This window comes from Mesorhizobium sp. M8A.F.Ca.ET.207.01.1.1 (genome assembly GCF_004794715.1).
In the GTDB taxonomy this organism is placed as follows: Bacteria; Pseudomonadota; Alphaproteobacteria; order Rhizobiales; family Rhizobiaceae; genus Mesorhizobium.
The window spans coordinates 1-85,047 of record NZ_SRUS01000016.1 but is presented as its reverse complement, the minus strand read 5'-3'; the positions used below and the strand labels follow the sequence as shown (position 1 = coordinate 85,047).

The 85,047-nt window shown below is 59.4% G+C and carries 70 protein-coding genes and 8 pseudogenes; 33 read left to right on the top strand and 45 right to left on the bottom strand.

The features are described from left to right. Positions 1 to 23 precede the first annotated feature (23 nt). Positions 24 to 152, bottom strand: a complete 129-nt coding sequence (locus EN850_RS37795) for a hypothetical protein (protein WP_135907184.1) — start codon at positions 150 to 152, stop codon at positions 24 to 26. Between the two features lie 771 nt (positions 153 to 923). On the opposite strand from EN850_RS37795, the gene EN850_RS36590 reads away from it, so the two are divergent. Continuing rightward, positions 924 to 1,064 carry a hypothetical protein gene (locus EN850_RS36590; RefSeq protein WP_164546995.1) on the top strand — a complete coding sequence of 47 codons (141 nt, stop codon included), beginning with the start codon at positions 924 to 926 and terminating at the stop codon, positions 1,062 to 1,064. On the opposite strand, the pseudogene EN850_RS31410 reads toward EN850_RS36590, so the two are convergent. Further along, positions 1,033 to 1,345, bottom strand: a pseudogene (locus EN850_RS31410) (IS256 family transposase); the annotation flags it as partial. The gene EN850_RS36590 and the pseudogene EN850_RS31410 overlap by 32 nt on opposite strands. Between EN850_RS31410 and EN850_RS37440 the strand changes: the two are divergent. Both EN850_RS37440 and EN850_RS31405 read left to right on the top strand, forming a co-directional pair. Beyond that, positions 1,316 to 1,498, top strand: coding sequence for a hypothetical protein (locus EN850_RS37440; RefSeq protein WP_246689306.1), 183 nt, complete (start codon positions 1,316 to 1,318; stop codon positions 1,496 to 1,498). The pseudogene EN850_RS31410 and the gene EN850_RS37440 overlap by 30 nt on opposite strands. Positions 1,499 to 2,282: 784 nt before the next feature. Then, positions 2,283 to 2,798: a DUF2285 domain-containing protein gene (locus EN850_RS31405; protein ID WP_224570032.1), complete on the top strand. Its 516-nt coding sequence runs from the start codon at positions 2,283 to 2,285 to the stop codon at positions 2,796 to 2,798. Positions 2,799 to 3,582: 784 nt separating this feature from the next. On the opposite strand, the gene EN850_RS31400 is transcribed toward EN850_RS31405, so the two are convergent. The 7 genes and pseudogenes from EN850_RS31400 to EN850_RS31370 form a co-directional block, all read right to left on the bottom strand. Further along, positions 3,583 to 5,058, bottom strand: a complete 1,476-nt coding sequence (locus EN850_RS31400) for an NAD-dependent succinate-semialdehyde dehydrogenase (protein WP_095486045.1) — start codon at positions 5,056 to 5,058, stop codon at positions 3,583 to 3,585. A 415-nt stretch (positions 5,059 to 5,473) separates the two neighbouring features. Continuing rightward, positions 5,474 to 6,199, bottom strand: a pseudogene (locus EN850_RS37930) (pitrilysin family protein); the annotation flags it as partial. Positions 6,200 to 6,748: 549 nt separating this feature from the next. Next, positions 6,749 to 8,053, bottom strand: a pseudogene (locus tag EN850_RS31390) (pitrilysin family protein); the annotation flags it as partial. Positions 8,054 to 9,996: 1,943 nt separating this feature from the next. Then, positions 9,997 to 11,325, bottom strand: coding sequence for a HAMP domain-containing sensor histidine kinase (locus EN850_RS31385; protein ID WP_126063917.1), 1,329 nt, complete (start codon positions 11,323 to 11,325; stop codon positions 9,997 to 9,999). Then, a complete protein-coding gene (locus EN850_RS31380; protein ID WP_024505389.1) occupies positions 11,322 to 11,981 on the bottom strand; it encodes a response regulator transcription factor in 660 nt (219 codons plus the stop codon). Before EN850_RS31380 ends, EN850_RS31385 begins: the two co-directional genes overlap by 4 nt. A gap of 619 nt (positions 11,982 to 12,600) precedes the next feature. Then, a pseudogene (locus EN850_RS31375) lies at positions 12,601 to 13,033 on the bottom strand (helix-turn-helix domain-containing protein); the annotation flags it as partial. Positions 13,034 to 13,277: 244 nt separating this feature from the next. Then, positions 13,278 to 13,736, bottom strand: a complete 459-nt coding sequence (locus tag EN850_RS31370; protein ID WP_224570033.1) for a response regulator transcription factor — start codon at positions 13,734 to 13,736, stop codon at positions 13,278 to 13,280. A 754-nt stretch (positions 13,737 to 14,490) separates the two neighbouring features. Here EN850_RS31370 and EN850_RS31365 point away from each other — a divergent pair. Then, positions 14,491 to 15,612, top strand: a complete 1,122-nt coding sequence (locus tag EN850_RS31365; RefSeq protein WP_127310090.1) for a DUF418 domain-containing protein — start codon at positions 14,491 to 14,493, stop codon at positions 15,610 to 15,612. 794 nt (positions 15,613 to 16,406) lie between these two features. On the opposite strand, the pseudogene EN850_RS37435 reads toward EN850_RS31365, so the two are convergent. After that, positions 16,407 to 16,623 (bottom strand): annotated as a pseudogene (locus tag EN850_RS37435) (transposase); the annotation flags it as partial. Positions 16,624 to 17,147: 524 nt separating this feature from the next. Between EN850_RS37435 and EN850_RS31360 the strand changes: the two are divergent. Then, a complete protein-coding gene (locus tag EN850_RS31360) occupies positions 17,148 to 17,360 on the top strand; it encodes a cold-shock protein (protein ID WP_008874821.1) in 213 nt (70 codons plus the stop codon). A 228-nt stretch (positions 17,361 to 17,588) separates the two neighbouring features. Here the strand turns inward: EN850_RS31360 and EN850_RS31355 are convergent, their stop codons facing one another. The 6 genes from EN850_RS31355 to EN850_RS31330 form a co-directional block, all read right to left on the bottom strand. Further along, a complete protein-coding gene (locus EN850_RS31355) occupies positions 17,589 to 18,059 on the bottom strand; it encodes a MucR family transcriptional regulator (RefSeq protein ID WP_024505385.1) in 471 nt (156 codons plus the stop codon). Between the two features lie 894 nt (positions 18,060 to 18,953). Continuing rightward, positions 18,954 to 19,496 (bottom strand): tetratricopeptide repeat protein, encoded by a 543-nt coding sequence (locus tag EN850_RS31350; protein ID WP_081714429.1) that lies wholly within the window; start codon positions 19,494 to 19,496, stop codon positions 18,954 to 18,956. Between the two features lie 53 nt (positions 19,497 to 19,549). Continuing rightward, positions 19,550 to 21,613 (bottom strand): type III secretion system export apparatus subunit SctV, encoded by a 2,064-nt coding sequence (sctV, locus tag EN850_RS31345; RefSeq protein WP_024505383.1) that lies wholly within the window; start codon positions 21,611 to 21,613, stop codon positions 19,550 to 19,552. 232 nt (positions 21,614 to 21,845) lie between these two features. Beyond that, entirely contained in the window at positions 21,846 to 22,736 is an 891-nt protein-coding gene (locus tag EN850_RS31340) for a hypothetical protein (protein ID WP_127310091.1), read from the bottom strand. 117 nt (positions 22,737 to 22,853) lie between these two features. Next, positions 22,854 to 23,096, bottom strand: a complete 243-nt coding sequence (locus EN850_RS37430; RefSeq protein WP_224570034.1) for a nodulation protein NopA — start codon at positions 23,094 to 23,096, stop codon at positions 22,854 to 22,856. A 72-nt stretch (positions 23,097 to 23,168) separates the two neighbouring features. Beyond that, positions 23,169 to 23,498, bottom strand: coding sequence for a hypothetical protein (locus EN850_RS31330; protein WP_081714433.1), 330 nt, complete (start codon positions 23,496 to 23,498; stop codon positions 23,169 to 23,171). Between the two features lie 1,350 nt (positions 23,499 to 24,848). Between EN850_RS31330 and EN850_RS31325 the strand changes: the two genes are divergently transcribed. Then, positions 24,849 to 26,963: a hypothetical protein gene (locus EN850_RS31325; RefSeq protein WP_245478250.1), complete on the top strand. Its 2,115-nt coding sequence runs from the start codon at positions 24,849 to 24,851 to the stop codon at positions 26,961 to 26,963. Between the two features lie 525 nt (positions 26,964 to 27,488). On the opposite strand, the gene EN850_RS31320 is transcribed toward EN850_RS31325, so the two are convergent. From EN850_RS31320 to EN850_RS31265, 12 genes are all read right to left on the bottom strand, one after another. Beyond that, a complete protein-coding gene (locus tag EN850_RS31320; protein ID WP_024505378.1) occupies positions 27,489 to 28,292 on the bottom strand; it encodes a hypothetical protein in 804 nt (267 codons plus the stop codon). Positions 28,293 to 28,648: 356 nt separating this feature from the next. Continuing rightward, a complete protein-coding gene (locus tag EN850_RS31315; RefSeq protein WP_024505377.1) occupies positions 28,649 to 29,686 on the bottom strand; it encodes an EscU/YscU/HrcU family type III secretion system export apparatus switch protein in 1,038 nt (345 codons plus the stop codon). After that, entirely contained in the window at positions 29,683 to 30,501 is an 819-nt protein-coding gene (gene sctT, locus EN850_RS31310; protein WP_063169270.1) for a type III secretion system export apparatus subunit SctT, read from the bottom strand. Before sctT ends, EN850_RS31315 begins: the two co-directional genes overlap by 4 nt. A gap of 8 nt (positions 30,502 to 30,509) precedes the next feature. After that, positions 30,510 to 30,785 (bottom strand): EscS/YscS/HrcS family type III secretion system export apparatus protein, encoded by a 276-nt coding sequence (locus EN850_RS31305; RefSeq protein ID WP_024505375.1) that lies wholly within the window; start codon positions 30,783 to 30,785, stop codon positions 30,510 to 30,512. Between the two features lie 2 nt (positions 30,786 to 30,787). Continuing rightward, positions 30,788 to 31,453, bottom strand: a complete 666-nt coding sequence (gene sctR / locus EN850_RS31300) for a type III secretion system export apparatus subunit SctR (protein ID WP_029354851.1) — start codon at positions 31,451 to 31,453, stop codon at positions 30,788 to 30,790. Further along, entirely contained in the window at positions 31,446 to 32,474 is a 1,029-nt protein-coding gene (gene sctQ / locus EN850_RS31295) for a type III secretion system cytoplasmic ring protein SctQ (protein ID WP_095769044.1), read from the bottom strand. Before sctQ ends, sctR begins: the two co-directional genes overlap by 8 nt. An 89-nt stretch (positions 32,475 to 32,563) precedes the next feature. Further along, positions 32,564 to 33,076, bottom strand: coding sequence for a hypothetical protein (locus EN850_RS31290; RefSeq protein WP_063169269.1), 513 nt, complete (start codon positions 33,074 to 33,076; stop codon positions 32,564 to 32,566). Then, entirely contained in the window at positions 33,052 to 34,410 is a 1,359-nt protein-coding gene (sctN, locus tag EN850_RS31285) for a type III secretion system ATPase SctN (protein ID WP_024505372.1), read from the bottom strand. The genes EN850_RS31290 and sctN overlap by 25 nt, the downstream gene beginning before the upstream one ends. Next, the gene (sctL, locus tag EN850_RS31280) at positions 34,407 to 35,030 is read right to left on the bottom strand and encodes a type III secretion system stator protein SctL (RefSeq protein WP_024505371.1); all 624 of its coding nucleotides are present in this window, start codon (positions 35,028 to 35,030) and stop codon (positions 34,407 to 34,409) included. The genes sctN and sctL overlap by 4 nt, the downstream gene beginning before the upstream one ends. Beyond that, positions 35,027 to 35,713, bottom strand: coding sequence for a nodulation protein NolU (locus tag EN850_RS31275; RefSeq protein ID WP_281033888.1), 687 nt, complete (start codon positions 35,711 to 35,713; stop codon positions 35,027 to 35,029). Before EN850_RS31275 ends, sctL begins: the two co-directional genes overlap by 4 nt. Then, positions 35,658 to 36,494 (bottom strand): type III secretion inner membrane ring lipoprotein SctJ, encoded by an 837-nt coding sequence (sctJ, locus tag EN850_RS31270; protein ID WP_272483026.1) that lies wholly within the window; start codon positions 36,492 to 36,494, stop codon positions 35,658 to 35,660. The genes EN850_RS31275 and sctJ overlap by 56 nt, the downstream gene beginning before the upstream one ends. 36 nt (positions 36,495 to 36,530) lie before the next feature. Next, positions 36,531 to 37,040: a nodulation protein NolB gene (locus EN850_RS31265; protein ID WP_024505368.1), complete on the bottom strand. Its 510-nt coding sequence runs from the start codon at positions 37,038 to 37,040 to the stop codon at positions 36,531 to 36,533. Positions 37,041 to 37,227: 187 nt separating this feature from the next. Between EN850_RS31265 and EN850_RS31260 the strand changes: the two genes are divergently transcribed. From EN850_RS31260 to EN850_RS31205, 12 genes and pseudogenes are all read left to right on the top strand, one after another. Continuing rightward, positions 37,228 to 37,926, top strand: coding sequence for a secretin N-terminal domain-containing protein (locus tag EN850_RS31260; RefSeq protein ID WP_024505367.1), 699 nt, complete (start codon positions 37,228 to 37,230; stop codon positions 37,924 to 37,926). 301 nt (positions 37,927 to 38,227) lie between these two features. Next, positions 38,228 to 40,162 (top strand): HrpF/NolX family T3SS translocon protein, encoded by a 1,935-nt coding sequence (locus EN850_RS31255; RefSeq protein WP_024505366.1) that lies wholly within the window; start codon positions 38,228 to 38,230, stop codon positions 40,160 to 40,162. A gap of 1,056 nt (positions 40,163 to 41,218) precedes the next feature. Further along, entirely contained in the window at positions 41,219 to 41,563 is a 345-nt protein-coding gene (locus EN850_RS31250) for a helix-turn-helix domain-containing protein (protein WP_082826567.1), read from the top strand. 37 nt (positions 41,564 to 41,600) lie between these two features. After that, positions 41,601 to 42,938: a serine hydroxymethyltransferase gene (glyA, locus tag EN850_RS31245; protein ID WP_136092850.1), complete on the top strand. Its 1,338-nt coding sequence runs from the start codon at positions 41,601 to 41,603 to the stop codon at positions 42,936 to 42,938. A 57-nt stretch (positions 42,939 to 42,995) separates the two neighbouring features. Then, positions 42,996 to 44,171 carry a methionine adenosyltransferase gene (gene metK / locus EN850_RS31240; RefSeq protein ID WP_063169265.1) on the top strand — a complete coding sequence of 392 codons (1,176 nt, stop codon included), beginning with the start codon at positions 42,996 to 42,998 and terminating at the stop codon, positions 44,169 to 44,171. A 100-nt stretch (positions 44,172 to 44,271) separates the two neighbouring features. Continuing rightward, the gene (locus EN850_RS31235; protein WP_063170366.1) at positions 44,272 to 45,285 is read left to right on the top strand and encodes an adenosine kinase; all 1,014 of its coding nucleotides are present in this window, start codon (positions 44,272 to 44,274) and stop codon (positions 45,283 to 45,285) included. Between the two features lie 65 nt (positions 45,286 to 45,350). Further along, positions 45,351 to 46,385 carry an L-threonine 3-dehydrogenase gene (gene tdh, locus EN850_RS31230; RefSeq protein ID WP_127309475.1) on the top strand — a complete coding sequence of 345 codons (1,035 nt, stop codon included), beginning with the start codon at positions 45,351 to 45,353 and terminating at the stop codon, positions 46,383 to 46,385. Positions 46,386 to 47,099: 714 nt separating this feature from the next. Next, positions 47,100 to 47,268, top strand: a pseudogene (locus EN850_RS37425) (transposase); the annotation flags it as partial. Positions 47,269 to 48,080: 812 nt separating this feature from the next. After that, complete coding sequence (locus EN850_RS31220; RefSeq protein ID WP_024505585.1) at positions 48,081 to 48,767, top strand: response regulator transcription factor; 687 nt, start codon at positions 48,081 to 48,083, stop codon at positions 48,765 to 48,767. A gap of 71 nt (positions 48,768 to 48,838) precedes the next feature. Next, positions 48,839 to 50,260, top strand: a complete 1,422-nt coding sequence (locus tag EN850_RS31215) for a type II and III secretion system protein family protein (protein ID WP_063170365.1) — start codon at positions 48,839 to 48,841, stop codon at positions 50,258 to 50,260. A 12-nt stretch (positions 50,261 to 50,272) separates the two neighbouring features. Continuing rightward, on the top strand, positions 50,273 to 50,833 hold the full coding sequence (locus EN850_RS31210; RefSeq protein ID WP_063169261.1) for a CpaD family pilus assembly lipoprotein: 561 nt from the start codon (positions 50,273 to 50,275) through the stop codon (positions 50,831 to 50,833). 83 nt (positions 50,834 to 50,916) lie between these two features. Beyond that, positions 50,917 to 52,788: an acyltransferase family protein gene (locus EN850_RS31205; protein ID WP_127309476.1), complete on the top strand. Its 1,872-nt coding sequence runs from the start codon at positions 50,917 to 50,919 to the stop codon at positions 52,786 to 52,788. A 482-nt stretch (positions 52,789 to 53,270) separates the two neighbouring features. On the opposite strand, the gene EN850_RS31200 is transcribed toward EN850_RS31205, so the two are convergent. Beyond that, positions 53,271 to 54,410: a porin gene (locus tag EN850_RS31200; protein ID WP_127309477.1), complete on the bottom strand. Its 1,140-nt coding sequence runs from the start codon at positions 54,408 to 54,410 to the stop codon at positions 53,271 to 53,273. A 680-nt stretch (positions 54,411 to 55,090) separates the two neighbouring features. On the opposite strand from EN850_RS31200, the gene EN850_RS31195 reads away from it, so the two are divergent. Together EN850_RS31195 and hemN are read left to right on the top strand one after the other, a co-directional pair. Next, entirely contained in the window at positions 55,091 to 55,447 is a 357-nt protein-coding gene (locus tag EN850_RS31195) for a hypothetical protein (protein ID WP_024505577.1), read from the top strand. Positions 55,448 to 55,914: 467 nt separating this feature from the next. Next, positions 55,915 to 57,213, top strand: a pseudogene (gene hemN / locus EN850_RS31190) (oxygen-independent coproporphyrinogen III oxidase). A gap of 234 nt (positions 57,214 to 57,447) precedes the next feature. On the opposite strand, the gene EN850_RS31185 reads toward hemN, so the two are convergent. The 10 genes from EN850_RS31185 to EN850_RS31140 form a co-directional block, all read right to left on the bottom strand. Further along, positions 57,448 to 59,091 (bottom strand): MFS transporter, encoded by a 1,644-nt coding sequence (locus EN850_RS31185; protein WP_024505576.1) that lies wholly within the window; start codon positions 59,089 to 59,091, stop codon positions 57,448 to 57,450. A 173-nt stretch (positions 59,092 to 59,264) separates the two neighbouring features. Beyond that, positions 59,265 to 60,248 (bottom strand): beta-ketoacyl-ACP synthase III, encoded by a 984-nt coding sequence (locus tag EN850_RS31180; protein WP_126063924.1) that lies wholly within the window; start codon positions 60,246 to 60,248, stop codon positions 59,265 to 59,267. Continuing rightward, entirely contained in the window at positions 60,245 to 61,510 is a 1,266-nt protein-coding gene (locus EN850_RS31175) for an adenosylmethionine--8-amino-7-oxononanoate transaminase (RefSeq protein ID WP_127309478.1), read from the bottom strand. Before EN850_RS31175 ends, EN850_RS31180 begins: the two co-directional genes overlap by 4 nt. Continuing rightward, on the bottom strand, positions 61,510 to 62,145 hold the full coding sequence (bioD, locus tag EN850_RS31170; RefSeq protein WP_063169254.1) for a dethiobiotin synthase: 636 nt from the start codon (positions 62,143 to 62,145) through the stop codon (positions 61,510 to 61,512). Before bioD ends, EN850_RS31175 begins: the two co-directional genes overlap by 1 nt. After that, positions 62,142 to 63,281, bottom strand: a complete 1,140-nt coding sequence (locus tag EN850_RS31165; protein ID WP_024505572.1) for an 8-amino-7-oxononanoate synthase — start codon at positions 63,279 to 63,281, stop codon at positions 62,142 to 62,144. The genes bioD and EN850_RS31165 overlap by 4 nt, the downstream gene beginning before the upstream one ends. Continuing rightward, entirely contained in the window at positions 63,278 to 64,246 is a 969-nt protein-coding gene (gene bioB / locus EN850_RS31160) for a biotin synthase BioB (RefSeq protein ID WP_245454882.1), read from the bottom strand. The genes EN850_RS31165 and bioB overlap by 4 nt, the downstream gene beginning before the upstream one ends. 174 nt (positions 64,247 to 64,420) lie before the next feature. After that, positions 64,421 to 65,302 carry a carboxylating nicotinate-nucleotide diphosphorylase gene (gene nadC / locus EN850_RS31155; protein WP_024505570.1) on the bottom strand — a complete coding sequence of 294 codons (882 nt, stop codon included), beginning with the start codon at positions 65,300 to 65,302 and terminating at the stop codon, positions 64,421 to 64,423. Position 65,303: 1 nt separating this feature from the next. After that, positions 65,304 to 66,845 carry an L-aspartate oxidase gene (locus EN850_RS31150; protein WP_024505569.1) on the bottom strand — a complete coding sequence of 514 codons (1,542 nt, stop codon included), beginning with the start codon at positions 66,843 to 66,845 and terminating at the stop codon, positions 65,304 to 65,306. After that, the gene (gene nadA / locus EN850_RS31145) at positions 66,842 to 67,816 is read right to left on the bottom strand and encodes a quinolinate synthase NadA (protein ID WP_126063925.1); all 975 of its coding nucleotides are present in this window, start codon (positions 67,814 to 67,816) and stop codon (positions 66,842 to 66,844) included. Before nadA ends, EN850_RS31150 begins: the two co-directional genes overlap by 4 nt. A 62-nt stretch (positions 67,817 to 67,878) precedes the next feature. Further along, positions 67,879 to 68,841 (bottom strand): hypothetical protein, encoded by a 963-nt coding sequence (locus tag EN850_RS31140; RefSeq protein WP_126063926.1) that lies wholly within the window; start codon positions 68,839 to 68,841, stop codon positions 67,879 to 67,881. Between the two features lie 171 nt (positions 68,842 to 69,012). On the opposite strand from EN850_RS31140, the gene panB reads away from it, so the two are divergent. The 4 genes from panB (at position 69,013) to EN850_RS31120 (ending at position 72,297) form a co-directional block, all read left to right on the top strand. Continuing rightward, positions 69,013 to 69,849: a 3-methyl-2-oxobutanoate hydroxymethyltransferase gene (panB, locus tag EN850_RS31135; protein ID WP_126063927.1), complete on the top strand. Its 837-nt coding sequence runs from the start codon at positions 69,013 to 69,015 to the stop codon at positions 69,847 to 69,849. After that, the gene (gene panC / locus EN850_RS31130; RefSeq protein ID WP_024505565.1) at positions 69,846 to 70,754 is read left to right on the top strand and encodes a pantoate--beta-alanine ligase; all 909 of its coding nucleotides are present in this window, start codon (positions 69,846 to 69,848) and stop codon (positions 70,752 to 70,754) included. Before panB ends, panC begins: the two co-directional genes overlap by 4 nt. Positions 70,755 to 70,852: 98 nt before the next feature. Next, positions 70,853 to 71,572 (top strand): LuxR family transcriptional regulator, encoded by a 720-nt coding sequence (locus tag EN850_RS31125; protein ID WP_126057768.1) that lies wholly within the window; start codon positions 70,853 to 70,855, stop codon positions 71,570 to 71,572. A 92-nt stretch (positions 71,573 to 71,664) separates the two neighbouring features. Continuing rightward, positions 71,665 to 72,297 carry an acyl-homoserine-lactone synthase gene (locus tag EN850_RS31120; protein ID WP_126057769.1) on the top strand — a complete coding sequence of 211 codons (633 nt, stop codon included), beginning with the start codon at positions 71,665 to 71,667 and terminating at the stop codon, positions 72,295 to 72,297. A gap of 366 nt (positions 72,298 to 72,663) precedes the next feature. On the opposite strand, the gene EN850_RS37420 is transcribed toward EN850_RS31120, so the two are convergent. Further along, positions 72,664 to 72,912 carry a DUF6074 family protein gene (locus tag EN850_RS37420; protein ID WP_063169245.1) on the bottom strand — a complete coding sequence of 83 codons (249 nt, stop codon included), beginning with the start codon at positions 72,910 to 72,912 and terminating at the stop codon, positions 72,664 to 72,666. Positions 72,913 to 73,511: 599 nt separating this feature from the next. Between EN850_RS37420 and EN850_RS31110 the strand changes: the two genes are divergently transcribed. The 3 genes from EN850_RS31110 (at position 73,512) to EN850_RS31105 (ending at position 74,529) form a co-directional block, all read left to right on the top strand. Next, entirely contained in the window at positions 73,512 to 73,982 is a 471-nt protein-coding gene (locus EN850_RS31110; protein ID WP_245454734.1) for a hypothetical protein, read from the top strand. Further along, positions 73,975 to 74,109 (top strand): hypothetical protein, encoded by a 135-nt coding sequence (locus EN850_RS37790; RefSeq protein WP_256754986.1) that lies wholly within the window; start codon positions 73,975 to 73,977, stop codon positions 74,107 to 74,109. Before EN850_RS31110 ends, EN850_RS37790 begins: the two co-directional genes overlap by 8 nt. Before the next feature lie 174 nt (positions 74,110 to 74,283). Then, a complete protein-coding gene (locus tag EN850_RS31105) occupies positions 74,284 to 74,529 on the top strand; it encodes a hypothetical protein (protein WP_063169243.1) in 246 nt (81 codons plus the stop codon). A 189-nt stretch (positions 74,530 to 74,718) separates the two neighbouring features. Here the strand turns inward: EN850_RS31105 and EN850_RS31100 are convergent, their stop codons facing one another. After that, complete coding sequence (locus tag EN850_RS31100; protein ID WP_024505560.1) at positions 74,719 to 75,108, bottom strand: hypothetical protein; 390 nt, start codon at positions 75,106 to 75,108, stop codon at positions 74,719 to 74,721. A gap of 707 nt (positions 75,109 to 75,815) precedes the next feature. On the opposite strand from EN850_RS31100, the gene EN850_RS31095 reads away from it, so the two are divergent. Then, complete coding sequence (locus EN850_RS31095) at positions 75,816 to 77,015, top strand: cation:dicarboxylase symporter family transporter (protein WP_306462679.1); 1,200 nt, start codon at positions 75,816 to 75,818, stop codon at positions 77,013 to 77,015. 6 nt (positions 77,016 to 77,021) lie between these two features. Here the strand turns inward: EN850_RS31095 and EN850_RS37415 are convergent, their stop codons facing one another. Continuing rightward, entirely contained in the window at positions 77,022 to 77,591 is a 570-nt protein-coding gene (locus tag EN850_RS37415; RefSeq protein ID WP_245454735.1) for a hypothetical protein, read from the bottom strand. A gap of 611 nt (positions 77,592 to 78,202) precedes the next feature. Here EN850_RS37415 and EN850_RS31085 point away from each other — a divergent pair. Beyond that, on the top strand, positions 78,203 to 79,204 hold the full coding sequence (locus EN850_RS31085) for a zincin-like metallopeptidase domain-containing protein (protein WP_127309909.1): 1,002 nt from the start codon (positions 78,203 to 78,205) through the stop codon (positions 79,202 to 79,204). Positions 79,205 to 79,361: 157 nt separating this feature from the next. Here EN850_RS31085 and groL read toward each other — a convergent pair whose 3' ends face one another. From groL to EN850_RS31070, 3 genes and pseudogenes are all read right to left on the bottom strand, one after another. Next, positions 79,362 to 81,017, bottom strand: a complete 1,656-nt coding sequence (groL, locus tag EN850_RS31080; protein WP_126057772.1) for a chaperonin GroEL — start codon at positions 81,015 to 81,017, stop codon at positions 79,362 to 79,364. A gap of 65 nt (positions 81,018 to 81,082) precedes the next feature. Beyond that, positions 81,083 to 81,376, bottom strand: a pseudogene (gene groES, locus EN850_RS31075) (co-chaperone GroES); the annotation flags it as partial. Positions 81,377 to 81,438: 62 nt separating this feature from the next. Next, positions 81,439 to 81,786 (bottom strand): hypothetical protein, encoded by a 348-nt coding sequence (locus EN850_RS31070; RefSeq protein ID WP_063169239.1) that lies wholly within the window; start codon positions 81,784 to 81,786, stop codon positions 81,439 to 81,441. Between the two features lie 1,010 nt (positions 81,787 to 82,796). Here EN850_RS31070 and EN850_RS31065 point away from each other — a divergent pair. The 4 genes from EN850_RS31065 (at position 82,797) to EN850_RS31050 (ending at position 84,787) form a co-directional block, all read left to right on the top strand. Next, positions 82,797 to 83,120: a DUF736 domain-containing protein gene (locus tag EN850_RS31065; RefSeq protein ID WP_024505644.1), complete on the top strand. Its 324-nt coding sequence runs from the start codon at positions 82,797 to 82,799 to the stop codon at positions 83,118 to 83,120. A 181-nt stretch (positions 83,121 to 83,301) separates the two neighbouring features. Then, a complete protein-coding gene (locus EN850_RS31060; RefSeq protein ID WP_024505645.1) occupies positions 83,302 to 83,571 on the top strand; it encodes a helix-turn-helix domain-containing protein in 270 nt (89 codons plus the stop codon). Continuing rightward, positions 83,568 to 84,116, top strand: a complete 549-nt coding sequence (locus EN850_RS31055; protein ID WP_024505646.1) for a S26 family signal peptidase — start codon at positions 83,568 to 83,570, stop codon at positions 84,114 to 84,116. The genes EN850_RS31060 and EN850_RS31055 overlap by 4 nt, the downstream gene beginning before the upstream one ends. Then, on the top strand, positions 84,104 to 84,787 hold the full coding sequence (locus tag EN850_RS31050; protein WP_024505647.1) for a lytic transglycosylase domain-containing protein: 684 nt from the start codon (positions 84,104 to 84,106) through the stop codon (positions 84,785 to 84,787). The genes EN850_RS31055 and EN850_RS31050 overlap by 13 nt, the downstream gene beginning before the upstream one ends. Positions 84,788 to 85,047 lie beyond the last annotated feature (260 nt).

Sequence of the window (85,047 nt, the reverse complement as noted above, 5' to 3'; positions counted from 1 at the left end):
GCATCTTCCGCCCATGCCAGCAGCTACGCCGCCAGAGCGTCATCCGCAGCCTGCTTGATCAGCCATTCGATGTGATTTGACCACATCTGCAACACCTCGCGCTTCTCCTTGACGTTGCTATAGAGATTGTAGATTTCGCCAATGTCTGTCAAGGACGCCGCCTTGTGATTCAGTATGTGCTCGATGACGTGTGGCAATACCTGCCGCCTGCCGAGATTTGTCGCGAGCGTCCTGCGCAGATCGTGAAGGGTCCAGTTCTCCAAAGCCACCCCGTCAGTATTGACCTTGCCGTCTAGAGCCTTCTTGCCCTTCGCGTAGCCTGAGAAGTGGCTTCTTTCGTTGCCCCTCGCAGGGAAAAAAACGTGTCATTGGTCTTCGGTACCGTCTGGGGGACCGACACCGCCAGTGTGGACAGCGGAATAAGCGTAGGCTCTTCGTTCTTCGTGCGGTCACCCGATAGTTCCATGTTCCGGCTTCAAGGTTGAGGACCAACGCATCGCGGCAACTTCCGTACGCCTCTGTCCGGTCAGAATGAGCAGCTTGACGATGGAGCCGAACGAATAGCCGATATCGCCCGGTTCGGGCTCACAGCCCGTTCATATAGCCGCCAGTTCGGCATCGTTCACCACTCGCTTGCGCTTGACGATCGGGGCCGGATCCGGATTTTCCAATCCCTCGCGGGGAAACCGCGGATGAGCCGTTGCGGCGGTTTGCGACACCAGTTGAAAAATGCCCGCATACACCAGAAGGCCGTGTTAGCCGCTTGCGGGTGACCCCCGGCGACGATCTTCTTGGTGATGTTAGCAATGTCGGTGTCGATCACATGGTGGATAGAGCGACTCCCGAGGGCAGGCACAAGATACCGGTTCAGGCTGGCCTCGACCAGTGCGGTGTTTTGAGGGTCGTTACTCGGCGGCCTGGAGGTGACCGCCATCGCCGTCCTCGGTATCGTCAGCGCTGATATGCGCCTGATCGGCAAGGAAGGCTGGCAGTTCCGATGGAGCTATGCTGGAATTTGGGTGACGAGGCTGATCAAGCGGCGCTCTGCGGCTTCGTTTCGATGACCTGGATTCCGTCCAGGAACCTGGCACCTGCGATGAGTTTCGGCAACTGATTTTGTCCTTTCAATCGTCGCCACTTCCTGGCCGCGGCCAACAGCTTGAAGACCATCAGCTGGGCGGTTTTCGAGGATAGCGAGCCCTTGGTACGCACCGTGCGATAGCGAACGGTTGCAAAGACGCTTTCGATGGGATTGGACGTTCGCAGATGATCCCAGTGTTGGGCGGGGAAATCGTAGAGCGCCAGCGACGCAAATTTGATCTTTCGTCAGGCAGTCGACCGCCTTGGCATACGCCTCGGCCTCCATCTCGATCGCATGCGCAAGCAATTTGCGCGCGCCGCTGCGAAGTACATCCGTCAGGGTATCATCGATTTCGTCGGGCTGACGAAGGCGAACAATGTGTTGATAGTCTCGTTCATGGCGTATCACTCTCCTTGAGAGGTACTGGCAGGCTTCATCACCCGCCTCGATACGCCGCTCTCCTCAAGCCGCCATCATCCAGTTTCCGCCATGGCTCCCCCTGATTGATCCGCTTCACCTGTGCAACTGCACAGGCTGCCCTAGCGGGGAGATTGGCCTCCAATGGCGAAAACTTGCCGCAGGAGACCCTCCGATGACCGTGCCTATGGCGCCGCCGCTACGACAACTTGCCGACAAGCAGCGTGCGATCCACTGCCGCGCTACTGCGCCTTCAAGGGACGTCTGGATCGCGACGCAGGAGCCGATGACCGTTACGGGATCAATTCCAGGTCGCGCTGGCCGTCGCTGTGCCAGTTCGACGGTCTGGTGGCAATTTGGGCACATCTTCTGTCGCCGACAGTGGCGATGGCTGACGCTTCAACGAAACGGGGTCTTCGACGTCTGCTGCCTTCGCCGATGCTTTGCGAAGTGGCATAATGTTTCGACGCACGCAGGCGCGGGCAGGGGATGTCAGTCATGAATCTCCTGACTGGCGCGGATCAGGCCGATTGGCGGGATGAAAGATCATACGACTACACCGCTGGCCTGACGCTGCGGGAGTGGGCTTGGGAGTTCTTACGCCGCAATCCAGCGTTCCAGCGCGATCTGACCGCTGCGCGCCAGCATTGCAATACTTGGTCTCTCCAATCCTTTCTCGATATGGTCGCGTCGGCCGGCGACCTGTCACGCTGGGGTGTTCTGTTTCGCGGAGTCTTGTGGCCGCGCTTCGGTCGTATTCTGGTGTCCGCTCTGGTGCGTCCATGTGCTGCCGGTCATTGCGGAACGGTTGCCTGCCTCGTCGCCGACACCGCCGTTCGAACTCTCGGCATTGCCCTGTCGTGCAATCGTCCTGCTGGCGCCCGACAAGAGCCAGCATGTTCTTCTTCGCAATGCGGACCACGCGCTGCAGCTCGCCGTCTCGGGCGCGAATATCCTCCACCCTGTTTGCCTGCATACGCAAGCCATCTGGCCCGCGGTGCTTTTAAAGCATCGACTGAGGGGACTGGAGTGCCTCAATGCTCTCAGTCTAGGGCAACAGTTGCCCCCCCGCTTGTTTGCGCCGGAAAAGCGCGGCGTTCGTTTGTCCTTCGTTCTTCGTGCGCTCGACGGTTCGCTCGCCGGAGCACCTCATCGCGAGCTCGCCGAAGTTCTCATCGGTCAACGGCGCGTCCATGCCGACTGGGCGGATCCTCGCGATCATCTGCGCGACCGCATCCGTCGGGCCGTCTCGCGTGGCCGCGCGCTCATGAATGGTGGCTACAGAGATTTCCTAATTTGAAAAGCGACAGTCCGCGCTGTGCGTCGGTGGATGAACGTTCGCTCGCAGCTGTACCCGTCACCAACAGTTCGCCCGCCGACAGGACTGCATGGCGCCTTGCAAGTGCGCTCTGGTCTAGCTTGTCGATGCCGAAATGAGATGGGCGAGGGTGCCAAGGCGGTGGTTCATTAGGGCCGGCCTCGACCTGGACGCACATCATTGGTCGGAAAGCGGCGTGCACCGCAATGTCGCCATAGCAGCCAAGATCCTTTGAGGCCGGACCTGCAGTCCTGTTGGACCGGCGGGTGCAACAATATGGAGGGATCTGAGGCCTCACACCGTTCCCTGGTCGACAGCTCGGTCAACATAGCACCCACCGCTTGATTATGGAAATGGTGTGCCTGGAGTGCAGCGAGTAGCGGCTTGCTGCGCACTGTCCTAAGAATAGCAGTCATGACCCGTCTGGGGTTCTGCAACACGACGATTCAACCGCTTGGGCATTGTCGCATATCCCACAATGTAGAATGCGCAACAGGGCAAAAGCTGATCCATCGGCGGTTTATCAATGCTTTTTGGCTTGGCACGGCACATGCAACGCAATCGGCAAAAGGCGCACGAACTGAGTGGCCCATCGGCCCTAGGAGCGCTGACTTATGCCCTCCCAAGGCATGTCCGGCCCGGCAGCGAGCTCAGTCTCCTGCCGGGCATCCGTGTTTCAGGTCAACGGCGTTTGGAACTTCCAATTAGGTGGCGGCATTGACCGCAGGCCGCCCCCCGGTGGGGCGGAGAGACAGTGCAGCAGGTTTCAAATCCCGCCCATGCAAAGATATTTCATTTCCAGATAGTCCTCGAGGCCATGACGGGAACCCTCCCGCCCGATGCCGGATTGTTTGATCCCGCCAAACGGTGCCGCCTCCGAGGACATGCGTCCCGTGTTGATGCCAACCATGCCATATTCCAGAGCCTCTGCCACACGCCAGACCCGCTTCAGGTTTGAGGCATAGAAGTATGCGGCGAGGCCGTAGATCGTGTCATTGGCCTCGCGCACGACCTGATCCGCATCGTTGAAGCGAATGATCGGCGCGAGCGGCCCGAATGTCTCCTCTTGCGCGACTGCCATGACGCTGGAAATCTCGGTGAGGACCGTGGGTTCGAAAAACGTGCCATTCTTGCCGATACGCTGGCCCCCGCATCGTATTGTGCCGCCTTTCGCAATGGCATCTGCGATGTGAGACTCGATCTTGGCCAGAGCATGCTTGTCGATGAGCGGTCCGATGTCCACTCCGGCATCGAATCCGTCGCCAACCGACAAGTGCCGGATTCTTTCCACGAATTTCTTGACGAACTCATCGTGAACGCTCGATTGGACGTAAATGCGGTTCGCGGAAACGCAGGTCTGGCCGGCATTGCGGAACTTCGCCTGGACCGCACCGTCAACAGCACCGTCAATGTCGGCATCATCGAAGATGATGAAAGGTGCATTGCCGCCGAGTTCAAGGCTGACCTTCTTGATCTGGTCAGAGCACTGACGCATCAGCAGCCGTCCGACCTCGGTCGAACCGGTGAAGCTGATCTTTCGAATCTTGGAATTGGTGCAGAGTTCACGGCCCACGCGATCACCTTCGGACGCATAGATCAGGTTGACCACGCCATCGGGAAAGCCGGCCTGATGGGCGAGGGCGAACATTGCGCCAGCCACGAGCGGCGTCTGTTCAGCGGGCTTGAGCACGATTGTGCAGCCCGCAGCCAAGGCCGGCGAGATTTTGCGCGCCACCATGGAGGCCGGGAAATTCCATGGCGTGATCGTGCCAACAACGCCGATGGGCTGCTTGATCACTAGCATTCGGCGGTCTGTCGAGGGTGCCGAGATCGTCTCCCCATAGACGCGATTGGCCTCCTCGGCATACCATTGCAGATACGCCGCCGCATGCGATACCTCTGAAATGGCTTCGGCAAGCGGCTTGCCCATTTCCGCAGTCAGAATCGCGGCGAGATCGCCTGCATGGTCGATGATCAGCTGATGCCATCGCCAAAGAACGTCGCTACGTTCTCGGGCCGTCAACGCGGCCCATCCCGACTGCGCAACATAGGCCTTGTCTACCGCAGCACGTGTCTCCTCCACGCCCATATCGGGAAGCTCTGCCAAAACTTCGCCGGTCGACGGATTGACGACCTCGAACGTCTTATTGCCAACTGGTCTGCCGAGTGCCGGCAGGCGGTCGATGGCTCCAAACAGGTGCGGGGATTTCAGACGGCGGATCATCGGCAGGCACAGGGGCAATACCGGATTCCTCCTCAACGCAGCGAACATCCAGGTCGACAGGCCGTCAGTGTGTATTCTGCACCAGTGGGTTCGTCGTAGGGCCTCGGCAAAGCAGCTGGTAGACCACGCTAGCCCGATGAAAAGACAGCAGTTTCGTTAGTTTGAGTGCCCGCGGTTCATCAATTGATGGATTAAGCAGTCGGATGTTTGCTTCATCCACCATGCCTGCTGGTGGCATGCGACTGAATTCTGCAAAAAGGCGGCATACATGCTGAGGAGCGCCATTTCGGCGAGAGGCCGCCGGACGGCCAATGCCGCGCAAGGTCGGCGAAAACGACTCCGCGCGTCTGCATGATCTGCTTGGCCCACGGGCCTCCACATTCGCGCTTCCCACGAGAAGCCCCGATGAAGAAGGAAGGTGAGATGAGTTTCTTTACTCATCCTTGCCGCCCAGCGGCGGGCCGACCACCAAAATGGCGGGCTCGGCCGAAAGCAGCTTTTTGGCCGCCGCCTTGACCTGTTTGAGCGTCACCCGACCGATGCTGCGGGCGCGACGCTGGTTGTAGTCGACGTCGGCCTTGTGAATCTGCAAATCCAGGAGCCGGTCTGCAATCGAGCGGGTCGAGCCCAGTTGGTCGATGGCATAGGCGCCGATCAGGTGCTTCTTCGCCGCCTTGAGCTCGGCCCCGGTCGGTCCTTGCTGCGCCATCTGCTTTACCACATCTCGCACGATGCTCAGTGTTTGGGCAGCGCAGTCCGAGCGTGTCTCTGTCGTAACCAGAAGCGAGTCAAGGGTTAGTTCAGAGCTGACGTGATAGGCAAGGCCGCGTTTTTGACGTACCTCCTCGTAAAGGCGGGAAGTCAAGTATGAGCCGCCAAGGATGTCGTTCAGCAGCACGGCCGCGTAGAAATCCGGCGCGCTAGGCTTCACGCCAGGCCAGGCCAACGTCAGCGAAGTCTGCGGCAGGTCGTAGTTCTCCTCCACCAGTTGACCGAGTTTCGGCGCGACATCGTAGACGGGGACGAGGGTTTGTTGCTCAGGCAAATCACCAAACAGCTGGTCAAGCCTTTCCCTCAACGTGTTCGCGTCAATGTCACCCACCACGGCAATATGGAGCCCGTCGCGAGCGAAAATGGCCTGGTGGAAGGCGCGGAGGTCGGACGGCGTGATGCCGGGCAGGCTCTCTTTTGTGCCTTCTCCCAGCCTTGAACAAGGATGCGCGCCATAGATCGCGCGCAGCCATTTGCGCTGAGCGATGGCGTTAGGGTCTCGCTCGCTGCCGACGATGCGGGAGACAATCTCGGCGCGGACGCGATCGATCGGCCCCTGGTCGAAGCGCGGCGCGTTCAGCGCGAGCCGAAGCAGGCCGAACGCCGCGTCCTGCTTTTTGGAAAGCATGCACACCGATCCGTAGATGTCGTCGCTTTGCGCGTCCAAACTCATTTCGGCGCCGGCATGGTCGAGCTTCACCTGGAAGGCATCGCTGTCGTAATGGCCAGCGCCTTCGATGAACAGGCCGGCCATCAGTTTGGCCATCCCCTCCTTCCCGACCGGGTCCTGCTTGGTGCCGCCCTTGAAGGCAAAGCCGATGTTGACGATTTCCACTGTGTGGTCCTCCACCAGCCAGGCGATGATGCCCTTTTCGGACTTCACCTCCTGGATGTTCATCGCAGCATGGGGCCGAGCGCCGAGCGTCATCTCTTGATTCTCCGTCTTGGGCAAGAGATAGCCCGTGGTCGAACGGTCGAACGCGAGATAGCGGGCGGCAACTGCTTTGATTTGCTCGGGGGTAACCTTGCGGATGCGATTCGGCCGTTCCTCGACATCCTTCACGGTACCGCCGGTGGCCAGCGTCGAGCCGTAGATGCTGGCGAGCCAGTCCAGGTTGTCTTCCGCAAAGATCATATTGCGCAAATAGTGGTCCTTGGCCTTGCCTAGTTCCTCGTTGCTGACACCATCCTCGGCAATGCGGGCAACTTCGGCAGCGGCCGCCGCTTCGAGATCAGCCAGCTTGGCATCGCCGCGCGGTGCGCCATAGATGGCGAACTTGGTGTCGTCGAGCATAGTGCCCTGGAAATAGACGCGGGCGCTGGAAGCGATACCTTGCTGGACAGCGAGCGCCTGGTGGAGCCGGCCGCGGTTACCGCCGCCGAGAATTTCGGCCAGCAGGTCGAGCGCTTCGGCCTCGCCCGGCTTGGCGGTATGGTAGGACGGCACCACCCACTGCGTCGAAAAACTCGGCACGCTGACGCGGGCGTCTGAGAGCGTGACGGTGCGCCTGGTGTTCTGCTCGGGCTCAACCGGCCGGATGCGCGGCGGCAGGTCAGGTCCGCGCGCCACCTTGCCATAGGTCTTCTCGGTCAGCACCTTCACCGTCTCCGGCTCGACATCGCCGGCCACGATCAGCACGGAGTTGTTGGGCCAATAGTACTTTTCATAGAAGGCGGTGGCGTCGACGCGGTTCAGCTGCTCGATCTCCTGCATCCAGCCGATGATCGGGATGCGATAGGGCTGGTTCTGCCACAGCGTCGCGTCGATCTCCTCATGGAGCACGTCCTGCGGGTTAGTGTCGGTGCTTGAGCGGCGCTCCTCGATGACCACGTCGCGCTCGGTCTTGACGACATCGTCGGTCAGGATGAGGTTTCGCATTCGGTCGGCCTCGAAGCTCATCATCAGCTCGAGCGCCGACGGCGCCACTGTCTGATAGAAGGCGGTGTAGTCGGAGGAGGTGAAGGCATTTTGCGAGCCGCCGATCTCGAACACTGCGCGGTCGAATTCGCCGGCCGCATGGTTGGTCGTCGCCTTGAACATCAGATGCTCGAAAAAATGGGCAATGCCGGATTTGCCCGGCGGCTCGTCGGCGCTGCCGATCTTGTACCACACCATGTGGGTGACGATCGGCGCCCGGTGGTTGGGAATGACGACCACCTCCATGCCGTTGTCGAGCACGAAATCCCTCGCCTTGCCGTCCTCCCATGCGACGGGGATCGGAGCCGGCCCCGCGCCGACCAACTCGGACGCAACGGACGTCCTGCGAAGCCCATGAGTGCGGGGCTTGCTTGGTAGTTCTGGTAGGGAGAGTGGGGTTATGGGCTGCGTTCCTGGCAAAGTGATCTGTTCCTCATTTTGAAGGATCTATGTCTCCCGAACGCCTATTGGGAGAAAGTGGATCGGCACGCGACGCCGAGCCACATGAGCGGTCAGCGTGTTGCTGGGCCTGACGCGAGCCTCATCTTTGGATGCGTCCGGGAAACTTTCGGCATGGTGAGGCCATGGGAAGTCTGCTCGTTATCCATTGGGTGTTTGCGGATACCTGAGCATGCCCCGTGCCAAGTAAGAAAGCCCCGATTCGCAAGGTTTGATCCAACCTTGATACTTGCGATATCCGACATTGTCGGGCATCCGACAGAAAGCGCCTTTCGCCGGCGCGCCGGCTATGACGCTCGCCTCCTCCGGCGTGACGACGATCCTTTGGCGGGCGCCGCGCACACCGATCTGCCCCCCTATCAGCACCGCGACATCGAAGGACAGCGCGATCGTGACTGGATGGGTCTTACGCAAACATGCAGCAGTGCCACCGCGATCAGGACTTCATCCGCCCCACAAAGACCCGAGCGCGAGGGACGACGTGTAAGGCAACATGTCATCCTCGATAATGATGCCGCGCATAAAGAGGTAAGGTCCCTCGTCGTACCGGCGAGCCCCTTCGCTTGGTCTCGCGAGGTTCTGGTTTGCGAACGTCGACCGACAGCATCACGGCATGGGCGGCCCCATCGGTAGGCAAGCATTGACCGTGCCATCAGCGTTGAGGCAGCGCAGAGCCCAATTTCCCGGTGCCAGCCGGTACGTTGGAGCTTCAACTGTGGCCAGCCAAGCGGGCCGAGGCCGTGAAGTACCCTGGACCGTCCGGATTGCAACGCACGACGCCTTGGTCTCGCGCCAACGTCCATTGACGCTCAGCGAAGCATCATGCGGACGAGCTGGGAAAGCTTGGCCGGGCCGGCGCCTTCCCAGGCGCACGGGACGCGCGACGACCCATGTGGACCTTGGATTTCACTACGCACTTACGCTGCTTTGGCCTTGTCAGCAGCCTGAGCATAAAGCGTGCTCAGCTTTCAGGGCGAGCCTCTTTCATGTTGATAGCATCTGTCGTCATTCAGGATCGCCCCATTTTCGCATGCCGCTTGCAGCTTTCAGACTGTTGTCAGCCAGGGCCGCCATAAAGGGTCTCGTTTAACGCATTCGGGAGGCTTCATGACTCGACCACATTAATTTCGGGCGGTTCGCCGGCGCTCCGAAATGGCACTTAACACCAGATCCTCTCCAAACCCGTGATGATCCAAGAGGAAAACGAAAATCCCTAAATCAGAAAAAAGCACCGATACGGTCGGCTCCAGGCTGATGAAATTGCGGTCTCACTGGCCACGCACGATACTTGCGATGGCGATGGCCATTGCAAAGGCCGGTCAAGCACCCAAGACGCTGACAAGCACGCCTCCGACCAAAGCTCGATCGTTGGCAGCCTTTCTAGCCGTATACTTGGGGCATTTTGGGACGGCGATCCGGACGCCGATTAAAACCTGCCGGTCGTCTAAATGGAATGGTTGGTCCGGGTCCTTACTGGACCTGCGCCAACCCGATCGGGCCGGCGCACAGGGGCACCCAGACAATTGGACACGTCGCCTTTGCGCGGCGGCTTGCACTTTCTCGGATGGCCTTTTTTCTCCCCGGGCGAAATCGAGCGAGCGGTGAGGCGGAGCCTTCGATTTTGCCGATCATGTCGTGTCGCTTCGATCGAACTGCTCAGACGATGATAGCGGCATTGATTGCCGCGGCCGAAATGCGTTGTGTGAAGTACGATTTCTACGCCGTATACATACTGCCGTACAGTTCGCCCTGTCAGCAGCCTTGCCAGCAATCCGCCCTGTGTCCAACTGTCGTCGAATTCACCGGTGTCATTGAGGAATTCGTATGATCGCCTCGAAACCATCATTGCGACCGCGGGCGGGCGACGCAAGCTCTAGACTGCCACCGATCCGCTGGATAACCATGTTAGCGATATGTAGACCAAGGCCTGAGCCCGCAGCAGGAGTAGCACCACGACTAAATCGCTTTGTAAGCCCTTCGAGGTCGGGGAGGGGCACCACCGGTCCGGCGTTTGCAATAGCGATGGTTCCATCAGTTTGGACGGAAACTGTTGTCGGAACAGTGGGCAGTCCATGTATCAGCGCATTCTCGATCAGGTTACGAAGGAGGATCCCAAACGCATCGACATCCACTTTGCGCATCAAAGTGGTGCAGCCGTCGACGTTAAGATGCAGGCGTCCGGCATATTGCGGCTTTTTCCTCAGGTCGTCGATTTCCAGCCGAACCGATCGGACAAGATCGATCGCGTGATCCGCCATGCCAACCCCCGATTCGGCTTGAGCGAGCTGAAGCACTTTTTCGACAAGGCGGCCAAGGCTCGACAGCGCTTGCTCGATGCCGCGCGCACGCATTTTGGCCGACCCATTGGGAAGCTCGGCCACTAATCTCTGCATCTGAGCGATTGAACCTGCGATCGGCGTGCGCAGTTCATGCGCACTGTTTGCGGCGAACTCGCGTTCGGCCTCGAGAGCCGCCCGCAGACGATCGAGAAGCCGATTGACGGATGCCGCGATTGGAGCCAACTCTGCCGGGAAATCGCCCAAGTCCATTGGTGACAGATTGCCGCCGTCGCGCGATCCGATCTGCTGTCGCAGTACCTCGATTGGCCGCAGCGAGCGCCGGATCACGATCCACCAAACAGCTAAGCTAAAGGGCAGGAGCACGAGTGTCGGAAGGAAGACAAAAAGTGCGCCCTTCGCGATTGTGGTACGGCGGCCATCAAGCGGTTCGGCCAACTGATGATACACGCCGTCTTGGATCTCCTCTGTGTAGACGCGGTAATCAGCGTTTCCCCAAAAGCCGTTACTCAGGGGAGCATCAGGGAAGGGCTGCTGACCCTCTTCCGGTTCGGAAATAAGCACTACCCCGTACTTATTAATAACCTGCTCACGATAGGTCCAGTACTTTTTATAAGTTGGCAAGTGGTTATTGTATTGATCAACGTGTTTTCCATTCAAGACCTTGATCAGCTCTGGTTCTCTGTACTCTGCGCTCGCCTGGAGCAAGTCATCCGAACTTTCGTTTACATTATTGCAAAAAATGAACGCAGCAATGGTTGGGGCGGCGATCCAAACCAGGAGCGTTGCCCCGCCTAACCACGATATCAGCTTTCTCGTCATGCTGTTCGAGTTCGTCATGTGACCACGAGCCTGTATCCGGAGCCACGCACGGTTGCTATTCTATCCCCGCCGATCTTCTTGCGGAGCCGGCTGACATAAACCTCCACTGTGTTGCTCTCGAACTCCGAATTGAATGAATAAAGCGCGTGCTCGATCCTCCCCTTTGAAACGACCGAACCGGGCCGGCGTAGAAGGCAGTCGAGCACCGCCCATTCGCGTCCAGACAGGTGGACCTCCTGCCCGTCGCGGAAGAGGCGTCGCTCGGCTGCCTGTATGGAAAGCGTCCCAACCGAAAATTGCGGCTCCGGAAAATGCCCTTGGCGACGTGCCACTGCACGGATGCGTGCCGAGAGTTCCCCCAGATCGAACGGCTTGACCAAATAGTCGTCGGCGCCAGCGTTGAGCCCCTCGATGCGGTGCGAAATCCGATCGCGGGCTGTCAGAATGATGACCGGCGTTGTATCAAGCCCCTTGATCAGCTCCCGCAGATAGTCGATGCCATTGCCGTCCGGCAGGTGAACGTCGAGCAAAATAACGTCGTAGCCGGCCACAGCTGCATGACCGCGCGCTCCGGACAGGCCCTCGGCCCAGTCGACCGCGTGGCCACCAGCCACCAAATGATCGTGCACAGCACTTCTAAGGTCGTCGTCGTCTTCAATGAGCAGTATTCGCATCAGGCTGCCGAGCTCCGGTATGAGGGCAAGGCTCCTGCCTTATTGATCGAAGCTGACAGTAGGCTGAACCGGCGCCAGCGAATATCTGGGGGCTTTCAGGCTGCTGTCAGCTACAATTGCAAGAAAGGGGTCGTTAACAAAGCCAAACGAAGAGGCCTTATGAAACCCCTCCTGATCTCGGCACTTTTGCTCAATGTGACCACCGGCGGCTGTACACTGGTTGGCGGGCAATTCGACGTGGCGGTCAACGAATGGCAGCCGCGCCACGCGTCAATGTCCAGGCTTGAAACTGACAGGTGTCTTAAATACGAGGGCACCGTAGCGGGTGCCTCCAGTTATCGAACAGTGCCTAGCAGGTCAGAAGTGCACTTTGACCATAGGGGTCGTCCGTATTTTCGGCGCTCGCGAACAGAGTCGACGGTCAATCGATGCGCCACTGCCAGAGTCTGGAACGGTCAAGTGTTTGTTATCCCCCGTCCGGGCCATATTCTCTGCCGAGGACCAAGAAGGCCCTATTTTCGGTGCCCACGAACAGAGCCAACGGTCAATCGATGCGCCACTGCCAGGGTCTGGAACGGTCAAGTGTTTGTGATCCCCTGTCCCGGCCGTGTTCTCTGCCGAACTCGCCCTTGTAGTCGGCACACCAAAGATCGTTAGGGCGACAGCCGTTTGAAAGTGGTGTCCCCGTCGCCCTGTTGCGCCTGCGCTTGCGGCGCTCGACCATGCCGGCGGTCGAGCACGGCATGCACGGTCGAGATCGCGGGCCGGTGCACATCCGGATACAGCCGGGCCAGCCGCTCGCGTATCTTCGGCGCACCCCATGTCGGCTTGTCTTGCTTGAGGCGCACAATCAGCTTCTCGATTTGAAACGGAAGCTGATTGGCGTGGCGATAGGGCCGCCGCGATCGGTCCGTCAGCCCCTCCAGGCCGCTGTCGTTGTAGCGCGTGAGGATCTTGTAGCCGGTCTTGCGCGAGATATCGAACTCCCGGCAAAGCACCGCCATCTTCTCGCCGTCCAGCAGCCGGGCGACGAACTTCAGCCGCTCTTCCATGACGTTACACTCCTTCCAAGGCACCTTGCTCTCCTTGCAAAGGGCCGAAAGTGTAACCCATCTATCCGGAATGAACTGTCACCCATCTCTCGGGAAGGGCAGTCATGGCCAAGGCAACTGGAAGCCGAATTTTCTTTTAGAGTATGAATCAGCGCCGTCTGCCGAAAAGCGCGTCCACGATCTTCCCTTTTGAAACGACCGTGCAGGGCTGGGGCAGACGGTAGTCGAGCACCGCCCATCCGCGTCAAGTCAGGTAGACCTCCTGCCCGTCGCGGAAGAGGCGTCGCTCGGCTGCCTGTATGGAAAGCGTCCCAACCGAAAATTGCGGCTCCGGAAAATGCCCATGGCGACGTGCCACTGCATGGATACGCGCTGAGAGTTCCCCCAGATCGAACGGCTTGACCAAATAGTCGTCGGCTCCAGCGTTGAAGCCCTCGATGCGATGCGAAATCCGATCGCAGGCTGTCAGAATGATGACCGGTGCCGATTCAAGTTCCTTGATCAGCTCCCGCAGATAGTCGATCCCATTGCCGTCCGGCAGGTGAACGTCGAGCAAAATAAGGTCGTAGCCGACCACAGCTGCATAATCGCGCGCTTCGGACAGGTTCTTGGCCCAGTCGACCGCGTGGCCACCAGCCACCAAATGATCGTGCATAGCACTTCCAAGGTCCTTATCGTCTTCAGTGAGCAGTATTCGCATCATGCTGCCGAGCTCCGGTATGAGGGCAAGGCTCCCATCTTATTGGTCGAAGCTGACAATAGGCTGAACCGGCGGCAGCGAATTATTTGGGGAGCTTTCAGGCTGCTGTCAGCTACAACTTGCAAGAAAGGGGTCGTTAACAAAGCCAAACGAAGAGCCCCTATGAAACCCGTCCTGACCTCGGCACTTTTGCTCAATGTGACCCCCGGCGGCTGCATCAGCAAATTGATTTGGGAAACAGGCGCGCCGGTTCTAATGACCGACGCAGGCCGAGGTCTGGAACAGCTGGACCAGCGAACGGCGTCTTCGGTTTTTCAGGCAACAGCCACATGGAAGAATATGATTGGCTCGACCATGCGCCGAGCTTTGTCGAACGGATTGGTCGCGGGCGCACTACCACAGATTATGGCAGGTTTACGCCCTGGCCTTGACACCCGGGGTGATCGTCACCGGCGGAGCCGCGGCGTACTGATCGGATATCTAACGTCGCTGAGTCTCTCGTCGGTGCAGTGGATCTCTCGGCTTAGCCATCATGCAAAAAACGACGGTTCCGCGACACCACTTTTCAGGTCCGTGACACAGGCTTTGTGAGCCGATCTGTTGTTCTTACCCCAGGCTAATGGCTGAACAGCTCTGTCGCCGGCTCGATGCGCCAGATGGCGCGATGTTTTGAACCCTTTCACGAGGCGACGGCAGCAGCCGACCGGCTCTCCTATCGCGGCTCCCGCGATCCACACACCCAGCAAGGGAATCTACCATGGTAATGAAGGCACCGGTTGCCGACGCTAGGAATGGGTCGGTAGTAGATCGGCTGGTCGGCATCGACCTCGCTCGGGGCCTGGCTGTCTTCGGGATGTATGCCGCCCATCTCGGTCCCGACCCCGGCGAAGGAGGACTAGTCGGGTTTCTGATGGAACTAACCCATGGGCGGCCGTCGGCCCTGTTTGCCGTATTGGCCGGTTTTTCAATCCTCCTGATTACAGGTCGCAAGGCGCCGAAGTCGGGGATAGCCGGTAGACAGGCCATCGCCAGAGTCGCAATTCGTGCCCTTGTTTTGCTCGCGCTTGGCTCAATCCTGGGCTGCCTCGGTACCCAGGTCGAAGTCATCCTAGAATACTACGGAATTTGCTTCTTGTTGGTATTGCCGCTCCATCGGCTCAGCGCATATCAGCTGGGCTTGATCGCTGCCGCTACGGCATTAGTTCTCCCGCAAGTCCGTTCCTCCCTTCTGTCGGTTGCCCCCAACCTCCTCGACCCGGTCTTCCACCTCATGGTCAACGGCTACTATCCCGCGGTGACCTGGGTTCCTTTCCTCATCGCTGGCATGGCCATCGCGCGCCTTAATCTTAATACGCTAGCAGCGCATTGGCGCCTTGGTCTGGCGGGGGTCGCGCTGGCCGTGTTGGGCCATGGGGGATCCTTGCTCGCGCTGAGTTCCCGCGCTTTGACTGAAACCTCCTTGTGGTGGTCTGACGTTGACGGCGCTTTTGAGCCTTCCAAGTCGTCATTTATAGTCAAGTCGTCATGGATAGCCGCACCTCATAGCGAAACGACGCTTTCGATCGTGGGCAGCACCGGTTGCGCAATGATCATCTTGGCGGCTTGCATGCTCGCTGTGGATGCGCTCCCGCGTCTGCGAAAGCTGGTCTGGCCAATAATCGCAGTCGGCTCGATGTCTTTGACGGCCTATGTGCTGCACATTGCGGGAATAGCCTATCTTATGAAGATAAACATTTTCAAAGACGAGAGCCTGTCCACGCTCTTTGGCTTCGTTGTGGTTATCAGCACTTTTGCGGTGCTTTGGCTGCGCGTCTTCCAGCGAGGACCGATGGAAGTGCTGATGGGTAGGGTCGCAGATCTCGCGCGTCACATCCGCTGAGCACCGCCGCGCCCCGGCCTCCCGATCACATTACGGACAAGGTGGGGCTTTGTCCAAAGCTTGTTCGCGGCAGGGGAGGGTACTTCCTCCCACCCTGCCGCCTTGTTGATGGAAGCTAAAACGGTCGCGCAGGCGCTAGAGTTGCATCGGCATAATCAGCTTAAACTCGCGAAGTTAAACCCGCGGTTGGTCTATCTCGGCCCGCCTCACCTGAAAGGCTAAGGTATCCGTTTCGGTCAAGGGTTTTAGGGGCCATTTTCGCTGCGCCTTGAGGAGAGCGTTTGCTAGGATGAGGAGCTTTCGCAACAAGATGATGACCTTTGCGGGTTTGCCTGCCGCCTTTAGCGCCTGGTATTTTGCCTTGAGGTCGGGGTTGAAGCGCAGGGCGAAGGGCCGGGCATGTAGAGGGCCTGGCGAACATTGGCCCGGCCGCCCAGGCGCGGCCGCTCCATTTTGCCGAGGCCGGCGAGGCTTGCGGCCTTTGGTTCCGAGTTCCGGCATGTCGATGGTGAGTGTGCAGGCGGTGGCATCCGATGCGCCATATGCTGGTCAGGATTTCGCGGCGCTGGACAGCGTCGGGATCGGCTTTCATGAGGGTAAGCATCGTCTGATCGATATCGCTGAGTTCACGTGGATCTGCTTCCAGCCACTCGTTGTTGTGGCGCCTGAGCAAGGCAAGCGGTCAAGGTCTGGCTCTGGTGCTGGCTGCGGTGCGATCCCCGCACGGGCCAGGTGCCGATCGTGTCGACGATCCACCTCGCCGCGACCAGAGAGCTGCTACTCTCTTCCGCTGTTCATTCTGGCCTCTTCGCAATGAATGTCATAAAATCACCTGTCGCAATTAATGGTTTTTGATTTGGCTCCAGCAGCTGGCAGATATCGCCGAGAGTTCCGCAGAGAGCGTCGAAAGTTTTGGCCGCCTTCTTCCGCAGCCGCGCCTTGAGTTTTGAGCAGACCTGTCTTGATCGGGTTGAGATCGGGCGAGCATGGCGGCAGGATCAGGAGCCAGTGCCCTTTGGCCAACCAGTGGGCGGCGCGTACCTTGCCGACAATCTGGGGTTCCGAACCCGACAGTTGGTTTTCAACCCGACAGTGGCCCGCCTCAGAGCAGGCTACCGCCCTTCGGAGCAGGCAGAAGCTAATCGAGGTTCGCGGGTTCCGGTTTGAATGTGCAGGTCGCTGCGCGCCTGATCTTTCGGTCTGGCGGCACATGACAAAAACCCTCATTTTGGCCGACGATACCCGGTCAGGAGCGGGTATCGCAGTCGAGAAGCGACCCGAGCACGTCCACAAGATGTGCCGAGTTTGCAAGGTGTGTCATTGTTTCTGTCAACGTTCGAGCGACAGCGCACGACGAAACGTCTGGCATACGCCTCGTCTGGCACGCGCCTCGCATATGTTGCAGTTGCTGCTGGAGATCAGGCGATCGAGTGGGCCTTGCAATTTTCCGATTTTGATGCGCCTAAAGTCTCGTGTACAAATCAGGCTGGCGTGAATGGCCTGCCTAAGTTGCGACTTATTACAAAGGAATGGATATGGCGACTGGAACGGTGAAGTGGTTCAACAGCACGAAGGGTTTTGGTTTTATTCAGCCTGACAACGGCGGTCAGGATGTCTTTGTCCACATTTCCGCTGTTGAACGAGCGGGCCTGTCGACCCTTAATGAGGGCCAGAAGATCAACTACGAGGTGGAACAGGATCGCCGCACGGGAAAGTCCTCTGCAGGCAGCCTCAGCAAGGCTGGCTAACGGTCCGGGAAAGCCTTGGCAAGGTTCGTCATCGCCGGAACGCATTGACGGCTCGAAACCCGGGCCGGAGCATGCAAGTTAATGCCGCGGCAGGGATTGCTGGAGCCATCATGAATTACTCTGGAAATGAGGCTCTTGGACGGGAAAGGCGGGGCTCATCCCCGCCCTTTGATTCCGCGCAGATTGGGCCAACGGCTGCTGCGCGTCCGAACGACTGTTGATACGGATTTAGGCTGCGACCTTCTTGCGGGTCCGTTTCGCCGGCGCCGTGGCTGGGGCTTCCGGCTCTTTCGGTTTGCGGCCGAGTCCCATGGTCTTGGCCAAGGCGGAGCGCGCAGCGGCGTAATTCGGCGCCACCATGGGATAATCCGACGGCAGACCCCATTTGGCGCGATATTCGTCTGGGGTCAGACCATAGTGCGTCGCCAGATGGCGCTTTAGCGATTTGAATTTCTTGCCGTCTTCAAGGCTAATGATGTAGTCCGGTTCGATCGACTTTTTGATCGGGACAGCAGGTTTTTTTACAGGCACAGGCTCTTCTGCCGGTATGAGTCCAGCCGTGCCGTTTAGAGCCCCGTGCACTTGGGCGATCAGGGCAGGAAGCTCCCCCGCCGGGACGGGGTTGTTGGAGACGTAGGCTGATACAACATCGGCAGTGAGCTCGATGAGGATGTCGGTCTTGTGGGGTTCTTCTGTCATAAACTTCTCCGGGCAGCTTGAAACACAGTTGGGCGAAGTGTCGCTTCATAGTGGCGGTTGCCGCTGAAAGCAAATGGATCGACGGGTGCGCTGCTCCTCCACCATTGAAGTCTCGGCGACGCATCCCGTCATCGTCCATCGCTAAAGGCAGCGTATTGAATTATGGGAGCGGTCGCGCCCGCCCCACCATAGCGATACAGCAAGACAATCAAAAAAGCCGGTCTTTGCTTGGCCCCAAATCTTTTCTCCTTTCGTGAACGCTGAGCTGCCAAGCTGCTACAGTTCACCTCGCGGGGCAACCGTGCACAACACAGGAGTCGCCCGAGCGATACATTCTTCACTTGCCGCTTATCAGCGCTGGTGATTGCACTTTGCAGCCTGCCTCCGGACCCGCAGCGCTCACGCTGTTGGTTTTGCGCCTGCAGGCGTCGGAAGTCGGATCGCCGCAGCTAATTTCCTCAGGCGGACGAATTCAACAAATCGATTGTTTGGATCGAAGGCATCCACACCATCGATGCCTCTAGAATAGGATCCAGCTACAATCACCGTGCTGTAATGGCAGGGACGGCCAGCACAAGCGCGACACGATCCGGCGGGTCCATCGCTGCGTTACGTATTCATGGCTACTGCATCGGGCGCTCGGTCGACCGCCTTAAGCCAGGTCGCCGCATTGCGAGACGGTGACCGGCGAGGGAGAGGGCGCTCTGGCAACGAAGCGAGGCGGGTGGCCTTGCGGGTGGCCGCGTGATGTCATCCGGCTCTCCTGCCGATCTCTGCCGGCCAGATCTGGAGCAACTGTTTTGCATAGATATGGCTCTCTTCAGGGGGCCATCTATGATGGGAGCCGAGCGCGTGTTCGAGCCGGGGAACAGGCTGCGCATGCACTGTGCCCACCTATTGCGATCGTGCTAACCTTGGTTGTTTGGACTTGCCGTTAAAGGCAAGCGACAGATTGAAGTTATGCTGCACCATCTGATTGCCTGGCTCGTTTTCGAGAGCTCGCCGATACAGGGCCTGTGCCGCGTCATGCCGCCCCTCAATGTCCAAAATCACGCCCTTCGCATTCAATGCACGTACGTTTCCTGGGGCTGCAACCAAGACGCTGTCGAGCACCTCAACCGCTTCGTGCGGGCGCTTCTGGCCCACCAAGGCATTTGTAAGTCGTATCGCCGCATCAACATTGTCCGGGTGCTGCTTCACCTCATCCCGCAAAGCCCGCTCTTGAACATCCTGACCAACTTCGCGCAAAATGCGTTCGCGCATAGCCGGATCGATTTGATCGGCGCTGAGCAACTCGGGGGAAGATGTCTCCTGCACGGAAAGAGCCGGCTTTTGCCAGCTGGCGCAACCGCCCAAAGGCAGAATGGCGAGTACGGCAAAAAGAAGTGAGTTCCGGCGCAGAAACATAGGCGATGGAGAAACTGTATTACTATTCATGTTATCTCTCAGTTATCGGGGAGGCGCGTGGCGTTCAGTTAGGAAAGGTGGGACTACTCTAACAATCCGCTGTTCGATCCGTGCGGGAGTGTGACGGATCCTGCGGGGCGAATTGTAAAGTCGGAGGCGAGGTCTTGATAAGACAGCACGGCGAGATCAACCCCGTTTCGCGTCAGAAAGCCGCGGACGAAACGTCGGACATCCATCGACGTCAACAGAATAGGGCGGGTTTGACCCGGTTCTGCGTTCGAAAGGACCTGACGTATCTGTGATAGCATCGCTTCGCTTTGCCGATCCTCCAGTGCGAGATAGGGGCCTGCATCCGAATCTCGAACCGCGCCACGCATCACATCCTCGCTCTCGCGCTCGACGACCAGGGCGGACACGATGCCCTCCGTGTTGGCATGGCGGTGGCAGATCTGTCGCTTCAAACCAGAACGGACATATTCCGTCAGCAGGGCAACGTTCTGCTCACGCTCGCTCCATTCGGCCAATGCCTCCAACACGAGACGGGTGTGGCGGATTGGGATACCTTCCTCCAGGAGGCGGCGCAGAACATCGGCAATCCGAGGAATCGGCGTCGTGCGTAGCACCTCTTTCACAAGCTCAGAATATTCCTGCTCCATTCGGCCCAGGAAATGTCGGGTCTCTTGGATGCCCACCAATCGCGGTGCGTAGCGGGTCAACGCTGCATGGACGCGCAAGGCGAGGAGTTCGCCGGGAGCCCTATGCTCCGTGCCGGCGCCCGTAAGGGCCTTTGCAGGGGTATGTTCAACCGGGAGTGTGTCCGTTTTCGGCTCACGTCTAAGGGGGACACCGCTCGAGTCGACGTGCGCTACATCGGCTCGGAGCGCCATCTGGTTTGGATCTAAGGCGTCCTGTTCGACTGGCACGCCCTCGACATCAATTCGGAATTGCGATTCAGGCAGCTGCTCGTCAACCAAGACAGGGATGCGAGGAACGATAATGCCCAGATCGGCTGTGACCAGGAGCGAAACGCGCCCAATATGTTTTTGCAATTCGGCTTGATCGACCGCCTGCATAAGATCTGGCGCTAGAAAAAATGCGATCGGGAATTCCTTCGCAGGCGCGGCTTGCTTAGGCTCCGCTGCAGTTCCACCTTTCGCATCGGCAGTGCCGGCGCCCAGCACATCAGCCTTGACAATGCTTACCGCAGCGAACACTGCGGCCAGCATCAGAAAGACGGGGAGGGGAAACCCAGGAACGAACCCCATTACAACCAGGACGCCGGCCGCCAGTCGCAAGGCTCGAGTGCTGGCCGTGAGCTGACTGACCATTTCTGTACCGAGGTTGATCCTCGCCGTCCCAGTCACACGGGTGACGATGGTCGCCGCAGTAATGGAGAGCAGAAGGGCCGGAATCTGCGATATCAATGCATCGCCTATCGTCAGCAGAGTGTAGTGATGCAGTACCTCGCCGAAGGACATGCCCTTGGAGAGCAGGCCGATCGAAATTCCACCCAGCATGTTGATGCAGATAACCACCAGCCCGGCGATGGAATCGCCCTTCACAAATTTCATCGCGCCGTCCATCGCGCCATAGAGTTGGCTTTCCTTCTCCAATTCGGCGCGCCGCCGGCGGGATTCGTTGGCATCGATGTGGCCGTTGCGTAGCTCTGCGTCGACCGCCATTTGCTTGCCCGGCAGAGCATCCAGCGTGAAACGCGCCGCCACTTCTGCCACCCGTTCGGCACCCTTCGCGAGGACCATGAATTGCACCATGGTGACGACCAGAAATATGACGAAACCCACCACGATATTGCCTGAAATGACGAAATCGCCAAAAGTATGAATAATGCTGCCGGCCTCCCCCTCGGCCAGAATCAGTCGCGTCGTTGCGACCGTGAGCGCGAGACGGAATACAGTGGAAATCAAAATAACGCCGGGCAAAGAGGAAAAATCAAGTGGAGTACTGACATACAGGGCAACCATCATCAGCAGTATGGCCAACCCCATATTGAATCCTATCAGGGCGTCGACCACCACGACCGGGATAGGCATGACCATCATCGCGACAGCCAGAAGCAGCATCAACGCAACCATTAAATCCGGGCTGGCCGGCGCACGCTTGATGAAGTCACGCAGGACGTTGGCCATCGAGACACCTTTGCAATCGGTTGAGACTTACTCTGCTGTTACGCCATGAAACGTGGCTTTCGAACTCCGAAGGCGCCTCAGCCTTGGCCAGCGCGTGACCCTGCATGAGAGCCACAAGCAGGCGCGAAATGGCTGGGCAGCAAATGTTTCCAACGCAGCCAGCTTGTCAGCACCGAGCGCGGCAGGATGTTTGGCTGGCCATAGAGTGCTGCTTGATGGGGCCTGCGAGCTTTCAATATTGGAGAGCAGCAATGCGGCCATTCCTGCTCAGCAGCACACGGCTGTCCTCAATACGTTCGACCACCCATCCATCAGCCAAAATGGCGCCGACAAAATACTTCTCGCTGTCGATGACAATATATGGTTGGACCCCATGCCACACAGCTTCGACCGCGATTGCGGATGGCGCCTTCTCCTCTTTGATGAGCACTCCGTTCACCAGTGTTAGAGTACCCTTGGTGCGACGATCGAACGATTGCTGAAGCTTCTGCCAGCTGATGACCGATTCAGACGTGACGGTGCCTTCGGCGGTCACAACACCCTTTGCCGACCCAATCTTGACGTCGAGAAGACCCGCTCGATCGACTTCCTCCTGCAGCTCTTGGGCCGCTGCCTCCGTAAGTTCATTGTCAGCGCGGTGACTGATCGTTCTGGACGCGACTTCAGCCCGAAGTGAATTGGGGCTCGATCCACTTGCATTGCCAAGATAGGAGATCGTGCCTGAAAGCGCGCCGATCCCGAGTGAGCTGATTATGACCATGGCGAGCACACCGATCGGTAGGCGCGGTATGCCGGTCGAACCAGGCGGCTCTGCATCCTGCACGGACAAAGCAATGGACATCTCGCCTACGAGCAGGACGACAGGAAGGGGCACAACAACGGACTGGCCTGCGGCCATATTCCGGTTGCCCTCGATACTGATTCCGGGTGCAAGCGCCTCCAGTTCGATCGACTTGCCAAGAAGAGTTACACGAAGGTGATGCGGTGCCAGTCCCTGCTCGACAAAGACCAAATCGGCATCGAAGCCGCTGCCGATTAAACACTTTTGAAGATCCGTCTTGCCGGTCAGACCGCAATAGTGCCCCGAACGCACTTCGAAACGGAGGGAAACGGCGTCATCCACAGAGCATCTCTCAAACAGGATAGAAGCCGCATGGCAATTGCCATGCGGCTCATTTCGGGACTACGTCGCGTCAATAAGGAGACGCGCTAAGGGGCAGCCTAAAACCCGCCTCCGACATTACGAAACGCGTTCGTCGGCGGCCTTCTTGATGGTCTGGAGATTGGTCGTTAGAGTGCGCAACTGGACACTCCTTTTCGTCGCCTCCAAGCTAACATTGGTTAGTTCCTGCACTTGCGCCTGAAAAGCAGTAGCATCAGCTCCGCTTGTATTGCCGGGAGTGCCACTGTTAGTTTTATCGGTATTGCCGGCGCTACTGGTATTGGTATTGCCTGATTTTTTATTATTATCAACTGCAGCCATGATCATTCCTTTTTCTGTTGGAGTTGTGCCGTCAATAACGGCCTGTATGACCTCACGCCGGATTTTCCCGCGTCAGGCATCTTCTGTGTCATCCAAAGCTTCATCGGCCTCAGCCATCGCATCGTTCGCGAATTGGAACGCGAACGATCGCAGGATACTTTGGAAGGCTTCACTTTGTGCTGCAGACTGTGAGTTGTCTTGAAGTTGATCATTTGAAACGGTCCGGTTATCCGCCCGATCGTTCCCGCCAGCTGCCTTGCCATCATTCCCACCAGCTGGCTTGCCATCATTGCCATCAGCCGGCTTGCCATCACCAGAATGCTCGGATTTCGAATCCCCATGGCCCTTTCGGATCAAGGAAGTCCCGAGGTTGCCAACTCCACTCCCAATTGCTGCTATCATCAGGTACTCCGGCATTTGCCATTGGCGGCGACGTGTTAAAGGTTAACCTCGATCAAGCTAAGGGCGGGAGCTTTCGAGAACCTGACGGCTTTTGACAAAAACCGGCCAGCGCAAAAACGTATGCTCTGCAGGATGTTGCTCTCGCATCGAACAGTCGACCACGATCTCGGCTGTTCGGCCAATCCCGCCGTCCACGCATGCCGCGACCGAATGGCAGCCGCAGCAGCTGGTTTGCATCTCGATGCTGTGGTGTCGAACAGGAGACACGGTCCACGTGCTGCATGACCGCAATGACCGTATTCTTGCTGGCTCCACGGGCGCACGCAACGAGCAGGAACTCGGTCTTTGCATCACCATTCTCTCGCCTGCACATCACGGCCCGGCGCGGTGAGCTCATTGGCCTCGAGAAGGTCGGCGACCGTACGAACATGGGATGGTCTGCCGGCTTTGGGAGGCCGGTGCGGATCCTCTTCTCACCATATCGAAAGCTTGAAGCGGTCGGATTTTCTTGCCCTGTTCGTGAGAACTCCCATCGTCAGCTAATCGTCAGCCAAGCGGTCTATCTAGGCCGGCCGTGCCTGACCTTCGGATCCAAAGGTCCCGTCTCGACACTTTTTGTAACTATAGATCGAAATGGTTTCCCGCGCGATACGCAACGCACACGCTTCTCTGAAGCAAATGTGTGACTTTGTCGGTGGCGAACGAGAGGAGTGACGCATCAATAAAATCGTCAGGCACGTGTCTAGGAAGGGGAGCTAGCCGAGTTGGTCTGATTTCATTCGCTGTTCCTGGAAATCGGCGGACTGAAGCGCTGATAATCTCAGGACATCGATGGCAACGTTGCGAAAGTCCTGTGAGCTCGGGCCAATCTTGGCCTGCTACTGAGAAGCACTTTGGCGGGAACATTACGCCGTCGCGGGTCTGGCTGACCGTGACGTTAACCGAAAGATGCCGCTGGTCTCGTCAGCCGCCAGCACAATAGCAGCACATTCTCGCCTACTACGGAGACGCAATATGAAGGGCATTGGCCGACCACGGAAATCGCAGGCTGAAACTGGAGCCAGCCGCGCGGGGCGGGCGAGCAGTTCCCTTTCGCAATCAAGTCTTGCTGCGGGAGAAGGTGGACAGTCATTCGATTCCGTTGTGGAGCAGATGCGCTCTGGGGACGCCGATAGGAGGCCCTCCTCCCTTCCAGTTGCGCGCGGTCCAGGCGATGCCCGCGAAAGTCTGCCAGGCGCCTCGATTGGCGAAGATCAAATCCTGAACACACCGCGACGTGGAGCCGCTGCGCCACCACGCGGAACCGTAGCGCCACGTGGCGCAGCCGCAAGGCGGCGCGGTTCTCCCTCCATGTCTGAGGGCGAAGCCATGGCGCCGGTCGGTAGCCAACTATCAACCGCGCAGGTGGAAGGCACCAGCTCATCGTCAAATGAAGATATCAGTCCGACACAGCTCAGAATGAACAGTCTTGTTCAACAACTGACTGATTGCGAGGCTGCGGCCAGGAAAACCGACGTCCCCGAGGAGGCGGTGGAGCTGATCAGTCGGGTCGTCGATGCAGCCTCAGCAATTCTGGAGTACCGCGCTAGCCTGCCTGCGGCTGAGGCGCAGACAATTATGCCAGACGACAAGGTGCGTAGATGTTGCCAGATCGTGTGCGACGCCGCGAATGAAGTAGACCAACTTGGCCTGTCGACGATCACGAAATTGGACAAAAAGACCAAGAAAGCGGCAGGTATGGTCGATAAACTCTACTCCTACTCCCAGGCGGACCGGCAGGAGCTGTTGATTTTAAATGTGGAGAACCACCATACGGCGGCAATTAAGTGGTGGGAAAAAAAGGCATGGCGCTCCGAACGGCAGCGATCCGCCTGCGCTGCCACCGCTAGCCTATCCAGTGGAACGCCCGTGATGCGGGAAGCCGAGCGGTGCGCACTGCGGCTGCGTGCCGGCTCGGTACTGAGTGTCAGGATCTGGCTGGTCCGTGAGCGGATCGGTCTTGCGCGGGCCAAGATTGAACTGCGGGCGAGCAGGTTCGAGCCAGATTTGAAGGAACTCCTCGTCGGTCGAAATGGAGTGGTGCAGCTGATGGCAAGCGCCGCTCAAGAAGCTCTTCGCGCCCTCTCTTTGGCGAAGGGCATAATGGATGATGGCAAAACACTCAACGCTCATGATTGCGCGGTTGTAGAAAAAATCATGGAGCGGCTTTCGGATTTTGGATTGGCGTTGCACGAGGTGCATACCAAGCTAAGCCATACCTACCCAGATGCCGGCCTCCCATTGAAACTGTTCGAACGGATCGTGGACGATGCATGGATCACTGCGCACGATGCCATGCACTTGTTGAACCTGCAGTCTCCGCCGTCAGCCATCATGGCGCCACAGGCCCAGGCGGGCGCTGCGATGCCGGCCAGGGCAGGCGCTGCGATACCGGCTGACACTGCTGGTACGGCTGCAGTGTCAGAAGGCACTACAGCGCGAAGGAAAGGGAAGTCAAAGCATAAGTCGGCAGCTCGCGCCGGGACTTCTGCCGCCGGGCAGCCATCAACACCAGTCGCTGCGAACGCCGGCACAGTGCCAGCAGCCAAGGTTCTCGCGCGCTCGGATCAAGTTGCGAGTACACAGGTGAGAGCGCAAGAGGTGGCTGCGAGTTCGTCGGGGGCAGGCTCGACAATCGGGGGCGCCGCGTTGTCAATGGAGGTATTGACGGAGCGGCTCAAACGATTGGACGAACTTTTGCAGTTCGATCTGGCCGGTCAGCAAAGCGTCGTCTCCCAAGTGCGCCAGATGAAGCCTGAGGAGGCCGGTAAGGTCGTGGACGATGTGGCCCAGTACCTGCGAGCCCAGGCCATTGAGATGCAAACCTGTCTCGCCGGGTTGCAGGGGCGTAATGTACGCCTGCTACTCACCTCCACCCAGCTACCCAAAGTGCACGAACGCACAGACCAGCTCAAAGGGTTGCTGAACATGGTGCTGGGACAGGCCAACGCATTGAATGAAGGAAAAGCCGGCATTACGACTGATTGCATGAAGACCTACGCATTTCCGGCGCAAAAATACCTGGAACATTTGTGCAATGCCGACGAATTGATGCCGCCGGAGGCACCGGTCGCGCTGCGTGGCGAGCCAGGAAAGCTGTTTGAGATGAAGCTGCAGCCCAAGATGCTGGTCAATGGTGCGATGCCGAGCCCGATGTGGGTGCACATCCACACGAGTCGCCCCGTCATGGCCAGAAACTTGGAAGGGCTGGCTGATTCCGAATTCACCGCTTGCCACGTTAAATCCAACGAACAGCGCGGCTACAATCGAGAGCGAGAGGAAGCCGATGCTAGGTCCGGTCGCGAGAAGGTCATAATTCATCGCGGCAAACTCACCCCCGCTTTCTGTAAGTCCTTGTTGACCTCAGGGCTTGGCCGCCAACCACGCCATTCGCGTGCCGAGCTCCCGTCGGCGCAGGCTGCATGACAGGGCACTCAGAATGCGGCCGGCCACGCTGTGAGTCAGCGAGCATTTCTCCTGGCCAAACCGCGAATGCCGCTGCGCGAGTTGCGGTCCGGCGATTGGAGTCGATCGGCTACCGTCAGGGCCGATTTGCGATGTCGCGTTACCGGCTGTTGACGTGGCGGCGTATCTTGCCTCCCATCCAACTTATCGCCGAGATCGCGCCGCCAAGATCGAGGCGGAAGGTCTTCCTGCGAGCGCGGAGCAGGCATAGCCGATCCGATCGGGATCGGCGCATCGCAACGACCCAACGGTGTGGTGGAGAAAATTGGATTCGGGAGAGCTCGGTTCCAAGAGGCGGAGTTCCGGCCCGAATACAATCCGCTCGCAAGCACCCACGATGCGCATCCGCAGTTTATTGTCTGGGAGATGGGCTGGATTGCTCGGCGGCGCTGGCGCTAAGGCGGGGCTGTCGCCGGACAATTAGCATTCACTGCCAACAGCCTTGCAACCGTCACCAGTTGCAAGGCTCGGCGGCGGGTCGACAAATCACATGAAATCGTCGTCGGACCCGCTATCGCTGCTGTCGCTATCCTCGGTTTTGTGGAGATAGAGTGGAGGTTTGCCTGCACGCTGCCACTCACCGGCACTGTTCTTCGTCCATTTGTCGGGATGCTGCGTAGGGTCAAGCACCAGGTCGCCATGATCCACTTCAACAAACCCCATCGTCTGCGCGCGCGCTTGTGCTTCCGGATTAGCCGCACGCCAATTCAGCAACGGTCGGTCGCCGTCTATCCGAAGTTGATGCTCCAGCAGAATATCGCCCGCATTTTCGACGAGCGGATGGGCGACTTGAAGATCCACTATGGAAGTGACCTCAGTTCGACCAGGAAATTGTTCCCGCCAACTTTCCGATTCGAACTCGTTCATGCTGAATCCGCCTTCCATTCTCAGCAGTCCGGCACTCCGGTCTCCCAATTGGTAACTGAAATATCGCGCGTGCTCCGTATCTCGACGGATGCCATATTGCTGAGCAACGTCCGCGGTGCGCCTGGCTCGTGACGATACGAACTCCGAATACTCTTGAGGATTGTCGGCGATGTGCGTGATTTCATCACCATGAAATTGCCTCACCTGTCTCCTGAAGGAAGTCCTGTTGATCTCCACCACAGGAGGTCGGGAATTGAGGGAGTATGCTTGGGGAGCCGCCGATGATGAGGCGCCGCTACCTTCCGATCCGGATAAGTGCATTCGGGCAAATGTGTCCGCGAACCCTTCGCTTCCTGCATCCGATTGCTCGCCGGCATTATGCGCGCGGTAACTATCGGATGAGCCACCAATTCGACCATACATGACGATTCGTACTCCTATGTTTCGCAACCGAGCTCAAGTTAGCACGGCTGTTCAACATAGGGCGCTTAGTTGACGACTAGCTGACGAGGGCATTCCAACGGCTGCACCAATCAAATCCGCACTGCCGGCCTCAAAACCTCGGACTGCGCCACGCACCGGCCAGCAGAGGCTGCAAGGTCATGCCCGGAGGACTTGCCGTAGTTGCTGGGTGGCAGATCCGAGGGGAGTGATTGCCCCAGGCCCGCGGTTGCGCGGTTGGCCTGACAGAGACACTGGGGCACGGATGGTCAGCCGACATTTGCCACTAGCATGGAGCCAGGTCAGTTTTGAACTGGGCAGTCGTGGACTTCCAATGACTAGGCCAAGCCTGCGGCAAAGAATGCTTTCGCGACAGGCTGGAAATATTGCATAGGAACCGCGTGGCCGAGTTTTGTAGTGCCTATCAGCTGACGCGCTAAGACATGGTCATGGACGATCGTCAGGCGTAGTGCCCGCGCCTCGCTCAACACATGTGAAACGCGCTCACCTTCGGCACGGCAAACTAAGAACGGCACCCCGGTTTCACCGCGAACGTAACGCAGACCGATCAGGACCGCCCTTCCTGTTAAGACCAGCGTGGCGCGATGCACGCCAAGCGCAGGCTCGTCGGCCGCCTCCTCGCGGATGCGACGCTGTTCACCTTTCAACTCTGGCGCTCCTTGCTGATCCTTCGACTCGCGCGTCACTTCGGTATTGGTCATGCGCATTTCGCGCAGATACAACGCGCGCTGGAGCAGAAGATCGATCAGTCCGCCGACCAGCAGTGCGCCGGCGCCAATTCCCATCAGCAATTTTGTCTCCATAAAGATGAGGCCAACACAGCCCATGCCGCAGATCGGCAGAGGGACCATTGTCTTCCACATCCCGAGAAGGACAATGGAAAAGGTTGCGCTGAGAACCAATACCTTGAACATGGTCTTGCAGACTTCGACCATGGAACGAGCAGACCCCAAGCGCTTCAGCCCTTCAAAGGGGTCAATTTTCTTAAAGCTGAGCTTCATCGGCTCCAGAGAGAAGACAAATCCACCATTGGCTAGCAGGCTGGCCAAAATCACCGCGGCGACAAGGGTTCCAAGCAGCGGGCCAACAGCCGCGACTGTGAGTTGGACGAGCACAACCAATGCCTGCGGCACCGCGGTATCGAAAGGTAGGCTCTGCAACTTGGTGGCTAATAGGAGCGCTTCCCGGCATTTGTCCTCGATCACGCTGCCTCTTAGCCAAAGGTAGCCGAGCCCAGCGCAAGTCCCGACCGCGCGGACGAAATCGGAGCTACGTGGCAGCTGTCCTTTTTTGCGCGCTTCACTTAACTTCTTCGGGCTGGCGGCGTGTGTCTTCTCTTCACTTGTGTCGCTCATGGCAGCAATTTGTCGAACCACTCCAGCACGCCGTTGGCACGTGTGACCTCCAGTTTCATGCTCTCCACCAGATAGGCAGCGTAGGTGACCATGAGAACTGGAAAGACAATGTTCTTGATTGCCGGAGACAGTTGGCTCGCCTTAAATTGCGGGGCAAAGCGACGCAGCAGCATCATCGATATATCAATCAGTATCAGGAAGAACACGACAGGCCCCGATACCAATAATGCCGTGCGCATTATGCTGTCGAGAAGCCCCAACAACTCCATTGCTCCTGGCCCGCTCAGTGTCGGGTGAAACTGATACACCGGCCAGATCAAGTAGCTGCGGTACAGGACACTGATCAAAGTTTCCAGGCCTCCTGATCCGACGAATATGGCAATCGCAGTGATCCCCAGAAAAACGCCCATCGCGGAAGCCTGACTGTTCGTCGCGGGATCGGCCGAAGCGGTCGGGCTGCTGATGCCGCGTTGGTTGTCGATAAGCTCCCCGGCAGCCTGAAGGCCCCAAAGCGGAATGCCAAGAAAAGTGCCAAGGAGTACACCGACAAAAACTTCCTTGAATCCGAGCAGGGTTAGCTGGATCAGGCGCGTATCAGGATCCAGCGCCGGCAATCCGCCGCTGACGTGTGCCAGGCATGGTAGTGCGAAGCCAACAGCCAAACAGCCCCGGATCAGCCCACTGATCTGCGAGCGTGTGAATACGGGAAAGATCAGCATGATGCCCATCGCGCGGGCTGCCCCAAGACCTGCCGCAACGACGAGTTCGAAAGCCGTCTGGATCAGAATTTGAATATCGGCCGATGGCGCGTCCATGGGGCGGACTAGTAGCTAAGTGTCATTGCGGGAAACTCGGTGAAGATCTGATCGGCTAGCTCTATGAGCGGGGCGCTTAGCACAGGAGCAAACAGCCCAATCACCGCGACAACGACCAGAAGCTTCACGGTGAGCGGCAAGCTTTCATCCTGGATCTGCGTCGCCGCCTGGAGGATGCCGATGACGAGGCCGACAACCACTGATGCAATGAGCGGCGGTAGAATCCAGATCATGAAAACCACCAGTGATTGGCTCATAAGAGTAATGATGCTGGATTCAGTGATGATCAGCCTCCCGGTAACGTATAACTCAGCACAAGCCCATGCATCAATTTTGACCAACCATCAATGGCAACAAACAAGAAGATCTTGAACGGGACAGATATAACAGTTGGTGAGACCATCGACATACCCATTGCCATCAAGATAGTTGTCACTATCAGATCTATAACAATAAAAGGCAGATAAAGTAGAAATCCTATCTCAAATCCGCGCTTCAATTCTGATAGCAAGAAAGATGGTACAAGTATTGCAAAGTCATCAGGCGTGGCTGCAGCGTGCATTTCCTCTGGCCAGACCTTTTCTGTCGAAGATAGGAAAAATCGCCGCTGCTCTTCATTTGTGAATTTCTTGAGATGCTCGCGCAAGGGCTCACTTCCGGCTTTAGCGGCGCTTACCCAGTCGTCGAATGTCTGATAGTGGAGCTTGGGATCCGACATGCGGTCATAGGTCTGCTCAGCAACGGGCGCACTAACGAACATAGTGAGGATCATCGCCGCGGCGTACAGCACCACATTGGGTGGTATGGTCTGGGTCCCGAGCGCATTGCGGACGAGGAAAAGAACAATTGATACCTTTACAAAGGCCGTTGTCGTGGCAACTGCTAAAACCAGCAGACCGAGTCCGGCGGTAACCGCAAGAAGCGCCAGGATTGTCGGCTGAGCTTCACTCATTGCATGCAAACCCGCCACGGAGCCTGATGCCCAGCTCTTCTCCGATGCGGACAATGTCGCCACGCCCGATACGCTGACCATTGGCCACTATGTCGACCGGGCCGTCGATCGGCCATCCAAGTTCAAAAATATGCCCTTCGCCGGCACTTCTTAATTCCCCAAGAGAAATAGGCCAGCGGCCGCATTCAAAGACAAGCACGATCTCGACATCGTCGAGATCCTTAGTAAGCTCCAGTTGCGATCCGGGTTGTGTCATATGCGCACTCTCCAAAGGACACGGTCGCGGGCGGAAAGGCCCCCGCAAGATTAATTCATCGCCGTCAAGATCCGCCTCGGCGCACAACTGGCCGACAGCTAGGGTGATCTGGCCGCGGCCGAACGGCGCAATATCGGGCAACAATGCATCACCGACACATGCGCTTCGAAGAAGCGCCGCAGGAAGGCGAAGCGTGCCGACCTCTCCTGCAACAATGAGCGGGAGCTCTGGAGGCAGCCCGCCCAGCTGCCGCGGCAACTGGGCAAGCAGTTCGCCTAGCGCGCGAAACGCAGGCGGTACTAAGCCGTCAAGTGGCGTGAACAGGAATAGACGGCCCTTGCCCTTGACCGCGCCGAAAATGATGTCGAGTTCAAGATGAGGAGCCAGCATCGTGGCTTCGCATACCCGCACGAGTTGCACGTTCAGACGCGTCGTCTCCTCCAGTCGAGTGACAAGCGGCTCCAGAGCGAGTTCGAGAATTAGCGAAGCAGTTGGCTCGGAAGGGAAGGCCAAGCCGTTCTGCACTGTCGTGATGAACTCCTCTACGAGCGGGCGCGACAGTGACAAGATGACCGTTTCGGCTCCCACTCTCCAGACGCAGTCAAGCATCGGAATGGCAGCAGGTTCCTGCTGCCAGACAAGCCCTGCCGTTCGCACCGATAGCGGCACCTCGTTGATCCGGCTTTGAAACGGCGTGCGCGGCGCTGCTGTATCATTGAGCCACGAGACAACCGTGTGGGACAGTTTCAGAACTGGTTCGAACATGGCGGGTGTGACCGCAGCGCCTATCAAAGACTGCACGGTCGTGTCATTCGGACGACCTCTTGCGACCGTCGGATCCGGTTGCGCGGCATTTAGGCAAGCGACCCCCTCGCATATTTCAGCAGTATCTCATCGTCGGCCTCGATCTCGGCTGCGGCCTCCGAATGAGTCTCGACGGCGCGCCGCACGTCGTCCTCGATTTGTTGCCATTTGTCCCTTGCCGCCGAACATATGACCCATAGCTCCCTCGTCCTGGACGCCGCCATCTCAGCCTCCTCTTGAGCGATTTGGGTATCATCAAGCATCTGCCGTCTGGAATTGATCTCAGCGGCAAGTTGTTCAGTGTGAAGGCGGTGACGGTCGAGCGCTGCGCTAGACAAGTTGTCGAGTGACATCAGATGCTGATAGAGCGCTGCTTCTTTTCTTGAACAATGTTGCTGTATCATTGCAAGCTCCCTAGAGGCATTTTGTACGGCTGAGGCGGCCACATCGCGCTGGGCTTCCTTCTTGGACAGCTCGCCAAGGGCACGACGCTCTTGCATTTCCTTCAGAAGCCGTATACTCGAAGACTGAATCCAGTTTACGCGGTCAGACGCGACATCCATGCGACCGTCTCCTCGAAATCTGACGCGTCATCTTCGCTCTGGCGCAGAAACTCCCTCAGTTCGTCGATTGACGCGACAGCCCGGTCAGTCAGGGGATCTCCACCTGGCTTGTATTCGCCAACATTGATCAAGAACTCGGTCTCGGCATAGCGCGACAGGAGCTCGCGGAAAATGGATGCTGCCTTGCGATGTGTCCCCGAAACGACTGCATCCATGACGCGGCTGCGACTCTGCAGCACATCAATAGCGGGGAAATGCGATCGCGCCGCAATAGCGCGTGAGAGGATGACATGGCCATCGAGAATACCACGCGATTCCTCGGCGATTGGATCACCCGTGCCATCACCCTCTACAAGCACCGTATAGAAGGCCGTGATTGAGCCCCGCTCACCCATGCCGGCGCGCTCGAGCAGGCCTGGCAGCATGCCAAAAACGGAAGGAGGAAAGCCCCGTCGCGTCGGCGGCTCACCCGCAGCAAGGCCTATTTCGCGCATAGCGCGGCAGAAGCGCGTCAGCGAATCCAGCATGAGAGCAACGCGTAGGCCTTGATCGCGGAAATATTCCGCGAGCGCAGTCGCCATTGGAGCGCATTGCGCACGCTCTACCGCCGAGCGGTCGGATGTTTCAACCACGACGACCGTACGGAGAAGGCCCTCTTCACCAAGATTCCTTTCGATGAATTCACGAACTTCCCGTCCACGTTCGCCTATGAGCGCCACTATGACGACGTCAGCGGCGGCACCCTTTACGATCTGTGACAACAGCGTCGACTTGCCACCACCTGGCTCGCCATAAATCCCGATCCGCTGGCCCTCGCCGCACGTTAGCAGACCATCGAGGACACGGACCCCAAGCGGGAATGGCCGCTCAATCATGCGCCTCGTCATCGGATTGGGGGCTCTGCCATGCAGGGGCCGAGTTTCGACGGTCTTGATTTCGCCTTTGCCGTCCAATGGGCGGCAACGACTGTCGATCACGCGACCGAGCAAATCGCCGCCGACGGGCACCTCACGCATTCGGCCAGTGGCCACGACCTCTGCGCGGCTGGATAGGCCCACCAAGTCCCCGATCGGTGTCAGCAATACACCATCACCCGACAGGCCGATCACCTCGGCCTCGAGCGACAGCCCGGTTCGCGGGTCCTCTAGGAGGCAAAGTTCCCCAATACGAGTGTCTGGCAAGACGGCATGAACCAGTGTGCCGATAGCCCGCGTGATCCGACCGCGCACCGCACGCGTGTCAATTCGCTTGGCCGCAGCCCTCAAAGACGAGATTGCTGGAACGAGAGCTCGAGTGTCGGCGTCAGCGTTATGTTCTGGGACGGGCTTTCTCATAGCTCGCCTTTCTCACAGAGCGTCCCGAAACCAAGGCGCAGCGCGCGCATCTGGGCGTCAAGTCCAAGGTCAACATTGCCGTACTCGCTCCACAGCACGCAGCGTTGCGGCGACAATGTCGGGTCGGGCTCGATCCGCACCCTTGGTCGACCATCCTGGCCGTCGCATCGAGCAAACTCTCGTGCAAGCATGTCGACTTGCATGGGAGAAACATGAAGGCAAACGTCGGCGCCGCTGTATTGACACTCTATGGCGTGACGAACAGCCCTCACCAATAGCTCGCCCGGATCGAAAGCGCCGATAAGATCGCTCAATATTTCCATCACGAGCTGCGGCAATTCCTGCTCCAGAGCCGCCTTTCGTCGCGCGATTTCGGAGATTGTCTCCGCAATCAACCCTGCCATCTCCTCGGTGCCTGCATTCGAGCCCTCCATGTGGCCGCGCGCCCACGCCCGCTGGTAAACCGCGCGTGCCCAGTTTCGAACGCGCTGCCGATGCCGTTCTGCCGCGGCAAGGGCTTGCGCGGCGCTGTGCCAGGTTTCGAGCTCGCTCGCGGGTATCAGTGGTCCGACTGGACGCATCTGCGGCGCTATTGGCCCCTCGGAAAGTTCGACTGTCATTTCACCGGGGTCTCTGTCTCAAAATGAGCTACTACAAGTGAAAGCAATTGGCCGGCGGCGGTCCAATGCTCAGGTGCTGGAGTCTCCGCGGCAGTCCCCTCGGGCAATCGAAGAAGCACGCGGTTACGCTCGGTCGCTGAACTGTCCTGGAGCCAAGCTCCAAGACATGCGTGTCCATCGTATTCGATTTGCTGAGCGAGTTTTTCTGGGTCCGAGATCAGTCTTTTGTCAACAGCATGCAGCAGGTGTCGGATTCCGAATGCGTGTGCATCCACGCCGATGCGTTTAACAAGGATGGCAAGCTCAGGCTGAGAGACAAACGCGACCAGCGAACGGGCATGCCAGATACTACCAGCAAGAAGGGCCGCTCGATATGGATCATGCCCGCGTAGAAGGTCCGGCCTGCAGCCGATGTGGTTCAGATCCACGTCATCGTTGCCCAGCAATTCTGCCAGCCTTGGATGCAGTCTGGAACACTTCTGCAACTTCACTAACGTTTCGGCCGATAACGCTGGATCAAGACGCGCCGCAAGACGGGTTGGATGGGCCGAAGCCGCAAGCTCGCTCGCGCCCGGAAAGTGCGGACCATCAGGTCGGGCGGTCTGTATAGGCATTGGCAATGAGATGTCACCCACGTCCAATTGCAGGCATTCTTTTGCGAATGGCCTCGACAGCAGAAGCATCCCGGCGCCCCTCGACCTTGGAAACGCCGGTTGATTGCTTGCGCCGACGCGTAACAACGCCGATCAAGAGATAACAGGCCACGGCGAATACGGCTGCGGCAAAACCTGTTACGGTCGCCAGAAGTGGCGCAGGAAGAGGTAGTGATGCTTGTGGCAAAACAGCAGTCGGATCGGGCCGTTGCTCGTGTGCGGACCGTTCTACCGGCACCAAAACCACTTCCACCTTATCGTAGGACAGGCCTTCGATGCTGTCGGCTACAAGCATCTTTATCTTTGGCAGCAGAGCCGCGACATTTGTTTTTGCGTCGTGCCTGATAAACACCGAGGCCGAGGATGGCGTGGCACCGGCTCGCACAAGGTCGTTATGCGGCAGCACGACGTGAACACGTACAGAAAAAACGCCATCGATATCGCTGATCGTCCGCGACAACTCTTCGCTCAGGGCATACACGTAACGGGCACGCTCTTCGGTCGGCGAGGCAATCAGGCCTGATCCTTGGAATATCTCACCGAGGTTCTTGAAGGATTGGCGCGGCAGCCCCTTGGCGTTCAGAAGGTTGATTGAGAAGGCGAGCAGCTTTTCGTCAACCTGGATCGTGCTGGTTCCATCCTTGGCGACCACCCGGATCGCGGCGACCCCGTTGTCTTCAAGAAGTGCGAGCATTTCATTTGCCTCACGCTCTTGCAATTGCGTGTAGAGGTCGGCTTTGCAAGCAGTGAGGGCGACGAGAACTGGCAGCATGACAAGCCTAACCGACCGCCACCCTGACAGGCCACGCATGATTTCGCCCTCGGCCAAGCCAATCATGCGCGCGGTTCAGCCTTCCTTCAAAAGTTTATTCACGGATGATGTGACGCCGCTGACGCCTTTGGAGATAAGCGCCACCTGGGTGACGCCGTTGTAAACATCCCGAAGACCAGCCATCATCGTTTCGAAGTCTTGCCCTTGTTGGGGAATGCCCGAGATTCCGGTTCCCGCCTCACCTGGAACGGGAAGCTTCTGCGCCGGTCCCGGTAGAGCGCCCTTCGAAAGGGCTATGTCATGGTCGAGCGCGGGGAAGGAAACAGTGTTGTGTGGATATAGGGAGGAAATCGTCTGCAACACGCGATCGCCCATGCCGCTCGTCGGCGCAGCCGCGCGCTGAACATCCATCGCCGCAGCAACTGGCGCCGCACTCGCTGGCCCCGCGGCGGCATCGTTTTTCAGCGAGTCGGCTGCATGCCCTAAGGCGCGCTCAAACTGGGCCTGCTCGACAATCGACGGTGATCCGACCCTGGGGAGGCCAGCCGTTAGAGTGGCAGAGATCGACGTGACAGGCATCATCATGTAAGGACTCGGTTGCTCTCTCTGACCGGGCGAGCCCCGCCCATTCATCACCCGGTGTCGGCGCAACACTCCTAGGGGGGCAAGCTGACAACAAGCTGACTAACGGCGGCGTCATTTCGACAATCTAAAATCTCTTCGGCAATTTAGTCACTTGTGATGATTTCAGCGTTTGGTTTATCAGTGCGACATGCCGAGAACGCTTATCCAACCCGTCACCCTGCATGTTTTGAGACTTCTTTGTGCCGGGTTTTTTCTGTCCACCGGGATTCACCCGGCGCATGCAGTCCCGCTGTCCCTTCCGGCCACACCCTATAGATACACGGTTCTGGATCAGGAGCTCGCTGCAGCGTTGCAGGAATTCGGCAACAACCTGAATATCAGGGTCAACATCAGTCCTGCGGTGAAGGGGCGAATTCGCGGACGTATGCCTGATTTGCCACCGCGCGCGTTCCTCGACCGCTTGACGAACCTTTACGGTCTACAATGGTACTATGACGGCCTTGTGCTCTATGTGTCTGCTGCACAAGAATCGCAAACTCGAATGCTTTTGATGACGTCGATTCGCTTCGATGCGTTCAAGGGGGCTCTCGACAAGCTTGATATCTCCGACGAGCGCTATGTGGTCAAACCCGTGCCAGGCAATGGCCTCGTCTTCGTTTCCGGTCCACCGCGCTTCGTCGCACTCGTGGAGCAGACCTTTAACGGCTTGGTGGCGCAGGCGCAGGCGCAGACTCACATAGCGGCAACGCCAAAGGAATCAGTGCTGATCTTGTTTCGCGGCTCCTCCACTACGGTCGTTCGCGACGGACGACCGGATGCTTCTTATTCTTCTGACATCCCACAACAGGATAGCGTTGGCGGGAAGCCTGAGCTGGGCAAGAAATGAACATTGAGGATTTCCCGCAGCTCTGAAGAACATGACTGCGGCTACCCCTTTGTGAACTCTTCGCAAACTCGTCAGTTTCTCGAAAGCTAATCCGCTCATGATGAGTCCCGGCAGCTCTCGCGGTGACTCCGGCCATTGTGTTGGACCGAACCTTGGAGCCGGCCCGGAACACAGCAATTGAAGGCAGGGCAGGCGCATTCGTGACCTGCCGACGCTTGGAATTGTCGAATTTTGTGAAACGCAAGGGATCTTCTGTCGGGGTCTCTTGTGGGGATTTCAACGTCACGTCTGAGGATGCATAATGTCGGCCAGTAATCTTTCAACTTTCTACCGCTCAAATTCGCTACAGTCCGCAAGGGGTTGGCCGGGCCTGAAAGTTTCCCATTTTGCGACCCAGCATCAGCAAAGTGCATCGTGCTTCGAAGCGATGCTGTCCACTTGTGTGCTGGCAGACAAGCCCGGCTCTTTCGCGCAAGGGGATCTGCCAGCGTCGAATCTTGATTCGACAATGGATAAATTGCGGCAGGACCCTTTGGGCCATCTGGCACCGGATGTCTTGACATTGAATGGCTTGGAGCAACACCCACTGGATCTGCTGCCGCCAAATATGAGGGCGGCTCTCAAGGAGGACCAATCGCAACGCTCCAAGGCGACTGAAGCCCAACATCTGCTCGGCGTCACTCCGAAGATCGAGCCGGCTCCCAGGCCGAGCCCCGGAATCACGTGGAACGGTGGGTCGCTGACCACGGCTGAGTTGCAGATTGTTGCGGTACTCAACCGTCACAAGGACCAATGCCCGCTTACTTGGAAGTCGTTGACCGACAAAGCCAATGATCCCTCTACGCCACCGGATCTGAAAGCGGCGATCCAGGGACTGCAGCAGGATTCGGGACTTTTTTATGCGATTGGCTCGCAGGGCGACGGCCGCTGTGGAGGCAAGATCAACGCCAAGGACTTGGCCGGATTTTCAAACCACCACCCACAAGTTGCTGCATTTCAGGAAGCCCAAGCGCGAAGCTACGAGCAGAACTACATACCATCCGACGGCAGCGGAGGTTTGCAGCCTTCGGTCATGACCTTGAGCGATGCCTTGCGGGAGTTTTACCGGTACTCCGAAAATCTGTCCAAGGACCTGAGTCTGGATGAGTTCAAGAAAATGGTCGGCGGCGAATCGAAAAACGGCAAATTTCCGCCCCAGGTCATTGCGGCGGCGCAATATTTCCTCGATCACCCCGATGCTTGGAACCAGTTGTGCGGTGGCTCGAAAGGGAAGATGCACAAAGAGGATTTCCTGCAAGTCGCCTCATCGTCGATGAGCCTCACGCAAACTGAGCTGAATACGGTCGAGATGATCAAGGACCATCAGGACACGTTCTTTGGAAGCGGTGTTCTGACTCGCGACAAACTGGCGAAAATGAAAGACGACAAGAGCCTTGATCCGAAAGTGCGGGAAGCAGCCTCTCAGCTCCTTTCAGATCCTCTTTTGTTTGGCCTCCTGAACAATTCGATCACGGGCTATAAGACCCATCATAAATTCTTCGACTTTGGCGGCGGGCATACGGTTGATTCCGGCAATATCAGCAAAAAAGACTTTGCCCATTTTTGCACAAACATGTCGTCTGCGAACCGCAACGTTCAGCAGCCAATCACCCACGGCGCCCAAACCGCAGAAGAGCAGAATGCCGTCGCGGACATGAAGATGGGCCTGATGGACCAGCCTGACATTAAGTCAGCCAAAAAGAACGGCGGGGCCGTCATGCACGTCGTCGACTCCGTGCTCAAAATCGAGACGAAAGTGCTCGACTTGGCGGCAACGGCGGTGGGACTGCTCAGCTTCATTCCGGGCCTCGGACAAGTAGCCGATCTTGCCTCGATGGTTCTCGAGGCTGAGTCGCAAGCAGCCAATCTCCTGCGTACGGCCATTAACGGAGGCGATATGAAGCGAGCGCTGGAGGAAGCTGGCCTCAATATGGCCGCGCAGGCGATCGGCCTTATCGCAGGCCCCGAGGTCAAGCTGGCCATTCGAAATGGGCTCGTAAAGCACCTGATGGAAGAGGCCTTGGCGGCAGGCATTGATCTTTCGGTCTCGACGGCGCAGGACTACGCAGAAGGCTATGTGAATAACCTCAAAGCGCGCCTTGCAGGCGGCCCTGAGCAAAGCCTAGGCCTTCCGAGCATGCCATCATTCCAGAGTGTGGCAAGCAATGTGCCCTTCGTCGGCATTGCCTTATCCTAGCCGTCGCCTTGCGCGGAAGCTTTGGCTCGCGCGCTGACATAAGGGTCATTGTGGCACAAGCAGGGGTTCATCCGCATCAACGCAAGCGGTGTTCCTGACGCCATCTGGATCGGACTGTGAGGGGGATGTCCGAAGTCTGTGAAGACTTCGGTATATGACGACTTCAGAGTTACGCTGAGCCCAGCCATCTCGAGCCGGTGCGCCGGGTCGAGGTTTTCACGGGCGCCGGCCGGTAGCGGGAATGGTCTCCGGAAGGCACGGCGCGGATGGTGGCGGAGCGGCGCAGCCGAAGGAACGGCTGTCGCGCGCCCAGGGCGGCCTCCCGAACAGCAGACGATGATCTCCTGCCTTGGGCCTATATCCTCGTGCCACGCTCAAGGCAGTCGGCTGAAAACAGCGCTGATTTAAAACAGCATTATCCTGCACTGCACCCTCGATCCTTGCGCTCACCGATCGCTCGTCGACACGCACGCGGTCAAGTCGTTATCGGCGCTATGCCGATGGGCTTCGAGAGCAAGGTGGACGCTGAGCGGTGCGTCAGCCTCAGGGCGCGGCTGGCCAGCTTTGGGTCTCACGCTCTATGACGGCAACACCCGGCTGATCCACTTGGCCTGTTCGCGGGCTCCCGGCAGCGGCGCGGAAGCCACGGTCCGCCTTCCTCGGCTTCAGGCCAAAGATACCGCAGCATGCTCCAGAGCTATGTCTGCCGCCTTCGCCCCATCGTCGCTGGTCATGTGGAAAGGACAAGCAGGCTACGCACCCTATAATCCCGTCGGGCAGGATTCGACAGTCGACGGCGAGACATTCGCCAAACCTCCCCCTTGATTCTCAGCAACGTTAAAAAAAATTCACATAATGTTCGTGAGTGTAGTCTCCTGTCAGGTGGTACATTAGCCCCAATATCTGGCGTCTTAGTCGTAGAAAGGACTGTGATCTATCTTCCATTAGCATCCATACCAGCGGATTTACAGCAAATGACGAGAGAGGTCTCATGCGGATTGATGGGGATAGAAGGGCTAGCGGCTTGCTGCATCCCGTCCGGGTTGATGCTAACCAATGTTGACACTGGTAAATCGCCTAAGGACGGCAGCGCATCTTGATCGCCTTCGAATCCTGGGCCTTTGCGCGCATGCGGATCTAACCGTCGGCGAGCTGGCCGATATTACCGGTCTGCCTCGCGAGCAGGTTCGACGCCACGTTCGGCGGCTGGTCAGAGCCAACTTTCTTTGCTGCAACGAACAACGTCCGCAGTCTTCGTACCATATGCAAGCAGGAGGCAAGGATGGCGAGCTGGCTCAATTGGTGGTCGATCTCCTGCCCCACGATGATGGCCATCATAAAAGAGACCTACAACGCCTGGAAGCAATACAAGACGCGCGGTTGAAGGGACCGCCTGCTTGATCGTGAAATAGATCAGTCCAAATGGAGCGCGACTACCATGGATAACTCCGCCGGCGGCGCCATCGCGCAGCCCGACACTTACGGGCGGCCTCACTTAGCCGCCGTCGACTCCCGCGTTCACGAACTGCTTCTAAGACAGGAGCGTCAGGAGCGGACAACTCTCAAACTGATCGCCTCCGAGAACTTTGCCTCCTCGGCGGTGTTGGAAGCGACCGGGTCGATTTTCACCAACAAGTATGCCGAGGGATACCCCGGTGCGCGCTACTACGCCGGAAACGAGATCGTCGATGAGCTTGAGACCCTCGCGATCGAGCGCCTGAAAGCGCTATTTGGCAGTGAACATGCCAACGTCCAGCCTTATTCAGGCTCGCCAGCCAACCAGGCTGTCTATCGCGCGCTTTTGAGCCCCCGTGACAAAGTCATGGGCTTGCCTTTACCCGAAGGCGGCCATCTGACTCACGGTTGGTCCGTCAATTTTTCCGGCAGCGATTATCAGCGCGTCCCGTACAGGCTGCACGAAAAGACACAGCAAATTGACTATGACCACTTGCGCGAGACCGCCAAGCGGGAACGCCCGAAGCTAATTTGGGTCGGCGGAACTGCTTATCCGCGTATTTTTGACTACGCGGCAATGGCCGAAATTGCTTCGGAGGTGAACTCGTATCTGGTGGCTGACATCGCCCACATCTGCGGCCTGGTTGTCGCAGGAGTGCATCCGAACCCCGTGTCCCATTGCGATGTGGTCACCAGCACCTCTCACAAGTCGATCCGCGGTCCCCGGGGTGGCTTCATTTTATCAAGGAATGAAGACCGTTATCAGCCCCTCCATCATCCGAAGAGCAAACACAATCTGGCCAAATGTATAGACCGCGCCGTGTTCCCTCTTCTGCAAGGCGGACCGCATATGAATACTATCGCCGCGCTTGCCGTCGCTTTGCAGGAAGCAGCGAACTCGTCCTTTCGTGTCTACGGTCAGCAGATCGTCCACAACGCCAAGGCTCTGGCCCAGGCACTTCTGGAGCGAGGTTATGAACTCGTCACCGGGGGCACTGACAATCACATGCTGATCCTTGATCTTCGGGACCGGTCGCTGTCAGGCAAAGCCTATGCGGAGCGCTTATCGCGTGCAGGCATCATTGCGAATTTCAATATGGTCCCGGGCGACCGGCGGCATCCGGCGCTGACAAGCGGCATCCGCTTAGGGACACCAGCGGTGACGTCCATGGGCATGCGCGAAACGGAGATGGTGCAGATCGCCGCTTTCATCGACTCGGTCTGCCGCCAGCCCGATGACCAGGAAGTTCATGCGAGCGTACGAAGAGACGTTGCCGACTTCTGCACTGCGTTCGATGTTCCCGGCATCCCCGACCGATAAGCCACCCCAATCCAGAAACTCCTCACTAACTCCAGCACTTGAAGCGAGGGCATTTTTATGACCAGGCAGTTCGTGTTCTCTTCCGAATCCGTCGGCGCGGGACACCCCGATAAGATGGCAGACAACATCTCCGATGCCATTCTCGATGCGGTCCTGCGCACCGATCCGAAGGCGCGCGTCGCCTGTGAAGTGTTGGTGAAGACGGGGATGGTCGTTGTGGCTGGCGAGATCACCAGCCATGCCCACATCGATTACAGCCAAGTCGCCCGCGATACGATACTCGATATTGGCTACGACGATGATGCGATTGGCTTTGATGGTCGACGTTGCGCCGTCGTTCTGGCCCTCACCGAGCAGTCGCCCGACATAAGCCAGGGCGTTGATGAAGGACGAGGGCAGGATCTCGGGCAAGGGGCAGGGGATCAGGGCATCATGTTTGGATTCGCATGCAACGAGACGGATACATTGATGCCCCTGCCGATCCAACTCGCTCACCATTTGACGAAAAGACAGGCCGAGGTCCGGAAAGCGGGACAGCTTGGCTGGCTGCGTCCGGACGTGAAATCTCAAGTGTCGGTACGCTACGAAGGGCTCCGCCCGGTGGCGCTGGATACCATAGTCCTGTCAACGCAGCATGACGAAGCGGTCTCACAAGCCACGGTCCGCGAAGGCGTCATTGAGGAGATCATAAAACCGGTCCTGCCGGCCCACCTGGATACTTCGGGGATCAGATTTCTGGTCAACCCAACAGGGCGGTTCGTGGTCGGTGGGCCTGCCGGCGACTGCGGCCTCACAGGACGGAAGATCATCGTCGATTCCTACGGTGGGACCGGGCGTCACGGCGGCGGTGCCTTTTCGGGCAAGGACCCATCCAAGGTTGACCGCTCGGCGGCCTATGCCGCCCGGTATGTCGCGAAGAACATCGTTGCCAGCGGCCTTGCGGAGGTCTGCGAGGTTCAGCTTGCCTACGCGATCGGCGTGGCCAGTCCGGTTTCTGTCATGGTCAATACCTTCGGAACCGCAAGGATCGAGGAAAAAAGGATCGAGCGCCTTGTTCTCGAGGTTTTCAATCTCCGACCGAAAGGCATCATCAAGATGCTTGATCTCTTACGGCCGATATACCGCAAGACGGCGACATACGGACACTTCGGGCGTGAAGAGCCTGAGTTCACTTGGGAGAAGACGGACAAAGCTGACGATTTGCTGCGTGAAGCCGGACCGGCAGCTGCGTGAGGGCGGCTGGATCAAGCGCATGCGGCAACCCATTTCAACTCGCGAGACCACGCCCGGCCGGCGTGGCAAGAAGCCGGCTCGGGTTTTGGCGGAGATTTTGATGCCGGATTATGACGTGCTTTGCATCGGCAATGCCATTGTCGACATCATCGCCCAGTGCGACGAGGAATTCCTCGAGACCAACGGCATCATCAAGGGCGCGATGAACCTCATCGACACACAGCGCGCCGAACTGCTCTACAGCCGCATGGGGCCGGCGATCGAGGCGTCCGGCGGCAGCGCCGGCAACACGGCGGCCGGCGTCGCCAGCTTCGGCGGCCGCGCGGCCTTCTTCGGCAAGGTCTCCAACGATGCGCTGGGCGAAATCTACGCCCACGACATCCATGCGCAGGGCGTCGCCTTCGGCACCACGCCGCTCAAGGGTGAGCCGCCGACGGCGCGCTCGATGATCTTCGTCACGCCCGACGGCGAGCGCTCGATGAACACCTATCTCGGCGCCTGCGTCGAGCTTGGCCCTGAGGATGTCGAAGCCGACAAGGCGTCCGGCGCCAAGGTCACCTATTTCGAAGGCTATCTGTGGGACCCGCCGCGCGCCAAGGAGGCAATCCGCCAGACGGCGAAGCTGGCGCACGCGGCAGGCCGAGAAGTGTCGATGACGCTGTCGGATTCGTTCTGCGTCGACCGCTACCGCGACGAATTCCTCGACCTGGTGCGCTCGGGCACGGTCGACATCGTCTTTGCCAACAGCCACGAGATCAAGTCGCTCTACCAGACATCGTCGTTCGACGAGGCGCTGGCCCAGATCCGCAAGGATTGCCGGATCGCCGCCGTCACCCGCTCGGAAAAAGGCTCGGTGATCGTGCGCGGCGACGAGACCGTGGTGATCAAGGCGACCGCCATCAAGGAACTGGTCGACACGACGGGCGCCGGCGATCTCTATGCCGCCGGCTTCCTGCATGGCTACACGCAAGGCCGCGACCTGCAGACTTGCGGCGACCTTGGCTCACTGGCAGCCGGATTGGTGATCCAGCAGATCGGCCCCAGGCCCCGTCAGAATTTGCGCCGCGAGGCTGAGCAGGCGGGGCTGACCATTCCGGACGTTCAAACGAGTTAGTGGCCTACCTTCCCGTTGTGCAGGCTATCTCGCCAGAAGCGCAATCACGGAATAGGGAAATCCTGATGTCGAACATGATGAAGGCGCTTGTGAAGGCCAAGGCCGAACCGGGCATCTGGATGGAAGAGGTGCCGGTGCCGGAAATCGGCCCCAACGACGTGCTGATCAAGATCAAGAAGACGGCGATCTGCGGCACCGACGTGCACATCTACAATTGGGACCAGTGGGCGCAGAAGACGGTGCCGGTGCCGATGGTGACGGGCCATGAATTCGTCGGCACCGTTGCCGATTTCGGCGCAGCGGTCACCGAATACAAGGTCGGCCAGCGTGTATCGGGCGAAGGCCACATCGTCTGCGGCCATTGCCGCAACTGTCGCGCCGGGCGAGGGCATCTGTGCCGCAACACGCTCGGCGTCGGCGTCAACCGTCCAGGCGCCTTCGGCGAGTATCTGGCGATCCCGCAGCACAATGTCGTGCCGATCCCCGACGATGTGCCCGATGAGATTGCCGCGATCTTCGATCCCTTGGGCAATGCCGTCCACACCGCATTGTCCTTCGATCTGGTCGGCGAGGACGTGCTGGTGACTGGCGCCGGGCCGATCGGCATCATGGGCGCGCTCGTCGCCCAATGCGTCGGCGCGCGCAAAGTGGTCATCACCGACATCAACCCGCTGCGGCTGGCGCTAGCCAAGAAACTCGGCGTCCAGCATGTCGTCGACGCCTCGAAGGAGAAGCTGCGCGACGTCATGCCGGTGCTCGGCATGACCGAGGGGTTCGACGTCGGCCTCGAAATGTCAGGCGCCACCCCCGCTTTCCGCGACATGATCGACACCATGAACAATGGCGGCAAGATCGCCATTCTGGGCATCGCGCCGACCGGCTTCGAGATCGACTGGAACAAGGTCATCTTCAAGATGCTGCATCTCAAAGGCATCTACGGCCGCGAGATGTTCGAAACCTGGTACAAGATGATCGCGCTTGTGCAGGGTCCGCTGGATGTCTCCGGCCTGATCACCCACCGCATCGGCATCGACGATTTTCAGATCGGTTTCGATGCGATGAAGAGCGGCAGTTCCGGCAAGGTGGTGATGGACTGGTAGGGATTGCCTTGGCCGCTATTCAGGAAAAGCTGACGACAGCACCTCTGGTCCGCCGGACATTTTCCAACTAGGGGAACATGGCTGGGTGGAGAGCTATGGCTCCGCTACGTGCGCTCGCTAATCATATACGGCGACGTATCGCGGCCCACCCGGTGACGGTCGATGGGGCAATTCGCTTCAGTCGATGACGGAAACCCGGTGAACCGATGCTGAGGCCCCGACGCGATCGTCTATTTCCTATGATCTGCGATTGAGGTCGAGGTGTTGCCGCTTTCAGCGGGTAAGATGCGATAGACGACTTCCGGTACCCTTCCGGTCAGCGAAAAGGAAGGCAACGAGCCGCATTGCCTCAAGCAAAATGTTACCAATAGTGTCCTGTTCCAAAGGGGATGGACAGGTCGTGCCATTCCGGTTCGGGGGAAGGATGGCGCGGCTCAGCATGGCGACACGGTGAAGCGGCGATCGTGGAGCTTTATTGCGGCGTTGACAAGCGGCGCATTCTGGATGAGTTCGAGGCGGTAACCGGCTATTATTCGCAAGCGCGCGATCCGTCTTATGAACCGTCGTGAGCAGAGGCCGTCTGCGGGCAAGAGCCGCAGCCGCTGTTACGGCAGCGATGTCCGCGACGCGCTCATCGTGTTGTGGGAGGATTCGGAGCGGCTGGGTCCGCATCGACGCTCGCGGCGGCCAGCGCCGCCGGGCAGGAATGAGTTCGCAGTTCGCCGCTCGGTGCCAGCCCGCACCTTCGGCGATTGGAAAGATCCGCCGCCCGGCTTTGTTGAGCGCATTCGGGCACGTCTTCGTCAGGGAGCTTCGTGCAGACGATGGTGCTGACCGGATTGCCGCCGGCTGGACCGATTGCATTCCGCTCCGCACGCGCGACAGCGGCAATGTGATCATGGCGATCAAGCAGGCCCGCTCCCGGTTTCGCTGACCCTGTGCTGCTGTTTGCCGGCATCCGCCCGCACAGGAAGAGCTTGTAAAAGCGGTCGGTGCGGAAATCGAGGAGCCGTTGGTCGTCGATCTTCAGCCTGAACGCGGTCGTTTGCTGGTGCCGCAAATCGGCTGTTGCATGTACATCCCTGTCAGACGTCAGTTTTCCTCGCCTATTTTGGTGTCGAGCGCGAAGTGCTCCAACCAGATTGCAAGGCTTTTTGGAAATGAGAGCGGCTTTGCGCAGGGCGCTCCGTTGTTGAGCATTCAAGCTACCAAGCCAATGACGCGCAGGTTCCACCAGGCTCGCCAGCCTTGAAGGACAGCGAAAAAAGCAGAGCACGACAGACACAACAGTGCATCAGGACGCCGCAGTCGTTGAAGATGGTGCGCTGCATCCATACCGTGGATGCATTCGATCCAAATAATCGATTTGTTCAATCAGTTTCTCGAAAGCTAACCCTACCCTCTGTGGGAATCGGGCTCTGAGCCGCGACGCTGCCTTGCGAGCGCAGGGGCTGCACGTAGGAGAGATGATGCAACGAGAAATCGCACGCGGGTTGCTGGCCTCGTGGGTTCGCCGACCGGCGTATTTGAGCCCGTCAGTTGGTCCTCACCCGCGCCTATTGCCACCGAGCGACTTGCATGTCCCTCCGACTCGGACCAGTTCCGAGAGCTGCGACGAGTTGCGCGCCGTGTGCTCCGATCAGATGGCCGCCGGTGACGCGTTCGATGGGCCGTCCCTCTTCGAGAGGAGATGAAATGCGAACGCTGCTCGTGGATCATCATGCGGATCTTGCGCGCGCCATGCGACTTGCGCTCGGGGATGGCGGCTTCGTCGTTGATGTCGTTGGTACTCTGGAACTGGCTTCGAGTGCATTTTCTTGCGCCAGCTATGAAATTCTCCTGCTGGAATTGGCTCTGCCAGATGGCGATGGCTTGGGTTGGCTGAGGCAGTTGAGGACCCACGGGCATTCAGTTCCTGCCGTCATTATGAGCAGCCTTAACGATCTCGATAAGCGAATTGCGATCTTCAACGGTGGTGCGGACGACTTTCTGCTCAAACCCATCTCTACCGATGAGCTTATTGCCAGAATGAGAGCCATTCTGCGCCGGGCGACACAGATGACCGACCTGAGGCTCGTATTTGGCAATCTCGACTTTGATCCGGTCGCCCGCCAGGTTTTCGTTGATGGGCACCCAATGATGATCGCACGTCGCGAACTCTGTATTCTAGAGCACCTGCTTAACCGGGCAGGCCGCATCGTGCCCCGTGCGCAATTGGAAGATCACCTCTATTCATTCAACGACGACGTGTCTGCCAACGCGCTTGAAGTCGGAATTTATCGTTTACGGGGACATCTGACCAGATCAGGTGCAACGCCACGGATCAAGACCATCCGAGGCATTGGTTACATCCTAGAATTGACTGACGCCTCGTCCGCATAGTTTGTCGAATCGAAAGAAGATCTATTTTGCTGATCCTTCAACATCCTTGCGCTGCGCTCAATTGGCGGGCGATCGCCAACAAGGTTACAAGACCTGCAGTGCCCCGTTACCTGGGCCATCTCCTCTGCGCGCTTATTGTGACTTTCCCACTTGGTGTCGCGGCGCAAAACAAGCAGGACAAAGGCCCGCCGCATGCGGCTTCGAATAGCATCAACGCCACGCTGACCCTTTCCTCTTCGCTCGGGGAGACCGTTCATCTGCCCGGGCCAGCCACGACCATCTTTGTTGCTGACCCCACGATCGCGGATTTTCAGGCGCCATCGAGCAAAACAATCTTCGTCTTTGGCAAGAAATCGGGGCGGACCAGCCTATTCGCCTTGGATGGCAATGGCGAGCCTCTCGCCGAATTGCGTATCGTTGTCACGCAACCGATCGGGGATTTACGCGCCATGTTGCGGGAGCAGGTCGGCGACTATCCCATCCGCGTCAACTATACGCCGCGCGGCGCAATCCTTAGCGGGACGGCGCCCGACGCAGAGGTCGCCGACACCGCAAAAAGAGTCACTGAGCAATATCTGGGCGACGGAGCGCAAGTCGTCAACAACATCAAGGTCGCTGGATCCCTGCAAGTTAACCTCAGCGTGCGCGTAGCCGAAGTCTCACGCAGCGCCATGAAGTCACTCGGCGTCAACTTGTCCGCCTTCGGTCAAATCGGCAATTTCAAAGTGGGCGTTCTAAGCGGAAGCGCTGCAAGCGCTGGGTCTGGTTCAACCCAGGGTGGCGGTACAGCAGAAATCGGATTCGACAACGGTGCCGTCAACGTCAGCGCGGTTCTCGACGCGCTCGCCAAGGAGCATATAGCTTCCGTCCTGGCTGAGCCGAACCTCACCGCTATGTCGGGTGAAAAGGCCAGCTTTCTCGCGGGCGGCGAATTTCCCATTCCTGTCCTGCAGGAAAACAGGCAGGTATCGGTTGAATTCCGTCACTTCGGCGTCAGTCTGGAATTTGTGCCGACAGTTCTCAGCAACAATCAAATCAACATTCACGTAACGCCCGAAGTCAGTGAACTGTCGACGCAAGGTGCCGTGCAAATCAACGGAATTTCCGTGCCGGCAGTTTCCACGCGCCGAGCCGATACGGTCGTCGAACTCGCCAGCGGCCAGAGCTTCGCAATCGGCGGTCTAATCAGGCGGAACGTCAACAATGATGTCAGGGCCTTTCCCTGGCTCGGAGAACTGGCGATCCTGGGACCGCTTTTTCGCTCGACCTCGTTTCAAAAAGAGGAGTCAGAACTGGTCATTCTAGTTACGCCTTACATTGTAAGACCAGGCTCCAACCCAAACCAGATGAGCGCACCGACCGAGCGGGCGGCACCGGCTTTGAACGGAGGGGGCGCTCCGACGAATTCCGTGACAAGTCCCCCGCGAGACCGCGCTGCTATCCGTGCGGGCGCGCCAAGCGCCCAAGGCGGTCTCGGCTTCATCATCGAATAGTGTCATCCAAAGATGTTGCGTTTTATAATCCTCTTTGTCGCTCTGGCACCAAGCGTAAGTGGCTGCACAAGCACTACGCCAGTTGATGTCGAACCATCGGCACCAATGCTTGTCCGAGAGGAGACCACCGTCCTGACGTTGCAAAGCCTGCGCGCTTCCGAACGGCAGCGTTTGCGTGTTTTCCTAGACAAGGCCAGTCGCGGCCGGTTTGATGCCATCCACCTCCTCATCAGCGGTTCGCCCCAGCTCAGCGCAGGGGTAGCCCATCAGGCCAGGCAGTTGGCAATCGAAGAAGACAACATTCAATTGCGCGATCAACACGACGCCGGCTCAGTGCGAATTGAGGCGATTGTCTATCACGCCCGTCCGCCGGTCTGTCCCTCATATGGTGCCTTACCCAATGAAGAATCCTTCAAACAGCCGCTTGGTTGTTCGACAGGACATAACCTGGCCGTGATGGTCAACGATCCGCGCGATCTGCTCGACAATCAGGCCGTCAAGGCCGGCGATGGCGATCGTGCTTCTGTACCAGTTGCAACTTACAGAACATTCGGGACGGATAAAGGTGGCTGATACCGCCCTTATCTCGGCAGCACTCCTACCGGAGATTGAAAGCTTCCAATCGCGTCCTGATCTAAAATAAAAGGAACCGCTGGATGCAATATAGGCGCTATATCGAGGGCCTTAGGGCCGTTGCTGTACTTCCGGTCGTACTCTTTCATTTCGGAATTTCGGCGATCCCGGGTGGCTTTAGCGGGGTCGATATCTTCCTCGTCATCTCCGGCTACCTAACCAGCGGAAGCCTCCTGGATGACCTTGAACGCGGCCAATTTTCCATCGTCAACTTCTACTGGCGCCGTGCCCGGCGCATTCTGCCGGCGCTCGTCTTTGTGATGCTTCTCACCTGCATTGCGGCATTGTTCATTCTTCTGCCACCGGATCTGCGCGGATTCAGTCTTAGCATCATAGCTACCTCGACCTTCTGGTCGAACGTTTTCTTCTGGAAAACGTCAAGTTACTTCTCTATCGATGCCGCGCTTCTACCACTGTTGCACACCTGGCCGCTTTCCGTAGCGGAGCAGTACCACATCTTCGCACCAATCCTGATGTTCCTAATCTATCGCTACATCGGGAAGCGCTGGCTGACGACACTTCTTCCGATAATTCTCTGCAGCTTCGTAGTGGCGGTGATGGCGACATCGCTGGCACCCACCGCCGGATTCTATCTGCTGCCGACCCGAATCTGGGAACTCATGTTGGGCGCCCTGCTCATGCTCAAATGCCCCTCGCCGCTGGGCAACCGATTCCTGATGGAGTCGGTGGGGGTGGCCGGATTTGGCCTTCTCGCCATCGGGTTCTTCGCGATTTCGGCGAGTGATCCGTTCCCAGGCTACAACGCCTTGTATCCATGCATCGGAACGGCCCTTCTGATCTATGTTGGCCAAAATACCCCCTCGACGGTCGCCACCCGCATGCTCGAAGTCCGGCCGCTGGTCTGGATTGGGCTCATCTCGTATTCGTTGTATCTTGTTCACTGGCCTCTCAATGCGTTCGCGCACTATCTTTCGTTCCAAAAACTCGATCCGTTGATGACCGGTGCGATGTTGGTGGCAAGCCTCGCATTGGCTGCATTCTCCTGGAAGTTTGTAGAGCAGCCGTTTCGACAGAAGAGGGCCTTCACCTCCCCGGGGCCTATCTTCGCCTTTTCAGCGCTCGCGATCGTTGTCCTTTGTGCCGGCGGAGCGGCGGGGGCGCTCGGCAACGGCTTTCCGCAACGGTTTCCGGACTATGTCCAGCGGCGCATTTCCGTCGGGGACTGGAGGAATGGCATCTGTTTCAACGAGGGCACCAGCCGGATCGAAAGCTGGAATATGGAGGATTGCACGCGCACCAGCGGTTTTCCAACAACGGTTTTTTTGTGGGGCGACTCCTTCGCCGCGCACTATGTTTCCGGCTTGGGTGCTAACATAAATCGATTGCAGGCGAACATCGTTGAATATACGTACGCCAGCTGCGCGCCGATACTCTATTACTACCCTTACGATCGTCTTGATTGTGTCCGGTTCAATCGCAAGGCCTTGGACGTCATCTTGGAAGCGGACATCAAGACGGTTATCCTCAGCGGTAGATGGAGTGACTATGAGGTCAGAGGTTTCGACGGTCTTCAGCAAACAATCGCTACGCTTCGTGCCCTGGGCGTGCGCGTGTTTGTCATCGGCCAGTCTCCGCAGTTCCCAACTGACGTCCGGAGAATTGCGTTCTTCGCCAAGCGCCAAAATCTGGACGATACATCCTGGCCGATCGCGATGGACCCCGACATCAACGAACGTGTGCGCTCATTTACCAAAGGCGCCACATTCATCGATCCGCTGAAATTCCTGTGCAGCGCAGGACGCTGCGCCTATTCCGATAGAGGAGAGTTTTTATATTTCGACTATGGTCATTTCTCTTCAGCCGGCGCCACACTGGCAATCTCGAAATACTGGCCGGCTTTTGGCAAAGACAATGCTCTTCCTAAGACGAAGTAGCGGCTCAGCGGCTGACAAGCACCAGTGCGGGTCCCAGTGATAGCTCCTGCTTCCGCAGCAGCCGCGACGATGGAGCTGTTCAGGTTTAAGGCCCCCCGATAGTGACCTAGGATGGGTGCTGCCACGCGGCTCGGACTCAGCGTGCATTATCACGTAAATGTTGAGAGAATGAATGGCGCCGCGAAGGGCAATTCCAGCCGTCCAAAGCGACAGGCGTGTCGCGGCCTCGACATTGCAGTGGCGCTTACCTAACACGGCCTCACACTGCCCTCTAAACGGCCCCGAATTTGAACTGACGGCCCCTGGCCGGTTCATCGGGCAGGTCAAGGGCTAGGTGTAGTACACAGGGCTCATAACTTTCAGTTTCTAGTTGGTACGATGGGCCGTGGACGGTCGATGCAGACTTCAAGATGGCGAACGAAGCTCTCCATGCGTGCGTTGTCGAGGCAAGTGCCTTTGCCATGCTCGCGACTGGAGAGATTTCAAAATGAGCCTTGTAAGCGGAGAATGCCGCCGACGCTGTTCGGCTTGCTCGTGCCCTTGACGGCGGTAGGCTCGGCAGGGCCGAGGCCAGAGTTGCCGTAGTGGTCGTAATCGACCTCGGCTGTGACCGTGAAGCCGGGAACGACCATGTAGGCGACGTTTGCAGCCACACCAGAATCCTCGAGCTGATCACCCGAGACCTGAAGGTTGAACGAAGTTTTCTCGTCAAACTCGTAGGTGGCGCCCGCCCAGAAAGCCCACTGGCCGTTCCAGATTTTGTACGAGCCGCGCCCATGATTGGCAATTGCGCCGTTTGAGTCCTCGTTGAGACTGGCATTGGAACCGTAGCCGAAGAGTCCAAACAGCGACAGCTGGTTTGTGACAGCGACGTCGACGCGGATCTTGCCGGCAAAAGCTTCGTAATTGCTGTCATAAGCCGCGACGCCGGTGATCGAACCCCAGCCTTGCGTGTATTTCAAGCCGGCGACAACGTGCGGAATATAGCTGTCGATAGTACCGGCTGAGCCCGATCCTTGTTCGAGCGAAATCACAGTCGAAATGCCGTTGCCGGCGTCGAAGTGGTACTGAGCCACGTTGGTGTCGAAGCCGGCCGACGGAACGAGCATACTATCGAGAACGTTGCCAGCGTAGCTTACAAACGTATCGAAGGCCGACCCCTCCTTGCCAACTCGCAGGCCTCCCAGCTCGACCCAGGCAGAAGCCAGTGCGAGGCCGCTGTTGAAATCATAGTTCTGAGGACTGTCATGCGAGTTAGCGCTGTTGCCAAAATTCACCTGGGTTTCGGTATAGGTCGTCAACGCGCCGAGCTCGGTCTGCTGGCCGGTCCAAGTTTTGAACGTGAAGCGTGTGCTGTTTCGCCAAGTGCCTTGGTCCTCGCCAGTTCTCACGTCCGAGGTTCTTGCGCTGTCATACGATCGGACGTCACCCAGGCCGATATCGTAACGGACATAGCCGCCGATGCGCAGGCAGGTCTCGGTGTTGGGAATATAGGAATATCCCGAGCCGAGGACGTCGCAGATCTTGATGTACTCGGCCGGTTCCCGCTCGGCGCCAGCTGCTCGACCGACGGAAATGGTCATCAGAGCAGTTAAGCCGAGAAGAGGACTCTTGATGTACATGTCTAGATCTCCATGAAGGAATAAAAAGGATAGAGGCGAAAGAGCAAGCTTTTCCTCTAAATTTTGTGCGTGTTGTCTCCAATATGTGGACGCCAAAGCGCTTGACACGAGAGGTGAGCCAGCGTAAAAGCCACATGTACTTATAATAGTGTTTTCTGCTAGGAGATTCATTATCGTTTACATGTGAAACACTCCGGTCGGACCGCTGCAGCTCTCCGAATAGAGCAGCAAGCGACATGCCAACCTGAAGCGTAGATGCGGCCGACACCAAAATCGGGCCGACGCGCCTTCGTCTCGCTGGAATCACTTTTTTTGAGGGTCACTGCGAAAAGAAATGTGCGACACGGTTCGCCATGTTCGATATGTGACAGTCTCGTTTAACAGCGACGGCTTCCCGTCTGACCGCAACGGAGGCCGCGCCATCCGCTACCGAGAAGGATCACTGCGCGTACGCTCCGCAAGGGCTGCGCCAGGAACAGAGGGCGTGCACGTCCGAGGCGTCGCATGGTGGCCGCAGCACCTTTTCGCCGCTGTAAGTTCGCCGTGCAGGTACATTGCGCGGCCGGAAGCGAGAGGGAGCGCACCCTGAAACGGCTGCCTACGGCTCGCCTCGAGTAATTGGCGATGAACAGTATTCTCGAGAACTTAGTCTCGACGGAAGAGCAACGAAAGGAAGCCGCTTGGACGAGCACGATCCGAAGGAAGAACCGATCGAGACCATTTTCCGCAACGGCACAATCACTGCCGTGGGTATCCTGCTTGCCTTTTCCCTCGGCTTCCTCACTCATTGGGCCGCGAACCCCTTGCCATGGCAACTCTACGATCTGTTCGCCGTAGTGCCGATCCTGCTCGGCATCGCACTGCAGATGAGAGCGCTGTCCATGCTGCTCGACATGAGTTCCTTGCGGCGCCCCATCTACGAACGCGCCAATCGCATTTTCATGGTCGGCCTCATCCAGACCGCGTGTGGCGTCGGCATGGCCATCTTGGTCGATCTTTTCGGGATATCGGTAGGGGGCACGCTGCCCGGCGCTTGACGACAAGCCACACCGCCGCTCTTCGCTCGAAGCGACGTCAAGCCGGGGAACCTTGTGCACCCCCTAGCGGCGTCCTCCTTTCATCAAATGAGCCGACGTCAGCTTTAGAGCGTCTCGGTGGCTAAAGCCGGTATGGTTTTTCGGCCGGCAGGGAAGGCCGCTGGCTGGACCTGGATGGCGTCTGAACGAGGCTTGACAGGTCCGTTGCGTCGGACATGAATTTCGCATTGCAAAGTTCTTCCGCAGACGCCTCAAGCACACTGCACTGGCGTCACGTACTCAGACGTTGAATGCGGCACCGCACCATCACCTCAGGCGCAACCATGGCACGCGCGCTCCCCGGCGTGGTTGACCCCATCCTGTCCAAACGAGACTGCGACATAAGCGGGACGCACTGACTTAGGTCAGAGACCAGGACGAGCGCGCAACGAAAGAATGATGGATCAGCGACGTGGGATGACAGCTCCTTGCACACCTCAATCCTGACAAAGTACCGGGACCCCCGGCCGCCTTGGTATACCATCTATCCGACTGTGCCAGACTTCTCTGCGGCAGTTGGTGCTGACGATTATGAGGAATGGCTGGGGGGCCTCCCGGCCGACGAATCGGTGTCGCTCTATCTCCACATTCCGTTTTGCCGATCCATGTGCTGGTATTGCGGCTTCCCTACCGCGGTCATCCGTCGCAACGGCCCGATCCTTAATTATTTAGCGGTGCTGCGTCAGGAGATCAGTTTGGTGTCGGAGCAAGTGCGGCAAGGGCTGCCGGTGAGCGATGTGCATTTCGGCGGCGGAACGCCTCACCTTATCGGGCCAGCCGAGCACTTGGCGCTGATGGAGCCGCCACTTCGCTTTCAGCAAAACTGCTGCGATCGCCGTGGAGATCGATCCCCGAACGTTCACACCGGAAATGGCCGAAGCCCTGGCAGCTAACGGTGTCAACCGCGCGAGCATCGGCGTGCAGAGCTTTGATCAATCGGATCCAGAGTAAGGTGCAGACGGCCGCTGCAGTCCAAAATCTCCGCCGGCATGGCGTTGGCCATATCAACTTCGACCTCATCTTCGGTCTCCCGAAACAGACTGTGCAGTCCTGCATCCAGACCGCGATGGCTGCGGTCGCCATGCGCCCCAACCGGCTTGCGGTGTTCGGATACGCGCATATTCCTTCCGTGATAAAGAATCAGCGCCTAATCGAGCAGGCAGGTCTACCGACGGCGATCTTCGCGCCGAACAGGCTGCAGCTGTCGCCGAGACACTGGTTGGCGCTGGCTACCGGGAGATCGGGCTCGATCATTTCGCTCCGCCGGACGACGAACTTGCGCTAGCGCAGAAGACCGGGCGCCTACGGCGTAATTCGCTGGGATACTCGGCCGATACTTGCAAAACGTGATCGGCTTCGGCGCGTCGGCTATTGGCCGAGTCCGCGAGGGGTATGTTCAGAACGAAGTAACACGGGATTCTTACGCCCGGCACATCGCAAGTGGACGTCTGGCGACATCAAAGGGTCACCGTCTGACCGACGATGACCGGGTGCGCGCAGCGATCATCGAGCGACTGATGTGCGATTTGGAGGCCGACGTGCCGACCATCTGTGCCGCCCACGAAATCGAACCAGCTCGTTTTCTCGATTCAGTTGAGAGTTTGGTGACGCTGGCTGAGGAGGGGATCCTGGACGTCGAAAACGGCTTCATCCGCGTGCGGCCGGAGCACCGCTTTGTTGTTCGCGCCGTTGCTGCTGCATTCGATGCTTTTCTCGCGAATCGATGAGTTGAGGCCACGACGCCGAAAGGCATCAGACCTTGTTTGGCGCTCGTCGGCATGGGCTCTCGCAGAAGACTCCGCAAGCGTATGCAGGGGACTTCCACTTGACGCCGCGTTCACCATCATCTCGCCTGGGTGCGCGCGAAAGCGCACAACCCGGAGCACGCTGCTCTCGGTGTGAGGCTGTGCTCTGCAAAGCACCGGTGATCCACCCTGTCCCTGGACAGCAGCTTGATGGCGTCATCTTGGAGGACGAGAAAAGATTGTCGAGGTACGGGTACGAATTGCCTCGGTCGTCCGTTCAATCGAAAGCACTGTCTGCGGAGGCACCTCTCCTTCATGCAGTGACAGGAGATGCTGGGCGACTTCCTTATCTGCTGCGGTGAGTCGATGATTTAGGCGGAGAAAGTCCATCCAGGTGGGGGTGCGGAATGTCTCCGTCCAAAGTGACGGTGTTTGCAGATTTCGCTGGAGCGTCCAGTTTCGTGCACCGGCACGGCTCTGGACGTGTCGCCGCGTGCGCATGGAGCCCAGAAAGGCCTCGATATTTTCCTCCGATATCAAATACTCGACCTTGGCCACGATAGGGCCACTTCTGGGTTTCAGATCGAGAGCCACGTCCGGCGGATGAAAAACTGAACTTTCTTGATCGGTTTCTTCCCAGGGACGGACCGGCAACACGATCCCCGCTGCTGCAACCAGCAACAGAGCGCCTGCGGCGCCCTCCAATGCTGAGGTCAAGGAATAGTTTTGCGCGACAGAACCCCAGATCCAGCTGCCAGCAGCCATACCGCCTGCGCTCAAGGCGTAGTAAATGGAGAGCGTGCGGCCTACAACCCACCTTGGGCTTGCCAACTGCACCGACACGTCAATGCCCGTCCAGGTGATAAGCCAACCCGCTCCGCCGAGCGCCAGCGAAATGGCCGCCACAGGAACCGACGATGTAAGGGCAAGGGAGAGGCAACAGACTGCACAAGCCACAGAGGCGAAGGCCACCAGCCTGTTTTGAGACGTGACCTTCCTCAAGAAGCCGTTGCCCATGCCCGCGATGAAAGCACCCATGCCGAAGCCGGCCAATAAGATACCGTAGACAATTGGCCCACTCTTCAACTGATCCCGGACGACGAGGGGGAGCAACGCCAGAATGGAGATGCTTGCCAATCCGAAAAGAGCGGCTCGGGCGGTCGCTGCCCTGATCTCCAAAGACATCGCCGTAAAGCGCACTCCGTCATGAATTGCCGTCGTCATTCTCTCACGAGGGAGAGGCGAAGAGCGGACCTCCCATTTGGTGCGCCATATCGCGCTTATGGGCGCCAGATCACTCACCGCAGCCAAGGCGAAAGCGGCCAGCGGCCCAAAGACGGCCAGGATCACGCCCCCCAAGGCCGGACCAACGCTGCGCACAATGTTGTATCCGACGGACATAAGCGTCACTGCGGCCGGAATGTCGCGTTTGTGAAGGATATCGCCGACCGAAGCGTGCCAAGCCGGATCATTCAAGGCAAAGCCGCAGCCGGCCAGGAAACCTAACCCGAGAATCAGCCAAGGACTGACAAATCCCAGACCCACAGAAATCATCAGCGTCGTCGACGCCGATGCTATCAGGCAGTGTCCCGCAAACATCACCCACCGGCGGCTGAAGTTGTCGGCAATGGCTCCGGCGAAAACTGAGAGGAAGAACACCGGCAATGTGGATGCGGCCTGGACGAGTGCCACCATGAGGTCGGACGCTGAAATCGTTGCCATAAGCCAACTGATGGCGACCGTTTGCACTAGCCAACCGAGGCTGGAAATCTGGGTGGCCGCCCAAATTGAGCGAAACACCTTGTTTCGAAATGGGGCGAGCGTCTTTGAAACGGGCGGTTGAGGATTTTCGCTCTGCATGAGGTATTGCTGGCCTTCGATGAGCGCTGCGATTTGAGCAAGCGGGTCGATACTTAGACATCGCGGAGCACCGCACGGAACCCAGCTCTATGGAGCTTGCCGGCGACTATTTACGTATTGAGCCATTCTCATAGTCTCATTCATGAGCAGTCCTGTGCGCAAGCATTGCTTTGCTAAATTCCCACCACAAGCGCGCCGCCGCTGAGACCCGCACCCGCTGCCGCCAAGAGGACTTTCTCGCCAGGCCGAAACGGCTGCGCCCGATGGGCCAGCGACAATGAGAGCGGGATCGTCGCGGCGGAAGAGTTGCCATATTCGGCGATCGTCTTGACGATCGAGTGATCAGCGATGCCGAGGTTCCTGCCGACCGCGTCGAAAATGCGCGCATTGGCCTGATGCGGCACGAAACGATCGAGGTCTTGCGGCCTCAGTCGGGCAGCAGTGAGCGCATCTCTCGAGCAGGCGGTCATCATCTCCACGGCCTTGCTGAATACTTCACGGCCGTCAGTGATCGTCATCCGTGTCTGCGCGAGGTCGAGGTCGGCATGGAACGGAGTGTTGCTTCCCCCGGCGGGAATCTGGATTAGCCCGTAGCGCGAGCCGTCGGAATCCACCGAAGCGCCGAGAATGCCTCGATCCGGGTCATCGCAAGGACTGATCACCATGGCGCCGGCGGCATCGGCAAACAGCACGGCGCTGGCGCGCTCGGCCAAATTGATGCGGTGGCTGAGGATGTTGGCGGCGATGACAAGGCTCGCTTTGCCGTGCAGGCGGGTGAACCCGTCGGCGAACATCAGCGCATAGATGAAGCCGGCGCAGGCGCCGGTCAGGTCGATCGCTCCGGCGCGGCCTAGCCCCAGCCGATGTGCGACCAGCGGCGCGCTTGGCGGCAGAAGGTGATCGGGCGTCGACGTGGCGAGCAAGAGTAGACCGACGTCGCCGCGGTCGATACCGGCATTGGTCAGCGCCATGTCGCCGGCAGAGGCGGCAAGGCCCGACAGCGTGTCTTCGTCTGTTGCCCAGAAGCGCGAGCGAATTCCGGTGCGCCGCTCGATCCAGCCGGGCTCAAGCCCGAGCCGGTCTTCGATTTCCGGGTTCTCGACCTTGCGCGCCGGCGCATGATGGCCGAAGCCGAGAACGCGCGACGATAGGTTCATGGCCGCGAGCCGAAGCGTTCGCCGGCCTCCTCTATCGCGTCATAGAGCCCGCCCAATTCGTCGCTGGTGATGCAATAGGGCGGTAGAAGATAGAGGACATTGCCGAGCGGGCGCACAAGTAGCCCCCGCTCAAGGAAAAAAGCGCGCAGTTTTGGCCCGATCTCGGCCAGATAACCGGCTGAGCCGGTGCGTAGGTCGAGTGCCGCGATGGTGCCGGTTGTCCGGCAGTCGGTGAAATATGGATTGACCCGGAAGCGTTGCAGCCCGGCGGCCTGCCTCGCGCTCAAGACCGCGATCCGCTCGGCCACCGGCTCGTCACGCCAGATCTCGACATTGGCAAGTGCTGCCGCGCAGGCGATCGGATTGGCGGTGTAGGAGCTCGAATGGAAAAACGTCTTCTTGCGATCCTCCGAAAAGTGAGCGTGGAAGATGGCATCGGTGGCGATCGTGGCGGCCAGCGGGATGGTACCACCGGTCAGACCTTTCGAGGTGCACAAGATGTCGGGCGAGACGGACGCCTGTTCGCAGGCAAACATGGTTCCGGTGCGCCCCCAGCCGGTCATCACTTCATCGGCGATCAGCAGCGTGCCGGAGGCTTCGGCGATCCTCTTCAATTCGGCAAGAACCCAGGCCGGATACATCAGCATGCCGCCGGCGCCAAGCACCAGCGGCTCGACGATCAGCGCGGCTGCGCGCCGGTCGCGGCTAACGGCCTCGAACCGATCCAGCGTTTCCTGCTCGCGCCCGGCGGCCGGGAAGGGGATGGCGTCGACCTCGAACAGCAAAGGATCATAGGCGGCGTTGAAGACGCCGCGGGCGCCGACGCTCATCGCCCCGATCGTGTCGCCATGATAGCTGTGCTCCATGACGGCGATGCGCGAACGCGGCGCGCCGATGTTGCGGAAATAGCCGAGCGCCATCTTCAGCGCGACTTCGACTGAGGTGGAGCCACTGTCGGAATAGAACACCCGGTCGAGGCCGGCGGGTGCGATGCCGATAAGCGCCTCGGCCAGCCGTTCGGCCGGCTCGTGGGTGAAGCCCGCGAAGATGATCTGGTCGAGGCTCGACGCGGTCGTCTCGATGGCCTTCATGATGCGGGGGTGGCGATGGCCATGGGTGACGACCCACCAGGAAGAAATCGCATCGAGGATGCGGAAGCCGTCGGCCTCGTGGAGATAGGCGCCTTCAGTCAGCACGATTTCAGGGACCGAGGGCTCTAGCGCGTGCTGCGTGAACGGATGCCAGACTCGAGACTCCGCCATCAGTCGCCTCCGGCAATCATGGCCAGGTCGAAGCCGGAAATCATTGCATCTCTCAACGTTTCACCCGTCAGCGGACCGAGGTGCGGCAGCCTGCCCAGCTGCGGCACGCCGCCGAATTCCACGATTGTCCTTTGTGTATCGGCCACCTCTTCGCCAATGAAGGCAATGCCGATGAGCGGGATGGAGCGGGCTCTCAGGGCCTCGATCGACAACAGCGTATGATTGATGGTGCCAAGCGCGGTGCGGGCGCACAGTATGACCGGCAGCCGCCATTGTTCGAATATGTCAATGAACCTTGTCTGTCGATTGAGCGGCACCATCAGCCCGCCGGCGCCTTCGATGACGAGCGGTGTCGGCAGGACCGGAAATGAAAGATCGTCGGCCTCGATCGCGACGCCGTCGATTTCGGCTGATCGATGCGGCGACAGCGGCATCGTCAGTCGATAGACTTCGGGCAGCACGCGTCCGTCGGGCAAGCCGGAAAGCCGGGCGACGACCTCGCTGTCGGTCTCCTCGTTGAGGCCCGATTGCACCGGCTTCCAGTAGAAGCCGTCGAGCAGCCCGGCAAGTCCGGCCGAAAACACTGTCTTGCCAATTCCAGTGTCTGTTCCGGTGACGACGATGCGTTTGGTCATGCTGTGGCCAACACTCCGACGAGAGCCTCGACCATGGCGGAAATGTCGGCTTCGTCGACGTTGAGAGTCAGCGAAATGCGCAGGCGCGACGTACCCTCAGGCACTGTCGGCGGGCGAATGCCGCGTATGTCGAAGCCGCGTGCCTGCAGTCCTGCCGCCACCGCCATGGTGCGGCTGTTATCGCCGATCACAAGCGGCTGGATCTGCGAACCGCTGGGCATCACGCCGCAGCGTTCGGCCAATTGCCGGCTCGCGAAAGCGACACGCTCGTGCAACTGAGCACGACGCATAGGCTCGTCAGACAGAATAGTCAGCGCCTCACGTGCCGCGACTGCCATCAGCGGCGATGGTGCGGTCGCATAGATGAATGGCCGGCACCGGTTGATAAGATAGTCGCACAGTGTTCGCGGTCCGGTAACGAGCGCGCCGGATGCGCCAAGCGCCTTGCCGCATGTGTGGAGCGTGACGATGTTGTCGCGGCCTTCATACGCGGCGGCCAGTCCCCGGCCGTCCGGTCCCCAGACGCCGGTGGCATGCGCTTCATCGACGACGATGAATGCCTGGTACCGATCAGCCAGCGCGACCAGGCTCTCCATCGGCGCACGGTCGCCATCCATGCTGTAAAGGCTTTCGAAGGCGATCCACACCCGCCCCATGCCGCCTTCGGCGCGCCAGCGGGTGATTGCGTCCTCGACAGCGTCGACGTCGTTGTGCGCGGCCAGCTTGAACTCAGCGCGCCCGGCCTGGGCACCCTCATGCATGCTGGCATGAGCGAGCTCGTCGAGGACCAGCAGGTCGCCTTTCTGCGGCAGGGCCGTCAGCAGAGCGAAGTTGGCGATATAGCCGCTGCCGAAGAACAGTGCACGCTCGGCTCCGAAAAATGCCGCTGCGTCCGCCTCCAGTTGCTCATGTTCCGGTGCATTGCCGCGCAACAGCCGCGATCCGGTGGCGCCCACTGGCGTGCCCCGCGCAATCGCCGTCGAAACCGCATCGCCCAGTCTTTTGGAGGCGGCAAGTCCGATATAGTCGTTCGACGAGAAGTCGAGCCCGGCGCGCGGTGCGAGCGTCCGCAACCGGTCCTTGCGCCCCAGTCCCCGCAAGGTTGCGTCATAGCGGGCAAGAATTGCCTCCTTCATTGCGTGGCGAGTTCCATAGGCTCAATGCCGAGGCGCCGGAACAGAAGGGTATCCTTGTCCTCGCCGGGATTTCCCGCCGTCAGCAGCGTGTCGCCGACAAAGATCGAATTGGCCCCGGCAAAGAAGCACAGCGCCTGCGTTTCGTCGCTCATCGCCGTCCTGCCGGCGGACAGCCTTACATAGGATTTCGGCATCATCACCCGCGCGAGCGCAACGATGCGGACGAAATCGATCGGATCGATGGCGTCGGCCGCGGCAAGCGGCGTGCCTTCGATGGGAATAAGCATGTTGATCGGCACGCTTTCCGGCGGCTCGGGCAGGTTCGCGAGCGTGACCAGCATGTCGATGCGATCGGTCTTTTCTTCTCCCATCCCGACAATGCCGCCGCAGCAGACTTTCATCCCAACCGCGCGCACGTGCCCAAGCGTTTCCAGCCGGTCGGCAAAAGTCCTGGTTGAAATAACCTCGCCATAGTAGCGCTCAGAGGTATCGATGTTGTGGTTATAGTAGTCGAGACCGGCCTGCTTCAGGCGAGCAGCTTGCTCAAGATCGAGCATGCCGAGCGTCATGCAGGTCTCCATGCCGAGGGCCTTGACGCCCTCAATCATGGCGACCACAACCTCCATGTCGCGCTCCTTGGGACTTCGCCACGCCGCGCCCATGCAATAGCGCGTTGCGCCGCCATCACGCGCCATGGCCGCTTCGTCGATGACATGCTTGACGTCCACCAGCTTCGACGCCTTCACACCGGTTTCGTAATGCGCAGACTGGCTGCAATAGCCGCAATCTTCGGGGCACCCGCCGGTCTTGATGCTAAGGAGCCGCGACAGCTGCACTCGGTTTCGATCGAAGTTCTGGCGGTGGATCGTCTGAGCTAGGAACAGCAGATCGTTGAATGGCATGCCGTAGATGGCCTCGGCCTCTTTGCGGTTCCATCGCGGAGGCGTTCCATCGACCGATTGCATGGTCTGGTTCACGTCGAACTCCGAGTTCATTCCAATCGTCATCGTCAAACCTTTGTTTGCTAGTCCGGTACGCCTTCTTGGCTTTGGGGCGCACTCGCTAAAGGCGAGCTGCGGCACGTCTTTCCAGCACCTCCTACGCCTGCCGAGCTGATGTTGCTCCTCACGCCGTAATCCTCAGTTCAAGTGCTTGCAGATGTTCTGGTGGTCCGGCATGTCCAGGCCGATGTCGAGGATCGGGGCGCTGTGCGTCAGCCAACCCATGGAGATGAGATCGACACCGGTCGCCGCAATCGCCGCCGCCGTTTTCGGCATCACCCGACCGGACGCCTCGGTGATCGTACGGCCATCCACTATAGAAACCGCGCGGGCAAGATCCTCGACCGACATATTGTCGAGCAGCACCGCGTCAACACCAATCGCGAGCGCTGCATCGAGCTGCTTCAGCGTGTCGACCTCGACCTCGACCTTCACCATATGCCCTGCTGCGGCGCGCGCCCGCTCTATTGCTGTGCGGATATCGCCGGCGATCGCGATGTGGTTGTCCTTTATGAGCACGCCGTCATCGAGGCCGAACCGGTGATTGGCACCGCCGCCGACGCGCACGGCGTATTTCTCCAATGCCCGCAGCCCGGGCGTCGTCTTTCGCGTCGATACAATCCTCGCCTTGTGACCGCGCACGGCCTCAACCATGGCCGCTGTGGCAGTGGCAATGCCGCTCAGCCGGCATAAGAAATTGAGGGCCGTGCGTTCGGCCGTGAGCAGGCCTCGTGCGGGTCCGGACAATCTTGCAATGGTTTCCCCGGCCCCAACCTCGCTGCCATCAGGGCGCCAGATCTGGATGTTGATCGCCGGTTCCACGAGAAGGAAGGCATACGAGACCAGATCGAGCCCGGCAACGACGCCCGCCTGCCTCGCTTTGAGCACCAACGTGGCAGTGCAATCATACGGGATAACCGCATCGGTGGTCAGGTCGCCGGATCTGCCCAGGTCTTCGAGGAGCGCAACGCGCACAATCGGTTCGATCAGGGTCGCGGGGAGGGGGGAGAATGAAGTCATATCAAGTGCTCCGTATGGTAGCCCGGCAATCGAGTGCGGCCGCGGCCCGCATTGCGCTGTGCAGTGTCAGCCGTGATGGGCGCACGTTGGCATCGTGGAGCGGGAAATCGGACCGACAGTGCGCGCCTCGACTCTCTTCCCGCCTCAGGGCCGCCGCGGCGATCATCAGTGAGACCAAAGCCGGACCAGAGGCAGCGACACTATTGGCTGCGATCGGCAGCAGGGTCGCCACCGCTTCGCGCATTGCCTCGCCGTCGCGGATGATACCCAGGGCGGCGGAGACAATCGGGCGGACCACGGAAGCGTCTGGTCGTGGAGGGACGAATGTGGAGCATCTGCGCGGTCGCCGGGTATACGACGTGCCGGCAACGCTTTCGGCAACCCAGCTCGCGGTGACCGCCGCTTCGGTGAGCGAGTTGCTGGCCAGGCGGTTGGCGCCGTGCAGGCCGGTACAGGCCACCTCACCGCAGGCCCACAATCCCTCGATGGAGCTGCGGCCGGCGCTGTCTACGGCGACGCCGCCCATGTGATAATGTGCCGCCGGGCGCACCGGGATCAGGTCGGTCGCGGGGTCGATTCCTGCGCTCCGGCACAATTCGGCGATGCCTGGAAAACGCTTGCCAAATCTCGGGCCGAGACTTTGCCGTGCGTCCAGGAATACGCGGCGTCCAACGGCAAGCTGGTGCCAAATGGCGCGCGCTACGACGTCGCGAGGCGCAAGTTCACCGCCAGGTGTGTCGGCGAGGAAGCGCTCTCCTCGCTCATCGATGAGCACCGCGCCTTCGCCACGCACGGCTTCGCTCACCAGCGGCATCGGCCGGCGCGGACCGTCGAGCGCAGTTGGATGGAACTGTATGAATTCCAAGTCGGCGAGTTCCGCCCCCGCCCATGCGGCGAGCGCCAGCCCGTGACCCCATGAGCCAGCGGGGTTTGTCGTGTCGCAAAACAGCCCGCCGACGCCGCCGGTCGCCAGCACCGCGCGACGCGTGGGCAGAGCGAGCGCGCCGGCTCGTCCTGCTGCGACCACGGCGATGACCGACCCGTCCTGCACGACCAGCCGGCGGACCTCCACATTTTCGATAATGGTGATCGAGGCTGTACGCCGAACCGCGGCGACGAGCGCGCGCACCAACTCGCGACCGGTGGCGTCGCCGGCTGCATGCACAATTCGCCGTCGCGAGTGTGCCGCCTCGAGCCCAAGTCGCAACGCGCGGTCAGGGTGCTGGTCGAAGTCGACGCCGAACCTTTGGATCGTCCTAATCGCTTCGGGTGCAGCTCGTACCACTCGCCGCACCGTGGCCTCATCGCAGAGTCCGTCGCCGGCAGCTATCGTGTCGCAAAGGTGAAAATCTGGGCCGTCGTCGCCCCCGAGACTTGCCGCAAGACCGCCCTGGGCAAGTTCACTGCAGGCTCCGGTTCCAAGCGGCGCGTTCGTCAAAAGCACGACCGGTTCCGGCGCCAGATGAAGCGCCGTCATCAGGCCGGCAATGCCGCCGCCGATGACGACCGGCGCCCCGGCGATGTCGCGAACCTCCAGACTCATAGGGAAAGCATGCGCTCGACCGCGCGGCGGGCGGGGCCGGCAATTTCGGGATCAATCCGGACCTCATGCCGGTTCTGCTCGAGTGCGGCGCGAATGTTGGCCAGGTTGATGCGCTTCATGTGCGGGCACAGATTGCATGGGCGAACGAACTCGACGTCGGGATGCGCGACCGCGACGTTGTCGCTCATCGAACATTCGGTCAGAAGGACGACACGCGTCGGTTTCTCACGCTCGACATAATCCGACATCGCCGCGGTCGAGCCGGAGAACTCCGCCTCCGCGACAACGTCTGGTGGGCATTCTGGATGGGCCAGCACGATGACGCCTGGATGGGCATCGCGCAGTTCCCGGATGTCTGCTGCGGTGAAGCGCTCATGCACCTCGCAATGGCCTTTCCAGGCGATGATCTCGACGTCTGTATCGGCTGCCACGTTCCTCGCCAGATATTCGTCCGGGAGCATCAGCACACGCGCCACGCCAAGCGATTCCACCACCGCCTTGGCGTTGCCGGACGTGCAGCAGATGTCGGACTCCGCTTTTACGGCGGCGGAAGTGTTGACGTAAGTAACAACGGGGACCCCCGGATACCGCAGCCGCATTAGCCGCACGTCGTTTGCCGTGATCGATTCGGCCAGCGAGCAGCCGGCGCGGAGATCCGGGATGAGCACGGTCTTGTTCGGATTGAGCAGTTTTGCCGTCTCGGCCATGAAATGAACGCCGGCAACCACGATGATGTCGGCGTCGACCGTCACCGCCTTGTGGGCCAACGCCAGGCTGTCGCCGACGATGTCTGCCACGCAATGAAAAATTTCGGGCGTCTGGTAATTGTGCGCCAGCACCACCGCATTGCGCTCACGCTTCAGCGCTAAGATGGCTTCAATATCGCCGGCGAACGCGAGCCATTCAACGGGTGGGATCACCCGCCGGACACGCTCATACAGGGACGCAGCCATAGGTAACGCCCCAGTCATTGGCGCCTCGATTATATTCGGTTTGACAATAAGGGAATATATCTACCTTGACTATAAGTATGTCAAGCCCGCGCCAGCGGTAATTTTGTCCCGGCGATAGCCCTGTCGTCGAGGACGGCATGCCGGAAGCGATAAAGCTTCGCCGGTCGGCCGCCCGTGTCGAGGGAGGTCTCCCCGGTCTCCTCAACAAGTTCCTGCTGCTCGACCAATCTCCGGAAGTTCGGCTTGTTGATCAGCCTGCCAGCCAAAGCTTCCACGGTTCGCTGCAGTTGCAGCAGCGTGAAGGAAGGCCGCATAAGCTCGAACACGACCGGCCGGTATTTGATCTTCGAACGCAGCCGCGCGATCCCGGTTGCCAGAATACGACGGTGGTCAGCGACCATTGGTTTGCCAGCCGCGGCCGCAATCGCGTCCCTGCCGCCACCGGCCTCCTCAATCAGACCAGCTTCATAGAGCAACTCGTAGCGTTGGAGCGTGAGTTCCTCGTTCCAATGGCGGTCGTCGAAGCCGAAGGCTATCGCAGCGCGCTGCCGGCGCTCGCGTTGAGTGGTCGGCTCGCTGGCGCCGCCGGCCCACTCAATCAGGCGGGGCCGCAATCTATCGAGCAGCACAGGCGGCGTGCCGAAGCGGTGGTCCTCCCAGGGAAAATATTCGTACCAACTTTGCCAGCCGCACGCGGCCGAGTTCGTTGCCTGTTCCTTCCTGGTCAATGCGAGATAGCTGATTGAGATGACGCGCTGGTGGCGCTCAGTGCCGATGCGATCGCGATCGGCGAAGGTGTAGAGTTGCTCGATGTATCCAAGTGCATGGCCGGTCTGCTGCTCCACCCACCCCCTCAAACCCGACTGCAGTGATCGATGCTCAAGGGCAAAAGGTCCAGAAGGGAGGGTGTCCGCATGACCGACTGTGAGGACACAGGGCTCACTGTCGTTTACGGCGACCACGACGGCAGTCAGGTCCACTTTGGCTTCGTCAGCTTTGACGGCGGCTTTGCCTTTCTTGGTTCTTCTTGTCTGAGGATCCATGTTTGCGAAAGCGGGTTGGCCCAACGGAGCGCCTTAATCGATTGAATGTAACCTTGGAAGCCAGCACGTCAACACCAGAGTACTCAAGCGCTGTTTTTAGCTCTTCGCAGTCGCACAAAAATATGCCAAACGCGACACCCGCTGTTGGTAACGTAAGGGAAGGGGCCTCGGTTGAGCGCGGCTGGTGAGATAAAAGGGATGACTCCTCCAGATATTCGATCGCGAAAAGGCCAGACGCCACTTGTATGCTTGACGGCCTACACCACGCCGGTCGCGAGGCTGCTCGATCGCCACTGCGACATCGTTCTTGTCGGCGACAGCGTCGGCATGGTGCTGCACGGCCTGTCGTCGACGCTGGGGGTCACGCTCGACATGATGATCATGCACGGACAGGCCGTTCGCCGCGGCCTTGAACACGCGCTGATGGTCGTCGACCTGCCCTTCGGTTCCTACGAGGAAAGCCCAGAGCACGCTTTCGGCAACGCTGCGCGCGTGATGGGTGAGACCGGTTGTTCAGCGGTAAAGATCGAGGGCGGCGAGACCATCTCGGAAACCATCCGCTTCCTTACCGCGCGCGGCGTACCTGTCATGGCCCATGTGGGCCTGACGCCGCAGGCGGTAAACACGTTTGGAGGCTATCGTGTGCAGGGCCGGGGAGCCGATGCAGAGCGGATCAGGCGCGACGCCAGGGCGGTAACCGAAGCGGGCGCCTTCTCCTTGGTGCTGGAAAAGATACCGGAGCAGCTTGCACGGCAGATAACCGCCGATATCGACATACCCACAATCGGCATCGGTGCCTCGCCAGCTTGCGACGGCCAGATTCTGGTGAGCCACGATATGCTCGGGCTCTTCACCTCATTTCGGCCGAAGTTCGTCAAACGCTATGCCGAGCTCGGTGAGCAGGCTGAGGCGGCAATCGCCGCTTACGCCACCGATGTGCGGAACCGGCACTTTCCGGCGGTCGAACATCTCTATGTCAACGCCTTGAAGGCCGGTGACTTCACATGAGCGTGCCGATCGCTCGAACCGTGAGCGAGCTGCGCGGCGTCGTTGCGCAATGGCGTCGCTCGGGTGCCACGATCGGTATTGTGCCGACCATGGGAGCCTTGCACGACGGGCATCTGAGCCTCGTGCGGAAGGCGCTCGAAAGGGCCGAGCGGGTGATCGTGACGCTGTTCGTAAACCCCAAGCAGTTCAACAGCCCCGCCGACCTGATTGCCTACCCTCGGACGGAAAGCGACGATGCTGCCAAGCTCGCTCTGCTGGGCACGCATCTGCTCTATGTGCCGGACACAGAGGAAATGTACCAGGTGGGCTTCGCCACGGCCGTTTCAGTGTCCGGCATCAGCGAATGCCTTTGCGGCGCATTCCGGCCCGGCCATTTCAATGGCGTGGCGACGGTCGTGGCCAAGCTCTTCCTGCAGGCCGGCGCTGACTTCGCCTTTTTTGGCGAAAAGGATTTTCAGCAACTTCAGCTTGTCAGGCGCTTGGTCCGGGATCTCGACATTCCGATCACTATTGTGCCCTGTCCGACAGTCCGCGAAGCCGATGGTCTTGCGCTATCGTCGCGTAACGTGCGGCTCTCCCCAGCCCAACGCGCCATTGCCCCAAAACTAGCATCGGTCCTGCTCGATACGGCCGAGCGGCTTGCACGCGGCTCCCCCATCCTGCCTACGCTTGATGAAGCGCGTGCAGCAATTCTGGCTGCCGGCTATCGCGAGCTCGAATACCTGGAGCTGCGCGGAGAAACAGACCTGCAATCGTTAGCAAGCCTTGACCGACCGGCACGCTTGCTTGCTGCGGCTTGGCTTGGCGACACGCGGCTCATCGATAACGTCGCAATATCACCCATCGGTAGTTGGTCAGGTGGGCGGAGCTCTCTCCAATCGGAAGCAGCACAGCAATTGCGGTGATGACGGCGGCGCGTCGTATGCCCTGCAGGGACAGGCCATCATTTAGAACCACGTCTCCGTCGGCTTCCAGCAACCTCCGCGAGGTACGCTAAGCGCAGATGCATCGCGTATTTGAAACCTTGGTCGAGCAACTCTCTGCAAGCGTCGATGCCGTCGATCTCCATGAGGCAATGGCGTCCGCCGCAGCCGGGTTCGACTTTCCGCTCTTCGCTTATTTCACCTACCCATCCGCTTCCGGCGACAGGCCGCGATTGATCTCGAATTATCCATCATCATGGACATCACATTACCTGCAACAGCGCTACCACAGCGTGGATCCCGTGATCCTGCGGGGACTGCGGGGCTGGGATACCTTCGACTGGGGTGTGGACCGCGATCACCGTTATTTGCCGACCTCTCAGCAGGAAGTCCTGGAAAAAGCAGCTGAGTTCGGCATTCGCGGCGGACTGACCATGTCGATGCATGATCATCGCGGCCGGTTCGCCGCACTGACCTTCGCCTCCAACGAGGCGCATCCGCCATTTCTGAGGTCGCTGACGCGCTACGAAAAAGCAATGCAACTGGTTGCGATCAACGTTCATATCCATGCCCGGCGCAGGCTCGCCGAAGATTGCGTGGTAGATGGCATAACGCTCACCCGGCGGGAGTTCGAGTGCCTGAAATGGGCGGCGTGCGGCAAGTCGGCCTGGGATATCAGCCAGATTCTCGGTGTCTCGAAACGCACCGTGACCTTCCATCAGGAAAACGCCAAGGCGAAGCTTGGCGTGCGAACCATCAACCAGGCCGTAGTGCGGATGGCTGCTCGGGCGAGATCCTGATCCTCTCCAAGTCTAGCTGTAAAGGTCTACAGGCTGCATTCATGACGGCTTTGCCCTTCGATTGCGTGGACACATCCCGCACGGAGACGACAATGATGCAGCTGATAACACCCGACTGCTACGCCGAGTTTGCGAGCGAACTCAAGGAAATGCACGGACTTAGGTATCGGGTTTTCAAGAAGCGGCTCGATTGGGAAGTGCAGACCGAAGGCGAAATGGAAACGGACCCGTTTGACAGCCTGAACCCCGTCTACCTGCTTCTCAAGGGGTCCGATTGGCGAACTTGCGGCTGCGTCCGCCTTTTGCCGACCACCGGACCGACAATGTTGCGCGATACGTTTCCGACGCTGCTGGATGAGATGGTGGTCCCTGCGAGTGCCGATATCTGGGAGAGTAGTCGTTTCGCGCTCGATCTCCCTGCGACAGCGCCGAAGGCAGCTGGCGGCCTGGCCCAAGCAACCTACGAGCTCTTCGCGGGGATCATCGAATTCGGCTTGGCCAACAATCTCTCCGGGATCGTAACGGTGACAGATACGCGCATCGAAAGGATCCTTCGTCTCGCCACCTGGCCGTTGTCACGTATCGGACAGCCCAAGCAGGTCGGCAACACCGAGGCAGTCGCCGGCTTCCTCGATATTTCCTACGCCAGTCTCTTGCGCATCCGCTGGAGGGGACGCCTCAACGGGCCGGTGTTGTGGCAACCAGTTCTCATCCAATCGGCATAGCGCCTGCGGATGCTCAGCCGTGACTTGAGTTAAGTCTGCTCACGGCCGCCACCGCCGCCGTGAGGGTGAGCGGACCCGCCCCCACGAGCTTTCGACTGTTCCGGTCGATTGGCTCGCGCGGCCGGACTTTGGATTTCCGTAGGCGCAACCCGCAGTCCAGCGTGAGCACGCCAAAATGGCGCCCCTCCGCTTCGTCCAAAGAAGCCAACGTGGCTTCTGAGGTCGTCTTAGAATATTGGACCGGCCGCCGTGAGCGATCGCAACCTCAAACCTTTGCCGGTATGCCGGTTTGGCCGGACCGTCGGCCAGTCGGAGCAGTCCCCTGATAAGGACCCGAGCTGACGCGCGGTCCAACAGCGCCCGAGCCTATGCTTTGTGCATTACCGTTCGGTTGGCCATGTCGTCCAAGACCGCATGAAGAAGGCTTCCAACCTCCTGCGCAGCGAGCTCTGGCGCAATTCCTACATCGGACAATTGAATGAGCATTTTCTTGGCAGCACAGCGCCAGAACGCACTCGCCGCCTCGCCGTTCTTGGTCTCGAGGGCCTGGGCGATACTTTCGACCAATATACGTCGCCGATGCAGCGGAAATACGCAAATGTTTGATTCATGCATCAATCACCTCACAGATTCAGTTCCACAAAGAAAAACACCGGCGTCTTCAAAAGAGCCCCGCTAGCGCGGTGACGGTTCGCGGCGACATGACGAGTTCCACTTCCCCATCGACAAGCTATTGGGAGATGAGCCGCCGGACCGCATATCCGGGACCGCACATAAGGTGAACCACCATTGCTCATCCGGCTGCATTTTCCTGGGCCGTTCGACGAGGCGTTCCAGCCGAATTGACGTCCAATGACTTGATCTCTGAAAGGGCAGGGCGGTACGAATCACCCGATTGTTCCGCTGCTTACATTCCTGCGAGCTTGTGTATGAACGATTAAAGCGTGCCCGAGCCGTTCTTGGTGGCCGCCGCAGAAGGGAATCATGTCATCCGCTGCCTATCGTAGGCGGCGCGACTTCTAGCATGACTGCACTGCCCCGACAGGGCTTTGCAATCGCGCGTTTCGAAGCCTATGCTTTGGCATCGGCCGGCATTTACTTCGGTGCAGCCGACAGTAAGACGTACGCGCTCTTGCCCCGTTGGAAGAGAGCCTTGCCCGATCCCTCTTTCGCGACCAGGTGCTGAAGCCCTCACCCCGCAGGACTTCGCGCTTTTGCGACCATCGCTGCATCACGTCGAACCGGGCATCAAGGACCAGTTGGAGGTCGCGCATCAGCCGATCAAGAACGTATATTTTCCCGAGAGGGGCATCGCGTCGGTGGTCGCCACCATGACCGGCGGGCGGCAAGGTGAAGTCGGCATTGTCGGCTATGACGGGATGAAAGGAATTGCCGTCATTCTCGGAAAGGAAAGCACTACCTGGCGCCTGCCGGTTGAAAACCTTCGCCCTGCGATTAGCCCGTCGCTTCGCACCTCAGTGCTGGATTATGCCCACGCGTTCCTCGTCCAATCATGCCGGACGGCACTGGTCAATGGCCACTCCAAGATCGAAGAACGGCTGGCCCGCTGGCAGCTGATGGTCCACGACCGTGCGGAAGGAGATAAGATCCTCCCGACGCATGAATTTCTGGCGACCATGCTCGCGCCCACCGCCCGGGGTCACCACGGCCCTGCAAATGCTTGAGTATCGAGGACTGGTGCACGCCAAGCGCGGCGAGATCACGATCATCGACCGTGCCGGATTGATAAAGCTCACACATGGCGCTTATGACAAGGAGGAGCAGCGTTATTTCGGCCTGGCCGCTGCCTGAAGCATGTCGGTTGAAACGGGTTCAGCCGACGTCTCCTTGCCCCTCACCAGGTCGCCCAAAAGCATCAGCGGTTTTGAACGAATCGCAGCTATTGTCCGCAATCGGACATAGGCTTGAAGGCGGTCGAATTCGTGCCATAAGTCGGGTTGGTCAGGGTTCAGGGAGGAATTCGTCATGACCAATTCGTTTCACACCGTCACCGTCGAAAAAGCCGCAGAAGCCTATGTCCTTTCCAGGGGAAGGGTCCGCTTTCTCTCCATGGCGCAGGCGATCCGCGCCATCCGAACACTAATGCCGGCATGCAAGGCCACCGACCGCGAGTTGGAGGAACTGTTGGCGGCCGCTTCCTTCGTTCATGGCGTGCCCGTCGCCTTCGACACAAAAACAGCCGATGGTGTAGAACCACGGCTGCATTCCTAAGAGGGCATGCCGCGCCATGCAGACTGTCAGAGGGCATTCGTCAGATGGTAGTCCGCTAACTTAACTGCAGAGTCTAAAGGACGTGTTCCAGCATTGCGAACTCACCGATCGCTTTGTTGCCAAAGCTGCCAGCAAGCGATCGCCTCATCCAGCCGTTTGCACCATCTCATCACAGACATCATCGCGATGCTACCTGTCCAGCATATGTCCAGCATTTCGCAAGGCGGCCAGAAGGAGCCTCGCATAGCCTGTGACATCGATCTGGGCCTGCATCGAAAGGGGCATGCTGGTCCAGTTCTCCAACGGTGCAATGAAAGGTGAGAAGGTGCCATTGACTAGGCAACAACAGCTAACAAGGCCCTCTCGGTCCAATGCCACCACACCGATCTTGTCGCCTGGATATCCAATGGCTGCGACTCGCTGGACCTCCAGGTCACCGTCCACCCGCACGTCAAAAAGAAGGCTACCACGGCTCCTCGTGGCTATCTCAGCCGCCTTCTCATCAAAGCTTGAAGAGAGCAAGCGGACGCTTTCCACCGCCATCTGGAAAATCACCAAATCCAGTTCATTCACGGCCATATGGGCATTTCCGCGCAACGGGTGGTGATTGCAATGACACATACTGCTTGTTCACAGATGTCGGTCACGAACGATCATTCGTCGGGTTCCGGTTCCGACCAACGGTGTCGCCACCTGATCGTGCTGCGGTTCGAACCTTCCGAACGCGAGCCGAGCGCGCTATGAGGTTGGAGTCTAGGTCTCGGACCCTGCCTCGCGGCCTTCTCATCTTTGGCAGACCCGTTGCAACGCCGCCGCGATGGCGCAAACGCCAGATGACGCTGATCCATCGCTTGATCGTGAACTGAGCTTCTGAACACCATTGGGACAGCAGGGTGGAAGGGCTTGACCAACGCTGCCCCCGTTTTCCAAGAGGACCCGTCCTCGATTGAATCTTTCGAGCCCCGTGCGGCGCGCAGCCAAATGATGACGATCTGGACTCAGCTCGCAGACCGCAAGGCAAAGAGGGAACCTTCCAGGCAGCCAAGCTGCTCGACGCAAAGAGCGGCCTTTGGAGTTCCCAAGAATCGACCCTTCCATAGTTGCGACAGGCAACCACTGCACGAGTGTGGGAGAGCGAATCGCAAGCATTGCGTGAGGTCCTGCGCGTTTTCCCCTCTTTGCTATTTGGCACATCGTTTGCGCCGAAGTGGGCGCAGCGTTCGACCGGAGCACTGCATGGGAGAGGGAGGAGCCCCACCCCGATCCGGTCAAGGAGAGAGACGGTGTTGGTTCCAAGAGTTCCCCGCGCGATCGCAGCGCCCCGCAAGCGCCATTTTGCCCGGACCTACGTGCAGGTACTTGCCGCCATAATCCTGGGTGCCGCAATCGGCTATTTCCATTTGGAGACCGGCCACAGCCTGAAGCCGCTCGGCGATGCCTTCGTCGATGTCGTCAAGATAATCACCGTACCTGTCATCTTCCTGACAATGGCGACCGGCATTGCCGGCATGAGCGATCTGCAGAAGGTCGGCCGAGTTGCCGCCAAGGCGATGGTCTATTTTCTCACCTTTTCGACGCTCGCTTTTGTTGTCGGGCTGATTGTCGCGAATATCGTTCAGCCTGGCGCCGGCCTCAACATCGATCCGGCCTCGCTCGATGTCCAAGCCGTTAAGGGCTATGTGGCCACGGCTCACGAGCAGTCCGTGACCAGCTTCCTGATGAACATCATCCCGTCAACGATTGCCAATGCCTTCGCGGAAGGCGACATCCTGCAAGTCTTGTTCCTCTCGGTCCTGTTCGGCGCGGTCTGCCGCTACAACGGCCGCTCGCTCTTCTCTCTCGTCCGATACATCAAGGACGAGCTGCTGCTCGCAATGTCCTCCTCAGAGGCCGCGCTGGCCTCGCTCATGGAGAAGATGGAAAGGGCCGGCGCCACGCATTCGGTCGTGGGTCTCATTCCATTCAATCTGGACGGCACGAATATGATGCTCGCCGCCCTTTTCATCGCCCAAGCGACGAAAACTGATCTCCCGATCGGCTGCCGGATCCTCATGCTGTTTGTCGCATTGTTCCCTTCGAACGGAACAACCCGCATTACCGGTGCAGGCCTCGTCACAATGGCTGCAACGCTCTTTCTTGTTCCGGCCGCACCGGTCACCTCCGTGGGGCTTATTCTTGGCGTCGATCAGCTTATGTCCGAATGCCACGCGCTGACGGTTTTTCTCCGCAGCGTAGCGGCAACGCTGGCTGTCACCCGGTCCGGGGCGAGCGGGATAAACGACGATTCGGGGAGCGCCTCACTAGCGGACCGTTCAGCGCTCCGGCGGTGGACGGTCAAGTCGCCCGGCGTGGTGAACACAATTCCCCGTGCGAACGACGCTCAGCTATTGGGGTGGACCCGATGGCGCAAAGCCGTATTTGAGAAACCGCCAGATCGCACCGGCACCTGTGCGCCTGTAGCAACTGCGGGGCACGATCAAAACTGACCCATTTTACACCAAAAAGGCGGCCGTTGCTGCCACGCCGTCCATGGATTGGAGACTCATGTCTAAGCCGACTGCCATCACTGTCGCAGCTCTTCTTTTACTCCTCGCCTTGCTGGCGAGCCAATATAGCGCGAACCTGCACCGGCAGGCGTGGTCGACCGACAGGCAAAAGTGGAGCGGCGCATTCGACAACGATCTCCTTCGCCAATCGCCGGCAACCCGCAAGGCGATGCCGTTCTGGTCATATTCAATGACTACCACAACTGTCCGCATTGCAGACTGGCTGATATCAACTACCAAAAAGCCTTCAAGCATGAACCCAATCTGAAGCTTGTGATCAAACAGTTCCCGGTCCTGGGACCGGATTCCCAATTCCCAGCCTTCGCCGCACTCGCCTCGAGAAAACAGGGAAAGTTCGACGAATTCCACCGCGCCCTTATGATTTCCCCCAGTTGAAGGGTCACTCTCAAGATCGCAGCGCGTGTAGGCCTTGACGTTGAGCAGCTCAAGCGGGAATGCAAGATCCGGCCATCGCAGATGAAATGCGCGGTCCGCGCACTCGCGAAAGGTCTGCACTTAGACGGTACGCCCGCGTTGGTGGTCGGCGATATAGTGGTCGCCGACCTTGTGGACATGGCCAGCTTGCAACGCTTGCATCGCCGATGCGCGCTCAAAGCGTGCTGGCTCTCGTGCGGGGCAGCATCTGTAGACCGGCCACGCTGTTGTTGCCGGAGCGTGCCGTTTGTGGCAGCTGGCTTTGCTGTCGCTCCTCGTAATCTTGTTGCGGTCATCCAGCTGCCGTGGGCGCCAACAACAATCCTGAGCGCCCGCGCCTGAAGTCGCTGGCCGGGTGCTCGTGAACCGAGCCCGCTTTTCTTCGGCAAGCTCAGGCGGTCTTGGCCCTGCGGCATCGCCCCCTGGCGCGGGGCAGCCTTCGGCTGCTGACGGTCGCCGGCCTGTCGGCCGGCGTCTTTCTATTGTGGCCTTCCCCCTGGCGCAGGGTGGGCAGCACTCCCTTCTAGGCCCGCCGCGGCGTCCCGCAACCCTTCGCTTGTCGCTTTCGGGTCCTCCACTCCGTTCCGGTCCTGCTGATGCAGTCCGCCTCCGACGGCGGGCCTTTCCGGTCGCTTTTGCCGCCCACCCCGCTTCCGGGGAGGGCGCGCGATTGTAGAGCGGAGGACATCACGATGCGTGCAAACAACAAACGTTGCGGCAGCCGACAGGCTGGCGCAGACAGTGGCGGGCGCACCGGCGCCAGCCTTTATCAGGAAATCACCGACCGCATCATTGCCGAACTGGAGCGCGGCACCGTGCCATGGGTCAAGCCGTGGGGCAGGGCAAGGACAGGCCTCGGCCTGCCGCGGAATGCGGCCACCCAGCGCCGATATTCCGGCATCAATATCCTGATCCTGTGGGGCGCGGTCATCGAGCGCGGTTTCCCCAGCCAGAACTGGCTCACCTTCCGGCAGGCGCTTTCGCTTGGCGGCAATGTCAGGAAGGGCGAGCACGGCACCACCATCGTTCACGCTGACCGCTTTGTTCCCAAGAACGAAAAGCAACGCGCCGACACCGATGGCGACGAACCGCAGGCGGTGCCCTTCCTGAAGCGCTTCACCGTCTTCAATGTCGCGCAGTGCGATAATCTGCCCGAACATCTTTACGCCGCCGGCGAGCCTCTGCCTGAGCGCGAGATGGTCCCGCAGGCCGAGGCGCTCATTCATGCAACCGGCGCTGATTTTCGCATCGGCGGCGAGCGCGCCTTCTACATGCCCGGCAGCGACACCATACAGGTGCCGCCGCAGCCGGCTTTCTTCCACCAGATCGACTATTACCGGACCTGCTTTCACGAGCTTGGCCACTGGACCGGCCACCCGAGGCGACTCGCGCGCGACCTGTCCGGCTCCTTCGGGTCCAACACCTATGCGCGCGAGGAACTGGTCGCCGAAATCGCATCAGCCTTCATCTGCAGCAGTCTCGGCATCGAGCCGAGCGTGCGCCATGCCGACTACATCGGCTCATGGCTGACGGTTTTGCGCGAGGACAACCGCGCCATCTTCCGCGCCGCAAGCCATGCCTCGAAAGCCGCCGATTTCCTGCTTGGCCGCAATGTCGATGTCGAAGGCGAGGCACATGCCGAAACCGCCTATGGGAGCGCGCAATCCTCACACGCGACCGCCTTGCGCCTCTGATGACGCAAAGCCGCGCGCAACCAACTCGACAGTTCTTTTGAGGTTGCCCTAACGCCGATGGCCGGCGTTGGCGTCGATCGTTCATCGGACCGAGGTTCGCAAAAAAAGAGGGCGGCATTGATGCCGCCCTCTCGTTGCGAAAGCTGCCAGAGCTGGATTAGAAATCCATGCCGCCCATGCCGCCCATGCCGCCGCCGCCCATGCCGCCAGGCATGCCGCCGCCAGCCGACTCCTTCTTCGGAGCCTCCGCGATCATGGCTTCGGTGGTGACCAGCAGGCCGGCGACCGAGGCCGCGTCCTGAAGAGCCGTACGGACAACCTTGACCGGATCGACGATACCCATGGCGATCATGTCGCCATACTCGCCGGTCTGGGCGTTGTAGCCGAAGGTCGCGCCCTTGTTCTCAAGGATCTTGCCGGCAACGATCGATGCTTCCGCACCGGCGTTGGCCGCGATCTGGCGGGCCGGAGCCTGCAGCGCACGACGCACGATGTTGATGCCGGCGGCCTGGTCGGCATTGACGCCGGTGGCCTTGATGTTGGCCGAAGCGCGCAGCAGCGCGACGCCACCACCAGCAACGATGCCTTCTTCGACGGCCGCGCGGGTCGCGTTGAGGGCGTCATCGACGCGGTCCTTCTTTTCCTTGACTTCGACTTCCGTCGCACCGCCGACGCGGATCACCGCAACGCCGCCGGCGAGCTTCGCCAGACGTTCCTGCAGCTTCTCCTTGTCGTAGTCCGAAGTGGTCTCTTCGATCTGCTGCTTGATCTGGGCAACGCGGCCCTGGATCTCGGCCTTCTTGCCGGCGCCGTCGACGATGGTGGTGTTCTCCTTGGAGATCGACACCTTCTTGGCGCGGCCGAGCATGTTGAGGCCGACGTTCTCGAGCTTGATGCCGAGGTCTTCCGAGATGACCTGGCCACCGGTGAGGATGGCGATGTCTTCCAGCATGGCCTTGCGGCGATCACCGAAGCCCGGCGCCTTGACGGCGGCGATCTTCAGGCCGCCACGCAGCTTGTTGACGACCAGCGTGGCCAGAGCCTCGCCTTCGACGTCTTCCGAGATGATGAGCAGCGGCTTCGAGGTCTGCACGACGGCTTCGAGAACCGGCAGCATGGCCTGGAGGTTGGACAGCTTCTTCTCGTGCAGGAGGATGTAGACGTCCTCGAGCTCGGCAACCATCTTGTCGGCGTTGGTGACGAAGTAGGGCGAGAGGTAGCCGCGGTCGAACTGCATGCCTTCGACGACTTCGAGTTCGGTCTCGGCGGTCTTGGCTTCCTCAACCGTGATGACGCCTTCGTTGCCGACCTTCTGCATCGCTTCGGCGATCATCTTGCCGACCGAAGCATCGCCGTTGCCGGCGATGGTGCCGACCTGGGCAACCTCTTCGGAGGTCTTGATCTTCTTGGCGTTCTTGATCAGGGTCGCAACGACGTCGGTTACCGCGAGGTCGATGCCGCGCTTCAGGTCCATCGGGTTCATGCCGGCGGCAACGGCCTTGTGGCCTTCCTGGACGATCGACTGCGCCAGAACGGTCGCGGTCGTGGTGCCGTCGCCAGCGATGTCGTTGGTCTTCGAAGCAACTTCGCGGACCATCTGCGCGCCCATGTTTTCGAACTTGTCCTCAAGCTCGATTTCCTTGGCGACGGTGACGCCGTCCTTGGTGATGCGCGGGGCGCCGAACGACTTGTCGATGACCACGTTGCGGCCCTTGGGGCCGAGCGTGACCTTCACCGCGTCAGCGAGGATGTTGACACCGCGCAGCATGCGCTCGCGGGCATCGCGGGAGAATTTTACGTCTTTGGCAGCCATTTTTAGCTCCTGGCAGGGGCTTCAATCGAGCCCGGGAATTCAGTTGACGAAAGGGCCTGATATGAGCCGATGATGCCCATGATGTCGGATTCCTTCATGATCAGAAGGTCTTCGCCATTGAGCTTGACTTCCGTGCCCGACCACTTGCTGAACAGGATGCGGTCGCCGGCCTTGACGTCCAGCGGGACCAGCTTGCCAGCTTCGTCACGAGCGCCGAAGCCGACAGCGATGATCTCGCCTTCCTGCGGCTTTTCCTTTGCCGTGTCGGGGATGATGATCCCGCCAGCGGTCTTGGATTCGGATTCGACCCGGCGAACGACCACGCGGTCATGCAGCGGGCGGAACTTCGACTTTGCCATTTTCGGATTTTTCCCTGGTGCGCTGTTGAGGGGTTTTTGTTAGCACTCGCGATGGACGAGTGCTAACGCGATAGTGAGGTAGGCTGTAAGCGGGCACTCGTCAAGACGGACGAGGGCAGGCGAGGAGCTCTGGCCCCCTCCCCGGTGGAACCCAACGCATACGCGGCATCCGCGTTGATGGCTGCGAGCCCCACATTTCCATTGAATTCGGCGTCATGACGCCAACTTGCTCGCGCCGCTTCCAAGTCGTCAGTCGTGCTGCCGTCAGCACGAACATAGGGCTGCGCTTCACTTCCCGTCGAAGCCGCGGCAAGCAGCGTCGCCGTCAGCACGCTCCTTTGCAGATGCTTGCCAAAGGTGGACAGTGAGCGCACCTGCGCCGGGCTGTTGGTGCGAACGTAAGACGTCATTGACAACTCCTTTTTGCAAGTCGAGCCCCTTCTCCACCTTCGGCCGCCGTCGACGCGAAGAAGTCCGCATCGCGTTGAAGACGAGCTGCGAAAAAGAGAAAGATGTGTTTGATGGCTGCGGCCCCAACGGTGCCTTCAGATTTGAGATCACTTCCGCCGCGAGCGGCTGAAGCTCCTCGCAACGTCAAATCGAATCTGCTGCCAAGCCTCCAGGAAAGGAGAGCATTGCTCATCTCGCGCTTGTGCATGCAGTCAACCTTCGATCCGTGTTGCCACATCAAGAGCAAATGCCGTGCCAAAGCTCACTGGGAAGTGAACGCATGGCTCTCCCTGAAAACCTCACAAATCCAGCATGGTCAATTGTGCGGAACCCGACATGCGTCTTCTGCCACTGTCAGCTTTCGGACAGGCATGACGCGTTTCGCGCCGACCACCGGTCGATCGGTTTTGGGGCCGGTCTGTTCGCCTCATAAGAGCGCGTTACATTGCGTAGCGGTTTCCCGAGCGCCGCCACATGACACTGGACCTGCAGGTAGCACCGGCTTCTCATCCAGCCTTACTTTGGCCCCCTCGCGTATCAAATTCCCGCTGGCGAGCCCTGCTTTCATAGATCGCACCATGCCGGATGTCTGCTCTGGCGCCCGACCCGCTGGCACGATCTCGATCCGGCATAAGGGCGCAGCATCTTTGCAGGCCGTTTCATCCCGGCGTCCTGCTTGGCTGACAGACCGCACTTGGCGAGCGGTCTCCATGCTCTCTCCAAGGACCATCCCTGCGGCTGGCTTGTCGACCTATGGGCGGGTCCGGCCGCCCGAAACCCTCGCGCCATCAGCTTTTTTCCCCGCCGCCTGCGGCGGCTTCCTCGCGCCGCTTCGCTCACAAAAAAGCTGCCCGCTCGGGTCCTTCACTGTCGCTGCGGCCCTGTCGGATTCAGGCGGTCCTGACGCGCCCATTACGGTGCGCCATCGCAGGGGATGGTCCCCGGCGAAACCACAAAAGGAGACTTCGAAATGACCGCGATCGGTTACGTCAACAAGCAGGAAAACGGCGCCTACAAGGGCCAGTTCAAGACGCTCAGCGTCCGCGCCGACATCGATATCGTCCCCAACCAGGCCAAGAGCGCCGATAACCATCCCGACTTCCGGGTGCTTACGCAAGGGGTCGAAGTCGGCGCTGGCTGGATCCGCACCGGCGAGACTTCCGGCAAGGATTATGTGAGCCTGTCGATTGCAGCGCCGGAGTTCGGACCGCGCAAGCTCTACGCCAATCTCGGCCGAGCCGCCGGCCAGGACGATCACGACACCTACGCCATCATCTGGAACCCGGCCGACTGACCGGCCGAGATAAGAGCCTCGCGCCGCAGCCCCGGCGCGGGGCTCATTCCCAGGAGTTCCACCCAAACCCCGTCCGCCCTAAAGGGCGGCGAAAACTCTCCCCCGACTCTTCGCCCGTCCCCGAGACGATCTCCCTCGCCCATCCTCGCCCTCGCTTGTCCGAAGCGAAACGAGGATCATCATGGACGACGAAAACGAACGCGCGGCCCGCGCGAAAAAGGGCAGCCCGTTTCTCAGCACAGCCCAAGCCGCCTTCTATATCGGGCTCTCCCAGCGCACGCTCGAAAAGATGCGGCTCAAGGGCGGCGGCCCGAAATTCCGCAAGCACGGCCGCTATGTCCGCTATCACATCGACGAACTCGACCATTGGTCGAAAGGACACCCGCAGCACTCCATCGCCGGCGATGGCAAGGCCGGTTCCGGCCAGGGCGGCACGGGAGGCCGTTCATGAGGCGGCGCCCTTCCATCCATCTGATCGGCAGCCGCCTGAGGCGTGTTCGAGCCCGTAAGACGGTCGCCTTGGCCGCGGCCGGTCTCGGTCTTTTGGGCTTCACGGCGCTGGGAAAGCCCGCCCCTTGGCTGGTCTGGAACGCCTCGGCCAGCGCGCCGATCGGCCTTTACCGCATCGCTGCGGGAGCGCTGGCGCGTGGCGATCTCGTGCTCGTGCGCCCGCCTGAATACGCGGCGTATCTCGCCGCCGAGCGCAGCTATCTGCCTCGCAATGTGCCGCTGGCAAAACGTCTTGCAGCGCTGCCGGACGATAATGTCTGCGCCTTCAATGACGCCATCATCATCGGCGGCGACATCGTCGCGCGCCGGCTCAAAATCGACGCCGAAGGCCGACCTTTGCCATGGTGGAACGGCTGCCGAGCGCTCGGGGATAACGAGGTTTTCCTGCTCGGCAGCGACAAAAACCGCTCCTTCGACAGCCGCTATTTCGGGCCTGTTCCCACTCAAAATGTCATCGGGAGGCTCGTACCACTATGGACCGAGTGACCCTCCTCTTGTTGGGCATGATCGCCATTGCGCCATGCGCCTGTTCCGCCTCGACCGGCGCTGAGCCGGTCGCCATCTCCCAAAGTCCGCAGCTGCGAAAGTGGCAGACGTTGGTATCGGAAGCAAGCCGGCGCTTCCATATTCCCCAAGCCTGGATCTATGCCGTCATGGCTGCCGAAAGCGGCGGCAAGACAATGCGCGGCGGCCGCCCCATCACCTCCCCCGCTGGCGCCATGGGCCTCATGCAGGTGATGCCCGGCACCTATGAAGAGATGCGGGTCGAACACGGCCTTGGGCCTAACCCCCACGATCCGCGCGACAATATCCTGGCCGGCACGGCCTATCTCAGTGCCATGTATGACCGCTTCGGATTTCCTGGCCTGTTTGGCGCCTACAATGCCGGTCCCGAGCGCTACGACGAGCATTTGAAGCGTGGCAAACCGCTGCCAGAAGAGACCGTCGAGTACCTCGACCAACTCAAGGCGGCCGGAGTTTCGGCGGCCGACATCGAGGCGTTCGAAAGCCAATCTGTCGCTCCAAAGGCGCAAATCGCTCCTCTCGGACGGTCGCTGTTCTTCATTCATGACGGTGTTCACTCAGGCGTGCGAAACGGCGATCTCTTCGTGCCGCTCGGCAAGGACGGCGCGCAGCCGAAGGAGCCGGTGCGTTAGCCATGGCGGACGGGGGCGCGTCTGGCGGGGCTGGGCGCGGAAGGCAAGATAAAGGTACCGCCTCCAGGAGGCGGTTAAATCTTTGTCTGCACATCGTTTTTCCGGGAGGCTGCCGCCGGTGCCAAGAGGGTTTGACGTGTAAGTGTCTGATTTTGCTTGATATGTCTGGGAGGCTCGCATTAAGGATGACGAGTTCAGGCCGAAGCTCGGCAAAATCGGGTCGCGCGGCTCGAAGGCCGGCAAACGCTATGCCGGCCAGG

Bases quoted from the DNA above. Each gene is read 5' to 3' on its own strand.
- EN850_RS31385 (WP_126063917.1), bottom strand. From the start codon at position 11,325: ATGACGAACTCGAACAGCATGACGAGAAAGCTGATATCGTGGTTAGGC.
- EN850_RS31380 (WP_024505389.1), bottom strand. From the start codon at position 11,981: ATGCGAATACTGCTCATTGAAGACGACGACGACCTTAGAAGTGCTGTG.
- EN850_RS31370 (WP_224570033.1), bottom strand. From the start codon at position 13,736: ATGATGCGAATACTGCTCACTGAAGACGATAAGGACCTTGGAAGTGCT.
- EN850_RS31365 (WP_127310090.1), top strand. From the start codon at position 14,491: ATGGTAATGAAGGCACCGGTTGCCGACGCTAGGAATGGGTCGGTAGTA.
- EN850_RS31360 (WP_008874821.1), top strand. From the start codon at position 17,148: ATGGCGACTGGAACGGTGAAGTGGTTCAACAGCACGAAGGGTTTTGGT.
- EN850_RS31355 (WP_024505385.1), bottom strand. From the start codon at position 18,059: ATGACAGAAGAACCCCACAAGACCGACATCCTCATCGAGCTCACTGCC.
- EN850_RS31350 (WP_081714429.1), bottom strand. From the start codon at position 19,496: ATGAATAGTAATACAGTTTCTCCATCGCCTATGTTTCTGCGCCGGAAC.
- sctV (WP_024505383.1), bottom strand. From the start codon at position 21,613: ATGGCCAACGTCCTGCGTGACTTCATCAAGCGTGCGCCGGCCAGCCCG.
- EN850_RS37430 (WP_224570034.1), bottom strand. From the start codon at position 23,096: ATGGCTGCAGTTGATAATAATAAAAAATCAGGCAATACCAATACCAGT.
- EN850_RS31330 (WP_081714433.1), bottom strand. From the start codon at position 23,498: ATGATAGCAGCAATTGGGAGTGGAGTTGGCAACCTCGGGACTTCCTTG.
- EN850_RS31325 (WP_245478250.1), top strand. From the start codon at position 24,849: ATGTCTGAGGGCGAAGCCATGGCGCCGGTCGGTAGCCAACTATCAACC.
- EN850_RS31320 (WP_024505378.1), bottom strand. From the start codon at position 28,292: ATGTATGGTCGAATTGGTGGCTCATCCGATAGTTACCGCGCGCATAAT.
- EN850_RS31315 (WP_024505377.1), bottom strand. From the start codon at position 29,686: ATGAGCGACACAAGTGAAGAGAAGACACACGCCGCCAGCCCGAAGAAG.
- sctT (WP_063169270.1), bottom strand. From the start codon at position 30,501: ATGGACGCGCCATCGGCCGATATTCAAATTCTGATCCAGACGGCTTTC.
- sctR (WP_029354851.1), bottom strand. From the start codon at position 31,453: ATGAGTGAAGCTCAGCCGACAATCCTGGCGCTTCTTGCGGTTACCGCC.
- sctQ (WP_095769044.1), bottom strand. From the start codon at position 32,474: ATGTTCGAACCAGTTCTGAAACTGTCCCACACGGTTGTCTCGTGGCTC.
- EN850_RS31290 (WP_063169269.1), bottom strand. From the start codon at position 33,076: ATGGATGTCGCGTCTGACCGCGTAAACTGGATTCAGTCTTCGAGTATA.
- sctN (WP_024505372.1), bottom strand. From the start codon at position 34,410: ATGAGAAAGCCCGTCCCAGAACATAACGCTGACGCCGACACTCGAGCT.
- sctL (WP_024505371.1), bottom strand. From the start codon at position 35,030: ATGACAGTCGAACTTTCCGAGGGGCCAATAGCGCCGCAGATGCGTCCA.
- EN850_RS31275 (WP_281033888.1), bottom strand. From the start codon at position 35,713: ATGCTTCTGCTGTCGAGGCCATTCGCAAAAGAATGCCTGCAATTGGAC.
- sctJ (WP_272483026.1), bottom strand. From the start codon at position 36,494: ATGCGTGGCCTGTCAGGGTGGCGGTCGGTTAGGCTTGTCATGCTGCCA.
- EN850_RS31265 (WP_024505368.1), bottom strand. From the start codon at position 37,040: ATGATGATGCCTGTCACGTCGATCTCTGCCACTCTAACGGCTGGCCTC.
- EN850_RS31260 (WP_024505367.1), top strand. From the start codon at position 37,228: ATGCCGAGAACGCTTATCCAACCCGTCACCCTGCATGTTTTGAGACTT.
- EN850_RS31255 (WP_024505366.1), top strand. From the start codon at position 38,228: ATGTCGGCCAGTAATCTTTCAACTTTCTACCGCTCAAATTCGCTACAG.
- EN850_RS31250 (WP_082826567.1), top strand. From the start codon at position 41,219: ATGTTGACACTGGTAAATCGCCTAAGGACGGCAGCGCATCTTGATCGC.
- glyA (WP_136092850.1), top strand. From the start codon at position 41,601: ATGGATAACTCCGCCGGCGGCGCCATCGCGCAGCCCGACACTTACGGG.
- metK (WP_063169265.1), top strand. From the start codon at position 42,996: ATGACCAGGCAGTTCGTGTTCTCTTCCGAATCCGTCGGCGCGGGACAC.
- EN850_RS31235 (WP_063170366.1), top strand. From the start codon at position 44,272: ATGCCGGATTATGACGTGCTTTGCATCGGCAATGCCATTGTCGACATC.
- tdh (WP_127309475.1), top strand. From the start codon at position 45,351: ATGTCGAACATGATGAAGGCGCTTGTGAAGGCCAAGGCCGAACCGGGC.
- EN850_RS31220 (WP_024505585.1), top strand. From the start codon at position 48,081: ATGCGAACGCTGCTCGTGGATCATCATGCGGATCTTGCGCGCGCCATG.
- EN850_RS31210 (WP_063169261.1), top strand. From the start codon at position 50,273: ATGTTGCGTTTTATAATCCTCTTTGTCGCTCTGGCACCAAGCGTAAGT.
- EN850_RS31205 (WP_127309476.1), top strand. From the start codon at position 50,917: ATGCAATATAGGCGCTATATCGAGGGCCTTAGGGCCGTTGCTGTACTT.
- EN850_RS31200 (WP_127309477.1), bottom strand. From the start codon at position 54,410: ATGTACATCAAGAGTCCTCTTCTCGGCTTAACTGCTCTGATGACCATT.
- EN850_RS31185 (WP_024505576.1), bottom strand. From the start codon at position 59,091: ATGCAGAGCGAAAATCCTCAACCGCCCGTTTCAAAGACGCTCGCCCCA.
- EN850_RS31180 (WP_126063924.1), bottom strand. From the start codon at position 60,248: ATGAACCTATCGTCGCGCGTTCTCGGCTTCGGCCATCATGCGCCGGCG.
- EN850_RS31175 (WP_127309478.1), bottom strand. From the start codon at position 61,510: ATGGCGGAGTCTCGAGTCTGGCATCCGTTCACGCAGCACGCGCTAGAG.
- bioD (WP_063169254.1), bottom strand. From the start codon at position 62,145: ATGACCAAACGCATCGTCGTCACCGGAACAGACACTGGAATTGGCAAG.
- EN850_RS31165 (WP_024505572.1), bottom strand. From the start codon at position 63,281: ATGAAGGAGGCAATTCTTGCCCGCTATGACGCAACCTTGCGGGGACTG.
- bioB (WP_245454882.1), bottom strand. From the start codon at position 64,246: ATGCAATCGGTCGATGGAACGCCTCCGCGATGGAACCGCAAAGAGGCC.
- nadC (WP_024505570.1), bottom strand. From the start codon at position 65,302: ATGACTTCATTCTCCCCCCTCCCCGCGACCCTGATCGAACCGATTGTG.
- EN850_RS31150 (WP_024505569.1), bottom strand. From the start codon at position 66,845: ATGAGTCTGGAGGTTCGCGACATCGCCGGGGCGCCGGTCGTCATCGGC.
- nadA (WP_126063925.1), bottom strand. From the start codon at position 67,816: ATGACTGGGGCGTTACCTATGGCTGCGTCCCTGTATGAGCGTGTCCGG.
- EN850_RS31140 (WP_126063926.1), bottom strand. From the start codon at position 68,841: ATGGATCCTCAGACAAGAAGAACCAAGAAAGGCAAAGCCGCCGTCAAA.
- panC (WP_024505565.1), top strand. From the start codon at position 69,846: ATGAGCGTGCCGATCGCTCGAACCGTGAGCGAGCTGCGCGGCGTCGTT.
- EN850_RS31125 (WP_126057768.1), top strand. From the start codon at position 70,853: ATGCATCGCGTATTTGAAACCTTGGTCGAGCAACTCTCTGCAAGCGTC.
- EN850_RS31120 (WP_126057769.1), top strand. From the start codon at position 71,665: ATGATGCAGCTGATAACACCCGACTGCTACGCCGAGTTTGCGAGCGAA.
- EN850_RS37420 (WP_063169245.1), bottom strand. From the start codon at position 72,912: ATGCATGAATCAAACATTTGCGTATTTCCGCTGCATCGGCGACGTATA.
- EN850_RS37790 (WP_256754986.1), top strand. From the start codon at position 73,975: ATGCTTGAGTATCGAGGACTGGTGCACGCCAAGCGCGGCGAGATCACG.
- EN850_RS31105 (WP_063169243.1), top strand. From the start codon at position 74,284: ATGACCAATTCGTTTCACACCGTCACCGTCGAAAAAGCCGCAGAAGCC.
- EN850_RS31100 (WP_024505560.1), bottom strand. From the start codon at position 75,108: ATGGCCGTGAATGAACTGGATTTGGTGATTTTCCAGATGGCGGTGGAA.
- EN850_RS31085 (WP_127309909.1), top strand. From the start codon at position 78,203: ATGCGTGCAAACAACAAACGTTGCGGCAGCCGACAGGCTGGCGCAGAC.
- groL (WP_126057772.1), bottom strand. From the start codon at position 81,017: ATGGCTGCCAAAGACGTAAAATTCTCCCGCGATGCCCGCGAGCGCATG.
- EN850_RS31070 (WP_063169239.1), bottom strand. From the start codon at position 81,786: ATGACGTCTTACGTTCGCACCAACAGCCCGGCGCAGGTGCGCTCACTG.
- EN850_RS31065 (WP_024505644.1), top strand. From the start codon at position 82,797: ATGACCGCGATCGGTTACGTCAACAAGCAGGAAAACGGCGCCTACAAG.
- EN850_RS31060 (WP_024505645.1), top strand. From the start codon at position 83,302: ATGGACGACGAAAACGAACGCGCGGCCCGCGCGAAAAAGGGCAGCCCG.
- EN850_RS31055 (WP_024505646.1), top strand. From the start codon at position 83,568: ATGAGGCGGCGCCCTTCCATCCATCTGATCGGCAGCCGCCTGAGGCGT.
- EN850_RS31050 (WP_024505647.1), top strand. From the start codon at position 84,104: ATGGACCGAGTGACCCTCCTCTTGTTGGGCATGATCGCCATTGCGCCA.